Below are 115,343 nucleotides of genomic sequence, written 5' to 3'. Positions count from 1 at the left end.
CAGACCACAGAGAACTTCAAGCGTCTGTTCCCGCTGGCGAGTGTTAAATCTGCCCTGTGACGGCTGGCCAAATCGCAGGCAAAAAAAACCCGGGTTCTGGGGGGTGAATCCGGGTTAAGACCATTAGGAGTAAAACAAAGGCACGCGGTCCGTTGGTACCTTTACCGGCACGACACTTGGGGGAGATGTCGCCCGACAGTTCAAGTATTGATCAGTCTGGCGTGCAGTCCAGTGAGCCGGTCGGGGTTTTTAAACAAATTTGGAATACGTTTGCTTCAGTTGAGTTCTCATTGCACCCGATTCGTTCTCGAAATGAACAAGAAACACAGATTTGGTCGATGAACCGTGCTTTTTTGCGCAAGTTAGGCATAATACGCGGCTTCGAATTTTGACCCTTCAGACCTTTTTCTTATGCATAAAGAACCTCGTAAGGTCCGTGAATTTCGTCGCCGCGAGCAGGAAATTCTCGATACCGCGCTCAAGCTGTTCCTCGACCAGGGTGAAGACAGTGTCACCGTCGAGATGATTGCTGATGCCGTGGGTATCGGCAAAGGCACGATCTACAAGCACTTCAAATCCAAGGCGGAGATCTACTTGCGCCTGATGCTCGACTACGAGCGCGATCTGAACGAGCTGCTGCATTCGGCCGATGTCGACAAGGACAAGGAAGCGCTGTCGCGCGCCTACTTCGAATTCCGCATGCGCGACCCGCAGCGCTATCGCCTGTTCGACCGTCTCGAAGAGAAAGTGGTCAAGGGCAATCAGGTGCCGGAGATGGTCGAGGAGCTGCACAAGATCCGTGCCTCGAACTTCGAACGCCTGACCCTGCTGATCAAGGGTCGCATCAGCGAAGGCAAGCTCGAAGACGTGCCGCCGTACTTCCACTACTGCGCATCCTGGGCATTGGTGCACGGCGCGGTGGCGCTGTATCACTCGCCATTCTGGAGCAATGTGCTGGAAGATCAGGAAGGCTTCTTCCAGTTCCTGATGGACATCGGCGTGCGCATGGGCAACAAGCGCAAGCGCGATCCGGAAACGCCGAGCACCTAAGTCATTCAGCGGGCTGATTGCGCCGTGTTTTCGCAACATGGCGCAATAGCGCAGGAATATACTCAGGCATAGGGCTTGCTAAAACCTGATTTCTCAGTCAAGTTTTGCTCGCTCGATTTTCTTTCGCCGGAGTGTTTCATGATCGTTGACCGTCAAGGCAGGCGTTTTCGCAATCTGCGCATCAGCCTGACCTCTGCCTGCAATTACGCCTGTACCTACTGCGTGCCCAACGGCAAGCGGTTGGTCGCTGCGCAGGATGAACTGTCGGCCGAAGCCATGGCGCGCGGCGTCGAATACCTGATCGAAGCGGCCGGCATCGAGCGCCTGCGCATCACTGGCGGCGAGCCACTGGTCAGCCCCAAACTCGAATCGTTCATGACTGCTGTCGGCCAGATGGGCCTCGACGACATCAGCCTGACCACCAATGGTCAACTCCTCGCGAAAAAACTGCCGCTGCTGGTCGATGCCGGTCTGCGTCGAATCAACGTTTCCCTCGATACTCTCGATGCCGCGGCTTTTCGCAGCATCGCCCGTGGCGGCGATCTGGCCAGCGTGCTCGATGGCATGGATCAGGCTGCCGCCGCCGGGATGAAGATCAAGGTCAACATGGTGCCGTTGCGCGGGCAGAACCTCGATCAGGTCATGCCGTTGCTTGATTACTGTCTGGAGCGCGGCTTCGAACTGCGCTTCATCGAGCTGATGCGCATGGGCCACCTGGCCAAGGATTCCAATGCCTTCCTGCAGCAGTTCGTCAGCCTTGAGCAGTTGCTCGGCCTGATTGGCGAGCGCTATGAATACGCCCAGACCGACGCACCGGTGGACGCCACGGCTGTGCGCTATGCGATTCCCGGTCGCGGCAATTTCGGGGTGATCGCCAACGAAAGCGTGCCGTTCTGCCGCACTTGTTCGCGCTTGCGCCTGTCGTCGACCGGTTGGCTGCATGGCTGCCTGTCGTCGAGCAACCGCCACTATGTCGGCGATCTGCTCGACAAGCCGCGTCATCAGGCGTTGCCGGCGCTGCAACGTTTGCTGGTCAAGGCGTTGGGTGACAAGCAGGAGGTGGCGTTCTCTGGCGGCGCTACTGTCATGAAGATTATTGGTGGCTGAATAATCGCTTTCGCGAGCAGGCTCGCTCCCACCTTTGAAAATGCATTTCCCTGTGGGAGCGAGCCTGCTCGCGAATGCCTCTATCACTGAATTTGCCGAGCTGGCGCAAAAGCTGCATCCAACGGCCATTCGCCGGTTTTCCGACACCGGCTTCTGGAGGAATAGGATGCGTAGCCTGGTTTTGCTGCTGGCCGTTTTGGCGCTTAGTGGCTGCATGAATGTCAGCGATATGGCCGAAGGCACTCGGTATCACATGAGCGATGCGGGGCTTCTGGACCATAGCGACAGCCGCCGGGTGAACAATATCCGCATTCAGCCGGACTCGTTCATCTTCATCGCCCAGGGCGCGTTCGCACCGCCAGGTGGTTCCTATCCACGGCCGAACGTGGTCGCCGAAGAAGCCTTCAAGGGCTTTGTCGAATATTTCCCGATGGTCCGCCGCGCCCGTGCGCCGGAAGGCCTCGATCAAGCCATGGGCGAAGCCCGTGATGCCGGCGCGCATTATCTGCTGTACACACGTTTCGCCAAGGCTGACGACCGCATCGGCAACTCTGACGAGTGGCTGGACCAGGAAGCCGTGGATCGCCTCGGTATCGACGGCGGCGTGATTCAGATCATGTTGATCGAGACCAGCACCCAGTATTTGATTGATACTGCACGGATCAAGAGTCGTGGCGGTTTACTGACGTTCCATGACTCCAAACCCGAAGACCTCATCGGTCCGCCGCTGGCGCAATACGCACGCAGCCTGCTGGGGATCGGCGACCAGTAATCAAGGAGTACGCCATGAGTGACCCGCAAACAGCCAATGACCTGCTGGGGCAGATCCCCAAGACCAAAGGCCTGCCACCGGTGCATTTGTGGAACCCGGATTTCTGCGGCGACATCGACATGCGCATCGCCCGCGACGGCACTTGGTACTACCTGGGTACGCCGATCGGGCGCAAGCCGATGGTCAAACTGTTCTCCACCATCATCCGCCGCGACGGCGATGATTACTTCCTGATCACCCCGGTGGAGAAGGTCGGGATCAAGGTCGATGACGCGCCGTTCGTAGCGGTTGCCGTGGAAGTGGAAGGCGAGGGCGAGGCGCAGGTTTTGCGCTTTACCAGCAACGTCGAGGAAACCATCGAGGCGGGGGCTGAACATCCGCTCCGTGTCGAGATCGATCCTGAAACCCAGGAGCCTGCGCCTTATGTGCATGTGCGCAGCAACCTTGAAGCGCTGATTCACCGCAATGTGTTTTACCAGTTGGTGGAACTGGCGGTGAGCCGCGAGATCGATGGTCAGCGCTGGTTGGGCGTGTGGAGTGGCGGCGAGTTCTTTCGCATCGGCCTGGAACCCTGACACAACATCAAAATGTGGGAGCGAGCCTGCTCGCGAATGCGCTGTATCAGTCGGTAGCAATGTTGACTGACACGACGCTTTCGCGAGCAGGCTCACTCCCACAATGGTTTGTGCAAGCTGAAAAAAATCCGATTGACTGTTATTCGTATGATGATTAGCGTAGGCACCCATCGCGATTCGCCGTGAGGTGTACATGTCCAGCAGCTTTCATGCGTCGACCGTTGACTGGCTGGGCAGTTGGATTGCTGCCGGTCAGGTCAAGCCGGGGCAGACCATCAAGGTCGAGGCGGATCTGGGCGAACAGCTTGGTGTTAGCCGCACGGTGATTCGCGAAGCCATCAAAACCCTCGTCGCCAAAGGTATGCTCGAAGTCGGGCCGAAAGTCGGCACGCGGGTGTTGCCGGTCCGGCGCTGGAATCTGTTCGATCCGCAAGTGGTCGGTTGGCTATCGCGCAACGGCTTGCCGGAAAACTTCGTCGATGACTTGCTGGATTTACGTCGCACCATCGAGCCGATGGCGGTGCGCTGGGCCTGTGAGCGCGCAACGCCGGAGCAGATCGAAGCGGTGCAATTGGCCTTCAACGCACTGGAACGTGCGGTCGACAGCGGCATCGACTACAACCGTGCCGACCAGGCCTTCCACGAATGCATCCTGGCCGCCAGCCATAATCAGTTCATCGAACAAATGGTCCCGGCCCTCGGCGCGTTGCTGGCGGTGTCGTTCGAAGTCTCCGCCGCCGACCCCGATGAACTGCGCCGCACCTTGCCGATCCATAAAGACATGGCCGACGCCATCGCCGCGCGCGATTCGACCCGTGGCGTGTGGGCATGCATGACCTTGATCGACAACGCCGACCTGGCGATAAAACGCTTTTACCCGAAAGTCATGGCCAGTAGAAAAGCTAGCTGAAAATGTCGAGACATCCTGTGGGAGCGAGCTTGCTCGCGAATGCGTCAGGTCAGATAAATCATCATTGACTGACACTCCGCCTTCGCGAGCAAGCTCGCTCCCACAGTAAAACAACAACTCAGAAGGACTTGATATGCCGTTCACCGCCCTGACCCAACACCGCGCGCAACTCGGCGAAGGCCCGTTCTGGGATGCGCCGACCCAGGCGTTGTACTGGGTCGATATCGCCGGTAAACAAGCGCTGCGCCTGATCGGCCAGAACGTGCAGATCTGGCAGATGCCCGAGCACATCTCCGCCTTCATTCCCTGCGCCAGCGGCGATGCGCTGGTGACATTGAGCAGTGGTGTCTACCGCCTCGATCTCGATTCGCCCGGCCTCGAGCCACGCTTGACGTTGTTCTGCGTCGCCGACCCGCAACCGGGCAACCGCCCCAACGAAGCCCGTTGCGATGCCTTGGGCCGGTTGTGGTTGGGCACCATGCAAAACAACATCGGCGAGCACGGCGAGGATCTGCCGCTGGTGCGCCGTTCCGGTGGCCTGTTCCGTATCGATCCCGATCAACGCGTGACACCGCTGCTGCTCGGTCTGGGCATCCCCAACACCCTGCTGTGGAGTGACGACGGCACCACGCTGCTGTTTGGTGAAAGCCTCGACAGCACGCTCAATCGATATTTCATCCGCACCGACGGCAGTCTCGATGCGCCGCAGGTGTTTTACTCGTCCGATCAACACGGCGGCCCCGATGGCTCGGCGATGGACGCCGAAGGCTACGTGTGGAATGCACGCTGGGACGGCAGTTGCCTGTTGCGTCTGACGCCGGACGGGCAGGTCGATCGCAAAATCGATTTGCCGGTCAGTCGCCCGACCAGTTGCGTGTTTGGTGGCGAAGACTTGAAAACCCTGTTTATCACCAGTGCCAAGAGCCCGCTGAATCATCCTTTGGACGGTGCGGTGATGAGCATGCGCGTTGATGTTGCAGGAAAACTCTGTACGCGTTTTGCTGGCTAGATCCCAAAATATGGGATGCAAAATTATATATTGAGATTATTTGGCGGTCGGGTTTATAGTCGGCTCCAGCAGTAACACGCACTCACACTTAAAAAGAACAAAACAGGTGAAGTGATGCAGCGAATTCTTCTCGCCCGCGCAAGCGGGATCCGCCTTTCGTCACGGCTTAATGCCGTCGGCGACGCTTGCCTGTTTGTTTTCCTCAGCCGTCAGAACCGGACATCGACCAGTGCCCGGTTTTTTTGCGCCTGCGTGCAGGAGGCCTGAGCCATGGCTGAAGCGCTGACATTGCCACCAGTGCCGGCGCCGCCGAAAGGCGAGCGCCTGAAAAACAAGGTCGTGCTGTTGACCGGGGCCGCTCAGGGCATCGGCGAAGCCATCGTCGCCGCCTTCGCCTCGCAGCAATCCAGATTACTCATCAGCGACATCCAGGCCGACAAGGTCGAGCAGGTCGCCGCTCACTGGCGCGATCAGGGCCATGACGTGCAGGCGCTCAAGGTCGACGTATCGAATCAGCAGGATCTGCATGCCCTGGCCCGACGCGCGGTGGAATTGCATGGCCGCATCGATGTGTTGGTCAACTGTGCCGGGGTCAATGTATTCCGCGATCCTTTGCAGATGACCGAAGAAGACTGGCGCCGCTGCTTCGCCATCGATCTGGACGGCGCCTGGTATGGCTGCAAAGCGGTGCTGCCGCAGATGATCGAGCAGGGCGTCGGCAGCATTATCAACATCGCCTCGACCCATTCCAGCCACATCATTCCCGGCTGCTTTCCGTACCCGGTGGCCAAGCATGGCTTGCTCGGCCTGACTCGTGCGCTCGGCATCGAATACGCGGCCAAGGGCATTCGCGTCAACGCCATCGCGCCGGGCTACATCGAAACGCAACTGAACGTCGATTACTGGAATGGCTTTGCCGATCCGCATGCCGAGAGGCAGCGCGCCTTAGACCTGCATCCGCCCAAGCGCATCGGCCAGCCGATCGAAGTGGCAATGACGGCGGTATTTCTGGCCAGCGATGAGGCACCGTTTATCAACGCTTCGTGCATCACCATCGATGGTGGCCGCTCGGTGATGTACCACGACTGAACAAAACGGATCTCCAGCGCTGAACTACGCTTGAAATCCAATCATCATACGATATGACTATTTTCAACCAGCTTCACTGAGAACACGCTTCAACGCTTTTCAAACCTTGCTCAAAAAAAATAACAAGGAGTCATCTGATGAAACGTCGTTTCGGGATTCGTACCCTGTGCAGCACTGCCCTGGCGGTCACTGCGTTCAGCCTGAGCAGTGCGCTGCTCGCCGCCGACGCGGTGAAGATCGGTTTTCTGGTCAAGCAGGCCGAAGAACCGTGGTTCCAGACCGAATGGGCTTTTGCCGAAAAAGCCGCCAAGGACAAAGGCTTTGAACTGATCAAGATTGCCGTACCGGATGGCGAGAAGACCCTTTCGGCCATCGATAGTCTGGCCGCCAACGGCGCCAAGGGCTTCGTGATCTGCCCGCCGGATGTGTCCCTCGGCCCGGCCATCATGGCCAAAGCCAAGATCAACGACTTGAAAGTGATTGCCGTCGACGACCGTTTTGTCGATGCCAACGGCAAGTTCATGGAAGACGTGCCGTACCTGGGCATGGCCGCGTTTGAAGTCGGCCAGAAGCAGGGCGCCGCCATGGCCGCCGAAGCGAAGAAGCGTAACTGGGACTGGAAAGACACCTACGCGGTGGTCAACACCTACAACGAACTCGACACTGGCAAGAAGCGCACCGACGGTTCGGTCGAAGCCCTGAAGAAGGCCGGCATGCCTGAGGACCACATCCTCTTCGCCGCGCTGAAAACCCTCGACGTACCCGGCAGCATGGACGCCACCAACTCGGCGCTGGTGAAACTGCCGAGCGCGGCGAAGAACCTGATCATCGGCGGCATGAACGACAACACCGTGCTCGGCGGCGTGCGCGCCACCGAAGCGGCCGGGTTTGCCGCGAGCAACGTGATCGGCATCGGCATCAACGGCACCGACGCCATCGGCGAATTGAAAAAGCCTAACAGCGGCTTCTTCGGTTCGATGCTGCCAAGCCCGCACATCGAAGGCTACAAGACCGCCGAGATGATGTACGAGTGGATCACCGCCGGCAAAGAGCCGCCGAAGTACACCGCCATGGATGACGTCACCCTGATCACCCGCGAAAACTTCAAGCAAGAGCTGGAAAAAATCGGCTTGTGGAACTGAGGCAGCGACGGCCCGGGCAGCCGGGCCGTTTTTCGGTGTGAAGAGGTGGCTTTATGCACGCGCAAGTACAGACACAAGAACAACATGGCGCCAGCGGCAGCCTGCGCTTCAACGGGATCGGCAAGACCTTTCCCGGCGTGAAAGCGCTCGACGGCATCAGCTTCGTCGCCCACCCCGGCCAGGTTCATGCCTTGATGGGCGAGAACGGCGCGGGCAAATCGACCCTGCTGAAAATCCTCGGTGGCGCCTACATTCCGAGCAGCGGCGAGCTGCAGATCGGCGAGCAGGCGATGGCGTTCAAGTCAACCGCTGACAGCATCGGCAGCGGCGTCGCGGTGATTCACCAGGAACTGCATCTGGTCCCGGAAATGACCGTGGCCGAGAACCTGTTTCTCGGGCATCTGCCGGCGAGTTTCGGCCTGATCAATCGCAGTGAGCTGCGCCAGAAAGCCTTGAATTGCCTGAAAGGCCTGGCCGACGAAATCGATCCGCAAACCAAGGTCGGACGCTTGTCGCTGGGTCAGCGGCAGTTGGTGGAAATTGCCAAAGCGCTGTCGCGCGGCGCCCACGTTATCGCTTTCGACGAACCGACCAGCAGCCTTTCGGCGCGCGAGATCGATCGCTTGATGGCGATCATCGGTCGTCTGCGCGACGAAGGCAAAGTGGTGCTCTACGTGTCCCATCGCATGGAAGAAGTCTTCCGTATCTGCGACGCCGTCACTGTGTTCAAGGACGGCCGCTACGTGCGTACCTTCGAGGACATGAGCCAGTTGACCCACGATCAACTGGTGACCTGCATGGTCGGCCGCGACATTCAGGACATTTACGATTACCGCCATCGCCCGCGTGGCGCCGTGGCGTTGAAAGTCGATGGTTTGCTCGGCCCGGGCCTGCGCGAGCCGATCAGTTTCGAAGCGCACAAAGGCGAAATCCTTGGCCTGTTCGGACTGGTCGGGGCAGGGCGCACCGAGCTGTTTCGCCTGCTCAGCGGACTGGAGCGCAACACCGCCGGCCGTCTCGAATTGCGCGGTCATGAGCTGAAGCTGCGCTCGCCCCGTGACGCGATTGCCGCCGGCATTCTGCTCTGCCCGGAAGATCGCAAGAAAGAAGGCATCATCCCCCTGGCCAGCGTCGCCGAGAACATCAACATCAGTGCCCGGGGCGCGCATTCCGGGCTCGGCTGCCTGATCCGCGGCCTGTGGGAAAAGGGCAACGCCGACAAACAGATCAAGGCCCTGAAAGTGAAAACCCCGCACGCCGGCCAGCAGATCAAGTTCCTTTCCGGCGGCAATCAGCAAAAGGCCATTCTCGGTCGCTGGCTGTCGATGCCGATGAAAGTCCTGCTGCTCGACGAACCGACCCGTGGCATCGACATCGGCGCCAAGGCCGAGATCTACCAGATCATTCATAACCTCGCCGCCGACGGTATTTCGGTGATCGTGGTGTCCAGCGATCTGATGGAAGTGATGGGCATTTCCGACCGCATCCTGGTGCTGTGCGAAGGCGCCCTGCGCGGCGAAGTCAGCCGCGACCAGGCCAATGAATCCAACCTGCTGCAACTGGCTTTGCCACGCCACCGCGCTGACGGCGTGGCGAACTGAGAGGTGACTATGATGACTACGCAAAATGAAACCCTGCCGACCGAGCGCAAACCGCTGGACCTGCGGCGCTTCCTCGATGACTGGGTCATGCTGCTGGCGGCGATCGGCATCTTCGTCGCCTGCACACTGCTGATCGACAACTTCCTCTCGCCGCTGAACATGCGCGGTCTGGGTCTGGCGATTTCCACTACCGGTATCGCCGCGTGCACCATGCTTTATTGCCTGGCATCCGGGCACTTCGACTTGTCGGTGGGCTCAGTGATCGCCTGTGCCGGCGTGGTCGCGGCGGTGGTGATGCGTGACACCAACAGCGTGTTTCTCGGGGTCAGCGCAGCACTGGTGATGGGCCTGATCGTTGGTCTGATCAACGGCATCGTGATTGCCAAGTTGCGCGTCAATGCGTTGATCACGACGCTGGCGACCATGCAGATCGTTCGCGGTCTGGCCTATATCTTTGCCAACGGCAAAGCGGTCGGTGTTTCGCAGGAATCGTTCTTCGTCTTCGGTAACGGCCAGCTGTTCGGTGTGCCGGTGCCGATCCTGATCACCATTGTCTGCTTCCTGTTTTTCGGCTGGCTGCTGAACTACACCACGTACGGGCGCAACACCATGGCCATCGGTGGCAACCAGGAAGCGGCACTGCTGGCGGGCGTCAACGTTGACCGGACCAAGATCATCATCTTCGCCGTGCATGGTTTGATCGGTGCGCTGGCGGGTGTGATTCTGGCCTCGCGGATGACTTCCGGGCAGCCGATGATTGGTCAGGGTTTTGAACTGACGGTGATCTCGGCTTGCGTGCTGGGCGGGGTTTCGCTGAGTGGCGGCATCGGCATGATTCGCCATGTGATTGCCGGGGTGTTGATTCTCGCGATCATCGAAAACGCGATGAACCTGAAGAACATCGACACGTTTTATCAGTATGTGATTCGTGGTTCGATTCTGTTGCTGGCCGTGGTCATTGACCGCTTGAAACAACGGTAACGTCAAAAGCTACCCCTCACCCCAGCCCTCTCCCGAAGGGAGAGGGGGCCGACCGAGGTGTCTTGCGTTCTGCATCGACGTGAAATACCGAGTTGACTACGGATTCGACAATTACTCGGCAACAGGTCGATTTCGGATTCGGCGCAACACTTTCAGGTCGGCGTATCTCCTGAGCATCCCCCAATCAGTTCCCTCTCCCTCCGGGAGAGGGCTAGGGTGAGGGGCTCTTGATTTTGCTCTCTCCACCGGTCACCTCCCTCAAATTTTTGTTGCCCGCCACGCCCCGTTTCGGTTATCAATTTGTACATGATTAGACAGGTACGATTCGACAAGAAACAAAGGGTGGTCGACGAGCTCGTCCGACGCATCGAGAGCGGCCTCATGGAGGACGGCTTTCTGTTGCCCGGCGAACATCAGTTGGCTCAGGAATTCCAGGTCAGCCGTGGCACCTTGCGCGAGGCGCTGGCCGAACTGAAGCGGCGTAATTACATCGCCACGCAGAGCGGAGTCGGTTCCATCGTCACTTTCGACGGTGTCGCACTGGATCAGCGCAGCGGCTGGGCGCAGGCGTTGGCCGACAGCGGGGCGCTGATCAATACCGAAGTGTTGCGCCTCGAAGCGGTGACTCGCCCGGATCTGCTGGTGCGTTTCGGCACCGATCAATTCATCACCCTCGACCGTCGCCGGCGCGCCACCGACGGTACGCTGGTGTCTCTCGAACGATCCTTGATGCCGGCCAACGGCGGCCTGGAAAGCCTGCCTCGCGTCGGTTTGATCGACAATTCCCTGACCATCACCCTGGCCGCCTACGGCTACATCGGCGAGCGCGGCGATCAGTGGATCGGCGCCGAGCCGCTGAATGCCGAAGACGCCGAGCTGCTCGGCCGTCCGGTCGGCACGGTGTTTCTCAAAGCCCTGCGCACCACCTACGACCGGCAGAACCGTTTCATGGAGCAGGTGGAAAGCCTGCTCGACCCGGTGCACTTTCGTCTGCACCTGCAATTCGGAGAATCGAAATGACCGCGCTCAACCGTGCGCTTGGCGCTTTCTATGGTCTGGCCCTGGGTGACGCGCTGGGCATGCCGACGCAATCGCTCGATCGCGAAACGATCAAGGCGCGCTTCGGCCAGATCACTGATCTGCAAGACGCCGGCCCACTGCAACCGATCGCCGCGAACATGCCCAAAGGCTCGATCACCGATGACACCGAGCAGGCGATCCTGGTCGGCGAGTTATTGGTCGAAGGTCACGGCCGTATCGAGCCGGCGGTTCTCGCCCAGCGCTTGATCGAATGGGAAGCCGAGATGCAGGCCAAAGGCTCGCAGGACTTGCTCGGCCCCTCGACCAAACGCGCCATTGAGATGATCCTCGCCGGGCATTCCCCGGAAGAAGCCGGGCGTTATGGCACCACCAACGGCGCGGCGATGCGCATCACCCCGGTGGGCATTGCCGCGAACGTGGCCGATCCGCAGCGCTTCATTTCGGCGGTCGTGCAGGCTTGCCAAGTGACGCATAACACCACGCTGGGGATTTCCAGTGCGGCGGCGGTGGCGGCGGTGGTCTCCGCTGGCATCAATGACGTCGATCTCGGCGAGGCGCTGAACCTCGGCCAGCAGATCGCGCAGCAAGCCGAAGCGCACGGGCATTGGGTGGCTGGCGGGCGCATGGCCTCGCGCATCAGTTGGGCGCGCAGTATCAGTGTCGACAGCGACAAAGCATTGCTTGCCGATCTGCTCTATGACGTGATCGGTACATCGGTGGCGTCGCAGGAGTCGGTGGTGGTTTCATTCGCACTGGCCCAGCAAGTGGCCATCGGCGAGATGACGGCATTCGAAGCGCTGTGCATGGCGGCCAGCCTGGGCGGCGACACGGATACCATCGCGGCGATTCTCGGCGCCATGCTCGGGGCTTGCCTGGGGCTTGAGTGCTGGCCGCAGCCGATGATCGAAACGGTGAAAGCTGTTAATCAGCTGGAGCTTGAGCCTTTGGTGCAGGGGCTGTTGGCCTTGCGTTGACTGGCTGGCCTCTTCGCGAGCAGGCTCGCTCCCACAATTGGAATGCATTTCCTTGTGGGAGCGAGCCTGCTCGCGAAAGGGGCCGCGCATTTCTAATGAATTCACACAGCAATGGATCGCACAGACAGGCCTCGGAAGGCCGGTTGTCTTGTCGTTTTGCATCATTGCCACAACCACAAAAAAGGCAAACAGGAGCATCTTCATGAGTTCATCAACCGCCGGGCAAAGCGTCGGGCAATTGGAAACCCGGGGCATCGAGCCGGTGCCGGAAGCGGAGTGCAACGGTCATCCGCTGCAACTGTTCTGGGTCTGGTTTGCGGCGAATATTTCCATCCTCGGCCTGCCGCTGGGCGCCACGCTGGTGGCGTTTCGCGGGCTGGCGATCTGGCAGGCGATCATCGTCGCGATTCTTGGTGCCGCCGGTTCGTTTGCCGTGGTCGGGATCATTTCGATTGCCGGGCGTCGTGGCCGCGCGCCGAGCCTGACGCTGTCGCGGGCAATCTTCGGCGTACGCGGCAACATCGGCCCGACGCTGGTTTCGCTGATGTCTCGTCTGGGTTGGGAAACCGTCAACACCACCACCGCCGCGTTCGTGCTGCTGTCGCTGTGTTCGATCCTGTTCGGCTCGCCGGTCGAGGCGAAAAGTGCGCCGATACTGACGCTGATCTTTATCGCCATCTTCGTCCTGCTGACCTTGTCGGTGTCCGGCCTCGGCCACGCGACCCTGCTGGTGATCCAGAAGTGGGCGACGTACGTGTTCGGCGCGCTGAACATTCTCGTCGGTGGTTTTCTCTGCGCGACGATCGACTGGAGCGCGGTATTCAACGCCACGCCAGCACCGCTGAGCGCAATGATCATCGGCATCGGCACCATGGCCGCCGGCACTGGTATCGGTTGGGCCAACGCTGGCGCTGACATGTCGCGCTATCAGCATCGCAGCGTCAAGGCTGTGCGCCTGGTGGCGTCGGCGGCGTTCGGCGCGGGCATTCCGCTGGTGCTGCTGATCACTCTCGGCGGCTTGTTGTCGGTCGGCAACAATGATCTGGCGTCGGCGACTGACCCAATCGTGGCGATCCGCGACATGCTGCCGACGTGGATGGCTGTGCCGTACCTGATCACCGCGTTCGGCGGTCTGCTGCTGTCGAACAACCTGTCGGTGTACTCCGCCGGCCTGACCACGCTGACCCTGGGCCTGAAGGTCAAGCGGGTCTACGCGGTGGTGGTGGATATCGTCGCGATCTTCGCCGGCTCGATCTACTTCATGCTGATCGCCGACAGTTTCTACGGCCCGTTCATCACCTTCATTTCCCTGCTGGCAGTGCCGATCACTGCCTGGGTCGGGATCTTCGTGGTCGACCTGATTCACCGTCACTACTACAGCCCCAAAGACCTGCTCGACGTCAGCCCGAGCAGCGCCTATTGGTATCGCGGCGGCATCGAGTGGCGCGCGTTTGGCGCCTGGGCGATCGCCATCGTCCTTGGTTTCAGTTTCACCACCATCGGCACCACGGCGGAGAACGTCTGGTTCAAGGGCTTTTTGTCTGACTCCTGGCTGGGCCACAACGGCCTCGGCTGGATCGTGACCTTCGTCGTCGCCGGTGGCATTTACCTGGTCCTTGGCGGCGCGAAAGATCGCCGCGCCGCGCAACCCGAGAATGCTCATGCCTAAGATGTTGCACACCGGCCAGGTCATCATCGACCTGGTCATGGCCGTGGATAAACTGCCGCAGATTGGCGGCGACGTGCTGGCGCAGTCGGCAGGGTTCGAAGCCGGCGGCGGCTTCAACGTGATGGCCGCTGCGGTGCGCAACGGCCTGCCGGTGGTTTACCTCGGTCGCCATGGCACGGGGCGTTTCGGTGACCTGGCGCGCCAAGCGATGCAGGCGGAAGGTATCTGCATCGGCATCCGCGAACCGGCCGAGCGCGATACCGGTCTGTGCGTGGCGCTGACCGATGCCTCGGCTGAACGCAGTTTCATTTCCTACATCGGCGCTGAAGGCGAGGTGACCGAGGAGGACCTGAACAGTGTGGCTGCCGAGCCCGACGATTACGTTTATCTCAGCGGTTACAGTCTGCTGCACGAGGGCAAGGCGCAGGCGTTGCTCGACTGGACGCTGGCGCTGCCGGCGTCGGTCAATGTGGTGTTCGACCCGGGGCCGTTGGTGGAGTCACCTGACGCGCCGATGATGCAGACGTTGCTGCCGCGCATTGATGTGTGGACCAGCAACAGTGTCGAGGCGCTGCGGTTTACCGGAGCTGATGAGATTGGTATCGCGATGGATCGCCTCGCGGAACTGCTGCCGGAAAGTGTGCTGATGGTGGTGCGCGACGGGCCGCAGGGTTGCTGGATTCAGCAGCGTGGCGCGCGTCGACAGGTGCCGGGGTTTGCTGTCAAAGCAGTGGACAGCAATGGCGCTGGTGATGCACATGCCGGGGTATTTATTGCCGGATTGGCGCAGGGGCTGGATGCACTGGAAGCGGCACGGCGGGCCAATGCGGCAGCGGCACTGGCGGTGACTCGCTGGGGACCGGCTACATCGCCGGGTACGGCGGAGGTGGATGCGTTTATCCGCGAGTCCTGCCGCGACTGACATGAGGCCTTCGCGAGCAGGCTCGCTCCCACAGGTACGATGCAGTGCCCAATGTGGGAGCGAGCCTGCTCGCGAAGAGGCCGTGGGGGGATGGCGCAAAACTTAGCCCGCCTTGCGCAACGCCTCAATCAACTCCTGCTTGCGCATCGACGAGCGCCCCGGAATGTTCTTCGCCCGGGCCTCTTTCATCAGGCTATCGACAGTCTGCGTATCCTTCGAAGTCTCGCTGTTGCGTGAATGACCCTTGCGGCTGGCCACCGCGCGGCGCGATGACTCTTTGCGATCTTCCGACTTGGCACTGGCGGGCTTCTTGCGCCCCGAGCCACCGGAATTCTCGCCGCCACCGGATTGTTTGTTCACCGTCGCCCAGGCGCGCGCCTCAGCTTCATCTTTCGACACGCCCTTTTTCTCGTAGCTGTCTTCGATGTGCTCGGCTTTGCGCTTCTGTTCGCTGGTGTATTTGTCTTTGCTTCCACGAGGCATGGGATTTCTCCTCAAATTGCGGATCCGGCCGCTCGCCGCTTCGACGGCGAGCGGCTTGGCACTACTGCAGATCCAGTTTGCGCGCCGCTTCGACGCCGGCAGAACTGAGCTTGATCGGCAGGTTCAGCGAGTGTTCACCCGCTTCGCTCAAGGTCACGTGACCATGATGAATCAGCCCGCGATCCTGCAGGGCGGCGAGGGCGCTGGCCACGACTTTCTCGCCCCGGTAATTGTCCAGCACCTCCTTGCCCAAGCCGTTGGGATGCGCGTGCAGCAGGCGGGTGAGGACTTCTTTTTCCAGGTCTTTGTCGACGTTCATGGTTACCTCTTCATGGGAGTGAATAGGGCGCTCGCGTCGGCGAACTACTGACCGGCACCTTCGGAACCGGAGCCACCAGTGGTGGTCTTCGAGCCGACACCGGGGCCGGCATTGTCAGGCGCAGTGGCAGGAGAATCAGGCGTGTTCATGCCACCCTGACGCCCCGGATCGCTGCCTTGAGTGCGCGGATCGGTGCCGGTGGCGGGTGGCTGATTGATCAGCGGCACGCCGGAGCCATCGGTGTTCATTCCGGGGGCACTGTTGATGGCGGGCGCGCGTGGCGGGGTCGGATCGGTAGGGCCGGTGCCCGCTGCCGTGGACGAGGCGGCGAACACCGCAGGGCAAAGCAGGGCGCTGAAGACTAACGCGGTCAACCTTGACGGGATCATAGGGCTTCTCCAGTGATTGGAATCCTTACACTGGATTGGTCAGCCCTGATGACGGATTGGTGCCTGATGATCGACGAACGGTCTATGCCGGGCGCGCGTGTCTGCTGTTCAGACGATACCGATCGCTAGTGTTTCCGGCGGCGCAAAACAGTTAACGGTCATAAGCATCCTTTCAGAATTTGCGATATCAACTGTGGGAGCGAGCCTGCTCGCGAAAGCGTCATATCAGTCAGACGTTGATTCAACTGACAGAATGCTTTCGCGAGCAGGCTCGCTCCCACAAGGGCAACAGTGTTCAGCAAATTGGACAGATCAGTATGTTTGCCATGTGACGAGCGCCGCTGCGCGCCTTAGTATGGCGCTTTAATTTGCATACAAGGCCCGTCCATGACGATCGAAATCCGCCCGGCGACCCCCAGCGATGCGCCGCAAATCCTCACCTTCATCACCGAACTGGCAGATTTCGAGAAGGCCCGTCACGAAGTCATCGCCAGCGTCGCTGACATCGAACGCAGCCTGTTCGGCGAAGGCGCCACCGCCCACGGCCTGATCTGCCTGCGCGACGGCTTGCCGATTGGCTTCGCGGTGTTCTTCTTCAGTTATTCAACGTGGCTGGGCAGCAATTGCCTGTACCTCGAAGACCTCTACATCACCCCCGAACAACGTGGCGGCGGCGCCGGCAAAACCCTGCTGCGCCACCTGGCGAAAATCGCCTGCGCCAACGACTGCGGCCGCTTCGAATGGAGCGTGCTGGAATGGAACACCCCGGCCATCGAATTCTATAAATCGCTCGGTGCGCAACCGCAGGAGGAATGGGTGCGGTATCGCATGGATGGCAAGGTGTTGCGCGAATTTGCCGAGGGCTGAGCACAATGATGGCAATCTACTGCTGATTCAGTTGTCGCCACCGCTCTAGTCCGGCATTCTGTGCGCCATTTTTGCGCGCTCACGGACGACACCTGCAATGCATCTGGCAAAATTTCTCCGCGCCTGTGGAACCCTCGCTGCGTCAATGAGTGACCAGCTATGAGCGGACTGCAGGCGTCCATGCGTCTGTATGGTCTGGTGAAAACTACCGGCTCTTCTGACGACCCGAATCGACAGGCTGTGGAAATTCTCTGCATGGCCCAGCGCACTGGCGGCGTGGCTATACGGGCTTTCGTGTCGCGGCTTGATGCCGAGTTGATGACGCGCAGTGCCGACCTTGGCGACTACCGCGTGGTAGCGCTGAGAACCTTTGATCCCACAGCGATTATCGACGCCCATCAAGGCTGGCTGATGCTGCACGTCTGTTGCGGCTTCGTCGCTCTCGCCGGCCATTCTCTGTTGAAAAACGGTGCGTTGATCCCGATGGGCTGGCACGTCTACTCCGAAGTGGGGCGCTGGACCTCCAGGCATCATCTGGACCTTGGCGTGGAAATGGGCGACTTGCTGCAATCGACTTTCGAGCGCAATCACCTGCGCAACTACAACGCCTGGCTCAACGAACTTGATGATGCAACGCCTGCCGAGTTGAGTTGGCAAGCCAACGAAGCCTGGCGTGCCATACAAACCGCGACATCACCTGAAAGCGGTGAGCATTGTCATGCTTTGTTCGACCCGGTCGACAATCGCTGGCGCTTTGCCGCGACCGACATCGACATCTATCAGCCATCCCCGGCACCCCTTAAGCAAGGAGCTTTGAATTGAGTGGTAAACCCGCAGCACGCGTCACCGACCCAACCGCCTGCCCACTGCCAGGTCACGGCACCAACCCGATTGTCTCCGGCTCGCCGGACGTATTCTTCGACGGCCTCGCTGCTGCACGCATGACCGATAAATCAGCGTGTGGCAGCCCTATCACCGGAGCGGTCTCCGGCACTGTTTTCATTAACGGCCTGAATGCCGCGATGCTCGATAGCACTGGTGGGCATGGCAATGTCGTGACCGGTGGCTCGGGCACGGTGATCATCGGCCAAAATGGGGGAGGGGCAGCATTTAGTGGGCTGTTGCCGATGCCGGTGCATTTCACTGACAGGTTGCAAGTAGTCAATCAGGACACCGGAGAGCCGGTCTCTTATCACCCTTACATCATTCAGCGGGGTGACGGCAGTGAAGAGTCTGGCGTGACGGATGCGGCGGGATTTACCCATACCGTCAGTTCGCACCTGGCTGAGACGATTAAATTATTTGTGGAGTAATTAGAGATGGCAAATGGAAGTGCTACAGCAGAGGCTCCACCACCGCCAATGGCGAAAAGGGATCCGGTGAGTCATACACTTACTTGCAAGACAGATCAATCGGTCAAGCAAGTAACAGTAAGCGTCCGCGATGCAATGGTTTTTCTTGTTGGTGGAGCTGGCGATCAGGAACGGTATTACGTTGATGGTCCCAATCACAATGTCGACTATGTGCGAGACATGGTCGACGCGGACATCGAAGCGCTGGAAATACAGAAATCTTGTACGACGTTGCCTCTTGGTTATAACTCATTTATGAGTGAGGAGGATTTGGAGCGTAACGTTATTCGAAAAATTCCAAGTTGCAATACTGCGATTTATATCATTGGCCACAGTTTGGGCGGCTGGAACGGTGCTCATTTGTCTGCGATTTTAACCGAGCGCGGTTTCAAAATAAAAATTTTGGTGACCCTGGATCCCGTAGGACACGGCAAAATCGTATATGGTATTTCGAAAATATATCGTCAGGTTCCCAAGCCTAAAGCGCAGTATTGGGTAAATATCAGGGCAGCTGCGGTCGATTGGAACCTGTCAGATCTGGTTGCAGACTTCGGTGAGCAATGGGAGATCTCCGAAGGACCGAACGTCATGGGGCGGCTCGATATCAATCACGCAGATGCCAACTCTATGTATGCTCACGCCTTGCCCGGTGGAAAGTCAGCGCGACAGATTGTAGCGGAGTCAATATTCAAATGGATTAAGGGGTAACTACCTGTGAAGGTTTTAATCTTGACAATATGTATGTCGGTACTCTCGGCTTGTTCTTTGAATCATGGTCGGCCCATTGCTAACCTCAAATACGAAAAGACAGAGCGGCTTCGTACTACCGGAATTTATCAAATTTATTTCAAGTCCGACGTGGAACTTCTCGGCCTGTTCAAGTCGTCTATAGGGCGTGGGCTGGTCTGCTCGTTGACGAATGACCTTGATTTCTCTCAGGCACACCGAATTAAACAGTCCGGCTTCGGGTTTATCGAGAGGGTTTCGCCGGACTCGTTAATCTATAGAGCAGATGTCATTTTTGACGAGTCGGTAGACGATGAGGGGGGACAAAGGCGCCTGAAAGGGGAAACACTGGATCCCTTTTTAAAAGCCAGAGATTCCTTTTCCTGTGTTTATAGAGTCCACTCCACTACATACAAGACGTATTTTTCCAAGATTATGCGGGTACCTAGCGCGGATTTGCTGACAACTGGACCTGCAAAATAAAAAGTATCCCGTCCGGCCTTGCCTCTTTCGAGGGCCGCTCTCCCTGAGTATTTCCCGACCGCAGCGGCATGGCGAACCTTGCATTTTTGTCCGTGCAAGCCTGACTCGGCCCTTCGATCGCCATCGTTGCAGCCCAAGAGGGGGCGCTTTGAGTGAGGTGATACCGTTACTGTTGATCTTCCCATAATGTGGGATTGATATTTATATATTGAGATTTCCCGTCCCTCGGGTTTATAGTCCATCGCACTCACTGCCAAAAACAAAACAGGTGAAGCGATGCAGGCGCAATTGATCGCGCTCGATTGGGGGACGACCTCATTACGTGCTTACAAACTCGCGGCGGACGGTGTGGTGCTGGAGCAGCGTGCGCTGTCGTCCGGGATCATGCAGTTGCCCAAGACCCCGCGAATCATCCACGGCCGTGAATGCGCCGATGGTTTTGAACTGGCCTTCGACGAAGCCTGTGGTGACTGGCTCAATGCGCAGCCGGATCTGCCGGTAATCGCTTGCGGCATGGTCGGCAGTGCACAGGGCTGGCGCGAAGCGGCTTACTGCGAGACGCCGGCCGACGTCGCCCATCTCGGAAATTCCCTACAAACCGTTGTCAGCTTGCGCGGTACGCCGGTGCATATCGTCCCGGGCGTGATCCAGCGTTCGCGTCTGCCGAATGTAATGCGTGGCGAAGAAACCCAAGTCCTCGGCGTACTGCAGAGTCTGCCGGCCGAGGCGGGTAGCGATCTGCTGATCGGCCTGCCCGGCAGCCACTCGAAATGGGTGGAAGTGGTCGATGGCCGCATCACCCATTTCGATACGTTCATGACCGGCGAAGTGTTTGCCGTGCTCAGCGAGCACAGCATTCTTGGCCGTACCCAGAAGCCGAGCGCGACCTTCGATGCGCAGGCATTCGATCGCGGCGTACAGATCGCGCTGTCGACAGATGCCGCGCTCGGTGTGCTCTCGACCTTGTTCAGCGCCCGCACCCTCGGCCTGACCGGTGAACTGAGCCCGACTGCTCAGGCGGACTATCTGTCCGGCCTGATGATCGGCCATGAGCTGGCCGCGCTCGCCAATGTGCAGCGGCGCCGGCGCAATCAAGCGAATCTTCCAGCGATCGTGCTCATCGGCAATGCGCAATTGTGCACGCGATATCGCCGTGCCCTCGACGCCTGCGGCTTTGCTCAGGTGACGCTGGCCGAGCAGGCCACCGAGCGTGGCCTGTGGCAACTGGCGCGCGCCGCCGGACTGATCGATTCCTCATCCCGTTAACCCTGACTGGAGGCCTGACATGCTCAAGCAAGCACTGGCACAAAACGGTCTGATCGCGATTCTGCGTGGCCTGCAACCGCAGGAAGCGGCGGCTGTCGGAGAAGTCCTGTATTCCGCCGGATTTCGCGTCATCGAAGTACCGCTCAATTCCCCATCGCCGTACGAAAGTATCCGCATCCTGCGTGATGCGCTGCCCGCCGATTGCCTGATCGGTGCCGGCACCGTGCTCAGCCCTGAGCAGGTCGAGCAGGTCAAAGCGGCTGGCGGCCAAGTGATCGTCATGCCGCACAGCGATGCCAAGGTGTTGCGCGCGGCGAAAGCGGCGGGGCTGTACCTGTCGCCGGGCGTGGCTACGCCGACCGAAGCCTTCGCCGCACTGGCTGAGGGCGCGGACATTCTCAAGCTGTTTCCGGCCGAGCAAATGAGCCCGGCGGTCGTCAAGGCCTGGCTCGCGGTGTTGCCAGCCGGCACGGTGCTGGCGCCGGTCGGCGGCATTACGCCGGACAACATGCAGGCCTTTATCGACGCCGGTGTGAAAGGTTTCGGTCTCGGTTCCGGCCTGTTCAAACCGGGCATGACGCCCGAGCAGGTGGCGGTCAATGCCAAGGCCTACGTGGCTGCCTGGAAAGCCCTGCGTTAAGACTTTTCGGCGCTGTGCGCGCTGCATCTAATAAAAGCTGCATTTACAAAAGAGAGCAGAGATGAAAATCACCAAACTCACGACCTTCATCGTCCCGCCGCGCTGGTGCTTCCTCAAGGTCGAAACCGACGAGGGCGTGACCGGTTGGGGCGAGCCTGTTGTCGAAGGGCGCGCCCATACCGTAGCGGCTGCGGTGGAAGAATTGTCCGACTACCTGATCGGCAAAGACCCGCGCAATATCGAAGACATCTGGACCGTGCTCTATCGCGGCGGCTTCTACCGTGGCGGTGCGATCCACATGAGCGCGCTGGCCGGTATCGATCAGGCGCTGTGGGACATCAAGGGCAAGGCCCTTGGTGTGTCGGTCAGCGATCTGCTCGGTGGCCAGGTGCGCGACAAGATTCGTGTCTATTCGTGGATCGGCGGCGACCGTCCGGCCGACACCGCGCGTGCGGCGAAAGAAGCAGTGAGCCGTGGTTTCACGGCGGTGAAAATGAACGGCACCGAAGAACTGCAGTTCCTCGACACTTTCGAGAAAGTCGACCTCGCCTTGGCCAACGTTGCCGCCGTGCGTGATGCGGTCGGGCCGAACGTCGGTATCGGCGTCGACTTCCACGGCCGCGTGCACAAGCCGATGGCCAAGGTGCTGATGAAGGAACTCGACCCGTACAAACTGATGTTCATCGAAGAACCGGTGCTCAGCGAAAACTACGAAGCATTGAAAGAACTGGCGCCGCTGACCAGCACGCCGATTGCCCTCGGCGAGCGGCTGTTCTCGCGCTGGGACTTTAAACGGGTGTTGAGCGAAGGCTACGTCGACATTATCCAGCCGGATGCCTCCCACGCCGGCGGCATCACCGAAACCCGCAAGATCGCCAACATGGCCGAAGCCTACGACGTCGCGCTGGCGCTGCATTGCCCGCTGGGACCAATCGCCCTGGCGGCGTGTTTGCAACTCGACGCGGCTTGTTACAACGCGTTTATCCAGGAGCAGAGCCTGGGCATCCATTACAACGAGAGCAACGACTTGCTCGACTATGTGAAGGATCCGCGTGTGTTCGACTACGACCAAGGCTTCGTGAAGATTCCGAACGGCCCGGGGCTGGGCATCGAGATCAACGAGGAATACGTGATCGAGCGTGCCGCCGTCGGCCACCGCTGGCGCAACCCGATCTGGCGTCATGCCGATGGCAGCTTTGCCGAGTGGTGAGTCTCTGACTCGCTAGCATCAGATCGTTCCCACGCTCTGCGTGGGAATGCCTCAATGGACGCTCTGCGTCCGCTGCTGGGACGCGGAGCGTCCCGGGCTGCATTCCCACGCCGAGCGTGGGAACGATCAGTTCTCCGAGGGAGAGGAGATCTGCGTCATGACCTCAACAAACATAAAAAGAGGCATCTCTCATGCAAACGCACACCCTCTCCGGGCAGGCGTCTTTAGTCACGCCTAGCCGCAAGCGGTTTTTCATCATGGTGTTGCTGTTCATCACCGTGGTCATCAACTACCTCGACCGCAGCAACCTGTCGATTGCCGCGCCGGCGCTGACCAGTGAGCTGGGCATCGATCCGGTTCATGTCGGTCTGATCTTCTCCGCGTTCGGCTGGACTTACGCCGCGATGCAGATCCCCGGCGGCTGGCTGGTCGATCGGGTGCCGCCGCGCATCCTTTACAGCGTCGCGCTGCTGCTGTGGTCGGTGGCCACAGTGATGCTCGGATTCGTCAGCAGCTTCATCGCGCTGTTCGTGCTGCGCATGGCCGTCGGTGCGCTGGAAGCACCCGCCTATCCGATCAACAGCCGCGTGGTCACCACCTGGTTTCCTGAGCGCGAGCGCGCCACGGCGATCGGTTTCTACACCTCCGGACAGTTTGTCGGTCTGGCTTTCCTGACCCCGGTGCTGGCGTGGCTGCAACATGCATTCGGCTGGCACATGGTGTTCGTCGCCACCGGCGCGGTGGGCATTCTCTGGGCGCTGATCTGGTACGCGGTGTATCGCGAGCCGCGCGATTTCAAAGGCACCAATCAGGCGGAAATCGACCTGATCCGCGAAGGCGGCGGGCTGGTCGATATCCAGGCCGAGGCGGCCAAGGTCAAAGCCAGATTCAGTTGGACCGATCTGGGCATCGTCCTCAGCAAGCGCAAGTTGTGGGGCATCTACCTCGGCCAGTTCTGCCTGAACTCGACGCTGTGGTTCTTCCTCACCTGGTTTCCGACCTATCTGGTGAAATATCGCGGCATGGACTTCATCAAGTCCGGTCTGCTCGCATCGCTGCCATTTCTTGCCGCGTTCGTCGGCGTGTTGTGCTCGGGATTCTTTTCCGACTTCCTGATCCGGCGCGGCTACACCGTGGGCTTCGCGCGCAAGTTGCCAATCATTGGCGGGCTGCTGATTTCGACTTCGATCATCGGCGCCAACTTTGTCGAGTCGACGCCGCTGGTGATTGCCTTCCTCGCCCTGGCATTTTTCGGCAACGGTCTGGCGTCGATCACCTGGTCGCTGGTGTCAACGCTGGCACCGGCGCGGTTGCTCGGCCTGACCGGTGGCGTGTTCAACTTCATCGGCAACCTGTCGGCGATTGCTACGCCGATTGTGATCGGCTTCCTCGCCAGCGGCGATTCGTTCGCGCCGGCGATCACCTACATCGCCGTGCTCGCACTGGTCGGTGCCTTGTCCTACGTGCTGCTGGTGGGCAAGGTCGAGCGTATCGAGTTGTAGTGCTCAGTCTCGGGCGACCATAATGCCGCCCGTTCCTTCGCTCAACGGTAAAAGGCTGGATATGCAGGAAGACGCCCCGGAAAAAACCAAGGACGCCGCGCCCACCGGCACCCAGACGCTGCTGCGCGGCCTCGGTGTGGTGCAGGCGGTGGCCAGTGGCGCGCGTGATCTCAAGGAGATTGCCCGGCTGATCGGCACCACGCGCAGCACCACCCATCGTCTGGCCAGTTGCCTGGTCGACGAGCGTTATCTGCGCGTGGTGCCGCAGATCGGTTATCTGCTCGGGCCGAAACTGATCGAACTGGGCTTTCAGGCCCGTGAAGAGTTGCCGATGGTGACCCTGGCCGGGCCGTATCTGGACGAGCTTTCGGCACTGACTGGCGATACAGTGCACCTCGGAATCCGCGAAGGCGACGAAGTGCTGTACCTGCTGAAGAATCCAGGACGCAACGGCCCGGAAATGCGCTCGCGGGTCGGCCATCGCATGCCGCTGGTGCGCACCGGGATCGGCAAGGCCTTGATGCTCGATGATTCGCCGCAGGATTGGCGGCGGCTGTACGACATCAGCCTGCCGGCAGGTGGGAAAAGTCAGTTCTGGCCGCAGCATCCGCAGCAGTCGTGGGAACAGCTTGAGCAGCGCATGGGCGAATACGTTGCCGGTGGCTATGCGTTCGATCTGGAAGACAACGAACCGTCGATCCGCTGTGTGGCGGCGCCGATTCGTGATGCGAGCAAGGGCATCGTCGCGGCGATCAGTATCGCCAGCACCGTGCCGTACATGCCGCTGGAAAAAATGGCCGAGTTGATCCCCCTGCTGAAAGGGGTCACAACCCGGCTGTCGGCGGAGCTGGGCTTGAAGGTGTAAGCCGTGAAGGTTTAGGCCTTCAGCGTGGCCATGTCGATGACGAAGCGGTACTTGACGTCACCGGCAATCATCCGCGCGTAGGCTTCGTTGATCTGGCGGATGTCGAGCATTTCGATGTCGCAGGTGATGTTGTGCTCGGCGCAGAAATCCAGCACTTCCTGGGTTTCGGCGATACCACCGATCAAGGAGCCGGCCAATACGCGGCGGCTCATCACCAGTTTGCCGGCGTGAACGGGCGGGTTCACCGGCTCGATCAGGCCGACCAGAATGTGCACGCCGTCGAAACGCAGGGTGTCGAGGTACGGGTTCAAATCGTGCTGCACCGGAATGGTGTCGAGCAGGAAGTCGAAGTAGCCGGCCGCGGCCTTCATCTGCTCGGCATCGGTGGAGACGATGACGTGATCGGCGCCCTGACGGCGACCTTCTTCAGCCTTGCTCGCCGAGCGGGTGAACAGCGTGACTTCCGCGCCCATCGCCTTGGCGAACTTGATGCCCATGTGGCCGAGGCCGCCCATGCCGAGAATCCCGACCTTGTCACCGGCCTTGACGCCGTAGTGCTTGAGCGGCGAGTAGGTGGTGATGCCGGCGCAGAGAATCGGTGCGGCGCTGGCCAGAGCCAGTTTCTCGGGGATGCGCACAACGAAGTGTTCGCTGACCACGATGCTGTCGGAGTAACCGCCCATGGTGTTGCTGCCATCGACCCGGTCCGGGGTGGCGTAGGTCATGGTCGGGCCTTCGAGGCAATATTGCTCGAGGTTCGCCTGGCAGGCTTCGCAGCTGCGGCAGGAATCGACCATGCAGCCGACGCCAACCAGATCGCCTACCTTGTGACGGGTGACATTCGCACCGACCGCGGTGACTTTTCCGACAATCTCATGGCCGGGCATCAGCGGATAAACGGCGATGCCCCATTCATTGCGTGCCTGGTGAATGTCGGAATGGCAGACGCCGCAGTAGAGAATTTCGATCGCCACGTCGTCGGCGCGCGGGCTGCGGCGTTCGAATTTCATCGGGGCGAGGGGAGTGGTGGCCGATTGGGCGGCATAGCCGATGGCGGTGTACATGGGTGACCTCGCAAAAACAGTGACAAGTGAGGCGGTGAATTCTGGGCGCCAGAGGCGGGTGCGGCCATGACGATTTCTCCGGGTCTCATGCCTAATCCTCCGGCATGCGGGTTTCGGCGATCGCATTGGCCAGCGGATCTGCGATGATGTTTTCATCCCCTTTTCCGTGAATTTTACGAAGACCTATTCGATGCAGTTGACCCGTCATCTTGATGCCAATGCCCGGCTGGTTTCGCTGATCGAGCCACTGGCGCTGCGCGATGGCTACAGCCAGACCGGCCTGCCCGGTGTGCAGATTTTGCGCGCCAGTTGCGACGTCGCCCGTGGTCCGCATATCTACGAGCCGAGCCTGATGATCATCGCCCAGGGCAGCAAACTGGCGTTCCTCGGCCCACGGACCATGGAATATGGCGCCGGGCATTACCTGATCCAGGCGCTGCCGGTGCCGTTCGAATGCGAAACCTTTGCCTTGCCCGATGCGCCATTGCTCGGTGTGTCGGTGGCGATCGATCGCGTCCTGCTCGGCGAACTGGTGCTGGCCATGGGGCTGGCGCCGGGTCGGCATATTCCGGCGCAGACGCCGGAGTCGATGACCTCGGTGGTACTCGACGATGGCATGCGCGGTTGTGTCGAACGGCTGCTTAGCTGTCTGCACGATCCGCTGGAATGCCAGATTCTCGGCCCGGCGCGGGTTCGCGAATTATTGTTCGTCGCGCTGCGCGGGCCGCAAGCGGATGTGTTGCGGGCGTTGGTCGAGCAACAAGGGCAATTCGCCCGGGTGGCGGCGTCGATCAGCCATCTGCATGCGCATTACACCGAGCCGCTCAATGTCGAGACACTGGCCCGTTGCGCGAACATGAGCGTGTCGACCTTTCATGAGCATTTCAAACGCAGCACGCTGTTGTCGCCGGTCCAGTATCTGAAGCGTTTACGTTTGTTGAAGGCGCAGACGCTGCTGGTGGCGGAGGGGCTGGGCGTGGCGCAGGTGGCGCATCGAGTGGGATATCAGAGCACGTCGCAGTTCAGTCGCGAATACAAGCGTTACTTCGAACGCAGTCCGGGGGATGAGCGCGCTGCCTGATCCACCGATAATCTCCTGTGGGAGCGAGCAGGCTCGCTCCCACAGTTGTTTTGTGGTGGCAGAAGAATTTTGGGCAACAAAAAGGCCCCCATGTCGGGAGCCTTGTTGTTCAGTGTTTCGACTTACATGTTCGGGTAAGTCGGGCCGCCGGCACCTTCCGGCGCGACCCAGGTGATGTTCTGCGCAGGGTCCTTGATGTCACAGGTCTTGCAGTGCACGCAGTTCTGGGCGTTGATCTGGAAGCGCTTCTCGCCGTCTTCCTTGGTGATCACTTCGTATACGCCGGCCGGGCAGTAGCGCTGCGCCGGTTCGTCGTACAGCGGCAGGTTTTTGCTGATCGGGATGCTCGGATCGGTCAGCTTCAAGTGGCACGGCTGCTCTTCTTCGTGGTTGGTACCGGAGATGAACACCGAGCTGAGTTTGTCGAAACTCAGTTTGCCGTCAGGTTTCGGGTAATCGATCTTCTTGCAGTCGGCCGCGAGCTTGAGGCAGGCGTAATCCGGCTTGGTGTCGCGCAGGGTGAACGGCAGTTTGCCGCCGAAGATGTTCTGGTCCAGCCAGTTGAAACCACCGCCGATGATCGCGCCGTACTTGTGAATCGCCGGGCCGAAGTTACGGCTGGCGAACAGTTCTTCGTGCAGCCAGCTGTTCTTGAATGCGTCGACGTAAGTGGTCAGTTCGACGGTGCAATCCTGCTCGGCGAACAGCGCATCGGCCACCGATTCCGCCGCGAGCATGCCGGACTTCATCGCGGTGTGGCTGCCTTTGATCTTGGCGAAGTTCAGGGTGCCGAGGTCGCAACCGATCAGCGCGCCGCCCTTGAAGACCATTTTCGGCAGCGAGTTCAGGCCGCCCTTGGCGATGGCGCGGGCGCCATAGCTGACGCGCTTGCCGCCTTCCAGATATTGCTTGAGCACCGGGTGATGCTTGAGGCGCTGGAATTCGTCAAACGGCGACAGGTACGTGTTGCTGTAGGACAGGTCGACGATCAGACCGACCACCACCTGATTGTTTTCCAGGTGATAGAGGAACGAGCCGCCGGTGTTCTCGGTGCCCATGATGTCCAGCGGCCAGCCGGCGGTGTGCACCACCAGGCCTGGCTGATGCTTGGCCGGGTCGATTTCCCAGATTTCTTTCAGGCCGATGCCGTAGTGCTGAACGTCGGCATCGCTGTCGAGGTTGTAGCGTTTGATCAGTTGCTTGCCGATGTGGCCACGGCAGCCTTCGGCGAACAGCGTGTATTTGCCACGCAGTTCCATGCCCGGGGTGTACAGGCCTTCTTTCGGATGGCCTTCACGGTCGACGCCCAGATCACCGGTGATGATCCCGCGCACCACACCGTTTTCATCGATCAGCGCTTCCTGAGCGGCGAAGCCCGGGTAGATTTCCACACCGAGGTTCTCGGCCTGCTGAGCCAGCCAGCGGCACAGGTTGCCCAGGGAAATGATGTAGTTGCCTTCGTTGTGCATGGTCTTGGGCACAAAGAAGTCAGGAATCTTCTGCGCGCTGTCAGCGTTTTTCAGCACGAAAATGTCATCGCGTGTGACGGGCGTGTTCAGCGGCGCGCCGAGCTCTTTCCAGTCCGGGAACAGTTCGTTCAGGGCGCGGGGTTCGAACACCGCTCCGGAGAGGATGTGTGCGCCGACTTCGGAGCCTTTTTCGACCACGCAGACGCTGATTTCCTTACCGGCGTCAGCGGCCTTCTGCTTCAAGCGGCAGGCGGCGGACAGACCAGCGGGGCCGGCACCGACGATGACGACGTCGAATTCCATGTATTCGCGTTCCACAGGCTATCTCCTACTCAAGGCTCAACAGTTTTTTTTCTAATATGGAGGTTTGATCTCGCATCCGTATTGCCTTTACGTTAACGTCAAAGGGAATATTGGCGAATCCACCTTTCTCTCTAGGCGGCGCATTATATCTACACCACTCCGAGCGTCCAATACAAACGTTTGTTTGAATCGCCTCCAGCCCTGATAAATCAAAGAAGCGCGGCTTATGACAGGGCATTTTGGCGTATTGACCAGAATGGGCGTTCCGGTCAAGATACGGGCGGTTTTGCGCTCGCCGTAGGCAGACTGGCGGTTTCAAGAGCACCTCTAAAGACAGGGCACAGGCAGTAGACGGTGATGCGCAGCGCAAGTCCGGCGCGCAGTTTACACAGCGTGAGAATGAATGACCCGACAGTCACCCCTGACGAACGGTCACCTCCCTTCGCGAAGTGAATCACCTCACATTCAAGCCGGCGTTTTTAGAGGTGCCCTTGTCGCCCGATGAGCATCATCCGCCAGGTTCGCCTAGGCGACTTTCTTTTCACCGGAGAGTAACGAGGAATCCATGAAGGTTCTTGTAGCTGTCAAACGCGTTGTGGATTACAACGTCAAGGTCCGCGTCAAGGCGGACAATTCCGGCGTCGACCTCGCCAACGTCAAGATGTCGATGAACCCATTCTGCGAAATCGCCGTGGAAGAAGCCGTACGCCTGAAAGAGAAGGGCGTTGCGACTGAAATCGTCGTCGTCTCCATCGGCCCGACCACCGCTCAGGAGCAACTGCGTACCGCACTGGCTCTGGGTGCCGATCGCGCCATCCTCGTCGAATCCGCTGAAGACCTGACCTCGCTGGCCGTGGCCAAGCTGCTTAAGGCCGTCGTCGACAAGGAACAGCCGCAGCTGGTGATCCTCGGCAAACAGGCGATCGACAGCGACAACAACCAGACCGGCCAGATGCTCGCGGCATTGAGCGGCTACGGTCAGGGCACCTTCGCGTCGAAAGTCGAAGTCTCCGGCGACAGCATTGCCGTGACCCGCGAAATCGACGGCGGCGCGCAGACCGTTTCGCTGAAACTGCCAGCCATCGTCACCACCGACCTGCGTTTGAACGAGCCGCGCTACGCGTCCTTGCCAAACATCATGAAAGCCAAGAAGAAGCCTCTCGAAGTGCTGACTCCGGACGCTTTGGGCGTTTCCACCGCCTCCACCAACAAGACCTTGAAAGTCGAAGCGCCGGCTGCACGCAGCGCGGGCATCAAGGTCAAGTCGGTGGCTGAACTGGTTGAAAAACTCAAGAACGAAGCGAAGGTAATCTAAATGACTATCTTGGTTATTGCTGAACACGACAACAAAGTGCTGGCCCCGGCCACACTGAACACCGTGGCTGCGGCTGCCAAAATCGGCGGCGACATCCACGTTCTGGTAGCAGGTCAGGGCGCAGGCCCGGTGGCCGAAGCCGCGGCGAAAATCGCTGGCGTGAGCAAAGTCCTCAACGCTGACAATGCCGCCTACGCGCATCAGTTGCCGGAAAACGTTGCTCCTCTGGTTGCAGAGTTGGGCAAGAATTACAGCCACATTCTGGCTGCCGCCACTTCCAACGGCAAAAACATCCTGCCGCGCGTTGCTGCTGCGCTGGACGTTGACCAGATCTCCGAGATCATCTCGGTCGAAAGCGCTGACACTTTCAAGCGTCCGATCTACGCCGGTAACGCCATCGCTACCGTGCAATCGACCGCCGCGATCAAAGTGATCACCGTGCGTGCCACCGGTTTCGATCCGGTTGCTGCTGAAGGTGGTTCGGCTGCCGTTGAAGCCGTGGGTGCTGCCCACGACGCCGGTACCTCGAGCTTCGTCAGCGAAGAGCTGGCCAAGTCCGACCGTCCTGAGCTGACCGCTGCCAAGATCGTCGTTTCCGGCGGTCGCGGCATGCAGAACGGTGACAACTTCAAACACCTGTACGCCCTGGCCGACAAGCTGGGCGCTGCCGTCGGTGCTTCGCGCGCCGCGGTCGACGCAGGTTTCGTACCCAACGACATGCAGGTCGGTCAGACCGGCAAGATCGTTGCGCCACAGCTGTACATCGCCGTCGGTATCTCCGGCGCGATCCAGCATCTGGCCGGCATGAAAGACTCCAAAGTGATCGTTGCGATCAACAAGGACGAAGAAGCGCCGATCTTCCAGGTGGCCGATTACGGTCTCGTGGCGGATCTGTTCGAAGCAGTACCTGAGCTGGAGAAGCTGGTCTAATCCGGCGGCTTCACTTATAAAGAGCCCGGCCTGTTGGTCGGGCTTTTTTTTGTCTCGAATTTCAAGCGGGAGCGTTTTGCCATGGATCTGCGCTGCGGATGGTTGTTGGGATGGTTGCTGTTGCCGGGTTTGGCCATGGCCGCGGGCAAGTGCGAGCGCCTGGTCGTCACCGGCAGCCCTGACGCGCCGCCCTACTTGTGGCAGGACCCGCAAAACCCCAAGCGCTTGATCGGCGCCAGTGCCGATCTGTTGCAGCAAGTGGCCAAGGATCTGGGCATCAAAGTCGACCTGCTCTACGCCGGCAAACGCTCGCAGGCCCTCGATGAAGTGCGCAGCGGGCGCATGGACATGCTGGCCGACGCGCCGCTGACCGTTAATGAGCTGGAAACCCTTGACTACATCCATCCGCCACTGCTGGAAAACGACTATCTGGTGTGGACGCGCAAAGGCTCGACGCTGACCTATGCCGAGGCCAGCGACCTGAAAGGCCATGCCGGCGCGGTGTCGGAAAAGTCGCGGATGACCCAGGCATTCGGCACTTTCGCCGAGCAGAATCTGACCCTGACCCGCACAGCCAACCTTACCGAGGCACTACAGAAGTTGCTGTTGGGCGAGGTGGAATATGTCCTCGCCGGACGTTACTCAGGCCTTGCCGCCGCGCAGACATTGGGCATGACCAGCGATCTGTTGGCGTTCGAACAACCCATCGACCGGCCGGGTCTGTTCCTCGCGGTTTCGCATAACTCGGCCTGCAACGATCCGTGGTTGCGCGGACAGCTCGCCAAAAAGATGACAGAATTGCCCGCGTCCGGACTGACGGAAGCCGCGCTGCAACGCAACATCGAGCGCTGGAAGGCGCAACAGCAACAGCCGCCACTACCTGTCAGTGCCCCAAAACAGTAGGGATTCTTAGTGAGTATTCGACCTCTTTTCGCGGCAGTGGCCGTTCTGGCCCTGGCCGGGTGCGCATCCGATCCGGCACCCAGTGAACAAATGCGTTTGACCGAACAAGCCATCGTGCAGGCCAAGGCAGTCGGCGCTACCGCTGATGAAGTGCCGGAAATGCAGCTGGCCGAAACAAAATACAACCGCGCCAAAGGCAGCATGGCCGACGAGTCCTATCGCAACGCGCGCATGCGTGCCGAGCAGGCGGAACTGGATGCACGTCTGGCCGAGGCCAAGGTGCTGACGAAAAAAAGTGAAGAACAGCTGAATGTGCTCAATACCCGCATTGTCCGCCTGCGCAAACAGCTGCAACTGGGGGAAGCACAATGAACCTCAAGTCCAATGCTCTCGGCATTCTGCTTCTCGCCGGTTGCGCCAGCCTCTACGGCTGCGCCGGACAGCACAGCGAGGCGGCGCTGCAACAGGCCGGCGCTGATTTCCAGAAGGTCAAGGAAGATTCCAACGTGCTGCGCATCGCGCCGAAAGACGTGATCCGCGCTGGCGAATCCCTGGCCCGCGCTGATCGGCTGTCGACCTATTGGGGCAGCGGTGCCGACGTGGTGCATTACGCCTACCTGAGCCAGCGCTACAGCGAAATCGCCCGAGAGCACACTAACCAGGCGCTCAACGAGGAACGCGCAGCCAAGCTCGAGCTTGAGCGTCAGCGTCTGCAACTGGCCCTGCGCGAATCGAAACTGCTCAGCGTGCAGCAACAAGGCAAGTGGCTGGAGGAACAAATCGTCGCGCTGGCCACCACGCAGACCGATCGCGGCCTGGTGATGACCCTCGGCGACGTGTTGTTCGACACCGGCCAGGCGGAACTGAAAAACTCGGCCAACCGCGTCGTGCTGAAGATCGTCCAGTTCCTGCAACTGAACCCCAAGCGCGTGGTGCGCATTGAGGGTTACACCGACAGCACCGGTGGCCGACAGGAAAACCTCAAACTGTCCCGCGATCGTGCGCAATCGGTGGCTGACGTGCTGGTCGATCTGGGTATCGACGAAAAACGCATTCAGGTCGAAGGTTACGGCGACCAGTTCCCGGTCGACGCCAACGCCTCCGAGCGTGGACGGGCGCAGAACCGCCGCGTAGAGATTGTGTTCTCTGACGAAAAAGGCCAGCTCGGCGCCGCCCGCTGAGGGCTGCGTCTCTGGAAAGCCCGGACTGTCATGCAGTGCCGGGCTTTTTTGTGTCTGTCGATTGCCGCGCAAAACCGTACAGATGGGGCAGACACCGCACTGTACGGTCGAGTAATCTGGCAACTGTCCCAGTACACTTCTAAACTGTTCCGGTATTGTTTCAGACAAGAATAAAACGCCCGTGAAATCGAGTGCTGCGTCATGACCAATCTCTTGCTCTACCAACGTATTGCTCAGCAACTGGCCGAAGACATCCGCCGTGGTGTCTATCAACCGGGGGAGCGCGTGCCTTCGGTGCGCAAGATGAGTTCGCAGCTCAACGTCAGCCATGCGACGGTGTTGCAGGCTTACGCCAACCTTGAGGATCAGGGCCTGATCCGCGCCCGGCCACAGTCGGGTTACTACGTACACCAGACCCCGGCGCTGACCGCGCCGACGCCGGACATCGCCCGGGTCGAACGGCCGGGGCTGGTGACGCGCAGCAGCATCATTCAACAGGTATTGGTCGAATCCCGCCGCGAAGGCGTGTTTCCGCTGGGCGCTGCGGTGCCGAGTGTCGATTATCTGCCGGTGCGCGCGCTGCATCAGCAACTGGCCAAGGTCACTCGGTTTCACAGTCCACGGGCGTTCAGCTATATGTTCAGCCCCGGCTTCGAGCCGCTGCGCCGGCAAGTGGCGATCCGCATGCGTGACGCTGGCGTGGTTGTCGATCCGTCGGAAGTGGTGATCACCCACGGCTGTGTCGACGCCTTGCAGATGTCGTTGCGCGTGCTGACCCGGCCGGGCGATCTGATCGCTGCCGAATCGCCGACCTATTACGGCCTGCTGCAACTGGCCGATCTGCTCGGCCTGAAAGTCATCGAAATCCCCAGCGACCCCGCCACCGGCATGAGCCTGGAAGCCTTGCAACTGGCCGCCAACCAATGGTCGATCAAGGCGCTGGTGCTGACCACGCGCCTGAGCAATCCCCTCGGCGGGACCATGCCGGAAGAGCGGCAGAAACAGTTGTTGCGTCTGGCCTCGGATTTCGACATTCAGATTGTCGAAGACGATATCTACGGCGAACTGATGTTCGAACAGGGCCGCACCAAAGCGCTGAAAGCCTACGACCGCCTGGATCGGGTGATCTACTGCTCGAGCTTCTCCAAAACCTTGTCACCGGGTGTGCGCATCGGCTGGATGATCGCCGGCAAATACCAACAGGAAATCCAGCGCCTGCAAACCTTCAGCACCCATTCGGCGTGCAGCGTTACGCAGATGGCGATTGCCGCGTATCTGGAAAACGGCGGTTATGACCGGCATTTACGCTACATCCGCCAGGAATACCGGAAAAACCTCAGTGCGTTTCAGCTGGCGGTGCAGCAGCATTTCCCGGAGGGCACGCAAATGTCCCGGCCCACGGGCGGTTTCATCCTGTGGGTGAGTTTGCCGGGGCGGGTCAACACTCAGGAATTGCATGTGCGCGCACTGCAACAAGGCATCAGCATCGCGCCGGGGCTGATCTTCAGTAACACCGAGCAGTTCAACCACTGTATCCGCCTCAATTGCGGCATTCCGTGGAACCGCGAAGCGGAGCGGGCGCTGATGACGCTGGGTCTGTTGGCCACCCAGCTGTGTCAGGAAACCGCTGGCGGATTCTGAACGGGGAGGGCGCTGAGGCTTGTCATGTGACGCACAACAGGCGAGCATGTGGCCCTCTGCCGTTAGTTCGTTGGGTCCATGAAAGCCATTGTTCCTGCCGCGTGGGTACTGCTGGGTTTGCTGATGATCGGCCAGGCGCCGGGTGTCCTGGCGGCCGCAGCCCAGGAAAAACCGGCAGCGACCAGTACCACGAACAAAGCCACCAAAACCGCGGCTCCGGCAAAAAAAGCCCAGGCGAAAAAAAACGCCACGGTGAAGAAGCGCCGCCCGGTGGCCTCGAAGTCAAAATCCGCCAGCGAAGTGGCCAAGACCAAATTGCCGCCGGCAAAACTCGATCTCAGCCTGCCCAAGGATATGGTTGAAGACTTGAAGCCACAGGGCACCGTAGAACTGCCCAAACGCGAGGCGATCCTGCCGCAAATGTTTGGCGAAAAAGATAACGGCTTCCAGCTCAACGGCCGCTTGCTCAGCAATGAAATGGAGTTGCAATTGCGCAACGAAGCGCGACGCGATGTGGAAGGCGCGGCGCTGGATTTCGAATTCAAGCAATAGATGCAGCCCTCTGCAACGCGCAGAGCAGACGCTTCGTCGGAGACTGCCCGGTCACTTTTACTTATCGTTGAAAAGCCGCTTGTAGCAATTTGAAACAGCCGTTTTAGCGGTTACTCTGTTTCCCGTCTCTTTACACATCGCCCGTCGCGAGGATCTGTTCGTCATGAAATGCCGTGAAGGCTGTGGCGCTTGCTGCATTGCCCCCTCCATCAGTTCGCCGATTCCCGGCATGCCCGATGGCAAGCCCGCCGGCGAACGTTGCGTGCAACTGTCGGTCGATAACCTGTGCAGCATTTTCGGCCGTCCGGAACGTCCGGCTGTGTGCTCGGGCTTCGCTGCGGATGTCGAGGTGTGCGGCAGCAGTTCGGAAGAAGCGATCAGATTGATCGGCTGGTGGGAGCAGATGACGGCGGCGTGATGTGTTCACCAACGGAACTTCAACAATAAGGAATAACACTATGGGTTCGCTGCACCGTATCGCTGTGTTGTGTGGTCTGACTGCCGTACTTGCCACTTCGGTCGCCCACGCAGAAGACTGGAAAGTGGCCAAGAACGAAGACGGCATCAAGGTTTCCCTGAGCGAAATACCCGGTTCGGACTACAAGTCCTACCAAGGCGTCGCGCTGATGAAAACCACCGTTGCCAAACTGCGCGCCTTGCAGGAAGACGTCTCTGGCGCCTGCGCGTGGATTCACGAGTGCAAGAGCCAGAAACTGCTCAAGCACGAAGGCGATCTGAGCTGGACCTATTCGCAATTCAACACGCCGTGGCCGGTGACCCCGCGTGATTCGGTGCTGAAGATCACCACCGTTGAAGGTGCCGATGGCAGCCTGACCCGGAACCTTGAAGGTGTACCGACCTATCTGCCGGAAGAAAAAGGTTTCGTGCGGGTTCAGCAGGTCAAAGGCTTCTGGAAGTTCGTGCCTAAGGGCGATCAGGTTGAAGTGACTTATCAGGTGCACACCGAGCCGGGCGGTAGCGTGCCGGCCATGGTCGCCAACAAGTTTGTGGTCGATGCGCCATTCAATACCCTGAAAGCGCTGAAAGAACGCGCCGAGAAATAATCAATTCGCTGTAAGCAAAACGCCCCGACCGGTTCGGGGCGTTTTGTTTTGTCTCTAAATTGTATTTCCAGATATGCGTTGCACGAAATTTTCACAAAGTCTCCAAGACAATTCGCCCGCACTTGTTGCCTGCCATTGCGCTGTCAGCCCTCTGAATGAAAGTCTCGAAGGGCAGGGCAGTAATCAATGGCAATGGTGTGAACGATCGTGCAACATTTGCGCACCGCGCACGCCCCGGGGTCTGGACTGACCAATAGAGGGCCTGGCACCGCTGTATTTTTGCAACTTCAACTTCCAATGGGTCCTAAAACGACATGGCAAACCCGGACGCCCTGAATCAGCAGCGATCTTCTGCTCGCCTGCTGCAACCGACCGTCAAATCGCATCTGGCCTACACGCTGCTGTGCGCACTGGTCATGATGGTCATGTTTTCCGCGCTGCGCCTCGCGCTGCTGGTCTACAACCGCGAGATGATCCTCGACACCCCGGCCGCGACCTTCCTTGAAGCGTTCGTCAACGGTCTGCGTTTCGACCTGCGCCTGGTGGTGTACCTGTGCATTCCGCTGGTGCTGGCGCTGTTCAGTGCCCGGGCCATGGCCGCGCGCGGTTTCTTCCGTCTGTGGCTGACCGTCGCCTCGAGCATCGCGCTGTTTCTCGGCCTGATGGAGATGGACTTCTACCGCGAGTTTCACCAGCGCCTCAATGGTCTGGTGTTCCAGTACGTGAAGGAAGACCCGAAAACCGTAATGAGCATGCTCTGGTACGGTTTCCCGGTGGTGCGCTACGTGCTGGCATGGGTAATCGGCACGGTCATTCTGACCCTGGCGTTCAAAGGCGCCGACCGTGCTACCCGCCCGCGCGGACCGTTCAGCGGCGGCAGCGTCAGCTCCCGTCAGGTTGCGCCGTGGTACACCCGCCTGGCGGTGTTCGTAGTCTGCCTGCTGATCTGCGTGGTCGCCGCTCGCGGCACCCTGCGTCAGGGCCCGCCGATGCGCTGGGGTGACGTCTACACCACCGATTCCAACTTCGCCAACCAGCTCGGCCTCAATGGCACGCTGTCGCTGGTAGCCGCAGCCAAGGCGCGCATGGGCGAAGACCGCGACAACATCTGGAAAGCCACGCTGCCGCAGGAGCAGGCGCAGCAAGTGGTGCGCGACATGCTGCTGATGCCGGACGACAAACTGGTCGATGCCGACATCGCCGCTGTTCGCCGCGACTACATGCCGCCGGCCGACAAGACCCTGCCGATCAAGAACGTCGTGGTGATCCTGATGGAAAGCATGGCCGGTCACTCGGTCGGTGCTTTGGGCGCGCCGGGCAATATCACCCCGTACCTGGACAAGCTGTCGAAGGAAGGTCTGCTGTTCGACCGTTTCTTCTCCAACGGCACCCACACCCATCAGGGCATGTTCGCGACCATGGCCTGCTTCCCCAACCTGCCAGGTTTCGAATACCTGATGCAGACCCCGGAAGGCAGCCACAAACTGTCCGGTCTGCCGCAGCTGCTCAGCGCCCGCGACTATGACGATGTCTACGTCTACAACGGCGACTTCGCCTGGGATAACCAGTCGGGCTTCTTCAGCAACCAGGGCATGACCAACTTCGTTGGCCGCAACGACTTCGTCAATCCGGTGTTCTCCGATCCGACCTGGGGCGTGTCCGACCAGGACATGTTCGATCGTGGCCTGCAGGAACTGAAGGCGCGGGAAAACGGCAAGCCGTTTTACGCGCTGCTGCAAACCCTGTCCAACCACACGCCGTACGCCTTGCCGACGCCATTGCCGGTCGAGCGCGTCACTGACCGTGGCAGCCTCAACGAACACCTGACCGCCATGCGCTATTCCGATTGGGCGCTCGGCCAGTTCTTCGAGAAGGCGCGCAAAGAGAAGTACTTCAACGAAACCCTGTTCGTCATCGTCGGCGACCACGGCTTCGGCAACGAGCGACAGATCACCGAAATGGACCTGGGCCGCTTCAACGTGCCGATGCTGATGATCGCCCCGGGCATTCAGCAGAAGTTCGGTACCCGCGACCACACCGTGGGTACGCAGATCGACATCGTGCCGACCATCATGGGCCGCCTCGGTGGCGAAGTGCGTCACCAGTGCTGGGGCCGCGACCTGCTCAACCTGCCGCAGGGCGACACCGGTTTTGGTGTGATCAAGCCATCGGGCAGTGAGCAGACCACCGCCATCGTCACCGCCGATGAGATTCTGGTGCTGCCGCGTGACAAGGACATGGGCCCGAAAATCTGGAAATATCAGCTTGGCGCCAATCCGCACGCCGAAGTTGTACCGGACGCGCCGCGCACTGCCGAACTCAAACTCAAACTTGAAGCGTTCCTGCAAACCGCGACCAAGAGCTTGCTCGATAACACCGCCGGTGTCATTCACGGCAAGCCGGACTGATCACTCCTTAAAGTCCACGCAATAAAAAAGAGGCCCTTGCAAAAGGGCCTCTTTTTTTACAGCTTCAAATCGTCATATTTTGCCGAGTAACAACAGCACCAGCAGCACGACCAACACCACGCCGATAATACCCGACGGGCCATAACCCCAACTTCTGGAGTGCGGGAAGACCGGCAGACCACCGATCAGCAACAGGATCAGGATGATGATTAGAATTGTGCCCATGGGTGATTTCCTTGTTCAGAGTCTGGAAGAGTCTTGATGCTCAGTGGGCAGCTGGAGAGCAACTAAATTCCAGCCGGCTTACATGTTCCGACTTGCGCCGGTGAAAAATAATTCAATTTTTTTTTAATGTATTTGGATTGCTCGGTTATTTCCTTTCCAGCAAAAAGATCGCAGCCTCGTTGCACTCGTCAGCTCCTGCATGAGACCAACCGGAAAACAATGACGGCTGGAATCTTTTGATCCTCCATTCAGCAACTGGATGGAGCGTGGGTGAACGAAGTTCCTTCGCTACACTCGGCACATCTTTCCCGGAACAACAAGGCTGTCCGCTATGCAAAATCGCATGATGATCACTGGTGCAGGCTCAGGCCTGGGTCGCGAAATCGCCCTGCGCTGGGCCCGTGAAGGCTGGCGGCTGGCCTTGTCCGATGTCAGTGAACCCGGCCTGCAGGAAACCCTGAAACTGGTGCGCGAGGCGGGCGGTGACGGCTTCATCCAGCGCTGCGACGTGCGCGATTACAGCCAGCTCACCGCCTTCGCCCAGGCCTGCGAAGAGAAGCTCGGCGGCATCGACATCATCGTCAACAATGCCGGCGTCGCCTCGGGCGGTTTCTTCAGCGAGTTGTCGCTGGAAGACTGGGACTGGCAGATCGCGATCAACCTGATGGGTGTGGTCAAGGGCTGCAAGGCGTTCCTGCCGCTGCTGGAACAGAGCAAGGGCAAGATCATCAACATCGCCTCCATGGCCGCGTTGATGCAAGGCCCGGCAATGAGCAACTACAACGTGGCCAAGGCCGGCGTAGTGGCGTTGTCGGAAAGTCTGCTGATCGAACTGGCGCAGCAGGAAGTGGCGGTGCATGTGGTTTGCCCATCGTTCTTCCAGACCAACTTGCTCGATTCTTTCCGCGGCCCGACCCCGGCCATGAAAGCCCAGGTCGGCAAGTTGCTGGAAAGTTCGCCGATCAGTGCCGCCGACATTGCTGACTACATCTACCAGCAAGTCGCCGCCGGCGAATTCCTGATTCTGCCTCACGAACAAGGGCGCATGGCCTGGGCGCTGAAACAGAAGAATCCGCAACTGCTCTACAACGAAATGACTTCCATGGCCGAGAAAATGCGCGCCAAGGCCAAACAAAACAACGCTTGATCTTGTTCGATGCCCGCCGCGTCGTTAGGGTGGCCGCCACGGTCACCCTGTCGAGACGCCTCCATGCTCAATTACTTGTGGTTCTTCCTTGCGGCGCTGTTTGAAATCGCCGGCTGTTTTGCCTTCTACATGTGGCTGCGCCAGGGCAAGAGTGCGTTGTGGGTGCTTCCCGCGTTGCTCAGCCTGACCCTGTTCGCGCTGTTGCTGACCCGTGTTGAAGCGGCCTACGCCGGGCGCGCCTATGCCGCGTATGGCGGGATGTACATCGTTGCTTCGATTGGCTGGCTGGCGGTGGTCGAGCGGGTGCGTCCGCTGGGCTCGGACTGGATCGGCATGGCGCTGTGCGTGGTAGGTGCCAGCATCATTCTGTTCGGGCCGCGCTTTTCCGCCGCCTGAGGCTTTTGTGCGAAGCGTCTGACAGCTGCGGGCGTGGGCAGCTGTAGGGCAAGACTGATTTGCTCGTCGTGGATTGTGAAGACGCTGTAAGCCGCGCATCTTCAGGGTTTGCCAGTCCTGAAGGATGAATCCCATGCTTGTACTCAGCCGTGTGGTCGGTGAGTTGATTTCAATCGGAGACGACATCACCCTGCGTGTTCTGTCGGTCAACGGCTCCAGCGTGCGCTTCGGCGTCGAGGCGCCGAAAAAGGTCCATGTACACCGCGCCGAGGTCTATGACCGGATCAAGCGCAAGGAGGCCGCAGCGAAGGCTGGCTGACGGTTTCAGTCGAACAGATGCTTGGGTACGTCGTGCTTGAGCATCAGCTGGCACTGTTCGCTTTCCGGATCGAACACGATCAATGCCTGGCCTTTGGTCAGTGCCTGACGCACGCGCAGGACGCGGGTTTCCAGCGGGGTGTCATCGCCGTTGTCGGTACCGTCGCGGGTGACGAAATCCTCGATCAGGCGGGTGAGGGTGTCGACTTCAAGCGCGTCGTGGGGAATGAGCATGGGCACCTCGGTCAAATCAATGTCGGGATGCTACGGGGATTGGGTTTCCTCTGCCAGTTCTGTATCGGTCTTGCCGGCCCATTCGCGAGCGGGCTCGCTCCCACTTTTGAAATGCGATCCCCTGTGGGAGCGAGCCTGCTCGCGAAAGCGGTTATCTGTTCACCGAAGGCTCAACTGTCAGAACGCTGCCCCACCAGACTGTCCACCGGCGGCACGCGGGTTTCGCTTTCCATCTGCGTGTCATGCTCAATCTGATGGCTGAAGCGATCCAGTGAAGCATTGGCCGGCGCCGCGTCGCTGGCAAACACCGGCGGGCTGAGAATGTACGCACCGAGCAAACGGCTGAGCGCCGCCAGACTGTCGATGTGCGTGCGTTCGTAGCCATGGGTGGCATCGCAGCCGAAAGCGAGCAGGGCGGTGCGAATGTCGTGGCCGGCGGTGACCGCCGAGTGCGCATCGCTGAAGTAATAGCGGAACATGTCACGGCGCACCGGCAATTCGTGTTCACCAGCCAGACGCAACAGATGCCGCGACAGGTGATAGTCATACGGCCCGCCCGAATCCTGCATCGCCACGCTCACGGCGTGTTCGCTCGAGTGCTGGCCGGGGGCGACCGGTGCGATGTCGATGCCGACAAACTCGCTGACGTCCCACGGCAATGCCGCCGCTGCACCGCTTCCGGTCTCTTCGGTGATGGTGAACAGCGGATGGCAATCGATGTTCAGTTCCTGGCCGCTGTCGACAATCGCCTTCAGAGCAGCGAGCAATGCGGCAACACCGGCCTTGTCGTCGAGGTGGCGGGCGCTGATATGGCCGCTTTCGGTGAACTCGGGCAGCGGATCGAAGGCCACCACGTCGCCGACATGAATGCCCAGCGACTCGCAATCGGCCTTGGTCGTGCAGTAGGCGTCCAGACGCAGCTCGACATGGTCCCAACTGATCGGCATTTCATCGACCTGGGTGTTGAACGCATGCCCGGACGCCATCAGCGGCAACACGCTGCCGCGAATCACCCCGGTGTCGGTAAACAGGCTGACCCGGCTGCCCTCGGCAAAACGGCTCGACCAGCAACCAACCGGGGCGAGGGTCAGGCGACCGTTGTCTTTCACCGCACGCACGGCGGCGCCGATGGTGTCCAGGTGCGCCGACACCGCGCGGTCAGGGCTGCTCTTTTTACCCTTCAACGTCGCGCGAATCGTGCCGCGCCGAGTCATTTCGAACGGAATGCCCAGCTCTTCAAGACGCTCGGCGACATAGCGCACGATGGTGTCGGTGAACCCGGTAGGGCTGGGAATGGCGAGCATTTCCAGCAGGACTTTTTGCAGGTAAGCCAGATCCGGTTCAGGGATTTGTGTGGTCATGGAAACTCCTGATGAGTTGAGCACACCGATGGTTTCGATGAGGAAAATTGGTGGTGACGTTCAGGGCCTCTTCGCGAGCAGGCTCTCTCCCACATTTGGATTGCATTCCCCTGTGGGAGCGAGCCTGCTCGCGAAGGCGTCAGCCGGAACAACGATGGTTCAAGAAACAGCCGGCTGACTATGCGGAAACAACAGATCGACAAAGCGTTCCGCCGTCGGCTGCGGTTCATGGTTGGCGAGGCCGGCGCGCTCATTGGCCTCGATGAACACGTACTCGGGCTGATCCGCTGCCGGCACCATCAGATCGAGCCCGACCATTGGAATATCCAGCGCCCGCGCCGCGCGCACTGCCGCGTCGACCAGCGTTGGATGAAGAATGTCGGTCACGTCTTCCAGCGTCCCGCCGGTGTGCAGGTTGGCCGTGCGCCGCACGAACAGATGCTCGCCGGCCGGCAGGATGCTGCTGTAGTCGTAACCGGCCGCATGCAGCGTGCGTTGGGTTTCGTGGTCCAGCGGAATCTTGCTTTCGCCACTGGTGGCGGCTTGCCGGCGGCGACTCTGCGCTTCGATCAGCGCACCGATCGAATGCTGACCATCGCCGACCACTTCGGCGGGCTTGCGAATCGCCGCCGCCACCACTTCAAAACCGATCACTACAATGCGCAGATCAAGGCCTTCGTGGAAGCTTTCCAGCAGCACGCGGCTGTCGAACTGCTTCGCCGTTTCGATGGCCTTCTGCACTTCTTCGATGGTGCGCAGATCCACCGCGACGCCTTGGCCCTGTTCGCCATCGAGAGGCTTGACCACCACCCGTTGGTGCTCATCAAGGAAGGCCAGGTTGTCGTCGGCATTGCCCGCCAGTTGCTGCGCCGGCAGTTTCAGGCCTGCGGCCTTGAGCACCTTGTGGGTCAGACTTTTGTCCTGGCACAGGGTCATGCTGATCGCACTGGTCAGATCGCTCAGCGACTCGCGGCAGCGCACGCGACGGCCGCCATGGCTGAGGGTGAACAGCCCGGCGTCGGCGTCATCGACTTGCACGTCGATACCGCGTCGATGCGCTTCTTCGACGATGATCCGCGCGTAAGGATTGAAATTCGCCTCCGGGCCCGGGCCGAGAAACAGCGGCTGGTTGATGCCGTTCTTGCGCTTGATGGCAAAGGTCGGCAGGTTGCGGAAACCCAGTTTGGCGTAAAGGTTTTTCGCCTGACGGTTGTCGTGCAGCACCGACAGATCCAGATAAGCCAGACCACGACTCATGAAGTGCTCGACCAGATGCCGCACCAGCACTTCGCCGACGCCCGGGCGTGAGCAATGCGGGTCGACCGCCAGGCACCACAGGCTGCTGCCGTGTTCCGGGTCGTTGAAGGCTTTTTCATGATTGAGACCCATGACACTGCCGATCACCGCGCCGCTGTCCTCGTCTTCCGCCAGCCAGTACACCGGGCCGCCCTGATGATGCGGGGTGAGCAACTCCTGATCGATCGGCAACATGCCGCGCGCCTGGTACAAACGGTTGATGCCCTGCCAGTCGGTTTCGCTCTGCGCACGACGAATGCGGAAGCCGCGAAACACCCGCGTGGCTTGCCGGTAATCGCTGAACCACAAACGCAGGGTGTCGGATGGATCGAGAAACAGCTGCGTCGGCTCGAGACCCAGAATCTGCTGCGGTGCGGCAACATACAGGGCGATATCGCGTTCGCCGGGTTGCTCGTTGAGCAGCTCCTGCGCCAGTGACGCCGGGTCGGGAAAGGTGTGACCGATCAGCAGCCGGCCCCAACCGCAATGCACGGCAATCGGGGCGGTGGCAGGCTCGCTGCCGTCTTCGGCCAGGCGCGCCTGCAAACGTTCATACGAGGGGGCCTGACCACGCAACAGGCGTTGGTTGATGGACGTGGCATGGGGTTTCATCAATCAGATTCCTTGTTCACTGAGCCACAGGTTCAGGGCTGCCAGTTGCCACAGTTTCGAGCCGCGCAACGGGGTCAGCTGGCCTTGCGGATCAGTCAGAAGCTTGTCGAGCATGCTCGGGTTGAACAGGCCGCGATCCTGGCTCGGATCCAGCAGCAGCTCGCGCACCCAATTGAGCGTGTCGCCCTGCAAGTGCTTGAGACCCGGCACCGGGAAGTAGCCTTTCTTGCGGTCGATCACTTCGCTTGGAATGACCCGGCGCGCAGCTTCTTTCAGCACTTGCTTGCCGCCATCGGGCAGCTTGAATTTGCCCGGCACACGGGCCGACAATTCGACCAGTCGATAGTCGAGAAACGGCGTACGCGCTTCCAGGCCCCAGGCCATGGTCATGTTGTCCACGCGTTTGACCGGGTCATCGACCAGCATCACCGTGCTGTCCAGGCGCAGCGCCTTGTCCACGGCAGCATCGGCGCCAGGCTGGGCAAAGTGCTGTTTGACGAAATCGCCCGCCGCATCGTGGTCGACCAGCCATTTCGGCTGAACGGTCGCCGCGTAGTCGTCGTAGCTGCGATCGAAGAACGCATCGCGGTAGGCGGCGTATGGGTCCGCTGCGCCGTCGACCTGCGGATACCAGTGGTAACCGGCAAACAATTCGTCCGCGCCTTGGCCGCTCTGCACCACTTTGCAGTGCTTGGCCACTTCGCGGGACAACAGATAGAACGCGATGCAGTCATGGCTGACCATCGGCTCGCTCATCGCCCGGAACGCGGCGGGCAGTTGCTCGATGATTTCCTTCTCGTCGATGCGCAACTGGTGATGTCGGGTGCCGTAATGTTTGGCGATCAGGTCCGAATACTGGAACTCGTCGCCGCGCTCGCCGCCGGCATCCTGGAAACCGATGGAGAAGGTCGACAGATTTTCTACGCCGACTTCGCGCAACAGGCCGACGAGCATGCTCGAATCGACACCGCCCGAAAGCAACACACCGACATCCACTGCTGCACGCTGACGAATCGCCACCGCTTCGCGGGTGCTGTCGAGGACGCGATCGACCCAGTCTTCCAGATTGAGGTTTTTCTCGTCTTCATTCGGACCGTAGGGCAGGGTCCACCAGGTTTTCTGCTCGGTGCGGCCATCGGCCTCAACGCGCATCCAGGTGGCCGGCGGCAGTTTTTCGATACCGGCCAGCAAGGTGCGCGGCGCAGGCACCACCGCGTGGAAGTTCAGATAGTGATTGAGCGCCACCGGATCGAGGATCGGGTTGATGTCGCCGCCCTTGAGCAGCGCTGGCAATGCCGAGGCGAAGCGCAGGCGTTGGCCAGTGCGCGACAGGTACAGCGGCTTCACGCCGAGACGGTCACGGGCGATGAACAGGCGCTGGGCATCACGCTCCCAAATGGCGAAGGCGAACATGCCGTTGAGCTTCGGCAGCAGTGCCTCGCCCCAGGCGTGATAACCCTTGAGCAGCACTTCGGTGTCGCCACCCGAATAGAAGGCATAACCCAGTGCTTCAAGCTCTGCGCGCAGTTCCGGGAAGTTGTAGATCGCGCCGTTGAACGCCAGGGACAGGCCCAGTTGGCTGTCGATCATCGGCTGCGCCGAGCCGTCCGACAGGTCCATGATTTTCAGGCGTCGATGACCCAGGGCAATCGGCCCTTGGGCATGGAAGCCCCACGCGTCAGGGCCGCGAGGGGCCAGGTGATGGGTGATTCTCTCGATCGCTGCAAGGTCTGCAGGTTGTTGATCAAAACGTAACTCGCCAGCTAATCCGCACATAAAGTCCTTACCGGTTTTTCCGTTGGGGAAGGTCAAGCCGTACCACGCGAAAAGTGCGGGTACTCAGAAACTGACCTGTCACGGTAGGCGGAGTTTTAGATCGATAAGTTATAAGCGCGGCGTTACGGCCTCTGCTGGTCGGTGATAGAGGGCGCCCTGGCAGCGCTCGTCGGTTTTTTATTCGGGGCGGTAGCGGGCTGTTTTATAGGCCGAAAAACTGCGTGTGTTTGCGGCATTTGCCAGCAGTTTTTTCCATTATCAATTCATTCACACCATCGCTAAGGTCGAAAGCCCCAACAGCAATAAAGGACTATTGCCATGTCAGTGCAGCAACAGAAACAAAACCTTGCTCCATCTTCAGTGCTCGGCACGCTGCTGGAAGCCACCGCAGACCTCGACACGGCCGAAGCCCTGGAGAAAAGTCTGCCGCCTTATTTGCTCAAGGCTTCGACCGACACGCTGGCGACGCTGGATCAGACCGCTCGCGAGCTGCATCGCCTGCAGCTCAAAGTGGCCAAGGATCTGGCCGGATTGCAATCGTTGCGCGGTTTCTGCAAAAAAGAACTCACCGCTGCGTTGAACGCCAAGTGGCCGGCGGTCTATGACGTCGAACAGGATGTGCTCAGTCTGCCGGGTGACGATTGCGGCTGCGACGCGACGGCGACCAACCAGGCGGGTATCGATGTTGTAAAACACGCCGCGCAAACCCTGCTGCAGGCGGCGATGCAGAACTTCACTGAAGACGAGGAGCAAGCCGATGGTTTCCCGTCCGGCAGTGTCGTGCGCATTGCCAGTGCGCCTGCGGGAGTGCAGGGCCTGACACCGCAGGCGTTCGCCGCGTTGTGCCGCACGCTCGACCTCGGCAAGAAATATCAGCAACATTTCCAGCAAGTCTTCGGCCTGCGCGATGCCGACGGCAAAGTCGTGACCAGCAGTGTCCTGACCCGCGACATTGGCGCGATGAAAAAAAACCTGTTGCAGCTCGACGCTCATTTGGCCGCGCTCAAGGCTGATATCACTCCGCAGGGATTGCGCATGCTGCAGGATCTGATTGATGCCCAGGGCGTGGCGTCGGCAACCCTGCGCCACGGCAACGACCCGATGATCATGCAGGGCATCGAGATACTGGACAGCTGCGTGTGGGGCGTCGTGGTGTTCTGCGCGCGCTCGGTGCAGGAGCATCCCGAGGATGGTTGCCTGGTCTACATGGCGGGCGAGCCCGAGAGGGCGTTGTACGAATATCCGAGCTTCAATGCCTTCAAAAACTATCTCACGCAACAACTGCGCAAACCGGACTACAAGGATTATTTCGGTCGATGCCTTGATGAGGATGACAAGGCCGATTTCTTCAAAACGTTCGAGGAAAAAGGCGAGTTGGGCCTCATCAAGCAACTGTCGATGAGTGTCCCGCTTTTTGATTTCATGGTGCAGAGTCACGTCGGCAAATTACAGATCGATGCGCGCAAACTGGCGGTGCCAACGGCAGATATCGATGAGGACGCACGCCAGAAACGTCTGCTGGATTTTCTCCAGCTGGGCCTGACCATCGCGTCAGTGGCAGGCATGTTTGTGCCGGTCCTTGGCCAACTGATGATGGGCGTTGCGGTCGGGCAATTGCTCGGCGAAGTGTATGAAGGGGTCGAAGACTGGCAGCGTGGCGATCATCAGCAAGCGCTTTCGCACCTGCTCAGCGTGGTGGAGAACATTGCGCTGATGGCGGCGTTTGCCGGCGGGCAGAAGGCGTTGGGCACGCTGGGCGGCAAACTGCTGCGCTCGCACCCGGAGTTCTTCGGGCAATTTCGGGCCATCCTCAATCACGCAGGCAAGGCACGTCTGTGGAAGCCCGATCTCGTTGCCTATGAGCATTCACTCCCGGCGGGATTCACCATTGATGCCAGCTCCAAGGAGTTTTATCAGGTGGGCCGCAAAACCCTTGGGCGTGTCGATCATCGATTCTTTGCCGGCAGTTACGATGCCGATGCCAGCCTGTGGCGTCTGGAGCATGCCAGTCGCGCTGACGCCTATGCCCCGGAGTTGGCCCGACACGTTGAGGGCGGCTGGCGCATTCCTGGCGAAGAGCCCGAGGAGTGGGGCAGTTCTGCGTACGCACTCAAACGCATCGACCCGCACCTGAGCGAATTCACCGACAGCGACCTGGATGACATGCGTCGGCTCAGTGGCACCAGTCATGACCAATTGCTCCAGGCGTTCAACGATAACCTGGCGTTGCCGGAGCGTCTGCGCGACACGGTGGAACGCGTGCGTCTGTCCCGTCAACTGCGCCAGCTGACCCGCGAACTGCAGGCCGGCGAAGTACATTCCGGCCAGCCTGCCGAGGAGCAATTGCACGCATTGCCCAAGCTCAAGGGCTGGCCAACCGACCGCTACATCGAGGTGACCAACGCCGATGGCAGCGTCGAGGCAACTTATCCATTGACCCGCGAGCCCGACGAAGCTCTGAGCGTGGCAGTCAGCCGTGAACAACTGGCGGCGGGGCAGTTGCTGCGAACGGTCATTGATGGCCTGTACCAGAACGAAGTCGATGCTCTGCTCGGCAGTAAAACCGCCGCCAGTCTGGAAGAGTCGGCGCTGGCGAAGAAGCTCGGCGCGGCGCTGAAGACGGATCATCGTGAGGTGCTTGAGCGTATGTATCAGCGTTATGACCGGAGCGAGGCGGACGATGTGCTGAAGTTGCGCAAGGTCTTTGCCGCCATTGCGACGCGCCATGGGCAGCAGGTGATCGAGCGCGCGCCGAGTATCGAACGATTGCATCTGCGCGAGACCGGGCAGGTGCCGTTACGGATGGGGCAGCGCGTCAGGCAAAACATCAACGCAGTGCGACTCGATCGTGCCCTGGCAGGTTTGCATTGGCCACGACTGGCCAATGCCGATACCGACAAACTGGCCATTCAGTTGCTGCCACGACTGAGCGGCTGGGATGCGCAATTGCGCTTGCAAGTGCGTGACAAGACACTCGCCGGGCCAATCCTGGAAGCCATCGGCGCTGCCTCTGCGAAACCCGCAAATACCTGCTTGCTGGTGAAGTCTGCTGCCGGTTACGAGGCGTTCAGTGGCGACGGCAAGTCACTTGGCAAAGTGGCAGCAGCGCCGGGGGATCTGTACAGCGCGATTCTCAAAGCGCTGCCGTTGCGTCAGCGGACGGCCGCCGGGTTGGGCGAGTCTGCGCAGGCCGACACCGTGCGCTTGCGCAGCAAATTGCTCGATGCGGCGCTGGATGAACGCGAGGAGACGGCGCAGACATTGGTTCGCGGCACGTTTGAGCCTCGGCTTGTCGAGCCGGCCTGCATGCAGAGCGATCAGGCTGCCGGGACGGAGCATTCGCGGGCGCTGCTGCGCAAGGCGCGAAAACTGTATCCACGCTTGAATCAGCAGCAGCTCAGCCAATTGCTCGATGAGCTGGGCGATGATCCGTTGAGCCGTGCGACCCGCATCAAAGCCCTGCGTCAGGATCTGCAGACCCTGCGTGACGCGCTGTTTGTCTGGAGCGAAGATGCCGCCGCACTGAAAGCCATGGGGGGCGATCTGGCCGAAGCGCGGCACAGCCGGAAAATCGCCGCCGAGTTGATCGAAGAAGGATTTCGACGCTTTCATTGGGCCACCAACGAAGAGGGAAAAAGCCTCTGTACCCTCAACCTTGACGGCATGCGCATCGGTAAGGTGCCAACATTGCCGCCGTCGGTGAGCTTCGACCACATAGAGCAATTGTCGATGCGCAACATGGCGCTGGGTGATGATGTCGCGCACTTCCTCAAGTCCTTCAAACAGCTCGAGCTACTGGAACTGGGCAGCAACACGATCACCCGGTTGCCTGAAGTGTTGTCGCACATGCCGCGTCTGCAACGGCTGAGCTTGGCAAACAATCAGCTCAAGCTGACCGAGCAGACCCTGGCGAAGCTGAACAGGCTGAGCGCTTTACGCTACCTGAATCTGGACAAGAATCCGTTGGGCGCCACCCCTGATTTCAGTCAAATGACGCAACTGCGCCGCTTGTCCTTGCAAGACACCGGCATCACGGAGCTGCCAGAAGGCCTGTCCAATTCCGTCCACATTGAATTGATGAACCTGACCGGGAATAAAATCAAAGAGCTGCCCGACTGGTTATTCCAGAAAACACGCCATTTCACCAGCGCACTCAAGCTGGGACTGAATCCTTTTTCCGAACGCAGCAAAACGCATCTGGAAAACTATCGCGATAATTTCGGCATCGGTATGGACTACCTCCCCGATGACATCGCCAGGATGAACGAGCAACACGCCCGCTCGCTCTGGTTGACCAAGAACAGTGGCGAGGAGTGGGCAGAACAGACGCGGATCTGGACGGCATTGCGAAACGAGCCGAAGGCCGATGGGTTGTTCACCGTGCTGGCGCAACTGGGCGATACCGCGGACGGGAAAAAGGCCAGCGCCGACTTGCAGCGACGCGTCTGGGCGGTACTGAAGGCGGCCGAAGCTGACGGGCCGCTGTGTGAACAAGTGCTCGACACGGCTGCCGATCCGCTTCATTGCACCGACAACGCAACGCTGGTGTTCAGTCGCCTGGAAGTCGAGGTGGAAGTCGAGCGGGTAACCAGCGCGGCAAGCGGCCGCAAGGTCACTGCCAAAGCTCTGCTGGAACTGGGCCGCAGTCTGTTCAGGCTGGACAAGCTGGAAGAAATTGCCCTGGAGCATTCGCTCCGGGCGCCGAAGGTCGATGCACTGGAAATGAACCTTGCTTATCGCATCGGTCTGACCGATGAGCTGGGGCTGCGCGGTCAACCGAAAGGTATGCTGTTCGATGCCCAGAGTGGCGTGACAGCCGCTGATCTTGAGGTCGCCAGAAATCGCGTGATGACTGCCGAACTTTCCCCGCAATGGCTGAAATACATGCAGGAGCGAACGTTCTGGCGTGATTATCTGAAGCGTACGTTTACGCGCAAATTTTCAATGATCGATGAATCGTTCGCGCCGCGCATGAGTGCCCTCGATGAGCAGGCCGACACCCTGCTCAGTGCCGACTATGTGAGTCAGGCGAATGCCCTCCAGCTTGAAAAGGAGCAGGCGCAAGAGGCAGTGATCAAGCGCCTGACCGAAGAGTCGATACGCCTGATGGATCTCGGCCTCTGTGTGATGCCGGACATCTGATATTCACTTGCCGCGAATCAGTTTGCGCAAGGCAAACCGGTTGGGATGGCACGCTTCGGCCACGCTGCGCGGCAAAGGCAGCGGCTCGTTGTCCAGCCACGCGGCGAGCAGTTCGCCGGACAGCGGCGCGGTGATCAGCCCGCGAGAACCGTGGCCGCTGTTGACGTACAGACCGTCGAGCCACGGGCAGGCGAGGTCCGGCACTTGTCGGGCGTCTTTGCTCAACGCAGCGTAGGTTTGATTGAAGGTTTGCAGATCAGCGAGCGGGCCGACAATCGGCAGGTAATCGGGGCTGGTGCAGCGATAGGCTGCGCGGCCCTCAAGGTTCTCAATTGGCTGCTCGCTGATGTTCAGACGGCTCAGCAGGTCGCTGGAAATCTCTTCGAGCATCGCCAGATTGCCTTGGTGCTCGGCAGTCGTGGGCGTCAGGTCGTCGCTGTTGAAGTCGAAACTCGCGCCCAGGGTGTGCTCGCCCAGACGCGCCGGGGCGACGTAGCCCTCAGCGCACACCACGGTGGTCAGCGCACGACTGTCTGCGGTTTCAGGCAGACGGGTGATCTGCCCGCGGATGCGCTTGAGCGGCAATTCGGCGCTCTGGGCAAAACGTTTGATTTCGGCAGCTCCGGCCAGGATCACCACCGGCGCACTGGCGAGCAAACGCTCGCCGTCGAACGCTTGCCACTGGTCAGCGACTTTGCGCAGTTCCAAAGCTTCGTGATGGCTGAGCAATTCAATGTTGGTGTGTGTCGCCTGGGCCTGACACAGCGCTGGCGGATGCACCCAGCCGCCTTCGGGGTAGAACAAACCGCCGTGGGCCACGCCGACACCGGCGCGAGCCTGCGCTTCGGGTTGTTCCAGCCACTGCAAGAGATCTTCAGGAAACGCCGCCGCCAGTTGCGCGTGGCGCTCGGCTTCCTTGGCATTGAACGCCAATTGCAGCACGCCGCAGTCATCCCAGTCGCTGCCGCGTTGCAGGCTTTCCAGCAGGCGCCGGGTGTAACCGAAGCCACTGACAATCAACTGCGACAATGCCGTGCCATGGGCGGACAGCTTGAGATAAAGCACGCCCTGCGGGTTGCCCGAGGCTTCTTGCGCGACGGCCGCGTGACGCTCCAGCACACTCACTTGCCAGCCGCGCGCCGCTAGGCTCGACGCTGTCGCGCAGCCAGCCAGGCCGGCGCCGATCACGATCGCCCGGCGCTCACCGCGCAACGGAGCAGGGCGGGCGAACCAGGGTTTAACCGGCATTGGCGCCGTCACCTCAGCGGGCCAGCCGAGAAATTCGCCACGCAGGATTTCCCACTTGTGGCCAATGCCCGGCGTGCGCTTCATCTTGAACCCGGCAGCGTTGAGCAGACGCCTTACCCAACCGGTGCTGGTGAAGGTGCTGATAGTCGAGCCCGGCGCAGCCAGGCGCGCCAGTTCGACGAACAGCTCAGCGGTCCACATGTCCGGGTTTTTCGCCGGAGCGAAACCGTCGAGAAACCACGCGTCGATCTGCGCATCGAGTTGCGGCAGTTGCTCCAGCGCATCGCCGATGAGCAAGGTCAGCGTCACTCGACCTTCGGCCAAAGTGATGCGTTGAAAGCCTTGATGAATCGCCACGTAGTGCTTGAGCAACTGATCGGCCAATGGCTTGAGTTCCGGCCACAGTGCCAAGGCCCGGCGCAGATCCGCAGGCGCCAGCGGGTACTTTTCCACGCTGACAAAATGCAAACGTGCGCCGGCCACCGCGTGCTGTTCGAACAACTGCCAGGCGCAGAGAAAATTCAGCCCGGTGCCGAAGCCGGTTTCGCCAATGACCAGCCGACCATCCGCCGGCAGCGCAGCAAAGCGCTCGGCCAGACGGTTCTGCTCAAGAAACACGTAACGGGTTTCCTCCAGCCCCGACTGATCGGAAAAATACACGTCATCAAACACCCGCGAACGTGGGCGTCCCTGGTCGTCCCAGTCGAGTTGGGCGTGGGGCATTTCGGCTTTCATGGCAGGCTCGGCAAACACAAGGCGGCCATTCTAGCCGATCGCGCCGGTACTACCTGATCCAGCACAAGACTCGCAGTGAAAAGAACCCTGTGGCGAGGGGATTTATCCCCGCTGGACTGCGAAGCAGTCCCAAAACCATCCACCCCGGTTTCCCGATCCAAACCGCACTTCCCGGATCTACGACTACTGCACAGCCAGTCAACGCTAAATCCCCTCACCACAAAGTTCTCATCCCGTCCTGAGTTCGTGGGAATTTCTGCCCTGCGCCCGTGCCCAATCCGCTAGTCTTGCTGAACCCTGGAAGGAGCCGTCCCATGTTTGAATCCGCTGAAATCGGTCACGCCATCGACAAAGACACTTATGAGGCGGCGGTCCCTGCGCTGCGTGAAGCCTTGCTGGAAGCGCAGTTCGAGTTGCAGCAGCAGAAACGCTTTCCGGTGATCATCCTGATCAACGGCATTGAAGGGGCGGGCAAGGGCGAGACGGTCAAGCTGCTCAACGAATGGATGGACCCGCGCCTGATCGAAGTGCGCACCTTCGACCAGCAAACCGATGAAGAACTGGCGCGGCCACCGGCCTGGCGCTACTGGCGCATGCTGCCGGCCAAGGGCCGGATGGGCGTGTTCTTCGGCAACTGGTACAGCCAGATGCTCCAGGGCCGGGTGCACGGACTGTTCAAGGATCCGCGTCTGGACCAGGCCATCGCCGGCGCCGAGCGTCTGGAAAAAATGCTCTGCGATGAAGGCGCGCTGATCTTCAAGTTCTGGTTTCACCTGTCCAAGAAGCAGATGAAAGCGCGGCTCAAATCGCTGGCCGACGACCCGCTGCACAGCTGGCGCATCAGCCCGTTGGACTGGCAGCAGTCGCAGACCTACGACAAGTTCGTCAAATACGGCGAGCGCGTGCTGCGCCGTACCAGTCGCGATTACGCGCCGTGGCATGTCATCGAAGGCGTCGATGCCAATTACCGCAGCCTGGCGGTGGGCAAGATTCTCCTCGAAGGCCTGCAAAGTGCGCTCAAGCGTGCCGACGTCAATCCCCACGAAGTCAGTGCCGCGCCGCTGGGCACGCCGGTCGATCAGTTGAACCTGCTCGACAGCCTCGACCTGACCCAGCGTCTGGACAAGAAAGACTATGAAGAACAACTGATCACCGAACAGGCGCGTCTGTCCGGGCTGATGCGCGACAAGCGCATGCGCCGCCATGCGCTGGTCGCGGTGTTCGAGGGTAACGACGCGGCGGGCAAGGGCGGGGCGATTCGCCGCGTGGCAGCCGCGCTCGATCCGCGTCAGTACAGCATCGTCCCGATCGCCGCGCCGACCGAAGAAGAGCGCGCGCAACCGTATCTGTGGCGGTTCTGGCGACACCTTCCGGCGCGGGGCAAATTCACCGTGTTCGACCGCTCGTGGTACGGGCGGGTGCTGGTCGAGCGGATCGAAGGCTTCTGCACCCCGGCCGACTGGCTGCGCGCCTACGGCGAAATCAATGACTTCGAAGAGCAACTGGCCGATGCCGGCGTCATCGTCGTCAAGTTCTGGCTGGCTATCGACAAGGACACGCAGATGGAGCGCTTTCAGGAGCGCGAAGAGATTTCCTTCAAGCGTTTCAAGATCACCGAGGACGACTGGCGCAATCGGGAAAAGTGGGACGACTATCGCCGGGCGGTCGGCGACATGGTTGATCGCACCAGCACCGAGATCGCGCCGTGGACGCTGGTCGAGGCCAACGACAAGCGCTGGGCGCGGGTGAAAGTGTTGCGCACCATCAACCGCGCGCTGGAAGACGCGTTCGAGAAATCCGACAAGAAGGCCAAGAAGCACAAGGACTGAGGCGATGGCCGCGCATACGCCGGGTGAATGATCCTCGCGGTCGGCAAGAAGGTGGACTTATGCTCAGCTCCACTCTCAACCGACAACAACAATGAGGTATGCCATGCGTGAAGTGGTGATCGTCGACAGCGTGCGGACCGGCCTGGCCAAATCCTTTCGCGGCAAGTTCAACCAGACCCGCCCCGATGACATGGCGGCCCACTGCGTCAATGCGCTGCTGACCCGCAACGATATCGACCCGGCCAGCGTCGAGGACTGCATCGTCGGCGCCGGCTCCAACGAGGGCGCGCAGGGCTACAACATCGGCCGCAACGTCGCGGTACTGTCGTGCCTGGGCACCGGCACCGCCGGCATGACCCTCAACCGTTTCTGTTCCTCGGGTTTGCAGGCCATTGCGATTGCCGCCAACCAGATCGCCTCCGGTTGCAGCGACATCATCGTTGCCGGCGGCGTCGAGTCGATCAGCCTGACCCTGAAAAGCGTCAACACCGATCACCTGATCAACCCATTGCTCAAGCAACAGACTCCCGGCATCTACTACACCATGGGCCAGACCGCCGAAGTGGTGGCGCGCCGTTACGGCGTCAGCCGCGAGGCCCAGGATCGCTATGCGCTGCAAAGCCAGATGCGTACGGCCCAGGCCCAGGCTGCGGGTTTGTTCGATGATGAAATCGTGCCGATGGCGGTGAAATATCGCGTCGAGGACAAGAACAGCGGCGAAGTGCAGATTGTCGACGGCGTCGTCGAGCGCGACGACTGCAACCGCCCGGACACCACCTACGAAAGCCTTGCCGGTTTGAAACCGGTGTTCGCCGACGACGGTTCGGTGACGGCGGGCAATTCCTCGCAGCTGTCCGATGGTGCCTCGATGACGCTGGTGATGAGCCTGGATAAAGCCTTGGAGCTGGGGCTCAAGCCGAAAGCGTTTTTCCGTGGCTTTACCGTCGCCGGTTGCGAGCCGGACGAAATGGGCATCGGCCCGGTGTTCTCGGTGCCGAAACTGCTCAAGGCCAAGGGCCTGCAAGTGGCGGATATCGATCTGTGGGAGTTGAACGAGGCGTTCGCTTCGCAGTGCCTGTACAGCCGCGACCGGCTGGAGATCGACAACGACAAGTACAACGTCAATGGCGGCTCGATTTCCATCGGCCACCCGTTCGGCATGACCGGCTCGCGTCAGGTCGGGCATTTGATCCGGGAATTGCAGCGGCGCAATTTGCGCTACGGCATCGTCACCATGTGCGTGGGTGGCGGGATGGGGGCGAGTGGGTTGTTTGAGGCGGTGCGCTAAAGGATTGGTTGCCTGTTCAGGCCCCTTCGCGAGCAGGCTCGCTCCCACAGGTTCAGGGTGTACATAATTTCAATGTTCACCAAAATCCTGTGGGAGCGAGCCTGCTCGCGAAGGCAGCGCCACGGCTCAGCGGCTGGAACCCTGCCGCTGCATCCGCGCTATATAAGCCTGAATCTCCCGCTCGATCACCTGACTGTCATACGGCCCTTCGAGGGTATTTTCCCGGGTGCTGAAATACAGCTCGCCATTGACCCGACACACGCGGTCGCTGCGAAAACGGGTGGCGGGGGCGCTGTCCTCGGCGCGCATGGCGTACATGTCGGTCTCCCTGATCAATGCGTTGAAAAGTCTGCAATCAGCTTATGCCTGAAGCACTTGGCGCGCCTGCCCGGCCGATCAACGGCGGCGCGCCGGTTTACTGCTGCGACCTGCACAGTTTCATTCGCGGCCTGCCGGTAACTGTCCCTGTGTTGTGCGCAGCCGGACGCCTAGAATGAGTGTTCTTGTCAGCAGGCTTTTGGGGTTCGCATGCACATTTCATCAGGGCGCTGGGTGTACGGACTGTTCCTGGCGCTGCTGACCGCGTTTCTGTGGGGCATCCTACCGATCAAGCTCAAACAGGTATTGCAGGTGATGGACCCGGTCACGGTGACCTGGTTTCGCCTGATGGTGTCCGGTGGCTGCCTGTTCATCTATCTGGCGTCGGTCAAGCGCCTGCCAAGGCGCAAGGTGCTCGGGCCCAAGGGTGGTTGGCTGGTGCTGATGGCGGTACTGGGGCTGGTCGGCAATTACGTGCTGTACCTGATGGGCCTCAACCTGCTCAGCCCCGGCACCGCGCAATTGGTGGTGCAAATGGGGCCGATCATGCTGCTGATCGCCAGCCTGTTCGTGTTCAAGGAGCGCTTCAGCATCGGCCAGGGCATCGGCCTGCTGGTGTTGCTGGTCGGCTTTGGTCTGTTCTTCAATCAGCGCCTGGCCGAGCTGCTGACCTCGCTGTCTGATTACACAGCCGGCGTGCTCTTGGTGCTGCTGGCGTCGACGGTCTGGACCTTCTATGCGCTGGGCCAGAAGCAATTGCTCACGGTGTGGAATTCGTTGCAGGTGATGATGGTGATCTATCTGTTCTGCGGGCTATTGCTGACGCCGTGGGTGCATCCGCTGGAAGCGCTCAACCTGAGCCCGTTGCAGGGCTGGCTGCTATTGGCGTGCTGCATGAACACCTTGATCGCCTACGGCGCATTCGCCGAAGCACTGGCGCACTGGGAAGCATCGCGGGTCAGCGCAACATTGGCAATCACGCCGCTGGTGACGTTTGTGGCGGTGGCGATTGCGGCGCGGATCTGGCCGGACTATGTGCATGCCGAGCAGATCAATGCGCTGGGCTATGGCGGGGCGGTGCTGGTGGTGCTGGGTTCGGCGCTGGTGGCGTTGGGGCCGTCGTTGATTGCCGGCCTCAAGGCGCGGCGGGCCAGGGTTGTGCCTGGCTGAAGATCGGCGGCGCCTGAATTCGCGAGCAGGCTCGCTCCCACTTTGCAATGCAATTTTCCTGTGGGAGCGAGCCTGCTCGCGAAGACGGATTTTCAGGCGCTAAATGACTCAGCCCTTGGCCCCAGCCTCGATCATGTTCTCCGGCCGCACCCAGGCATCGAACTCTTCATCCGTCAGATAACCCAGCTGCAACGCCGCCTCACGCAAAGTCAGCCCTTCGCTGTACGCCTTCTTGGCGATCTCCGCCGACTTGTCATAACCGATGTGCGGGTTCAGCGCGGTCACCAGCATCAATCCACGTTCCAGATGCTTGGCCATGACCTCGGCATCCGGTTCGAGGCCGGCGATGCAGTGCTGCTGGAAGTTGCTGCAGCCATCACCAAGCAGACGGATCGATTGCAGCAGGTTGTGGATGATCACCGGTTTGAACACGTTCAGCTGCAAGTGCCCCTGACTGGCGGCAAAACCGATCGCCACGTCATTGCCGAGCACTTGGCAGGCGAGCATCGACAGCGCTTCGCACTGGGTCGGGTTGACCTTGCCGGGCATGATCGAGCTGCCCGGTTCGTTGGCCGGCAGCTTCACTTCAGCGAAACCTGCGCGAGGACCTGAGCCCAGCAGACGCAGGTCGTTGGCGATCTTCATCAAGGCCACGGCGAGGGTTTTCAGTGCACCCGACAGCGTTACCAACGGTTCATGACCGGCCAGCGCGGCGAACTTGTTCGGCGCGGTGACGAACGGCAAACCGGACAGTGCTGCGAGTTCGGCGGCAATCGCCTCACCGAAACCGTGTGGCGAATTCAAACCGGTACCAACGGCGGTGCCGCCCTGAGCCAGTTCGCAAACCGCCGGCAGCGCGGCACGAATCGCGCGCTCGGCGTAATCCAGTTGCGCGATGAAGCCGGACAGTTCCTGACCGAAGGTGATCGGCGTCGCGTCCATCATGTGCGTGCGCCCGGTCTTCACCAGTTTCATGTGCCGCGCCGCCAGTTCGGCAAGGCCGCCGGACAGCTCGGCAATCGCCGGCAGCAGTTGTTCCTGCACCGCTTTGGCGGTGGCGATGCTCATGGCAGTGGGGAAGCAGTCGTTGGAACTTTGCGAGCGGTTGACGTGATCGTTCGGGTGCACCGGCGACTTGCCGCCGCGCGGGTTGCCGGCCAGTTCGTTGGCGCGACCGGCGATCACTTCGTTGACGTTCATGTTGCTCTGGGTACCGCTGCCGGTCTGCCAGACCACCAGCGGGAACTGCTCGTCATGCTCGCCGGCGAGCACTTCATCGGCGGCCTGTTCGATCAGGCGGGCGATGTCGGCAGGCAGGTCACCGTTGCGGTCGTTGACCCGTGCGGCGGCTTTCTTGATCAGGGCCAGGGCGTGCAGCACCGGTAGCGGCATGCGTTCCTGACCGATGGCGAAGTTGATCAGCGAGCGTTGCGTCTGAGCACCCCAGTAAGCGTCGTCCGGGACCTCGATCTGGCCCAGGCTGTCGGTTTCGATACGGCTCATCGTGCACACTCCTGTTGGTCTGTTGGCGCAATTTAGGCCGGCGTCGGCCCGGGTGGTTCCATCGGCTCGATTGTTGACCGCAAAACCCCGCCAATCAAGCGCGGCAAGGGCCGGGGGTTGAGCCACAGCGATTGTTAGGCGCAGAATGGTCGCCCTTGGGGTTCGACCTCGCTTTGCTTAAAGGAAACTCGATGACTCGTCTTCGCGCCATCTGTACCGCGGTTGCACTGGTTTGCGCCAGCGGCCAGGTGCTTGCCGATACCGCCAGCCACAACGCCAGTGCCGAAGCTTTCCTGACGCTGGCTCACGCTGACAAGCTGGGTACCCCGGTGTACATGCAAGTGCAGCAAATGTTCGCCCAGCGCTTTGAACAGACCAAAGCCCCTGAGTCGAAGAAAGCCGTGCTCGAAACCTACCAGGCCAAGGCCAACGCCGCGCTGGACCAGGCCATCGGCTGGAACAAGCTCAAGCCCGACATGGTCAAGCTCTACACCAGCAACTTCAGCGAATCCGAGCTCAAAGATCTGGTTGCCTTCTACCAGTCGCCACTGGGCAAGAAAGTCCTGGAAAAAATGCCGCAGCTGACCCAGCAATCGGCGCAGATGACCCAGGGCAAACTGGAAAGCGCGGTGCCAGTGGTCAACAAGCTGCTCGACGACATGACCAAAGAGCTGACCCCGGCCGCGGCGCCAGCCAAGAAGAAGTAAGCGGAGTTCGTGATGACCATGCAACAACGCATCGAATCGACGCTGGCCCTGTTACAGCCTGAGCACCTGCAAGTGCTGGACGAAAGCCACATGCACAGTCGCGGGTTACAGACCCACTACAAAGCGGTGGTGGTCAGCGCGCAGTTCGAAGGCCTGAACCGGGTCAAGCGCCACCAGAAAGTCTACGGCACGCTCGGCGAGCTGATGGGCGAGTTCCATGCGTTGGCGCTGCACACCTACACCCCGCAGGAATGGGCAGAGATCGACGGCGCCCCGGCTTCGCCGACCTGTGCCGGCGGTAGCAAGCACTGATTTTGGATGTGGCGGGATTTTTGTGGTGAGGGGATTTATCCCCGTTCGGCTGCGCAGCAGTCGTAAACCCTGTAACCACGGTCCTGGCAGAAGGAACGGGGCTGAATGGGTTTAGGGTTGCTTCGCCACCCAACGGGGATAAATCCCCTCGCCACAGGTTTTGTGTTGTCACAGAAGACTGAGCAAATCCAAAACACATCATGTTTTTGCTAGAATCCGCAACGCGCCGCTTAGCCGGCGCGTTTTTTTTGAATCCGGTTCACCCTTTGCGAGGGTAGCCACCTGGAGAAATACCCATGACACAACCGATTGTCGTGGCGGCACTGTACAAGTTCGTCACCCTCGAAGATTACGTTGACCTGCGCGAGCCTCTGCTGCAAGCGATGGTCGACAACGGCATCAAAGGCACTCTGCTGATCGCCGAAGAAGGCATCAACGGCACGGTTTCCGGCAGCCGCGAAGGCATCGACGGTCTGCTCGCCTGGCTCAAGAACGATCCGCGCATGGTCGACATCGACCACAAGGAATCGTATTGCGACGAGCAGCCGTTCTATCGCACCAAGGTCAAGCTGAAGAAAGAGATCGTCACCCTCGGCGTTGAAGGCGTTGACCCGAACAAGAAGGTCGGCACCTACGTCGAACCGCAGGACTGGAACGCGCTGATCAGCGACCCGCAAGTGCTGCTGATCGACACGCGCAACGATTACGAAGTGTCGATCGGCACCTTCGAAGGCGCCATCGATCCGAAAACCACCAGTTTTCGCGAGTTTCCCGACTACATCAAAGAACACTTCGACCCGGCCGTGCACAAGAAGGTCGCGATGTTCTGCACCGGCGGCATTCGCTGCGAGAAAGCCTCGAGCTATATGCTCGGCGAAGGTTTCGAAGAGGTTTACCACCTCAAGGGCGGCATCCTGAAGTACCTCGAAGAGGTGCCGCAGGAAGAAACCAAGTGGCGCGGCGACTGCTTCGTCTTCGACAACCGCGTCACCGTGCGTCACGACCTGACGGAAGGCGACTACGATCAATGTCATGCCTGCCGCACGCCGGTCAGCGTTGAAGATCGCGCCTCCGAACACTACGTCGCCGGCATCAGTTGCCCGCACTGCTGGGACAAGCTCAGCGAGAAAACCCGGCGCAGCGCCATCGATCGGCAAAAGCAGATTGAACTGGCCAAGGCGCGCAACCAGCCGCACCCGATCGGCTACAACTATAAGCAAGCATCCACCGAGGCTTAACCATGTCTGCGCGCCTGCTCTACGTGATGGATCCGATGTGTTCATGGTGCTGGGGTTTTGCTCCGGTGGCCAAGGCACTGGTCGAGCAGGCGCAGGCAGCCGGGGTCGAGCTGCATCTGGTGGTTGGCGGTCTGCGCACCGGCAGCGGCTCGGCGCTGGAGCCGACCACGCGGCGCTACATTCTTGAGCACTGGCAAGCGGTCACCGAGGCCACCGGCCAGCCGTTCAAGTTCGATGGCGCGTTGCCCGACGGTTTTGTCTACGACACCGAGCCTGCCTGTCGCGCCATTGTCACCGCGCGCAGTCTGGCGCCGGATTGCGCGTGGACACTGGTCGGGATGATCCAGCAGGCGTTCTACGCCGAAGGTCGCGATGTCACTCAGGCCAGCGTGCTGGTCGAACTGGCGGAGCAGGCCGGTGTGCCGCGGATCGAATTCGCCGCGTTGTTCGATCATGCCGATCAGCACAAGGCGACCCAGGCCGATTTCACCTGGGTACAGGATCTGGGCATCGCCGGTTTTCCGACCCTGCTGGCCGAGCGCAACGGGCAACTGGCGCTGCTGACCAACGGCTATCAACCGCTCAGCGAGCTGTCGCCGTTGCTCGGCCGCTGGCTGGAGCGCGCGGCCTGTGTCTGACCGTGCCGATGACACGCCAGCCGTAGAGCGTGTCGACCGGCTGAGCTGGGCTGAAGTCCGGCGTCTGGCACTGCATCACAAGAAATCCCTGTGGATCGCCAACGGCGTGGCCGTGCTGGCGACGCTGTGCAGCGTGCCGATTCCCTTGCTGCTGCCATTGCTGGTCGACGAAGTCCTGCTCGGCCACGGCGATGCCGCGCTGAAAGTCATGAACCATTTTCTGCCGAGCATGTGGCAGCAGGCGGCGGGTTATATCGGCCTGATGCTGGTGGTGACCCTGACCTTGCGTTGCAGCGCCCTGTGTTTTGGCGTGTTGCAGTCGCGGCTGTTCGCGCGCCTGGCCAAGGACATCGTCTACCGCATTCGCGTGCGCCTGATCGAGCGGCTCAAGCGCATTTCCCTCGGCGAATACGAAAGCCTCGGCAGCGGCACGGTGACCACGCACCTGGTCACCGATCTGGATACCCTCGACAAATTCGTCGGCGAAACCCTCAGCCGCTTCCTCGTCGCGATGCTGACCCTGGTCGGCACCGCCAGCATTCTGATGTGGATGCACTGGAAGCTGGCGCTGCTGATCCTGCTGTTCAACCCGTTGGTGATCTACGCCACGGTGCAGCTGGGCAAACGCGTCAAGCACCTGAAAAAACTCGAGAACGACAGCACCTCGCGCTTCACTCAGGCGCTGAGCGAAACTCTCGATGCGATTCAGGAAGTGCGCGCGGGCAATCGTCAGGGCTATTTCCTCGGGCGCCTCGGTTTGCGCGCGCAGGAGGTGCGCAACTACGCAGTCAACTCGCAGTGGAAAACCGACGCCTCGAACCGCGCCAGTGGTTTGTTGTTCCAGTTCGGCATCGACATCTTCCGCGCGGCGGCGATGCTCACCGTGCTGTTTTCCGACCTGTCGATCGGGCAGATGCTCGCGGTGTTCAGTTACCTGTGGTTCATGATCGGCCCGGTCGAACAGCTGCTCAATCTGCAATACGCCTACTACGCAGCGGGCGGTGCGCTGACTCGGATCAATGAACTGCTGGCGCGTGCCGACGAGCCGCAGTATCCCGGCGGCGTCGATCCGTTCAAGGGGCGCGACACCGTCGGCATCGAGGTGCAAGGCCTGAGCTTCGGTTACGGCGACGAGCTGGTGCTGGATCAGATGAACCTGTCGATCCTGCCCGGCGAAAAAGTCGCGATCGTCGGCGCCAGCGGCGGCGGCAAAAGCACCTTGGTGCAATTGCTGTTGGGCCTGTACAGGCCAGCGGCCGGGACCATTCGCTTCGGTGGGTCGACTCAGCAGGAAATCGGTCTGGAGACGGTGCGCGAGAACGTCGCGGTGGTGCTGCAGCATCCGGCGCTGTTCAACGACAGCGTGCGCGCCAACCTGACCATGGGCCGCATGCGCAGCGACGAAGCCTGCTGGCAGGCGCTGGAAATCGCGCAGATGGCCGCGACCATCCGCGCGCTGCCCGCTGGTCTCGACAGCATCGTCGGGCGTTCCGGCGTGCGTTTGTCCGGCGGCCAGCGCCAGCGTCTGGCGATCGCGCGGATGATTCTCGCCGAGCCGAAAGTGGTGATTCTCGACGAAGCCACCTCGGCCCTCGATGCCGCCACCGAGTACAACCTGCACCAGGCGATGGCGAAATTTCTCCATGGCCGCACCACGCTAATCATTGCCCATCGCCTGTCGGCGGTGAAACAGGCGGACCGCGTGCTGGTGTTCGACGGCGGGCAGATCGCCGAGGACGGCGACCATCGCCAACTGATCGCCGACGGCGGTCTGTACGCCAAGCTCTACGGCAACTTGCAACAGCACTGATCGAAACCCTTGCCGACCTGTCAGAGGTTCTGCGCGCGGTGTAACGCCGCGCCTTGCCTTGAACGAGAACCCCACCTAGTCTCGTCATAGCGAATTCGCCCGGAAGGCGAGCGGGCAGTGCTCATGCAAGGACTCTCATGAAGCAAAAGCAGACTCTGGGAACACCACGGTTGTTGGGTATCGTCTGGCCCTTTATTGCTGTCGTGGTGTTCCAGGCATTACTGGGGGGCGTGAGCCTTTACGTGCTTTCGGCCGTGCGTGGCTACGTCGCTGGCGAAAGCCTGTGGTCCAAGGGCCAGAAAGACGCCATCTATTATCTCAACCTCTACGCCGACAGCCGTGACGAGGCGATCTATCGCAAATACCTGACGGCGATCGCCGTGCCGCAGGGCGGGCACCAATTGCGCCTGGCGCTGGATCGTCAGCCGCCGGATCTGCAAGCGGCGCGCCAAGGCATTCTCAAGGGTGGCAATCATCCAGACGATGTCTCCAGCGTCATCTGGCTGTACCTCAATTTCCGCCACTACAGTTATCTGGAAACCGCGATCGATCGCTGGACGATTGGCGATGCCTATCTCGACCGACTGCACGAAGTCGCGCAGGAGATGCACCAAGGCATTGCGCAGAACCAGGCCAGTCCCGGCGATGTGCAGCGCTGGAAGTTACAGATCTTCGCCATCAACGATGCAGTCACCCCAGCGGCCAGGGCTTTCAGCGATGCCTTGGGCGAAGGCTCGCGGGTGATCATGCGCCTGCTGCTGTTCACCAACCTGGCCACCGCGCTGGGTCTGATCGCGCTGGCGCTGTGGCGCACGCACAAACTGCTCAAGCAGCGCCATGAGTTTGCCCAGGCGCTGCAACTGGAAAAGGATCGCGCGCATATCACGCTGCAGTCGATTGGTGATGGCGTGATCACCACCGACGTCAACGGCGCGATCGATTACATGAACCCCGCCGCCGAGGCCATGACGCACTGGAAGGCCGAGCAGGCGGCAGGGCTGCCGTTGTCGGCGCTGTTCAACCTTCTCGACGATAACGCCCAGACCGAAGGGCTCACGTTGATCGAGCACATTCTCAGCGGCCAGCTCAGCGGCGGCAGCGAACATTCCAAGCTGATCCAGCGTCTGGACGGCAGCACCCTGTCGGTGACCCTGGTCGGCGCGCCGATCCGCAATGCCGGGAATGTCAGCGGCACGGTGCTGGTGCTGCACGACATGACCCAGGAGCGGCAATACATCGCCAATCTGTCCTGGCAGGCGACCCACGATGCGCTGACCGGGCTGGCCAACCGCCGCGAATTCGAATATCGCCTCGAGCAGGCCTTGCACAAACTGACGCGCCAGCCCGGGCGGCATGCACTGATGTTCCTCGATCTGGACCAGTTCAAACTGGTCAACGACACCTGTGGTCATGCGGCGGGCGATGAGTTGCTGCGGCACATCTGCACGCTGCTGCAATCAGACTTGCGCGAGGGCGATACCCTGGCGCGACTGGGCGGCGACGAATTCGGGATTTTGCTGGAGAACTGCCCGCCGGACATCGCCGAGAAGATTGCCGAAAGCCTGCGCCAGACCGTGCAGAACCTGCATTTTGTCTGGAAGGGGCGGCCCTTCCTGACCACCGTCAGTATCGGCCTGGTGCATGTCGCGCAGAATCCGACCACCCTTGAAGCCTCCCTGCGTGCGGCGGACATGGCTTGCTACATGGCCAAGGAAAAGGGCCGCAACCGCGTGCAGGTCTATCATGCGGACGACTCCGAACTGTCCATGCGCTTCGGTGAAATGGCTTGGGTGCAGCGCCTGCACATGGCGCTGGAAGAAAACCGCTTTTGCCTTTACGCCCAACAGATCGCGCCGCTCAAGCCGCAACCCGGCCAGGCGGGGCACGTCGAAATACTCCTGCGTTTGCATGATGAATCCGGGCGGATGATTTTGCCTGACAGCTTTATTCCGGCAGCGGAGCGATATGGTTTGATGACCCAGTTAGATCGCTGGGTAGTTGAAAATGTTTTCAAGGTTATTGCCCAGTGTATTGAACAGGAACATGAACTTCCTTTGGCAATGTGTGCGATTAATCTGTCAGGCATTACTATAGGAGATGACGCGTTTTTGCACTTCCTGCGGGAACAGTTTGTTAACTACGCTATACCGCCTGAAATGATTTGTTTTGAAATTACTGAAACCAGTGCAATCGCAAATCTTGGCAGTGCAATTCGTTTTATCAATGAACTCAAAGGCTTAGGTTGTCACTTTTCTCTGGATGACTTTTGTGCCGGAATGTCTTCATTCGCTTACTTGAAACATTTGCCTGTAGACTTCCTGAAGATCGACGGGAGTTTCGTTAAGGATATGCTGGACGACCCGATTAATCGGGCAATGGTCGAAGTGATCAATCACATCGGCCATGTTATGGGTAAGCAGACAATTGCCGAGTTTGTTGAAACTAACCAGATCGAACAGGCATTGCTTGAAATAGGTGTGGATTACGCTCAGGGGTATGTCATCGAGCGCCCGCAGTTATTTACCTGTGACAGTTTGCAAAGTCGCCCTGCCAGACCGCAGCCGTTGTTGTTCAAAGCGCCTGGCACGTTCCGTTGAAGTCTCTCGCCGATCCTTGCCATCACAACTCAAAAGGAGCCGAACAGTGATCGACACATTCAACCGAACCGGACCCCTCATGGAAGCTGCAAGTTATCCTGCCTGGGCGCAACAGCTCATCAAGGATTGCAGCGAGAGCAAGCGCCGGGTTGTCGAACATGAACTTTATCAGCGCATGCGCGACAACAGACTCAGCGCGAAAACCATGCGCCAGTACCTCATCGGCGGCTGGCCGGTGGTCGAGCAGTTTGCCTTGTACATGGCGCAGAACCTCACCAAGACCCGCTTTGCCCGCCATTCCGGCGAAGACATGGCGCGGCGCTGGCTGATGCGCAACATCCGCGTCGAACTCAACCATGCCGACTACTGGATGCACTGGAGCCGCGCCCATGGCGTCAGTCTCGAAGACCTCCAGGCCCAGCAAGTGCCGCCGGAGCTGCATGCTCTGAGTCATTGGTGCTGGCACACCAGCTCGGCAGATTCGCTGATCGTGGCGATTGCCGCGACCAACTATGCGATCGAGGGCGCGACCGGGGAGTGGTCAGCGGTGGTCTGCTCGACCGGGGTCTACGCGGCAGCGTTCCCGGAAGAGGACCGCAAGCGCGCGATGAAGTGGTTGAAGATGCATGCCCAGTACGACGACGCTCATCCGTGGGAAGCGCTGGAAATCATCTGCACCCTGGCCGGCATGAACCCGAGCAAGGCGTTGCAGGCCGAGCTACGGCAGGCGATCTGCAAGAGTTATGACTACATGTACCTGTTTCTGGAGCGGTGCATGCAGCTGGAGACTTCGGAGCGCTTGCTGGTCAACCGCGAGCGCCGGACCGTAACCGAAAGCTGATTGAACTGTGGGAGCGAGCCTGCTCGCGAAAGCGGTGGGTCATGCAACGAATCGTTGTCTGACCCTCCCTCTTCGCGAGCAGGCTCGCTCCCACAATGATTTTCAGCCAGCCATCGCCAGCCGGTTCCGCCCCTCGCGCTTTGCGACATATAACGCGCTGTCGGCGCGGCGCAATAAGCTGTCTGCCGACTCGCCCGGCAACAACGTCGAGCATCCCAGGCTCACGGTGATCTCGATCAACTGGCCATCGGCAAAATATTCCTCTGACTGCGTCGCCTGGCGCAAACGCTCGCCGACCATCGCCGCCGCTTCGCGACCGGTGTTGGACAGCAGGATCAGAAACTCTTCGCCGCCATAACGGAACACCATGTCGACGTTGCGCAGTTGCGCCTTGATCGACGCGGCAATGGCTCTGAGCACTTCATCGCCGGCACCATGCCCGTGGTCATCGTTGACCCGTTTGAAGTGGTCGATGTCGAGCATCAGCACCGACAGCGGTTGCGCATGACGGCGCGACATGTCGATCTCGCGCTGCAAGGTCTGCTCCATGGCCACCCGATTGCCGGCACCGGTCAACGGGTCGCGCAAGGCACTTTGCGTCGCGGCGCGATAGAGCAGGGCGTTGCGCATCGGGTACAGCAGGCACGACAGCAGCGACTCGAGGTCGCCCTGTTCCTTGTCGTTGAAGCGTTGATTACGGCGGAAGACCAGCTCGCCCATGTGCTCGCCTTCGTGGCTCAGGGTGTAGCTGACCGAATGGTGACCGCGTGCACCGAACTCCAGGCGCAGGTCACTGGCCTGATGCACATAGCTCAGGGCGTCCAGCGGCACCAGGCGTTGGATTTCGCGAAAGAACAGGCCAAGGATGCGCTGTGGCTCCAGGCTGGTTTGCAGTTGCAGGCTCATTTGCTGACGCAGTTGCGCCAGGCTGGTCGGGCGCTCGATCAGCGCCGGTAGTTGACCGAAGCCCAGGCGCTGCAATTTGGCACTGTCAAAGTCAATTGCATGGGTCTGGGAAGGAGATTTCATATGGCGTGAGCCCCTAAGCAGTAAGTCTGTCTTACAGGCTGGGTGAGAGCGGCTATGGGCTGCGCGTCGTACTGATCCATCAGTCCCGTAGGACGTTTGGCGTAAGTTTAGTCTGCCGCAAGACGATCAGTCAGCTATCGAAATCGGCGTTGCCCCATGGCCATCACACGGCATGTTTTGAGGGAATTTAGAGCGAAACCCGTGCCATTCGGTTCGATTTAATTTAAAGCTTTTCGAATCAACGACTTGCTGACTGATGCCGGGCCGCCGCGCTGGGTTATTGGCGGCTTTGTGACGGTTATGAGCGGCAATGGCTTGCCGCGACAGCATTCTGCCGCGGCAACAAATGCGACGTATGGCGTTATTGGGCGTTGAAAGCCTGGCCATTGACGCCCGCGCTGTCCGGGCCCATCAGGTATAGATACACCGGCATGATCTCTTCCGGTGTCGGGTTGTTCAGCGGATTTTCCCCCGGATAAGCCTGCGCGCGCATGCTGGTGCGCGTACCGCCCGGGTTGATGCTATTGGAGCGTACCGGCGCAACGCCTTCGACTTCATCGGCCAGGGTTTGCATCAGGCCTTCGGTGGCAAATTTCGACACACCGTAAGCGCCCCAGTACGCGCGACCCTTGCGCCCGACGCTGCTCGAGGTGAACACCACCGAGGCGTCCTTCGAGAGCTTGAGCAGCGGCAGCAGGGTGCTGGTCAGCATGAACATCGCGTTGACGTTGACCTGCATGACCCGCATGAAGTTTTCGCCGGAGAGTTGTTCGATCGGCGTGCGCGGGCCGATGATCGAAGCGTTGTGCAGCAGGCCGTCGAGATGGCCGAACTCGGTTTCGATCATCGCGGCCAGCTCATCATATTGATGGGGCAGGGCGGTCTCGAGGTTGAACGGGATCACCGCCGGTTGCGGGTGGCCCGCTGCTTCGATTTCGTCGTAGACCTCGGTCAGATTGGCTTCGGTCTTGCCCAGCAGCAGCACGGTGGCACCGTGGGCGGCATAGGTTTTCGCCGCAGCCGCGCCGATGCCACGGCCGGCACCGGTGACCAGAATGACCCGATCCTTGAGCAATTCAGGGCGAGCGGTGTAATCAAACATAAAAACCTCACAATCCATTTCATGAAGATCTGCTTCACCCCTGTGGCGAGGGGATTTATCCCCGTTCGGCGGCGAAGCCGTCGCAAAACCTGTGTGTCACATTGCCTGGATGAAAGCGGGGGCCGCTTCGCAGCCCAGCGGGGATAAATCCCCTCGCCACACAGGGAGCTTGCAACAGTCAGGTCAGCAGCTGCACAGCGCGCTGTCGAGCACCTTGCGCAACTCCAGCGGGTGATCCACTACCACGTCCGCGCCCCAGTGCCGTGGATTGTCGTCCGGGTGGATGTAGCCGTAGGTCACCGCAGCGGTTTTGGTGCCGGCATCGCGGCCCGATTCGATATCGCGCAGATCATCGCCGATAAACAGCACGGTCGACGGATCCAGATCAAGCATCTTGCAGGCGAGGATCAGCGGCTCCGGATCCGGCTTGCTGTTCTTCACATGATCCGGGCAGATCAGCAGCGCCGAACGCTCGGCCAGCCCCAGACGCTGCATGATCGGCTCGGCGAAGCGCACCGGTTTGTTGGTGACCACGCCCCAGATCAGGTTGGCCTTTTCGATATCGGCGAGCAGTTCGCCCATGCCGTCGAACAGTTTGCTGTGCACCGCGCAGCCGACCAGATAGCGCTCGAGAAACTCCTGGCGCAGCTCTTCGAAGCCGGGCGATTCCGGATCCATCGAGAACGTCACCGCGACCATGGCCTTGGCGCCGCCGGAAATCTCGTCGCGGATGTGCTTGTCGTTGATCGGCGGCAGACCGCGATCGGCGCGCATCGCCTGGCAGATGGCGATGAAGTCCGGCGCGGTGTCGAGCAGGGTGCCGTCCATGTCGAAAAGTACCGCTCTGATGGCCATCGGCTTATTCCTCGCGCAGGGTCTGGATCATGTAGTTGACGTCAACGTCGTTGGCCAGCTTGTAGTGCTTGGTCAGCGGGTTGTAGGTCAGGCCGATGATGTCCTTGACGGTCAGGCCAGCCATGCGGCTCCACGCGCCGAGCTCGGACGGGCGGATGAATTTCTTGAAGTCGTGGGTGCCGCGCGGTAGCAGCTTCATGATGTATTCGGCGCCGATGATCGCGAACAGATACGCCTTCGGGTTGCGGTTGATGGTCGAGAAGAATACCTGGCCGCCCGGCTTGACCATGCGGAAGCAGGCACGGATTACCGAGGATGGATCCGGCACGTGCTCGAGCATTTCCAGGCAGGTGACCACGTCGAACTGCTCGGGCATTTCGTCGGCGAGGGCTTCGGCGGTGATCTGCCGGTATTCGACGCTGACCCCGGATTCCAGCTGATGCAGTTGTGCGACCGCCAGCGGCGCTTCGCCCATGTCGATGCCCATCACGGTGGCGCCACGCTGGGCCATGGCTTCGCTGAGGATGCCGCCGCCGCAGCCGACGTCGAGGACTTTCTTGCCGGCCAGATTGACTCGCTCGTCGATCCAGTTGACCCGCAGCGGGTTGATGTCGTGCAGCGGTTTGAATTCGCTTTCACGGTCCCACCAGCGATGGGCCAGGGCCTCGAATTTGGCGATTTCGGCGTGGTCGACGTTGCTCATGTTCAATTCCTCGAAAAACCTGAAAAGGGCTGTAGCCGCGGATATAGCGCCGCGGTGTTTACGATTCGGTGTGGCCGCTGATGCGCTGGCCCCAGTGGCGGGCGGTCGCGCCCAGCTGTTGTTCGTCCATGCGGGTCAGGCGCCGGTCGTCGAGCAGTTGCTTGCCGGCGACCCACAGGTGTTTCACGCAATCACGCCCGGTGGCATAAATCAGCTGCGACACCGGGTCATACACCGGTTGCTGCGCCAGGCCGGACAGGTCGAAAGCGACGATGTCCGCGGCTTTGCCAATCTCCAGCGAGCCGACCTGCGCCTCGATCCCCAGTGCACGCGCACCATTGAGGGTGGCCATGCGCAAGGCGCGATGGGCGTCCAGCGCAGTGGCAGAGCCGGCGACGGCTTTGGCCAGCAGGGCGGCGGTGCGGGTTTCGCCGAGCAGGTCGAGATCATTGTTGCTCGCCGCGCCATCGGTGCCGACGGCAACGTTCACCCCAGCCTGCCACAAACGTTCGACCGGGCAGAAGCCGCTGGCCAGTTTCAGATTGGATTCCGGGCAGTGGATCACGCTGCTGTTGCTTTCTACCAGCAGCGCGAGGTCGTCATCGCTGATCTGGGTCATGTGCACCGCCTGGAAGCGCGGGCCGAGCAGGCCAAGGCGACCCAGGCGCGCCAGTGGCCGTTCGCCGGTCTGCTCGACGGCCTGCTGCACTTCGAATGCGGTTTCATGCACATGCATGTGGATAGAGGCGTCCAACTCCTCGGCGATGACCCTGATTTTTTCCAGGTTCTCATCACCGACGGTGTAGGGTGCATGCGGGCCGAAAGTAATCTTGATGCGTTCGTGATGCTTGAGATCGCCGAACAATTCGACGCCCTGACGAATGGCTTCGTCGGCACTGCTGGCGCCGGGGATCGGGAAATCGAGGATCGGAATGGCGATCTGCGCGCGGATACCGCTGTTGTGTACGCGCTCGCTGGCGACTTTCGGGAAAAAGTACATGTCAGAGAAGCAGGTGATGCCGCCCTTGATCTGCTCGGCGATGGCCAGATCGGTGCCGTCGCGGACGAAGTCCTCATCGACCCATTTGCCTTCGGCCGGCCAGATATGATTTTCCAGCCAGGTCATCAGCGGCAGATCGTCGGCCAGGCCACGGAACAGCGTCATCGCCGCGTGGCCGTGGGCATTGATTAGTCCCGGCGCCAACAGAACATCCGGCAGTTCACGGATTTCTGTCGCGTTACACTTCAACGCTTCGGCGCGCGGGCCGATAAACACGATGCAACCGTCACGGATGCCCAGGCCGTGCTCCTTGAGCACCACGCCTGCAGGTTCGACAGGGACCAGCCAGGTCGGCAGCAATAACAGGTCGAGCGCAATGGCAGGTTTCGGCATCGAGGGTCGGTTCCAGTGCTTTTGTAAAGGATGGCGAAGTATACCCGAGCGTCTTCGCGGGGGGATCGCTATAATCGGCGGCTTTTGTTCATGAGTGCGGGGTGTGGGATGCGCGATCGACTGTTGGCTGCGGAGAAAGTAAAGGCCATCGATTGGCGTGATGGCGCGCTGCACCTGCTGGATCAGCGTATTTTGCCGTTCGAGGAAACCTGGATCGCCTACACCAGCGCCGCCGGCGTGGCCGAGGCGATTCGCTCGATGGTCGTGCGTGGTGCACCGGCCATCGGCATCAGTGCGGCTTATGGCATCGTCCTCGCGGCGCGGGCGCGGATTGCCGAAGGCGGCGACTGGTACGCGGCGTTGGAAGAGGATTTTGCCCTGCTGGCCGATTCGCGGCCGACCGCGGTCAATCTGTTCTGGGCGCTGGGGCGCATGCACGATCGCCTGGATCGGCTGAAAAGCAACGCCGATCCGCTGGCGGCGCTGGAAGCCGAAGCTATCGCCATTCATGAAAGCGACCGCGAGGCCAACCTGACCATGGCGCAGCTTGGTGTCGATCTGATTCGCAAGCATCAGGGCAACGCTCAGGCCATCCTGACCCATTGCAATACCGGCGCGCTGGCCACCGGCGGGTTCGGTACTGCGCTGGGGGTGATCCGCGCTGCTTATATAGAAGGCATGGTCGAGCGCGTTTACGCCGACGAAACCCGGCCATGGTTGCAGGGCTCACGGCTGACCGCGTGGGAGCTGGCCAACGAAGGCATCCCGGTGACCCTGAATGCCGACTCCGCCGCCGCGCACATCATGAAAACCAAAGGCGTGACCTGGGTGATCGTCGGCGCTGACCGCATCACCGCCAATGGCGACGTGGCGAACAAGATCGGCACCTATCAACTGGCGGTAAATGCCATGCACCACGGCGTGCGCTTCATGGTGGTGGCGCCGAGTTCGACCATCGACATGAATCTGGCCAGCGGCGATGACATTCCGATCGAAGAACGTGATGGCGCCGAACTGCTGGAAGTCGGCGGTAAACGCGTCGGTGCCGATGTTGAAGCGTTCAACCCGGTGTTTGATGTCACCCCGGCGGATCTGATCGATGCGATCGTCACCGAGAAAGGCATCGTCGAACGCCCGGACACCGCGAAAATGGTCCAGTTGATGTGCCGCAAGCGCCTGCATTGAAGGTCTTTAGCGTGTGAGCGGGCCCCATCTCTGGCAAGCCAGCTCCCACAGGTTTTGTGCCCGGCATTGAACCTGTGGGAGCTGGCTTGCCAGCGATGAGGGCCTGAATGTCAATAAACAACTGTAAATCTGCCCCAGATTTCACATTCAAAGAAGCTCAGAGCTTCTGTCGTCCCCCTCAAGCCTGTCATCGGTCAACTAACTATGCTCCATGCGCATCTGGGGGATAGGTGCGTGGCGGCCTTTGTGATAACATCCGGCGTTTTCCGAGGCGGCTCCACGGAGCTGTCTTTACTGCGCAAATCCGCGATCCAATGTTGATTTGTCGTAAGTCGGCGCATGGCACTCGGCCGGCCCCGACGAGCTTCGTTGCTCCCACATGGATATGACGAAGTTTCACCAGAAAAAGGAATCAGGCTTCTCATGGGCGAACTGGCCAAAGAAATCCTCCCGGTCAATATCGAAGACGAGCTGAAACAGTCCTACCTCGACTACGCAATGAGCGTGATCGTCGGCCGTGCACTGCCGGATGCGCGCGATGGCCTCAAGCCCGTGCACCGTCGCGTACTGTTCGCGATGAGCGAGCTGGGCAACGACTACAACAAGCCGTACAAGAAATCTGCCCGTGTCGTCGGCGACGTGATCGGTAAGTATCACCCGCACGGTGACACTGCCGTGTACGACACCATCGTTCGCATGGCCCAGCCTTTCTCCCTGCGCTACCTGCTGGTCGACGGCCAGGGCAACTTCGGTTCGGTCGACGGCGACAACGCTGCGGCCATGCGATACACCGAAGTGCGCATGACCAAGCTGGCGCACGAGCTGCTGGCTGACCTGCACAAGGAAACCGTGGACTGGGTGCCGAACTACGACGGCACCGAACTGATCCCGGCAGTCATGCCGACCCGCGTACCGAACCTGCTGGTCAACGGTTCCAGCGGTATCGCCGTGGGCATGGCGACCAACATTCCGCCGCACAACCTCGGTGAAGTCATCGACGGTTGCCTGGCCCTCATCGACAACCCCGAGCTGACCGTCGATGAGCTGATGCAATACATTCCCGGTCCGGACTTCCCGACGGCTGCGATCATCAACGGTCGCGCCGGCATCATCGAAGCCTACCGCACCGGTCGCGGACGCATTTACATGCGTGCCCGCTCGATCATCGAAGACATCGACAAGGTGGGTGGCCGTCAGCAGATCGTCATCACCGAACTGCCTTACCAGCTGAACAAGGCGCGTCTGATCGAGAAGATCGCCGAGCTGGTCAAAGAGAAGAAGCTCGAAGGCATCACCGAGCTGCGCGACGAGTCCGACAAGGACGGTATGCGCGTCGTCATCGAGCTGCGTCGCGGCGAAGTGCCTGAGGTGATCCTCAACAACCTCTACGCCCAGACCCAGCTGCAATCGGTATTCGGCATCAACATCGTCGCGCTGATCGACGGCCGCCCGCGCATCCTCAACCTCAAGGATCTGCTTGAAGCCTTCGTCCGTCACCGTCGCGAAGTGGTTACCCGCCGTACCGTGTTCGAATTGCGCAAGGCGCGCGAGCGTGGGCACATTCTCGAAGGCCAGGCCGTTGCCCTGTCGAACATCGACCCGGTGATCGCCCTGATCAAGGCTTCGCCAACGCCGTCGGAAGCCAAGGAAGCGCTGATCAGCACGCCTTGGGAATCCTCGGCTGTGGTGGCGATGGTTGAGCGTGCCGGTGCCGATTCGTGCCGTCCGGAAAACCTCGATCCGCAATACGGTCTGCGTGAAGGCAAGTACTTCCTCTCGCCAGAACAGGCGCAAGCCATTCTCGAACTGCGCCTGCACCGTCTGACCGGTCTGGAGCACGAGAAGCTGCTGGCCGAGTATCAAGAGATCCTCAACCAGATCGGCGAGCTGATCCGCATCCTCAACAGCGCCGTGCGTCTGATGGAAGTGATCCGCGAAGAGCTGGAAGTGATCCGCGCCGAATACGGCGACGTGCGCCGCACCGAAATTCTCGATGCCCGTCTCGATCTGACCCTGGGCGACATGATCCCGGAAGAAGAGCGCGTCGTGACCATTTCCCACGGTGGCTACGCCAAGACCCAGCCGCTGGCTGCGTACCAGGCTCAGCGTCGTGGCGGCAAAGGCAAATCGGCTACCGGCGTCAAGGATGAGGACTACATCGCTCACCTGCTGGTCGCCAACAGCCACACCACGCTGCTGCTGTTCTCCAGCAAGGGCAAGGTGTACTGGCTCAAGACCTACGAGATTCCGGAAGCGTCCCGCGCGGCCCGTGGTCGTCCGCTGGTCAACCTGCTGCCGCTGGATGATGGTGAATACATCACCACCATGCTGCCGGTCGAGGAATACACCGAAGGTCACTACATCTTCATGGCCACCGCCAACGGCACCGTGAAGAAGACCCCGCTGGAATCCTTCAGCCGTCAGCGCAGCGTCGGTCTGATCGCGCTGGAACTGGACGAAGGCGACGTGCTGATCTCTGCGGCCATCACCGATGGCGAGCGCGAAGTGATGCTGTTCTCCGACGGCGGCAAGGTCACCCGCTTCAAGGAGTCCGACGTGCGTGCCATGGGCCGTACCGCTCGCGGCGTGCGCGGCATGCGTCTGCCGGAAGGGCAGAAGCTTATTTCCATGCTGATCCCGGAAGAAGGCAGCCAGATCCTCACCGCTTCCGAGCGTGGTTATGGCAAGCGCACCGCGATCACCGAGTTCCCTGAGTACAAGCGTGGCGGCCAGGGCGTGATCGCCATGGTCAGCAACGAGCGTAACGGCCGTCTGGTCGGCGCAGTGCAGGTGCTCGACGGCGAAGAAATCATGCTGATCTCCGATCAGGGCACTCTGGTGCGTACCCGTGTCGACGAAGTGTCGAGCCTGGGTCGTAACACTCAGGGCGTGACGCTAATCAAGCTGGCCAAGGATGAAACCCTGGTCGGCCTGGAGCGGGTTCAGGAGCCTTCGGAAATCGAAGGCGAAGAACTCGACGGTGAAGAGGGCGAGGAAATCGCAGGCAGCGTCGGTATCGACGAAGCGGGTGAAGACCAGCAACTCGACGCCGCAGCAGACGAAGAGCCGCAGGAATAAGCGGATAAACGAGGGGGCGGATGAGAATTCGCCCCCTTGTTATTTGTCCGGTATGAATTTTCGACATCATGGAGATCCCCTGTGGGAGCGAGCCTGCTCGCGAAAGCAGGCGCTGCGGTACCTCTGAAGCACCGCGGTGATGCATTCGCGAGCAGGCTCGCTCCCACAGGACCATGTTGATCGGTAGTGTGATTTATTGCGTGATACCACCAAATCAGAGCGAGATTGGATGTGAGCAAGCGAGCCTATAACTTCTGCGCCGGTCCGGCGGCGCTGCCTGAAGCTGTCCTGCAGCGCGCCCAGGGTGAACTCCTTGATTGGCACGGCAAGGGTCTGTCGGTCATGGAAATGAGCCATCGCAGCGATGAGTTCGTGTCCATTGCCACCCAGGCCGAGCAGGATCTGCGTGACCTGCTGAATATCCCGTCGAACTACAAAGTGCTGTTTCTGCAGGGCGGCGCCAGCCAGCAGTTCGCACAGATCCCGTTGAACCTGTTGCCTGAAGGCGGCTCGGCCGACTACATCGACACCGGTATCTGGTCGCAGAAAGCCATCGAAGAAGCCTCGCGCTATGGCCACGTCAACGTTGCTGCCACTGCCAAGCCTTACGACTATTTCGCCATCCCAGGCCAGAACGAGTGGAACCTGTCGAAAGACGCCGCGTACGTTCACTACGCGCCGAACGAAACCATCGGCGGTCTGGAATTCCAGTGGATCCCGCAAACCGGTGACGTACCGCTGGTGGCGGACATGTCTTCGGACATCCTCTCGCGCCCGGTCGATATTTCGCGTTTCGGCATGATCTACGCCGGCGCGCAGAAGAACATCGGCCCGAGCGGCATCGTCGTCAACATCATCCGCGAAGACTTGCTCGGCAAGGCCCGCTCGCTGTGCCCAACCATGCTCAACTACAAGGTCGCGGCTGATAACGGCTCGATGTACAACACCCCGCCGACGCTGGCCTGGTACCTGTCCGGTCTGGTGTTCCAATGGCTGAAAGAGCAGGGCGGCGTCGAAGCGATCGCCAAGCTCAACGACGTCAAGCAGCGCACCCTGTACGACTTCATCGACGCCAGCGGTCTCTACAGCAACCCGATCAACAAGTCGGATCGCTCGTGGATGAACGTGCCGTTCCGTCTCGCTGACGATCGTCTGGACAAGCCGTTCCTCGCCGGTGCCGACGAGCGCGGTCTGCTCAACCTCAAGGGCCACCGCTCGGTTGGCGGTATGCGCGCCTCCATCTACAACGCCGTCGACATCACCGCGGTCAACGCGCTGGTGGCGTACATGGCGGAATTCGAGAAGGAACACGGCTGATGTCCGAGCAAGAACTCAAGGCACTGCGCGTTCGCATCGACGCTCTGGACACCAAAGTCCTCGAGCTGATCAGTGAGCGTGCGCGTTGCGCCCAGGAAGTCGCCCGCGTGAAGATGGCCTCGCTGGCCGAAGGCGAAGTGCCGGTGTTCTATCGTCCCGAGCGCGAAGCTCAGGTGCTCAAACGTGTGATGGAGCGCAATCAGGGGCCGCTGGGCAACGAAGAAATGGCGCGGCTGTTCCGCGAGATCATGTCGTCGTGCCTGGCGCTGGAGCAGCCACTGAAAGTGGCGTACCTCGGCCCTGAAGGTACCTTCACCCAAGCGGCGGCGATGAAGCACTTCGGCCACGCAGTGATCAGCAAGCCGATGGCGGCGATCGACGAAGTGTTCCGTGAAGTCGCCGCCGGTGCGGTGAATTTCGGCGTGGTGCCGGTGGAAAACTCCACCGAAGGCGCGGTCAATCACACGCTGGACAGCTTCCTCGAACACGACATGGTGATCTGTGGCGAAGTCGAGCTGCGCATCCACCATCATTTGCTGGTCGGCGAAAATACCAAGACCGACAGCATCAGCCGCATCTATTCCCACGCGCAGTCGCTGGCCCAGTGCCGCAAGTGGCTGGACGCGCATTACCCGAATGTCGAACGCGTCGCGGTATCGAGCAACGCCGAAGCGGCCAAGCGGGTCAAGGGTGAGTGGAATTCGGCGGCGATCGCTGGCGACATGGCGGCAGGGCTGTACGGCCTGACGCGTCTAGCCGAGAAGATCGAAGATCGCCCTGACAACTCGACGCGCTTCCTGATGATCGGTAACCAGGAAGTGCCGCCTACCGGCGACGACAAGACCTCGATCATCGTGTCGATGAGCAACAAGCCCGGCGCGCTCCATGAGCTGCTGGTGCCGTTCCACGACAATGGCATCGACCTGACCCGCATCGAAACCCGTCCGTCGCGCAGCGGCAAATGGACCTACGTGTTCTTCATCGACTTCGTCGGCCACCACCGTGATCCGTTGATCAAAGGTGTGCTGGAAAAGATCAGTCAGGAAGCAGTAGCACTCAAAGTGCTGGGTTCCTACCCGAAAGCAGTTCTCTAAGGGGCGGTAGCAAATGAGTGGCAACTTCCTCGCTCTGGCACAGCCGGGCGTGCAACAACTTTCGCCGTACGTTCCGGGCAAGCCTGTGGACGAACTGGCGCGCGAGCTGGATCTGGATCCGGCAAAAATTGTCAAACTGGCGAGCAACGAAAACCCATTGGGCGCCAGCCCGAAGGCATTGGCGGCGATCCGCGAAGAGCTGGCCGAGCTGACCCGCTACCCGGACGGCAATGGTTTCGCCCTGAAGTCGCTGCTCGCCGAGCAGTGCCGCGTCGAGCTGAACCAGGTCACGCTGGGCAATGGCTCCAACGACATTCTTGAGCTGGTTGCGCGTGCCTATCTGGCGCCGGGCCTGAATGCGGTGTTCAGTGAGCACGCCTTCGCGGTGTATCCGATCGCTACCCAAGCTGTCGGTGCGCAGGCCAAAGTCGTTCCAGCCAAAGACTGGGGCCATGACTTGCCGGCGATGCTCGCAGCCATCGATGCCAACACTCGCGTGGTGTTTATCGCCAACCCGAACAACCCGACCGGCACCTGGTTCGGCGCCGAAGCGCTGGACGAATTCCTGCAGGACGTTCCCGAGCATGTGCTGGTAGTCCTCGACGAGGCTTACATCGAGTACGCCGAAGGCAGTGATTTGCCGGACGGTCTCGACTTCCTCGCTGCGTACCCGAACCTGCTGGTTTCGCGCACCTTCTCCAAGGCCTATGGCTTGGCTGCGCTGCGCGTCGGTTATGGCTTGTCGACGCCTGTGGTGGCGGACGTGCTGAACCGCGTTCGTCAGCCATTCAACGTCAACAGCCTCGCCCTGGCGGCGGCGTGTGCGGCGCTGAAGGACGAGGAATATCTGGCGCAAAGCCGTCAGCTCAACGAATCCGGCATGCAGCAGTTGCAGGCCGGTTTCCGTGAGCTGGGGCTGGGCTGGATCGAATCCAAAGGCAACTTCATCTGCGTCGATCTCGGCCAGGTGGCGGCGCCAATTTTCCAGGGCTTGCTGCGCGAAGGCGTGATCGTGCGTCCGGTGGCCAATTACGGCATGCCGAACCACCTGCGGGTGACCATCGGTCTGCCGGCGGAAAACAGCCGTTTCCTCGAGGCGCTGCGCAAGGTTCTGGCTCGTGGTTGATGTCACTGCGCTGCAACCTGCTGCACCTATGATCGGTCGCCTTGTGGTGGTCGGTCTGGGGTTGATCGGTGGTTCGTTTGCCAAGGGTTTGCGTGAAAGCGGCCTGTGCCGTGAGGTGGTTGGTGTTGATCTCGACCCGCAATCGCGCAAGCTCGCGGTCGAATTGGGTGTGGTTGATCGCTGCGAAGATGATTTGGCGGCGGCTTGCGTCGGTGCCGATGTGATTCAGCTGGCGGTGCCGATTCTGGCCATGGAAAAACTGCTCGCGCGTCTGGCTGTCATGGATCTGGGGCAGGCGATTCTTACGGATGTCGGCAGCGCCAAAGGCAACGTGGTGCGCGCCGCGACCGAAGCGTTCGGCGGCATGCCGGCGCGCTTCGTCCCCGGGCACCCGATTGCCGGTTCCGAGCAGAGCGGGGTGGAAGCCTCGAATGCCGAGCTGTTCCGCCGGCACAAGGTGATCCTGACGCCGCTCGAGCAGACCGATCCTGCCGCGCTGGCGCTGGTCGATCGTCTCTGGCGCGAACTGGGCGCCGATGTCGAGCACATGCAGGTCGAGCGTCACGACGAAGTCCTCGCCGCGACCAGTCATCTGCCGCACCTGCTGGCCTTCGGTCTGGTCGATTCATTGGCCAAGCGCAATGAAAATCTGGAGATCTTCCGTTACGCTGCCGGTGGTTTTCGCGATTTCACAAGAATCGCCGGAAGCGACCCGGTGATGTGGCACGACATCTTCCTCGCCAACCGCGAGGCTGTCCTGCGCACACTCGATACATTTCGCAGCGACCTCGACGCCTTGCGCGACGCGGTCGATGCAGGGGATGGGCACCAATTATTGGGCGTTTTCACGCGCGCCCGGGTTGCCCGCGAGCATTTCAGTAAAATCCTGGCCCGCAGGGCCTATGTGGACGCTATGAATTCCAACGATCTGATCTTCCTGGCTCAACCTGGTGGCCGCCTGTCCGGTCGGATTCGCGTACCGGGTGACAAATCGATTTCCCACCGTTCGATCATGCTCGGCTCGCTGGCCGAAGGCGTCACCGAAGTCGAAGGCTTCCTCGAGGGCGAAGACGCCCTGGCGACCTTGCAGGCGTTTCGCGACATGGGCGTGGTCATCGAAGGCCCGCACCACGGCCGCGTGACAATCCACGGTGTTGGTCTGCACGGCCTGAAACCTGCGCCGGGCCCGATCTATCTGGGCAACTCCGGCACCTCGATGCGTCTGCTCTCCGGCCTGCTGGCGGCGCAGAACTTCGATAGCACCTTGACCGGCGACGCTTCGCTGTCCAAGCGTCCGATGAATCGCGTGGCCAATCCGCTGCGGGAAATGGGCGCGGTCATCGAGACCGCTGCTGAAGGTCGTCCACCGATGACCATTCGCGGTGGCCACAAGCTCAAGGGTCTGACCTACACCATGCCGATGGCCAGTGCCCAGGTGAAATCCTGTCTGCTGCTTGCCGGTCTGTATGCCGAAGGCAAGACCACCGTCACCGAGCCGGCACCGACCCGCGACCACACCGAGCGCATGCTGCGCGGCTTCGGCTACTCGGTCAGCGTCGACGGCGCCACGGCTTCGGTCGAGTGCGGCGGCAAGCTCACCGCGACTCACATCGAAGTGCCGGGCGATATTTCGTCGTCGGCATTCTTCTTGGTCGCGGCCTCGATCGCCGAGGGTTCCGAGCTGGTGCTCGAGCACGTCGGCATCAACCCGACCCGCACTGGCGTGATCGATATCCTACGTCTGATGGGCGCCGATATCACTCTGGAAAACCAGCGTGAAGTCGGCGGCGAGCCAGTGGCTGACTTGCGCGTGCGGGCAGCTAAACTCAAAGGTATCGAGATTCCGGAGGCGCTGGTGCCGCTGGCGATCGACGAATTCCCGGTCCTGTTCGTTGCTGCTGCGTGCGCCGAAGGGCGTACCGTGCTCACCGGCGCAGAAGAGCTGCGCGTCAAGGAATCCGACCGGATTCAGGTCATGGCGGACGGCTTGCTGGCGCTGGGCGTCAAGTGCGAACCGACCCCGGACGGCATCATCATCGACGGCGGCCAGATCGGCGGCGGTGAAGTGCACGGTCACGGCGATCACCGTATCGCCATGGCGTTCAGCGTCGCCTCGTTGCGCGCTACCGCACCGATCCGCATCCACGATTGTGCCAACGTCGCGACCTCGTTCCCCAACTTCCTCGCGCTGTGCGGGCAAGTCGGCATTCGTGTGGCACAAGAGGCTCAGTCGTGAAAAACATTGCACCGGTCATCACCATCGATGGGCCAAGCGGCTCCGGCAAAGGCACGGTCGCCGGGATTCTGGCCAAGCGTCTGGGCTGGAACCTGCTGGATTCCGGTGCGCTTTATCGCTTGCTCGCGTTTGCTGCGCACAACCATGGCGTCGACCTGACCAATGAAGAGTTGCTGAAAACGCTGGCCGCTCATCTGGATGTGCAGTTCATCGCCGCGACCGAAGGTCAACTGCAGCGGATCATTCTCGAAGGCGACGAAGTCAGCGATGTCATTCGCACCGAAAGTGTCGGTTCCGGCGCCTCGCAAGTGGCTGCGCTGCCCGCTGTGCGCGAGGCGCTGCTGCAGCGCCAGCGTGCGTTCCAGGAAGCGCCGGGCCTGGTGGCCGACGGTCGCGACATGGGTACGGTGGTTTTTCCGGATGCACCACTGAAGATTTTCCTCACCGCCAGTGCCGAGGAACGGGCGCGCCGTCGATATTTGCAGTTGAAGGGCAAAGTCGAGGGTGTTAGTCTGTCGAGTCTGCTAGATGAGATCCGTGCACGCGATGAGCGTGACACCCAGCGCGCAGTAGCCCCGCTCAAGCCGGCGGCCGACGCGATTCAGCTGGATTCAACGGAGCTTTCCATCGATCAGGTGCTTGAACGCATCATGAGCGAGATCGCCATTCGCGATATCGCCGGGTGACCAAGAAGGTCGCAGGGGACCAGTCATAGTCCTGCGGTGCTTCTTTTAAATGAAACTAACCCACACCGTCTGGGGTGTGGAGATGGGCGTTTACTTCGCCCTCATCTACAGGAATTAAAATGAGCGAAAGCTTTGCGGAACTCTTTGAAGAAAGCCTGAAAACCCTGAACCTTCAGGCAGGCTCCATCATCACCGGTGTTATCGTTGATATCGATTACCAGGCTCGCTGGGTAACCGTTCACGCTGGTCTGAAGTCTGAAGCACTCATCCCGCTTGAGCAGTTCTACAACGATGCTGGCGAACTGAACATCAACGTTGGTGATGAAGTTCACGTTGCTCTGGATTCGGTTGAAGACGGCTTTGGCGAAACCAAGCTGTCCCGTGAAAAAGCCAAGCGCGCTGAATGCTGGATCGTTCTGGAAGCAGCCTTCGCAGCCGAGGAAGTGGTCAAGGGCGTTATCAACGGTAAGGTTAAAGGCGGCTTCACTGTCGACGTTAACGGCATCCGTGCGTTCCTGCCAGGTTCCCTGGTTGACGTCCGTCCAGTGCGCGACACCACGCACCTGGAAGGCAAAGAGCTGGAATTCAAGGTCATCAAGCTGGACCAGAAGCGCAACAACGTTGTCGTTTCCCGTCGCAGCGTCCTCGAAGCCGAGAACTCCGCCGAGCGTGAAGCTCTGCTGGAATCCCTGCAGGAAGGCCAGCAAGTCAAAGGTATCGTCAAAAACCTCACCGATTACGGCGCATTCGTCGATCTGGGTGGCGTGGACGGCCTGCTGCACATCACCGACATGGCCTGGAAGCGCATCAAGCATCCTTCCGAGATCGTCAACGTTGGTGACGAAATCGACGTCAAGGTTCTGAAATACGATCGCGAACGCAACCGTGTTTCCCTGGGCCTGAAGCAACTGGGCGAAGATCCATGGGTTGCTATCAAAGCCCGTTACCCAGAAGGCACTCGCGTTACCGCTCGTGTTACCAACCTGACCGACTACGGCTGCTTCGCTGAGCTGGAAGAAGGCGTTGAAGGTCTGGTACACGTTTCGGAAATGGACTGGACCAACAAGAACATCCACCCTTCGAAAGTCGTACAAGTCGGCGACGAAGTGGAAGTCATGGTTCTGGACATCGACGAAGAGCGTCGTCGTATCTCCCTGGGCATCAAGCAGTGCAAGTCGAACCCATGGGAAGACTTCTCTGGCCAGTTCAACAAGGGCGACAAGATCTCCGGCACCATCAAGTCGATCACCGATTTCGGTATCTTCATTGGTCTGGACGGCGGCATCGACGGTCTGGTTCACCTGTCCGACATCTCTTGGAACGAAGTGGGCGAAGAAGCCGTACGTCGTTTCAAGAAGGGCGACGAGCTGGACACCGTCATCCTGTCGGTTGACCCAGAGCGCGAGCGCATCTCCCTGGGCATCAAGCAACTGGAAAGCGATCCGTTCTCCGAGTACGTCTCGGTTAACGACAAGGGCGCTATCGTGACCGGTACCGTGAAAGAAGTTGACGCCAAAGGCGCCATCATCGTTCTGGCCGACGACATCGAAGCTACCCTGAAAGCCTCCGAAATCAGCCGTGACCGCGTTGAAGACGCGCGCAACGTTCTGAAAGAAGGCCAGGAAGTTGAAGCCAAGATCATCAGCGTTGACCGCAAGAGCCGCGTAATCCAGCTCTCGATCAAGTCGAAAGACGACGCTGAAGAGAAAGAAGCCATCCAGAGCCTGAAAGCAGCTCCGGAAGGCGAAGCAGCTGACACCACTATGGCGGCACTGCTGCGTCAAGCAATGGCCAAACAGAACTGAGTTCTGGTTGATCATTAAAAAGGGCGACTTCGGTCGCCCTTTTTTGTGCCTGCGATTTGGTCTTTGTACGTCCGTGCATGAAACCAATAGCTTCGGCTGCGGGTCTGTTTCTTTAATCGGATCAATCGCCTATTCGCGACTAAGCTTGATCTTGAGCATTAGTCGTCAGGCTTGCCTGGCATAAGGAAGTGGATGAACAAGTTACTTGTTGTTGCAGTGGTCTTGGCGCTGGCAGGGTGCACCACCAGTGCGAAAACCCATGCGGTGCGCGGCGTCAGTGGTATCGAGGTCGATTGCTCTGGGCTTGGTTCCGGTTGGGAGAAGTGTCAGAAGCGTGCGGCCAAGGAATGCAAAGGCAAGGGCTACAAGGTCATCACCCGCTCTGACGATGCCAAAGATGAAGACGAATACCCGTTTGGCTTCAATCCGGCGGGCTTCGTGACCCGGACCATGCTGGTGATGTGTCGTTAGGGCAGCGGCGATCCGACTCGCCACTGGAGTGCCCTGAAAATGGGCGTTTTGACCCCGGGAAAGATATGTCAATCCCTGGGCTGTTCAAAATCTTCCGGGCATGCTAAAACCTTTCAAGCGCTGATCTAGCTGCTTGAAAAAGAAGGGAAAAATATGACGAAGTCGGAGTTGATCGAACGAATTGTCACCCATCAAGGGCTACTCTCATCCAAGGATGTGGAGCTGGCCATCAAGACCATGCTTGAACAAATGTCTCAGTGCCTCGCCACTGGTGATCGTATCGAGATCCGTGGATTTGGCAGCTTCTCCCTGCACTACCGCGCACCGCGCGTCGGCCGCAATCCAAAGACCGGCCAGTCGGTAAGTCTGGACGGTAAATTCGTTCCGCATTTCAAACCGGGCAAGGAATTGCGTGACCGCGTGAATGAGGAAGAGGAGGAGGGCGCTTGATCTTCGCTATTCAAATTCAAGGGGGCGTGAATGCGTAACCTGAAACGCATACTGGTTGGCGTTTTTCTTCTGCTGGTGGTTCTGGTTGTCCTAGCGTTTGTGCTGGAAAACCAGCAATCGGTTTCGCTTTTGTTTCTGGGTTTTTCCGGCCCGCAGTTGCCGGTGTCGGTTGTTGCGGTGCTGGCGTTGCTGATCGGCATGCTCATCGGTCCAATTTTGGGCTGGTTTCTTGGACGTTCGTCCAGAGCGGGACGCAAGCGACTGGTCTAAAGGCGACAGGCGCACGGCATCTGTCGAAATTGCGCCTCAGCCTGTCTTTATCCATTAGTAAAAGCATCATTAAGCTGTAAAAATGCGTCTCTTGTCGATCGAGTCTGATGCATATTGATTCAGCCTGACTCTGACGGATGCCAACTGATGGTGGCTTTTGCATTCATGGATTAGACCGCGCTTGCTGGCAGCGCTGTTCGCAGCTCAAGGGTATCGTTTTACGTGAAAATTCTCGTTACCGGCGGCGCCGGGTTCATAGGCTCGGCAGTCATCCGTCACATCATCGCCAACACTTCCGATGCGGTGGTTAACGTTGATAAGCTGACGTACGCTGGTAATCTGGAGTCTTTGGCAGAAGTCAGCCAGAATTCGCGTTACGCCTTCGAGCGCGTCGACATCTGCGATCGTGATCAGATCGACCGTGTCCTGCGTGAACACCAGCCCGATGCCATCATGCACCTCGCGGCAGAATCCCACGTCGATCGCTCGATCTCCGGCCCGTCCGAGTTCATTCAGACCAATATCATCGGGACCTACACGCTGCTCGAAGCTGCGCGCCACTACTGGGCTGCGCTGGAAGACACGCGCAAAGCCAACTTCCGCTTCCACCATATTTCGACTGACGAAGTTTACGGAGACCTGGAAGGTCCGGAAGACCTGTTCACCGAAACCACGCCTTACCAGCCAAGCTCGCCTTACTCGGCCAGCAAGGCAAGCTCCGACCACTTGGTTCGTGCCTGGGCCCGCACTTATGGCCTGCCGACACTGGTTACCAACTGCTCGAACAACTACGGCCCATGCCACTTCCCTGAGAAACTGATCCCGCTGATCATTCTTAACGCACTCGAAGGCAAGCCGCTGCCGGTGTATGGCAAAGGCAATCAGGTTCGTGATTGGCTGTACGTCGAAGATCATGCCCGCGCACTTTACAAGGTTGTGACCGAAGGCGTAATCGGCGAGACCTATAACATTGGCGGTCATAATGAGAGGCAAAACATTGAAGTGGTGCATACCCTGTGTGCGCTGCTCGACGAACTGCGTCCAGACTCCGCTCATTGTCCACACGCCAGCCTGATCACTCACGTACAGGATCGCCCGGGTCACGACCAGCGTTACGCTATCGACGCCAGCAAAATTCAACGCGAGCTGGGCTGGACGCCGGAAGAAACTTTTGAAACCGGTATCCGCAAAACCGTCGAGTGGTATCTCAACAATGCTGAGTGGGTGGCTCACGTGAAGAGTGGCAGCTACCAGCAATGGATCAACCAGAACTACATGACTCGTTCGGACAATGCATGAAAATCCTCTTGTTGGGAAAAAACGGCCAGGTGGGCTGGGAGCTGCAACGCTCCCTTGCGCCGCTTGGCGAGTTGGTCGCGCTGGACCGTCACCCAGTTGATGGTTTGAGTGGCGACCTGTCTGACCTCGATGCACTGCGTGCAGCGATCCGACAGGTGAAACCCAAGGTCATCGTCAACGCTGCGGCCTACACCGCCGTCGATAAAGCTGAATCCGAGACAGAGCTGTCCGACCGAGTGAACGTCCAGGCAAGTCAAGTCATGGCTGAAGAGGCTGCCTCTTCAGGCGCCTGGTTGATTCACTACTCCACCGACTACGTGTTCAGCGGTGAAGGCCTGAAGCCATGGCAAGAGACCGATGCCGTCGCCCCGGTGAATCACTACGGCGCGAGCAAACTGGCCGGCGAGCAAGCGATCGCTGTCTCAGGCTGCAAGCACCTGATCTTTCGCACCAGCTGGGTCTATGGCGCGCGCGGCAACAATTTTGCCAAGATCATGCTGCGTCAGGCCAAGGGGCATGCCACCTTGAATGTCATCGCCGACCAGATCGGCGCCCCGACCGGCGCAGATCTGATTGCCGACGTGACGGCGTTGGCCATTCAGCAAGTCTTGCAGCGCCCTCAACTGGCAGGCCTGTATCACCTGGCCGCCGCCGGCGAAGTATCCTGGTACGGCTACGCCAGCCATGTGATCGGTTTTGCCAGGGCCAATGGCGAAGAGCTCGCCGTCACGGAGATCACCCCGATAGTCACAGCGGCTTACCCAACAGCGGCCCGTCGTCCTCTGAACTCCCGGTTGAATACTCAGAAGCTGCGTGACAATTTTTCTCTACATTTGCCGGATTGGCGAATTGGTGTCACCCGAATGCTTATGGAAGTGCTGCATAAATGACCACGTTAAATCGCAAAGGCATCATCCTCGCTGGCGGCTCGGGCACTCGTCTGCATCCGTTGACCCTCGGCGTGTCCAAGCAGATGCTACCGATCTACGACAAGCCGATGATCTTTTATCCGCTGTCGGTGCTGATGCTCGCCGGTATACGCGAAATCCTGATTATTTCCACGCCGGAAGACTTGCCAAATTTTCAAAAATTGCTGGGTGACGGCAGTCTGTACGGCATCAAGCTGGCCTACGCCGAGCAGCCTAGCCCGGACGGTCTGGCACAAGCCTTCATCATTGGCGAGGAATTCATCGGCAAGGATCCTTGCTGCCTGATCCTGGGAGACAACATCTTCTACGGCCAGCATTTCTCGGACAATCTGCGTTCCGCCAGTGCTCAAGAACACGGCGCGACCATATTCGGCTATCACGTTTCCGACCCGGAGCGCTTTGGTGTAGTCGAATTTGACGCTTCCGGCCGAGCCTTGAGCATCGAAGAAAAGCCGCTGAAGCCTAAATCCAGCTACGTGGTCACCGGCCTGTACTTCTACGACAACCAAGTGGTCGAGATCGCTAAAAATATCAAGCCCTCTGCGCGCGGCGAGCTGGAAATTACTGACGTCAACCGTGCGTACCTCGAGCAGCAAGCCCTCAACGTCGAAATACTCGGTCGCGGCTTCGCCTGGCTGGATACCGGTACTCATGATTCATTGCTGGAGGCGAGCCACTTTGTGCATACCATTGAGAAGCGTCAGGGTCTGAAAGTTGCCTGCCTGGAAGAGATCGCTTACAGCAGCGGGTGGATTTCCGCCGCTGAGTTGGCTGCTCAGGCACAGCGCCTCGGAAAGACCGGCTATGGGCATTACTTGGGGAAACTGTTGGAGCTAACCGGCCGTTGAGATCTGATTGATATTGGTGGTGATGTTATTTTGATGTGTTGCGCTTGAAACACTTGCTTCATTTCAAAGGATTTTTGTCTTCGGTCCCCTGCATGAGTTATTAAATCCCGGTATTACCTGTAGAATGGCGTGCAGAATTATCAGACCCAATCCATCATCGCACCTGAATGTCGATTGACCCGTTTTACCTTTCAAGGAAAGGCTTCCGACAAGTGGTAAATGAGGTCAATCCAAGAGGCGCCAGGTATAAAGCCGATGGGTTCAGGTCGAAGTTGAACTGCCACCCTGCAGTCGTTTCCAACAAAAAATTGTAACGATTACGATGCAGGGAAACATAAATGAGCCCCGCTTTCTGGACATGTCTGCCAGGAGGGGATTAAGGATATAGAGCATGGAACTGATTCCCGTAATTTTGTCTGGCGGAGTGGGTAGCCGGTTGTGGCCCGTTTCTCGAGAGGCCCATCCAAAGCCGTTCATGGATCTGCCAGATGGCCAGAATCTGATCCAGAAAACCTTCCTTCGAGCTTCGCGTCTGGAAGGGGTTGTGGAGGTTCTTACGGTGACCAACCGAGAACTCCTGTTCAAGACCGAAGACGAGTACGGCGCAGTCAGTACGCTTAAACACTCCCAGGGTTTCATTCTTGAGCCTTTCGGACGCAATACAGCTGCCGCCGTTGCTGCCGCAGCGCTTCAACTGGAAGCCACCCATGGCCCGGATGCCCAAATGCTGGTGCTGGCGGCAGACCACCTGATAAAAGATGAAACAGCATTCGCTGCGGCAGTAGCCAATGCGGTAGTGCTTGCCGCCGAAGGCTGGCTGGTAACCTTCGGTATTCAGCCGACCTATCCTGAAACAGGGTTCGGGTACATCGAAGCGCAGAAAGATGCACCTCTGAAAGATGGCCTGAAGGTAGCGCGCTTCGTCGAAAAGCCCAATCTTGAAACCGCTGAAGGCTACGTCAGTGCAGGCAACTACTACTGGAACTCCGGAATGTTCTGCTTCCGGGTCGGCACTGTTCTGGAAGAACTTCTTCAGCATGCCCCGGACGTATTGGCAGCCGTCAGCAAAACCATTGAACGTTCGCGCCTCACTTCCTCTGACAAATATCGTTGCCTGGCACTCGATGCTGATGCATTCGCAGAGGTTCCGGACATCTCCATCGATTACGCATTGATGGAGCGCTCCTCCAAAGTAGCGACCATTCCTTGTGATATCGGTTGGAGTGACATCGGTTCCTGGAACGCTGTCAGTGAGCTGACCGAGGCTGATGAAAACGGCAACCGTTTTGAAGGCGAGGTGTTGTCCCACAATTCCCGCAATAACTACGTGAACAGTGAAGATCGGCTGACTGCGCTGGTGGGTGTTGAAGACTTGCTGGTCATCGATACCCCGGACGCGGTGATGATCGCCCATAAAGATCATGCCCAAGATGTAAAACATATCGTCAATCAGCTCAAGGCGGCCAGCCACACGGTTCATTTGCTCCACCGTACCGTGCATCGCCCTTGGGGAACCTACACAACCCTGGAGAACGGCGAGCGCTTCAAAATCAAACGCATTGTGGTGAAACCGAAGGCTTCGTTGTCCTTGCAGATGCATCATCACAGAAGCGAACACTGGATCGTCGTCAGTGGGATGGCCAAGGTCATCAACGACCAGCAGGAGTTGATGCTGAACACCAACGAGTCCACGTTCATTCGTGCTGGTCATCAGCACCGTTTGATGAACCCCGGCGTCATAGACCTGGTGATGATTGAAGTGCAAAGTGGTGACTATCTTGGCGAGGACGATATCGTTCGTTTCGAAGATAATTACGGCCGCGTCGATAATTAACAGTACTTCGGCATAGGCAAGTCAGGTCGGTGAGGTTTCCATCGGCCGGGCTTTTTTGCATTCGGCCTGGTTCTGATTCATTTTCATCGTGGCGAGCGTGCGTAGCCGTTAAATGGGCTTCGCCCCCACATACCTCAGCAAGAGAGCGGTATGAATATCCCGATCAATACCCAGTGTTTCAAAGCCTATGACATTCGTGGCCAGGTGCCGTCGGACCTCAATGCCGATGTGGCTTACCGAATAGGCCGGGCGATGGTTAGCGAGCTGCAAGGCCAAAGCATCGTGCTGGGGCGTGATATGCGGCTCGAAAGCCCAATGCTGGCAGAGGCGATGACGCGTGGATTGCTGGATGCGGGTGCGAACGTCATCGATATCGGGTTGTGCGGAACTGAGGAAGTCTACTTTGCAACCAGCGCGTTCAAGGCGGATGGTGGAGTGATGATCACTGCCAGTCACAATCCCAAGGGTTACAACGGGATGAAGCTTGTAAAGTCTGAATCTCGACCGATCAGCGGCGATACAGGACTCAATGCCATACGTTCCCGTGTGGAAAGTGGCGATTTGGGAGCTCTGGCTGCAACTGCGGGCGAACTGCGTTTCGAACTGGATAAGACAGCCTACGTCGAACATCTTTTAAGTTATGTAAATGTGGCGGATCTCAGCCCGCTGAAAATACTTGCTGATCCCGGCAATGGCGCTGCGGGCCCCGTGCTACAGGAATTGGTGAAAAAATTGCCATTCGAATGGGTGATCATCAACGCCGAGCCAGACGGTCATTTCCCCAACGGTGTACCCAATCCCCTTCTTCCGGAAAACCGCACGCTGACACGCCAAGCGTTGTTGGCAAACGGCTGTGATTTGGGAATCGCGTGGGATGGTGACTTCGATCGTTGCTTTTTTTTCGACCAGGAAGGGCGCTTCATTGAGGGCTATTACCTGGTTGGTCTGCTGGCAGAAATGCTGCTCAAGAAACACCCCGGCTCGAAGATTATCCATGATCCGAGGTTGACCTGGAACACGATCGATCAGGTTCGATTGGCGGGCGGCGTTTCAGTACAATGCAAGACCGGCCACGCCTTCATAAAAGAGCGCATGCGTATGGAGGATGCAATCTACGGCGGTGAGATGAGCGCGCACCATTACTTCCGGGATTTCGCCTATTGTGACAGCGGCATGATTCCCTGGCTGTTGGTAACCGCATTGATGTCTGCGTCGGGAAAAAACCTGGCCCAGCTTGTTGATGAGCGCGTCGCCGCCTATCCGTGTAGCGGTGAAATCAATTACCGAGTCGATGATGTATCTGCGGCGCTGGAGGAGGTTCTCGCACATTATTTGCCTCAAGGGCCTCATCTTGATCAAACCGATGGCGTCGGTCTGGAGTTTTCCGACTGGCGATTTAATCTCCGAGGTTCGAACACAGAACCTCTGTTGAGGTTGAATGTGGAAAGCAGAGGGGATCCAGCGCTTGTGGCGTTGAAAGTCAAAGAAATCGAGGGGCTGCTGAACAGTAGATATATGGAATGATAAAACGATTCTCACTTCCAGAAGGAAGGTGAGGGGCAGCAATAAGTTGGCTCTCTGATAGAGACATACTGTTCGATTGATTAATTTAAATTGGTGAAAAAATGAGCGACAAGAAAGTAGCGTTGATTACGGGTATTACTGGTCAAGATGGTGCTTACCTTGCTGAGTTCCTGCTTAAGAAAGGTTATTCGGTACACGGTATCAAGCGCCGTGCTTCGTTGTTCAATACTCACCGTATTGACCATCTTTACCATGACCCGCATAAGAAAGGCTATGATCTGAATCTGCATTACGGCGACCTGACCGATTCGAGCAGCTTGATTCGCATCGTGCAAGAAGTACAGCCAGATGAAGTTTACAATCTCGGGGCGCAAAGCCACGTAGCTGTTTCGTTCGAATCACCTGAATACACTGCTGACACTGATGCCATGGGTACACTGCGCATCCTTGAAGCCATCCGAATCGCCGGTCTTGAAAAGAAGACCAAGTTCTATCAGGCATCCACCTCCGAGCTTTATGGTCTGGTGCAGGAAATTCCTCAGAAAGAAACCACGCCTTTCTATCCCCGCTCTCCATACGCCGTCGCCAAGATGTACGCCTATTGGATCACCGTGAACTATCGTGAGTCTTATGGCATGTATGCCTGTAACGGTATTCTCTTTAATCACGAATCTCCGATCCGCGGCGAAACCTTCGTAACTCGTAAGATCACACGCGCCTTGGCACGTATCAAGGTCGGTCTGCAAGACTGCCTGTACCTCGGTAACATGGATGCCCTGCGTGACTGGGGTCATGCCCGTGATTACGTGGAAATGCAATGGCTTATGCTCCAGCAAGAAACGCCCGACGACTTTGTGATCGCGACCGGTGAACAGCATTCCGTTCGGGAGTTTGTTGAAGTTGCAGCGAAAGAGATCGATATCAAGATTCGCTGGGAAGGCCAGGGTGTAGACGAGAAAGGGTACGACGTCGCAACCAACAAGTGCATCGTTGCCGTCGACCCACGTTATTTCCGTCCGGCCGAAGTCGAGACACTTTTGGGTGACCCAAGCAAAGCCAAAGAAAAATTGGGCTGGGTACCACGTACAACCTTCGCTGAGCTGGTAGAGGAAATGATGCGTGAAGATCTAAGTGAAGCCAAACGCGACAAACTGGTCGCTGAACACGGCTTTAAATATTTCAAGGGCCAGGAATAAGGGGGCTGGGATGATACCGGTATATCAGCCCTTTCTGGGCGGTCGCGAAAAGGAATATGTAAACCAGTGTCTTGATTCGACTTGGATTTCCTCCCGCGGAGAATTTATCTCCCGCTTTGAAAACGAGTTTGCCCGATACATCGGTGCCGAACATGCGACCACGGTGAGCAATGGCACTGTTGCCCTGCACTTGGCAATGGCGGCTTTGGGGCTTGGGCCTGGTGATGAGGTGATTGTTCCAACGCTCACTTACGTGGCGTCGGTCAACACCATCATGCAAACCGGGGCCAGCGTCGTTTACGCTGAATCCCTGGCGGATACCTGGAACGTCAGCGTCCCTGACATCCGAAGCCGCATTACACCTAAAACCAAGGCCGTCATGGTCGTGCACTTGTACGGTCTGGCATGTGACATGGATGAGGTGGTTGCTCTGTGCAAAGAGCATAATCTGCTGCTGATCGAAGACTGTGCAGAGGCCTTCGGCTCTCTCTACAAAGATCAGCATGTAGGGACTTTTGGAGATGTCGCTACGTTCAGTTTCTTCGGAAACAAGACTATCACCACCGGCGAAGGTGGAATGGTGGTGTCCAAGAACAAGGATATTCACGAGCGAGCTTGTCATCTTAAAAGTCAAGGCGTGTCCAAAACCCGCGAGTACTGGCATGACGAGTTGGCCTTCAACTATCGGATGACCAACATCTGCGCAGCCATTGGCCTTGCCCAACTGGAGCGTGCAGACGAGATCATCACTCTTAAGCGGCAGGTTGCGGATTGGTATCGCGAAGCGCTCGAAGGGCTTCCGCTGCAGATGCATGCAGAGCAGCCAGGTACCCGTCACTCCTACTGGATGTGTTCAGTACTGTTGGATGATCCGAGTCAGCGTCAAGCATTGCGGGACCATTTGAAGAACAAGGGCATTGAGACACGCCCTCTTTTCGCTCCTGCTCATAACATGCCGCACTGCAAGACGGAGGAAACCTTTGCGGTAGCGCAGGACCTTAGCTCGCGAGGAATGAACCTTCCGAGTTACCCGACCCTGAGCCGCGATCAGGTGCAGCAGGTAGCGGACGAAATTCGAAGCTACTTCGCCGACTAAAATGCGGGAAATCGGGGTTGGGAATCCAGCCCCGATTGCCAAATGAAATTCAGAAAATCAAGTTCAAACTGAATTTTTGAATTTAATATATTTACTCAGGTAAAGTGATGTTTTCCTATTTTTCTCGTGTATGGGCTGCCCGGTATTTCTGGATTCACCTTTCTCTGGCTGATCTTAGATCAAGGTGGAGGCGTTCTTTTTTCGGGATGACCTGGTCAATTATCCAACCGCTCGGGTTGACCTTGCTGCTGACGCTAGTGTTTAGCAAGCTTTTTAATACAGACATTGTTACCTACGCACCATATATTCTCTCCGGGATCATAGTCTGGGAATATATTTCCGCCAATACAGTTGCAGGCTCATTGTCATTTGTTCAGGCGGATGCTTATATCAAGCAGTGTAACCATCCGTTGGCAATATATACTCTCAGAACCGTGGTCGGGAGTGCCATTGTTTTGATGTTGGCCAGTATCTCGTTGTATGGCTGGGTCGCCATAGTTCTTCCGCAAAATATTGGTTGGAGTTGGTTGGCCTCATTTACCATATTCCCCATTCTTGCGCTCATCGCTTGGCCTGTATCTACATTGTTGTCTTATGTTAGTACCCGGTTTCGTGATATCCCGCATGCGCTAGGGTTGGTGATGCAGTCGTTGTGGTTCATCTCTCCGGTATATTTCGAAGCCAAGATGTTCAAGAATGGCGGGCTGCATGCATTGGTCGATTACAATCCGATATATCACCTGTTGCAGTTGATACGCGCTCCGTTACTGCAGGGCGAGTGGCCGACGTGGCAAAACTACGCGTTCAGTATTGGTACTGCGATTTTCTTTGGCGCATTAGCTATCATTATCGGCAGCAAGGCTGAACGGAAAGTGATTTTTTACCTATGAAAAATAACCGAATCTTGCTTGAAAACGTTAACTTACATTATGCGTCGGTTGCCTATAAAGAGCGTTCATTAAAGTCTCTTATGGCTAGCGTGTTTAGCAGAAAGACAAACAACTCAAGTGTTGCAGATATCCATGCACTGAAAAATATCAGTGTTGAAATCAAAAGTGGTGAGCGCGTCGGGTTGCTCGGGCACAACGGAGCAGGAAAAAGTACCTTTCTGAAAACCGTTGCCGGGCTTTATCCGGTTTCGAGTGGTCTTCTGAAAGTCGAGGGCCAGGTTCGTTCATTATTTGATTTGAGTCTTGGTTTTGAGCCTGACGCGACGGGCAGAGAAAATATCCTGTACCGAGGATTGTTGTTGGGCCTTTCCCCCCGCTTTATGCGTGAAAAGGCAGACGAAATCGTTGATTTCGCAGGACTGGGTGAATTCATAGACTACCCGATAAAAACCTATTCTGCGGGCATGCAGGTCAGATTGGCTTTCGCGATCTCTACCACGGTGGGTGGAGATATTCTGCTCCTTGATGAGGTGATCGGTGCAGGTGATGCGAATTTCATGGCGAAGGCCAAGGAGCGTATTACAAGCCTTATTGAACAAGCGGAAATTTTAGTTTTGGCAACACACGATTTCGGTGCATTACGTTCGATATGCAACCGAGGACTGGTTTTTCATCACGGTGACTTGGTTTTTGATGGGCCATGTGATGAGGCAGTTGCTGAATATAAAGCTATAAATGGACTGGATTAATTTTGAAGACGCTAAGAGTCCTTTGGTTGCTTAACCATACAACATTACGAAAATTCGAAGTCGACCAGCTGAAAGCGTTAGGCGTGAATGAAATATTCATGCCCAAAAGCTTTCCTTATGACGAAGGGAATCTTTCAGCGAATGTTGACTCTAGTTTTGATGCCGGTTTAACGATACCGAAGTCGGAATTGGATATTCTTAATGCGCAGGATTGGTATTCCAGTCCAAGTGAGGAGGCTTGGCGAATCGCTAATCTCCACTTTGATGTCGCAATCATTGGGTTCTTTCCACTTCAAATTCATAGTGCTGTGCGACACTTTAACGGTGCCATTATACTTCGGGTTTTTGGCCTATCGAAAGGCTACTCTTATTCGCAATTGTTTTACGAAGAGGCCGGTGAGGCACTGGTTCGTAATGTAAAATCTATTGGCTCGCGTTTTTGGTTTGGCGCTGGCTATGCGCATCTGAAAGACTCTGAGCAGAACTTTTTAGCCAGTCGGGATTGCTTTCTTCCGGTAGGTTTGAAAGGGGATGCTACTCCCGAACTGTGGGAGGGTGGACTTAGAAAGATTCTTTTCGTTTGTCCTCGAATTGGTACTTCCCCCTATTTCGAAACTATCTATAAAGACTTCGTGCGTGACTTTTCGGATATCGGCTATACGATAGGTGGAGCACAGCCTGTTGCTGTTCCTGATGAAAATGTTCTCGGTTTTGTGTCCGGTGAAGAACATGAATATAATATGAGGCAGCATAGAGTGATGTTTTATCATTCTACTGAGCCCAATCATATTCATTATCATCCATTCGAGGCGATTCGCGCGGGCATGCCCTTGTTATTTATGGCCGGGGGTATGCTTGATAAAATGGGAGGGATTGGTCTACCTGGTCGTTGCAAAACTGTTGCGGAGGCGAGAGCCAAGGCAGAGCAACTGATGAGTGGCGACCAAAGGCTTATAAAGAGTATCCGTGAATCACAAATGATTTTGCTTGAGCCTATGAAAGCACAAAACTGTGCGGAGGCTTGGCAGAACGGATTTAAAAAAGTCCTTGCAGAGCTTGAATCGGTAAAAAAGGATAACGTCAATCGTCCCGTTCGTCGTAAGCAAATTGCAGTCATTGTTCCTGTTGAATATAGAGGCGGAAGCCTTCGAGGCGCAAAACTATTAGCAAATACTTTATATCGAGGAAGTCGCGAGGCGGGTGAGCCCACCGATATTGTCTTTCTCCACCTGGACAAGCCCGAGAGCTATCCTGCCGAAGAGTTTACAGATCTTGTAGATGAGATCAAAGTACGCCCATTTAATTGGAAGTCGCTGGATGCAGCAACGGCTCGTAGGGCTATGCGATATTCTGGACACGAAGGCTGGGAACCTAAAGGCAACCGATATATGGTTGTCGATGACGGCATAAATCATCTTCAAGACTGCGATGTTTGGCTCATCGTATCTGATCGTCTGGAAGCGCCGTTACTACCAATGCGGCCGTCGGTACTCATGATCTATGATTACCTTCAGCGATACGTACCGATACTTCCGTTCGGTGCGGATCAATCATATTTAGATGCCGCGAGGTCAGCTTCAAAAATTTTGGTGACAACTGAATTCACCAGGCAAGATGCTCTGAATTATGCGGGTATTGCAGCTGATAAAGTTTTCAAATTACCGATGATTGCTCCCGATTTTTCCAACTTGAAAGGTGGGCATGCGGAAACGTCCAATTATTTCATCTGGACAACTAATACTGCGATCCACAAGAATCATGTTAATGCTCTGAAAGCATTGAAATTTTATTATGAGGAGCTGGACGGCACACTGCAATGCAAAATTACGGGAGTCAATACCAAGGAGTTGTTCAACAGTTCTTCGCAGCATCTCAAGTCTTTAGCTGATTTGCTCGGGCAAAGTCGGTTGTTGAAGAGAAACATCAAGCTTGTAGGTGAGCTGCCAGATCGAAATTACCAGAGTACGTTGGCCAGCGCCGCGTTTTTGTGGCATGCGGGCGCGATAGATAATGGTACTTTTAGCGTGATTGAAGCTGCTGGTCTGGGTGTTCCCTCATTGAGTAGTGACTACCCTGCCATGAGGGAAATCGATCAACAGTTCTCCTTGAATTTAAGTTGGATGAAATCAGACCAACCAAAGCATATGGCAAGTCAGCTCAAAGAAATGGAACTTGCACATTTGGAGCGTCGCAATTTATTGCCGTCTGGTGAAGTGCTGGGCGAGCAAAGTACAGATAAATTAGCGAGTGCCTATTGGCAGGTCATAAGGGAGTGCTTATGAAAAAGTTCGGAATCTACTTGGCATACGCTCCAGGAGTGAACCTCCGAAATGAAGGTCTAGGTCGGTACCTGGCTGCATTTCTTAACGGCGCGGCTGGGCGGGACGACGTAAAGTTTGTTTTGGTATGCCCGAGCTGGTCAAAACAGGCACTTCAAGACCTTTTTCTGAGTGAAGGCGTTCAACATAACTTGTTTGAACTTATCTCTCCACCAAAGTCGCCTATGCTCTTGCAGATTTACGAGGCCTATACTGCCAGAAAAAGAAAAATCAAAGGTCTGAGTATCAAGCAGCGACTTGCGAAAAAGTTATTGACCTGGCAAATAAAGCTGACGAGTCATTTCGAGAATCGTTTGATTTCTCTCGATTCCTATAGCGGGGTGTTTCGACTTGGGAGCGAAGCGGCGGCTCTGTTCTTGTTGGCTCTTTTATTGAGTCCGTTGCTGATCCTTGTTCCGATTTATGCTCTTGTATTGAAGTTGAAAACTGTCGCACGCCGCGCTTTGCGACCGGTAATGAGGAAAGTTAACCGCTTGCGTGCGGCTATCGGTGCCCCTAAGGAAGACGAATTTGTGCTTCGTTTGTATCGTGGTTTGGAGCAAGTCGAGTCTGATCGCATGCAACAGCTCATTGCTAAAATGGCGGATGTAAAAGCATGGTATTGTCCAACAGCATTCTGGCCGGAGTTTAACAAAATTCAAGCTCCACGCTTGATGTGTGTGCCCGATGTAGTACTTTCGGATTTTCCTATCGGATTTTCTAAGGTAGGGGGTGAAAGGTTTCTGCAAGTCTATGAAAGAGTAGAGGCTGCAATTCATGGAGGGGAGCATTTTGTCACTTATAGTGAAAGTGTCAAATGGGATACTCTCGTTGAAAGGTATGCTGTAAAACCTTCGAATATTTCAGTGGTTTATCACGCGCCTAATGATTTAAGTAGTTGGGTAACCGTCAATGGCTTTTCCGATGTAGAAATCACCTCTAAAAACTATTGCAAAACCCTTTTCAAGCGGGTGATGAAAAAGTCGTCTAATTATTCATATTCATCGACTTTTTCCAATGCTGATGCAAAGTTTATTTTCTATGCTAGCCAGTTTCGGCCGAATAAAAATGTAATTTCCTTGCTGAAGGCTTACAAGTACCTTATTCGTAACGATTTTATTCGCCATAAGCTGATACTGACGGGCCATGCTGATGGTTTTCCGGAGGTCAGGGAATTCATTCGGGATAATTACCTGGAGAATGACGTTCTTTGCGTGCATGGATTGACCGTTCAGGAGTTGGCAGCGTGTTACAAGTTAGCAGATCTGGCTGTTAATCCGAGCTTGAGCGAAGGAGGATGCCCATTTACTTTCAGTGAGGCGCTGTCTGTCGCCACGCCCGTGGTCATGGCTCGTATCCCTGTTACGGAAGAAGTGTTGGTAGACTCTGATCTACAAAAATTGACCTTTTTCAATCCCTATGATTGGAAGGATATCGCTGACCGCATTCAGTGGGGTATTCTGAATCGTGATGAGTTGCTCGATGTTCAAAAAGGAGTTTATGAAGCGCTGTCCAAACGTAATTGGACAGACGTTGTAAACGAACATATCGATGTGTTAGACAAAATTTCGAGACCGGAAGTTTCTTGATAGGAATGAGGCCCATGACTACTCTATCTGGTTTACTCATCCTTGGCTTTGGTGGCCATGCTCGCGCAGTGGCTGATGTCGCATTGGTGTCAGGTATAAGACAACTTCGCTTCATAGACAGCAATGCTCGCCCAAATGAAACTTTTGGTGAGTTTGCTGTACTACGGAGGTGGGACGAAGATCTGCCAGAAGGGTGGTTTGTCATGCCAGCTTCAGGCGATGGTCTTAGCCGGCAAGCACAGTACGAATGGGCAAAAGGTCGTGGCTGGCCTTTGGCTACGCTCATTTCGCCTACAGCTACGATAGGTGTCGGCGCGAAAGTTGGTCTTGGAACCTTTGTAGCACATCACGCTCATGTCGGCCCTATGGCCTCTGTGGGAATCGGGTGCATTGTAAATACCGGAGCCATTGTAGAGCATGAGTGCGTCGTGGATGATTTCACTCATGTTTCTATAAAAGCGGCTGTAGCAGGAAGAACCTGTATAGGGCGTTTTTGCTTTATTGGCGCTGGCGCGACTGTTATTGACGGCATCAAAATTTGTGATGACGTGACGTTAGGCGCAGGAGCTTGCGCGCATCGTGACTTGGAGACGCCGGGAGTTTATGTAGGAGTGCCGGCAAAAAAAATGATAGGGAAAATAGAAAATTGAAGGTTCTCCATTTCTTTAAAACCTATTATCCGCAAACGATGGGAGGGATTGAACAGGTCATCTTTCAACTTGCGGAAGGAGGACGAGAACACGGGGTTACTGCGCAAGTACTGTCTTTGAGTGCCCAAGGGGCTGCACGTAACGTAAAAGTTGGTGAGCACTTCGCTCACACGTCAAAGCTGGATCTGCACTTAGCATCCACCGGCTTTTCGTTGTCAGCCTTCAAGGATTTTACGGACTTGGCCAAGGAGGCTGATATTATAAATTATCATTTTCCATGGCCATTCATGGATGTTGTACATTTTGCCTCACGCGTACGTAAGCCAACGGTCGTTAGTTATCATTCAGATATCGTTAAGCAAAAGATGTTGTTGAAGTTGTATCAGCCTTTGATGAACAATTTTTTGGGAAGCGTAAACCGTATCATTGCGTCATCTCCAAAGTATATAGAAAGTAGTTCGACGCTCCAAAAATTCAAGGATAAAGTAACTGTCATTCCGATCGGCTTGGATAGGAATACTTACCCGCCTGTTTCATCGGAAAGGTTGAGTTATTGGAAGGAGCAACTCGGCTCGCGCTTTTTTCTTTTCATAGGCGCGTTACGCTACTACAAAGGATTGGATTATTTGCTTGAAGCGGCTCGTACGGCTCGATTTCCAATCGCTATTTTGGGGCAGGGGCCTATGGATGCCGAGTTGAAGGCCAAGGCCGTCAGATTAGGTCTTTCCAATATTTACTTTCTGGGCGGTTTGCCCGACGCTGATAAAACTGCGTTATTAATGTTGTGTTATGGTTTGGTTTTTCCCTCTCATCTTAGGTCTGAAGCGTTTGGGATTTCACTTCTTGAAGGAGCGATGTTCAGTAAGCCTCTTATCTCCTGCGAGATTGGTACGGGCACAACTTATATAAATATTGCTGGTGAGACAGGGTTGGTCGTCCCGCCCTGTAATTCTGATGCGCTGGCGCAGGCGATGATTACGCTATGGGAAAATCCTGAAGAGAGTAGTGCGATGGGGCACAGGGCAGCATTGCGTTTCGAGCAGGTATTTACAGCAGAGCGAATGGTTGACTCTTATACGCAAGTGTATCGTTCGTTGTTGAAGTGAGTCGAAAGAGGCTCTAAACACGACGGGTCTTTAGAGCCTTGAATGTAGGGTAGTCACCACTTTCGTTATTTCTCATTTACACATCTTCGAGTTCCAAATGATCCCCAAGTCTATTCTGGTTACTGGTGGTTCCGGCTTTTTAGGGAAAGCTGTTGTTCAGCGTCTTGCATTGATGGGGGCATGTGATCTCATTGTGCCTCTCCGAACGCTTGACAGGGAACTGCCTGAGGGGATTAAAACCGTAAAAATTTCTGGTATAGATGGTCAAACCAACTGGGAATCACTCGATAACGTGGACGTTGTGGTGCATGCTGCCGCAAGGGTACATAAGCTGCATGACCAGGCTGCTGATGCCCTTGCTGCGTTTCGCACAGTGAATGTCGAGGGCACGTTGAATCTCGCTCGACAAGCCGCTCATCGGGGAGTCAAACGCTTCATTTTCATCAGCTCCATCAAGGTCAATGGAGAGACGACGTTGATGGGCAAGCCTTACACTGCCGATGATGTCCCTGCCCCCAAGGATCCCTATGGCATCTCGAAATTTGAAGCGGAGCAAGGTTTAAAAGCTCTTGCAACGGATACCGGAATGGAAGTCGTGATTATACGGCCCGCCCTTGTCTACGGCCCCGGAGTAAAAGCCAACTTTCTAAGCATGATGCGCTGGCTTGATAGAGCTATTCCGTTGCCTTTTGGTGCTGTTCGAAATCGTCGTAGTCTGATTTACCTGGATAATCTTGTAGATTTCATAGTGACCTGCCTTAAGCATCCTGCAGCGGCCAACCAAACATTTTTGGCGAGTGATGGTGACGATGTTTCAACTTCTGAATTAATGCGCAAGATTGCCGAGTGCCTGGGAAGACCGGCACGCCTGTTGCCCGTACCTGTTTGGGTGTTGAGCAGAGTGGCAACTATTCTTGGCAAGCGGGCCTTGGCTCAACGTCTTTTCGGCTCTTTGCAGGTCGATATCAGCAAGAATCGACAATTGTTGGGTTGGATTCCTCCCGTGAGTCTTGACCGGGGTTTGAGTCTCACGACGAAGCATTTTCTGGACTCTCGAAAATCATGAATTACGTTTGGTGTATTCCGATAGTTGCTGGCATTTCTTTTTTACTGACTTCACGGCTGCGTAACTATGCTTTGTCCCGTAGCTTGATGGATGTCCCCAATGCTCGTAGTTCTCACTCGACACCTACTCCCCGAGGTGGTGGGGTTGCCATTGTCGTAGCTTTTCTTTTTGCGTCGGGTCTTTTGTTATATGTTGACGAGATTTCATTAGCCAACTTCCTTGGTATGACTGTTGCAGCTACAGCCATCGCGGTTATCGGATTCATGGACGACCACGGACATATCGCCGCCCGCTGGCGTTTGTTGGGACATTTTACAGCGGCGGTCTGGTTGCTGGGCTGGATGGGAGGGTTTCCTCCAATCGTGCTGTTTGGCGTCTATGTCGACATGGGCTGGGCAGGTCATGTGCTGGCAGCTTTGTATCTGGTGTGGCTACTCAATCTCTACAACTTCATGGACGGAATCGATGGCATCGCCAGCGTAGAAGCGATATGTGCCTGCTTGGGAGCCTGTTTGCTTTACTGGTTGGCAGGTCTGGATAGCCTCATCGGGGGACCGCTGTTGCTCGCCGCTTCTGTGGCAGGTTTCCTTTATTGGAACTTCCCACCCGCAAAGATTTTCATGGGCGACGCCGGAAGTGGGTTTCTCGGCATCGTGTTGGGGGGGCTGTCGCTGCAGGCGGCGTGGGTGAGTGCACCCATGCTATGGGCCTGGTTGATTTTGCTTGGGGTATTCATCGTCGATGCAACATTTACGCTGTTTTGCCGTTTGTTTAGAGGGGAGAAAGTCCATGAAGCACATCGCAGTCATGCCTACCAATTCGCCTCCCGTCGCTACGGCAGGCATTTACCCGTAACGATCGCTGTCGGCATGATCAATCTTTTCTGGCTATTGCCAATAGCCTTATGCGTGACGCGTTTTGGTCTGGACGGAGTTTTTGGGGTCATTTTTGCTTATATGCCACTTATTTTCCTGGCAATAAAATTTCGCGCTGGAAATAAGGAAGATTCAGCGGTATAGAACTAAGCAGCAACCACTCTGTCATTAGGTTTAGAGTGGTTGCGACACGCCTTTGAGGCTTCAGGTGAGGGGGCGGCAGAGAGGAGCGACTTAGGTGTTTGAAGAGTTTATGGATAAAATCAGAGCGTACTTGGTAGGCCTCCCTCGGCGTCGAAAAAGGTTGATTCAGGTCGCTACAGACATCGTGCTGGTCTGGGCCGCCCTGTGGCTGGCGTTTATCGTGCGTCTGGGCCTGGATGATATGTACAATCCCTTGAGGGTTCATTTCTGGCTCTTTGCCTGTGCTCCAATAGTCGCAGTTCCCTTGTTCATACGTTTTGGCATGTACCGTGCCGTCATGCGCTATTTCGGTAATGATGCCCTCATTGCCATTATCAAGGCCGTCAGCCTTTCGTCGCTTATTCTGGCTGTCGTTGTCTATTGGTACAGCAATCACGAAGCAGTGGTGCCACGATCGATCATATTCAACTACTGGTGGCTGAGCCTCGTTATCATTGGGGGGCTACGGCTGGTTATGCGGCAATACTTCATGGGGGACTGGTTTACTGCCGCCCAGCACGTTCCTTTTGCCAGTCGCGACGATGGACTGACGAAGGTTGCAATCTACGGGGCCGGTGTCGCGGGAAATCAACTGGTCGCAGCACTGCGAATGGGGCGAGCCATGCGACCGGTGGCTTTTATCGACGACGATCCGGGTATCTCGGATCGCTCTATTTCGGGCCTTCAGGTTTATAAACCCAAGCATATTCAGCAGATGATCGACGTAACGGGAGCTCAGGAAATACTGCTTGCGCTGCCATCTTCAACGCGCGCGCGTCGTAGAGAAATACTCAACCTGCTGGAAGGTTTTCCGTTGCACATTCGCAGCGTGCCAAATTTTTCCGATCTGGCGAGTGGCCGGGTAAAGGTCGAAGACATTCAGGAAGTGGACATTGCGGACTTGCTGGGTCGTGATGCTGTCCCGGCCCAACCTGATTTGCTGGAGCGTTGTATCAAAGCGAAGACGGTAATGGTCACGGGGGCCGGGGGATCGATTGGTTCGGAACTGTGCCGACAGATCTTTGCTCTGGCACCAACAACACTTCTGCTGTTTGAACACAGTGAATTCAATTTATACAACATTCTTTCGGAACTGGAGCAGCGCAGCTCACGGGAGTCTGTTTCTGTCCGTTTGCTGCCGATACTGGGATCCATACGTCATCAGGACAAACTGCTGGATGTGATGAAGACTTGGAAAGTTGACACGGTCTATCACGCCGCAGCCTACAAGCATGTGCCGATGGTCGAGCACAACATTGCGGAAGGCGTATTGAACAATGTTATCGGGACGCTTAACACGGCTCAGGCCGCCGTGCAGGCGGGTGTCTCAAACTTCGTTCTGATATCCACTGACAAGGCTGTGCGCCCGACCAATGTCATGGGCAGTACCAAACGTCTTGCCGAACTGACGCTGCAGGCGCTTAGCCGTGAAATTGCACCGGTTTTGTTTGGCGACAGGGCAAACGTCTCGCGCGTCAACAAGACCCGCTTTACCATGGTCAGATTCGGCAACGTACTAGGCTCTTCGGGCTCAGTCATTCCGCTATTCCACAGCCAGATCAAATCCGGCGGGCCACTGACAGTCACCCACCCCAAAATCACTCGTTACTTCATGACCATTCCCGAGGCCGCTCAGTTGGTAATACAGGCCGGTTCTATGGGGCAGGGCGGGGATGTCTTCGTTTTGGATATGGGTGAGCCGGTAAAAATCGTCGAACTTGCGGAGAAAATGATTCACCTGTCCGGACTGAGCATCCGATCGGAGCGCAATCCTCAGGGCGACATCTCCATCGAGTTCACCGGTTTGCGCCCGGGCGAAAAACTCTACGAGGAATTGCTCATCGGGGATAACGTCGCAGCGACATCGCATCCGATGATCATGTGCGCCAATGAGGATCACCTTTCTTGGGACGTTCTGAAAACCCGATTGAACGAACTGCTCAAAGCCGTCGAGGCCGACGACTACATCCGCGTCCGCCAGCTCCTGCGCGAAACCGTCTCCGGCTACACCCCCGACGGCGAGATCGTTGACTGGATCTACCAGCAACGTCGTCTCGAGCCGTGATTGTTTCACATCCTGTAACGCTCGCATTTTTGACTTCCCTCCATCATGACCTACGTTTGGAGAGCAGCTTGGGAAAAGCTGCTTTCTAAAACGATGATGGAGCGTCACTTATGCGTACCGGTTATTTCTACTCGCTGATTTTTGCTTTCCTCACCAGCGCCTCGATTGCTGCGATTGCTGCCCCTGTAGCGCCCACCGAGACAACAAAGGCGCCTTTGCTGATGGATGCGGCTGCGCCCTCGGCAAGCGCGAAGGTCGATCTCAACGGCGCTGATGCGGCGACGTTGCAAAAGGAGTTGGCGGGTGTGGGGGAGGCGAAGGCGCAGGCGATTGTTGCGTATCGCGATACTAATGGGCCGTTCGCGTCGGTGGATGAGTTGCTGGAAGTGAAGGGGATTGGCAAGGCGATTCTGGATCGCAATCGTGAAAAGCTGGAAGTGAACTAAGCTGACAGTTCAACGCCGAGAGGCCGGTCTTTGACCGGCCTTTTTATTGGGTGCTGATCGGGTGGATGCCTGAACGCTGAAAATTACGGGTATCATATTGCGCTGTGATTATGCCTATAATAATTTCGCCCGGGACTGATTCAGCAGTCGAATCGCAGCACACCGGTGCACGTCGAATTTTGAATTGATAAGGGGTAACCACGGTATGAACCAACGTCGAGTCGTCGTCACGGGCATGGGCCTGGTTTCACCCTTGGGCAGTGATGTTGAAATTGTCTGGCAGCGTTTGCTGGCCGGTCATTCCGGATTGCGCAATTTGCCCGATGCGGTTGTGGCTGATCTGCCGACGCGGGTCGGCGGGAGTGTGCCGACGGTGGAGGAGGATGCCGAGGCCGGGTTTGATCCGGATCGTGCGACGCCGCCCAAGGAACAGAAGAAGATGGATCGCTTCATCATGTTCGCCATGGAAGCGGCGCGGCAGGCGCTGGAGCAGGCCGGTTGGCATCCAGCGGACGCTGAAAGCCAAGAGCGCACTGCGACGATCATCGGCTCGGGAGTCGGCGGTTTCGGTGCCATTGCCGATGCGGTGCGTACCACCGACAGCCGTGGCCCTCGGCGTTTGTCGCCGTTCACCATTCCATCGTTTCTGGTCAATCTCGCGGCGGGTCATGTGTCGATCCAGCACGGCCTCAAAGGGCCGTTGGGCGCACCGGTTACCGCCTGTGCCGCCGGGGTTCAGGCGATCGGTGATGCGGCGCGGTTGATTCGTGCAGGGGAGGCGGACATCGCAGTATGTGGCGGTGCTGAAGCTTCGATCGATCGCGTCAGTCTCGCCGGTTTCGCGGCGGCGCGGGCGCTGTCCAGCGGCTACAACGACACCCCGGAAAAAGCTTCGCGTCCCTTCGACAGTGGGCGCGATGGTTTCGTGATGGGCGAGGGCGCCGGTCTATTGGTCATCGAGTCGCTGGAGCATGCGCTCGCACGCGGCGCGACGCCGTTGGCTGAACTGGTCGGTTACGGCACCACCGCCGATGCCTATCACCTGACCGCCGGGCCAGAAGACGGCAGCGGCGCACGCCGGGCGATGCAATTGGCACTGGCTCAGGGCGGTGTGAAGCCGGAGCAGGTGCAGCATCTCAACGCTCATGCGACGTCGACGCCGGTCGGTGACCTGGGCGAGCTGGCGGCAATCAAGGCGTTGTTTGGCACGCAGAACAAAATCGCCGTAACGTCGACCAAATCCGCCACCGGTCATTTGCTCGGCGCGGCCGGCGGGCTGGAGGCGATTTTCACGCTCCTGGCCATTCGGGATCAGGTGGTGCCGCCAACGCTTAACTTCGAAAACCCGGACCCGGCCAGCGTAGGTGTTGACATTGTCCATGGCGAAGCGCGATCAATGGCAATCGAATATGCATTGTCCAACGGCTTCGGTTTTGGCGGGGTCAATGCGAGCGTGTTGTTCAAGCGCTGGGAGGGTTAATCGCTCGATTGCTTTAGACGTTCGCGGGTGACGTCGAGGATGCGCTGGGCGAAGTCAGCATCCGCGACGCTGCGTGACAGCAGCAGTGCACCGGCCAGGGTCGCCATGATGACAATGCTGCGATCGGCGACGTGCTCGCCTTCGAGCGCGCCCTGAATTTGTCCGAGGCGAGCATTGAGGACTTCGTCACTGGTGGGGCTTGGTTGGCCGCGCAGGCCCAGTTCCGAGGAAATGGTCAGCAGCGGGCAGCCTTCGTGGGGCGAGGTCTGATGCCACTCTGACAGGTAGGTGTCGATAAAGACTTGCAGCGGGTTTTCCTGCGCTAAGATTTCTTCGCACAGGCCCGCGACTTGCTCGCCGGCCTCTTGCAGGGCTTTTTCGACCAGTTCTTCCTTTGATTTGAAGTGCGAGTAGAAACCGCCATGGGTCAAGCCCAGGGCTTTCATCAAAGGCTGCAGGCCGGTGCCGCCGATACCGTCCTTGCGAAATCGCGCGGAAGCTTCCTTGATGATGCGTTGATGGGTCTGGGCTTTGTGATCTGGCGAGTAACGCATGTGGAGCTCTCCGCGACGATGCTGCCATCTTAACCACGGAAGATTAAATGGTGACTGTACTTCTAAAATCTAAACAGCCTGTGGGTAAGTCCGAGCGTGCTGAAAAAACAAACCCCGCCATTGCGGCGGGGTTGGTATCAGCGGTCTTGTGCATCCTTGGCATCCGCTTCGGCATTGCGCTGTGCGACGCGCTTGCGTTCTTCATCGGTCAGTTCGACCTTGTTGGCGGTGTCGCGCAACATCATCAATCCGCCAACAATCGAGCCGATCGCAACGACCAGAATCAACCAGGCATACCAGGGCATAACGGCTCTCCTTAATGGCAGCTCGAAGGGCGAGGACTTCGCCGTGCGATGCTGCATACCACCTTTGAGCGAAACGACTTCGCGGTGGTTCCATTCTAGGCCGCTTATGCCCGGCACACCCGAACCGTGTTACAGACCGGTCAACATCGCATCCGCCGGCGCATCGGCGCGCAGTTGCCCGGTCAGCATGAAGTAGCAGAACCCCACCGCCATGAAGCCGAGGAAAATCAGCCCGATCAACGTGTTGAACCACGCCATCGCCACCAGGCAAACCACCGCCAGCACCAGCGCGATCAGCGGAACCAGCGGATAGCACGGCGCGCGGAAAGTACGTTCCAGATTCGGTTCCGATTTACGCAGTTTGAACAGGCTGAGCATGCTCATGATGTACATCACGATCGCGCCGAACACCGCCATGGTGATCATCGCCGCCGTCAGCGTCATGCCGCCGAGGTTGATCAGGCCGTCGCTGTAGATCGCCGCGATGCCGATCAGGCCGCCAGCGATGATTGCGCGGTGCGGGGTCTGGAAGCGTGACAGTTTTGCCAATGAGGCGGGCAGGTAACCGGCGCGGGCGAGGGCGAAGAATTGGCGTGAGTAGCCGAGGATGATGCCGTGGAAACTGGCGACCAGGCCGAACAGGCCGATCCACACCAGCATGTGCAGCCAGCCGGAGTTGTCACCGACCACGGTTTTCATCGCTTGCGGCAGTGGGTCGTTGATGTTGGACAAGGTGCGCCAGTCGCCGACGCCCCCCGCGAAGAACATCACGCCCATGGCCAACAGCACCAGGGTCAGGATGCCGCTGATGTAGGCTTTTGGGATCGTGCGTTTCGGGTCCTTGGCTTCTTCGGCAGCCATGGCGGCGCCTTCGATGGCGAGAAAGAACCAGATCGCAAATGGAATCGCTGCGAACATCCCGGCAATCGCCGGCGCGCCGAAGACGTCGGAACCGGCCCAGCCATTCAGTGCGAAGTTGCTGAAGCTGAACGCCGGCGCGACCACGCCCATGAACACCAGCAACTCAGCCACCGCCAGCACGCAGACGATCAGCTCGAACGTCGCGGCCAGTTTCACCCCGAGAATGTTCAGGCCCATGAACACGATGTACGCGCCGACCGCCGCGTGTTTCGGGTCCAGTGCCGGAAATTGCACATTCAAGTAAGCGCCTATCGCCAAAGCAATCGCTGGCGGGGCGAAGACGAATTCGATCAGTGTGGCCAGTCCGGCGATCAATCCGCCTTTTTCGCCAAACGCGCGGCGGCTGTAGGCGAACGGCCCGCCGGCATGGGGAATCGCGGTGGTCAGTTCGGTGAAGCTGAAGATGAAGCAGGTGTACATGGTCGCGACCATGAATGAAGTCACCAGAAAACCCAGCGTACCGGCCACGCCCCAGCCGTAACTCCAGCCGAAATATTCCCCGGAAATCACCAGTCCCACGGCAATGCCCCACAGGTGCACCGTGCCCAGCGTGGGTTTGAGTTGTGTGTTCATGCGCTTGCTCCCGCAATGGTTGGAAAGCTCGAGGGAGGGCGTGTGCAGTGGGCGTGCCATTACGCTGAAACAAGTCGTAATGAGTCCAAAGCTGTCGCAGCGGGGATGTTCGCAGCTGGATGAGCGTTTTTTTTGCGCCAGTTAGGAGCAGCGGAGTCTGTTATGCCGCCTTCGCGAGCAGGCTCGCTCCCACAGGTTTCTGCGTCGTCCACTCAATTTGATTCCACCGCATAACCTGTGGGAGTCGGGCTTGCCCGCGATGAGGCCCGACCTGACGCTGCAAAAACCTGCTGTAACGCCGGCATAAACCCACTCTTTACGCTTTCTTTATGACCCACGCCGCGCCTCGCTCTCGTTCCTTTACAGCCTCCTTCCCGACAATCGCTGCACACACGGCAATACGCCGTTACACGGAGATCTTCCATGAGCGTTCTGGACGGGGTGTCACTGCTGTTGGCGGTGGGGCTGTTCATTTATCTGTTGGTTGCGCTGTTGCGCGCGGACCGGAACTAGGAGCGGCTATGCACAGTTATGACTATTGGCTGATCCTCGGGTTTTTTGCGCTGGTTCTGCTGCCGGCGCCGTTCCTTGGGCGCTTCTATTACAAGGTGATGGAGGGCCAGCGCACCTGGCTGACGCCGATTCTCGGCCCGGTCGAGCGTGGTTGCTATCGCCTTGCCGGGGTCGATGCGCAGGCGGAGCAGAGCTGGCAGAAGTACACGCTGGCGCTGCTGGCGTTCAACCTTGCCGGTTTTCTGCTGCTGTTTGCGATTCTGCTGTTTCAGGATCACCTGCCGCTGAATCCGCAAAACCTGCCCGGCCAGGAATGGACCCAGGCGTTCAACACCGCGGTCAGTTTCATGACCAACACCAACTGGCAGTCTTACAGTGGCGAAGCGACCCTCAGCTACCTGAGCCAGATGGTCGGTCTCACCGTGCAGAACTTCGTCAGCGCCGCCACCGGCCTCGCCGTGCTGGTCGCGCTGTGCCGTGGCATCGGCCGTAAGTCGGCGCAGACCCTCGGCAACTTCTGGGTCGACATGACCCGCGCCACCCTCTATGGCCTGCTGCCGCTGTGCCTGCTGCTGGCGCTGTACCTGGTCTGGCAGGGCGTGCCGCAAACCTTCGCCCAGTATGTAAATGCCGTGACCCTGCAAGGCGTCGATCAGGTGATCCCGCTCGGCCCGGCCGCCAGCCAGATTGCGATCAAGCAACTGGGCACCAACGGCGGTGGCTTCTTCGGCGTCAACTCGGCGCATCCGTTCGAGAACCCGACGGCCTGGAGCAACCTGTTCGAAGTCGCTTCGATCATCCTGATCCCGGTGGCGCTGGTGTTCACCTTCGGCCATTACGTCAAGGACCTGCGCCAGAGCCGCGCGATCATCGCCTGCATGCTGGCGCTGTTCCTGATCGGCGGCGCGACCTCGTTGTGGGCCGAGTATCAGCCGAATCCGACCCTGAACAACGCCGCTGTCGAGCAAACTGCGCCGCTGGAAGGCAAGGAAGCGCGCTTCGGCACTACCGCGACGGTGCTGTGGTCGGTGACTACCACGGCGGCCTCGAACGGTTCGGTCAACGGCATGCACGACAGCCTCAACCCGCTGAGCGGCATGGTCGCGCTGGTCAACATGATGGTCGGCGAAGTGATCTTCGGCGGTGTCGGCGCCGGGCTCTACGGCATGTTGCTCAACGTGCTGATCGCGGTGTTCCTCGCCGGTCTGATGATCGGTCGGACGCCGGAATATCTCGGCAAGAAGCTTCAAGCGCGTGAGGTGCAATTGCTGGTGGTGACGCTGCTGGTGATGCCCGTCGGCGTGCTGGTGCTCGGCGCCATTGCCGCCACGGTTCCCAGCGCTGCGGCAACCATCAGCAACCCCGGCGCGCACGGTTTCAGTCAGTTGCTCTACGCCTACACCTCGGCCAGCGCCAACAACGGTTCGGCATTCGGTGGCCTGGGCGCGAACACGCCGTTTCACAACCTGATGCTCGGCCTGGGCATGTTGATCGGCCGTTTCGGCTACATCCTGCCTGTGCTGGCACTGGCCGGTAGCCTGGCGATGAAGAAAAGCGCACCGGTTGGCCAGAACAGCTTTCCGACTCACGGCCCGCTGTTCGTGACCCTGTTGACCGTGACCATTTTGCTGGTGGGCGGCCTGACGTTCCTGCCGACGCTGGCGCTCGGTCCTGTCGCCGAACATTTAAGTATGGGCTTCTAAGGAATCCATCATGAATATGCCTGCAATCAAACCCGCCGCCGTCAAAGCGCCGGAACAAGCCAAAACCGCGATCTCGGCCCTGTGGCGTCCGGCGCTGGTGCAAGCCTTCGTCAAGCTCGACCCTCGGCAATTGGCGCGTTCGCCAGTGATGCTGGTGGTCGAACTGACGGCGATTTTCACCACCGTGCTGTGCTTCCTTCCGGACGCTGATGTGCCGACCTTCGTCGCCGCACAAATCGCTCTGTGGCTGTGGTTCACCGTGCTGTTCGCCAACTTCGCCGAGGCCTTGGCCGAAGGTCGTGGCAAGGCCCGCGCCGACAGCCTCAAGGCCGGCAGCGAAGGCCTCAGCGCCCGTTGCCGCCAAGCCGATGGCAGCTTCAAGATCGTGCCGGCTGCCAATCTGCGCAAGGGCGACGTGGTGCGAGTCGAAGCCGGGGAAATGATCCCCGGTGACGGCGAAGTCATCGAAGGCATCGCGGCGGTCAACGAAGCGGCGATCACTGGCGAATCGGCGCCGGTGATCCGCGAGTCCGGCGGCGACCGCTCGGCCGTCACCGGCAACACGCGGCTGGTGTCCGACTGGCTGCTGGTGAAGATCACCACCAACCCTGGTGAATCGACCCTCGACCGCATGATCGCCTTGGTCGAAGGCGCCAAGCGTCAGAAGACCCCGAACGAAGTCGCGCTGGATATTCTGCTGATCGGCCTGACCCTGATCTTTCTGCTGGTGGTCGTCACCCTGCAACCGTTCGCGCATTTCGCCAACGGCAGCCTGCCGCTGGTGTTCCTCGTGGCGTTATTGGTCACGCTGATTCCGACCACCATCGGCGGTCTGCTGTCGGCCATCGGTATCGCCGGGATGGATCGTCTGGTGCGCCTGAATGTGATCGCCAAGTCCGGCCGCGCGGTGGAAGCGGCGGGTGACGTGCACGTGCTGTTGCTCGACAAGACCGGCACCATCACCTTCGGCAACCGTCGTTGCAGCGCGGTGTATGCCGCGCCGGGTGTGACCGGCCGTGAGCTGGCCGAAGGCGCGTTGTTCGCCTCGCTGGCCGACGAAACCGCTGAAGGCAAGTCGATCGTCGAGTTCCTTCGTGGCCTGCATCCACAACCGGAGCCGGCCCCGGAAACCCTGACCGCCGTGCCGTTCAGCGCGGAAACCCGTTTGTCCGGCGTCGATTATCAGGGCCGCGTGTATCGCAAAGGCGCGGTGGATTCGCTGCTGGCGTTTCTCGGTCAGCAGCGCACCGATCTGGCCCCGGCGCTGGCGCGGGAAATCGACAAGATTGCCCAAAGTGGCGGCACGCCGTTGCTGGTCTGCGCTGACGGCAAGCTGCTTGGCGCGATCCATCTCAAGGACGTGGTCAAACCAGGCATTCGCGAGCGCTTCGCCGAGTTGCGCAAACTGGGAATTCGCACGGTGATGGTCACCGGCGACAATCCGCTGACCGCTGCGGCCATTGCGGCTGAAGCCGGCGTCGATGATGTGCTTGCCGAAGCCACGCCGGAGAAAAAACTCGCGCGGATTCGTCACGAGCAGAACGACGGTCGCCTGGTCGCCATGTGCGGCGACGGCGCCAACGACGCCCCGGCGCTGGCTCAGGCCGACGTCGGCATGGCGATGAATGATGGCACGCAAGCGGCACGCGAAGCGGCGAACATGGTCGACCTCGACAGCGACCCGACCAAGCTGCTCGACGTGGTGCAGATCGGCAAGGAATTGCTGGTGACCCGTGGCGCACTGACGACCTTTTCCATCGCCAACGACATCGCCAAATACTTCGCGATTCTGCCGGCGCTGTTCGCCTCGATTTACCCGCAGCTGGGCGTGCTGAACATCATGCATCTGAGCAGTCCGCAGAGCGCGATACTCTCGGCCATCGTCTTCAACGCGCTGATCATCGTTGTGCTGATTCCACTGGCATTGCGCGGCGTGCGGGTGCAGGCGGCGAGTGCGGCGGCGTTGCTGCGGCGCAATCTGCTGATCTATGGCGTCGGCGGGATTGTCGTGCCGTTCGTGGGGATCAAGGTGATCGACATGCTGCTTACGGCGTTGCATCTGGTGTGAGGCTGAAAAGAGCCCCTCACCCTAGCCCTCTCCCGGGGGGAGAGGGGACTGACCGAGGTGTTTGTGCGAGGTTCGCCGACCTGAAATTCCGAGCCGAACTCAGGTCTTGAACAGCATGAAGATCGGCTCCCTTTCCCCCTCGCCCCCTTGGGGGAGAGGGCTGGGGT

General features: G+C 58.6%; 102 protein-coding genes (1 of these 102 running past the window's edge). 81 read left to right on the top strand and 21 right to left on the bottom strand.

Translation table 11 applies throughout. The features are described from left to right. The 15 genes from D8U61_RS22120 to D8U61_RS22050 form a co-directional block, all read left to right on the top strand. Positions 1-60: the end of a TatD family hydrolase gene (locus D8U61_RS22120; protein WP_101156243.1), read on the top strand. Its footprint begins 732 nt before the window's first position; 60 of the gene's 792 nt are visible here — the last part of the coding sequence; its start codon lies off the left edge, out of view; the stop codon is at positions 58-60. Positions 61-411: 351 nt separating this feature from the next. Continuing rightward, the gene (locus D8U61_RS22115) at positions 412-1,050 is read left to right on the top strand and encodes a TetR/AcrR family transcriptional regulator (RefSeq protein WP_016770981.1); all 639 of its coding nucleotides are present in this window, start codon (positions 412-414) and stop codon (positions 1,048-1,050) included. A 138-nt stretch (positions 1,051-1,188) separates the two neighbouring features. Further along, positions 1,189-2,157, top strand: a complete 969-nt coding sequence (locus tag D8U61_RS22110) for a radical SAM protein (protein WP_076563802.1) — start codon at positions 1,189-1,191, stop codon at positions 2,155-2,157. Between the two features lie 166 nt (positions 2,158-2,323). Then, positions 2,324-2,929, top strand: coding sequence for a DUF4823 domain-containing protein (locus D8U61_RS22105; RefSeq protein ID WP_130902382.1), 606 nt, complete (start codon positions 2,324-2,326; stop codon positions 2,927-2,929). A gap of 14 nt (positions 2,930-2,943) precedes the next feature. Then, on the top strand, positions 2,944-3,504 hold the full coding sequence (locus tag D8U61_RS22100) for a DUF1285 domain-containing protein (RefSeq protein ID WP_110601701.1): 561 nt from the start codon (positions 2,944-2,946) through the stop codon (positions 3,502-3,504). A 193-nt stretch (positions 3,505-3,697) separates the two neighbouring features. Next, positions 3,698-4,414, top strand: a complete 717-nt coding sequence (locus D8U61_RS22095) for a FadR/GntR family transcriptional regulator (RefSeq protein WP_016770977.1) — start codon at positions 3,698-3,700, stop codon at positions 4,412-4,414. A gap of 133 nt (positions 4,415-4,547) precedes the next feature. After that, positions 4,548-5,423: an SMP-30/gluconolactonase/LRE family protein gene (locus D8U61_RS22090; protein WP_125926399.1), complete on the top strand. Its 876-nt coding sequence runs from the start codon at positions 4,548-4,550 to the stop codon at positions 5,421-5,423. A gap of 270 nt (positions 5,424-5,693) precedes the next feature. Further along, positions 5,694-6,512 carry an SDR family oxidoreductase gene (locus D8U61_RS22085; RefSeq protein ID WP_110601695.1) on the top strand — a complete coding sequence of 273 codons (819 nt, stop codon included), beginning with the start codon at positions 5,694-5,696 and terminating at the stop codon, positions 6,510-6,512. A gap of 137 nt (positions 6,513-6,649) precedes the next feature. Then, a complete protein-coding gene (locus tag D8U61_RS22080; protein ID WP_130902384.1) occupies positions 6,650-7,654 on the top strand; it encodes a substrate-binding domain-containing protein in 1,005 nt (334 codons plus the stop codon). Positions 7,655-7,707: 53 nt separating this feature from the next. Next, positions 7,708-9,255, top strand: a complete 1,548-nt coding sequence (gene araG, locus D8U61_RS22075; protein ID WP_016770972.1) for an L-arabinose ABC transporter ATP-binding protein AraG — start codon at positions 7,708-7,710, stop codon at positions 9,253-9,255. A gap of 12 nt (positions 9,256-9,267) precedes the next feature. Continuing rightward, a complete protein-coding gene (araH, locus tag D8U61_RS22070) occupies positions 9,268-10,236 on the top strand; it encodes an L-arabinose ABC transporter permease AraH (RefSeq protein WP_038861078.1) in 969 nt (322 codons plus the stop codon). A gap of 306 nt (positions 10,237-10,542) precedes the next feature. Further along, entirely contained in the window at positions 10,543-11,256 is a 714-nt protein-coding gene (locus D8U61_RS22065) for a GntR family transcriptional regulator (RefSeq protein ID WP_016770970.1), read from the top strand. Beyond that, positions 11,253-12,251, top strand: coding sequence for an ADP-ribosylglycohydrolase family protein (locus tag D8U61_RS22060; RefSeq protein ID WP_130888457.1), 999 nt, complete (start codon positions 11,253-11,255; stop codon positions 12,249-12,251). Before D8U61_RS22065 ends, D8U61_RS22060 begins: the two co-directional genes overlap by 4 nt. 202 nt (positions 12,252-12,453) lie before the next feature. Beyond that, entirely contained in the window at positions 12,454-13,920 is a 1,467-nt protein-coding gene (locus tag D8U61_RS22055) for a cytosine permease (RefSeq protein ID WP_024013910.1), read from the top strand. Next, entirely contained in the window at positions 13,913-14,842 is a 930-nt protein-coding gene (locus D8U61_RS22050; protein ID WP_130927668.1) for a PfkB family carbohydrate kinase, read from the top strand. The genes D8U61_RS22055 and D8U61_RS22050 overlap by 8 nt, the downstream gene beginning before the upstream one ends. Positions 14,843-14,944: 102 nt before the next feature. On the opposite strand, the gene D8U61_RS22045 is transcribed toward D8U61_RS22050, so the two are convergent. The 3 genes from D8U61_RS22045 to D8U61_RS22035 all read right to left on the bottom strand — a co-directional run bounded on the left by D8U61_RS22045 (position 14,945) and on the right by D8U61_RS22035 (position 16,033). Continuing rightward, positions 14,945-15,325, bottom strand: a complete 381-nt coding sequence (locus D8U61_RS22045) for a Rho termination factor N-terminal domain-containing protein (protein WP_016770968.1) — start codon at positions 15,323-15,325, stop codon at positions 14,945-14,947. 61 nt (positions 15,326-15,386) lie between these two features. Beyond that, positions 15,387-15,644 (bottom strand): hypothetical protein, encoded by a 258-nt coding sequence (locus D8U61_RS22040; protein WP_024013907.1) that lies wholly within the window; start codon positions 15,642-15,644, stop codon positions 15,387-15,389. Between the two features lie 44 nt (positions 15,645-15,688). Beyond that, positions 15,689-16,033 carry a hypothetical protein gene (locus D8U61_RS22035; protein WP_071173201.1) on the bottom strand — a complete coding sequence of 115 codons (345 nt, stop codon included), beginning with the start codon at positions 16,031-16,033 and terminating at the stop codon, positions 15,689-15,691. Positions 16,034-16,420: 387 nt separating this feature from the next. Here D8U61_RS22035 and D8U61_RS22030 point away from each other — a divergent pair, with 387 nt between their 5' ends. From D8U61_RS22030 to D8U61_RS21985, 9 genes are all read left to right on the top strand, one after another. Further along, a complete protein-coding gene (locus D8U61_RS22030; RefSeq protein ID WP_016770628.1) occupies positions 16,421-16,900 on the top strand; it encodes a GNAT family N-acetyltransferase in 480 nt (159 codons plus the stop codon). A gap of 159 nt (positions 16,901-17,059) precedes the next feature. After that, positions 17,060-17,722 (top strand): hypothetical protein, encoded by a 663-nt coding sequence (locus D8U61_RS22025; protein WP_130902170.1) that lies wholly within the window; start codon positions 17,060-17,062, stop codon positions 17,720-17,722. Continuing rightward, positions 17,719-18,213: a PAAR domain-containing protein gene (locus tag D8U61_RS22020; protein WP_130902169.1), complete on the top strand. Its 495-nt coding sequence runs from the start codon at positions 17,719-17,721 to the stop codon at positions 18,211-18,213. Before D8U61_RS22025 ends, D8U61_RS22020 begins: the two co-directional genes overlap by 4 nt. Positions 18,214-18,219: 6 nt before the next feature. After that, the gene (locus D8U61_RS22015; RefSeq protein ID WP_071173197.1) at positions 18,220-18,960 is read left to right on the top strand and encodes an alpha/beta hydrolase; all 741 of its coding nucleotides are present in this window, start codon (positions 18,220-18,222) and stop codon (positions 18,958-18,960) included. Between the two features lie 777 nt (positions 18,961-19,737). Then, on the top strand, positions 19,738-20,727 hold the full coding sequence (locus D8U61_RS22005) for a 2-dehydro-3-deoxygalactonokinase (RefSeq protein WP_130927667.1): 990 nt from the start codon (positions 19,738-19,740) through the stop codon (positions 20,725-20,727). A 19-nt stretch (positions 20,728-20,746) separates the two neighbouring features. Then, positions 20,747-21,367 carry a 2-dehydro-3-deoxy-6-phosphogalactonate aldolase gene (locus tag D8U61_RS22000; RefSeq protein ID WP_073472308.1) on the top strand — a complete coding sequence of 207 codons (621 nt, stop codon included), beginning with the start codon at positions 20,747-20,749 and terminating at the stop codon, positions 21,365-21,367. Between the two features lie 61 nt (positions 21,368-21,428). Beyond that, on the top strand, positions 21,429-22,577 hold the full coding sequence (dgoD, locus tag D8U61_RS21995) for a galactonate dehydratase (RefSeq protein ID WP_016770960.1): 1,149 nt from the start codon (positions 21,429-21,431) through the stop codon (positions 22,575-22,577). Positions 22,578-22,768: 191 nt separating this feature from the next. Continuing rightward, a complete protein-coding gene (locus tag D8U61_RS21990; RefSeq protein ID WP_130888462.1) occupies positions 22,769-24,079 on the top strand; it encodes an MFS transporter in 1,311 nt (436 codons plus the stop codon). Between the two features lie 61 nt (positions 24,080-24,140). Continuing rightward, the gene (locus D8U61_RS21985; RefSeq protein ID WP_130888510.1) at positions 24,141-24,944 is read left to right on the top strand and encodes an IclR family transcriptional regulator; all 804 of its coding nucleotides are present in this window, start codon (positions 24,141-24,143) and stop codon (positions 24,942-24,944) included. An 11-nt stretch (positions 24,945-24,955) separates the two neighbouring features. Here the strand turns inward: D8U61_RS21985 and D8U61_RS21980 are convergent, their stop codons facing one another. Continuing rightward, positions 24,956-26,008: an alcohol dehydrogenase catalytic domain-containing protein gene (locus D8U61_RS21980; RefSeq protein ID WP_016770957.1), complete on the bottom strand. Its 1,053-nt coding sequence runs from the start codon at positions 26,006-26,008 to the stop codon at positions 24,956-24,958. A gap of 190 nt (positions 26,009-26,198) precedes the next feature. Between D8U61_RS21980 and D8U61_RS21975 the strand changes: the two genes are divergently transcribed. Further along, positions 26,199-27,089: an AraC family transcriptional regulator gene (locus D8U61_RS21975; protein ID WP_125926389.1), complete on the top strand. Its 891-nt coding sequence runs from the start codon at positions 26,199-26,201 to the stop codon at positions 27,087-27,089. 122 nt (positions 27,090-27,211) lie between these two features. On the opposite strand, the gene D8U61_RS21970 is transcribed toward D8U61_RS21975, so the two are convergent. After that, the gene (locus D8U61_RS21970; RefSeq protein ID WP_024013896.1) at positions 27,212-28,876 is read right to left on the bottom strand and encodes an electron transfer flavoprotein-ubiquinone oxidoreductase; all 1,665 of its coding nucleotides are present in this window, start codon (positions 28,874-28,876) and stop codon (positions 27,212-27,214) included. Between the two features lie 550 nt (positions 28,877-29,426). Between D8U61_RS21970 and D8U61_RS21965 the strand changes: the two genes are divergently transcribed. The 10 genes from D8U61_RS21965 (at position 29,427) to D8U61_RS21920 (ending at position 38,855) form a co-directional block, all read left to right on the top strand. Then, positions 29,427-30,176, top strand: coding sequence for an electron transfer flavoprotein subunit beta/FixA family protein (locus D8U61_RS21965; protein ID WP_130902167.1), 750 nt, complete (start codon positions 29,427-29,429; stop codon positions 30,174-30,176). Continuing rightward, positions 30,177-31,106: an FAD-binding protein gene (locus D8U61_RS21960; RefSeq protein WP_056788298.1), complete on the top strand. Its 930-nt coding sequence runs from the start codon at positions 30,177-30,179 to the stop codon at positions 31,104-31,106. 81 nt (positions 31,107-31,187) lie between these two features. Next, positions 31,188-32,009 carry a transporter substrate-binding domain-containing protein gene (locus D8U61_RS21955; RefSeq protein ID WP_130927666.1) on the top strand — a complete coding sequence of 274 codons (822 nt, stop codon included), beginning with the start codon at positions 31,188-31,190 and terminating at the stop codon, positions 32,007-32,009. A 9-nt stretch (positions 32,010-32,018) separates the two neighbouring features. Then, the gene (locus D8U61_RS21950; RefSeq protein WP_038860459.1) at positions 32,019-32,381 is read left to right on the top strand and encodes a DUF4398 domain-containing protein; all 363 of its coding nucleotides are present in this window, start codon (positions 32,019-32,021) and stop codon (positions 32,379-32,381) included. Further along, positions 32,378-33,190 (top strand): OmpA family protein, encoded by an 813-nt coding sequence (locus tag D8U61_RS21945; RefSeq protein ID WP_016770951.1) that lies wholly within the window; start codon positions 32,378-32,380, stop codon positions 33,188-33,190. Before D8U61_RS21950 ends, D8U61_RS21945 begins: the two co-directional genes overlap by 4 nt. A gap of 201 nt (positions 33,191-33,391) precedes the next feature. Next, entirely contained in the window at positions 33,392-34,831 is a 1,440-nt protein-coding gene (locus D8U61_RS21940; protein ID WP_024013893.1) for a PLP-dependent aminotransferase family protein, read from the top strand. Between the two features lie 78 nt (positions 34,832-34,909). Continuing rightward, the gene (locus D8U61_RS21935; protein ID WP_130902165.1) at positions 34,910-35,383 is read left to right on the top strand and encodes a translation initiation factor 2; all 474 of its coding nucleotides are present in this window, start codon (positions 34,910-34,912) and stop codon (positions 35,381-35,383) included. Between the two features lie 163 nt (positions 35,384-35,546). Beyond that, on the top strand, positions 35,547-35,801 hold the full coding sequence (locus D8U61_RS21930) for a YkgJ family cysteine cluster protein (RefSeq protein ID WP_016770949.1): 255 nt from the start codon (positions 35,547-35,549) through the stop codon (positions 35,799-35,801). Positions 35,802-35,841: 40 nt separating this feature from the next. Then, positions 35,842-36,447, top strand: coding sequence for an START domain-containing protein (locus D8U61_RS21925; protein WP_056788309.1), 606 nt, complete (start codon positions 35,842-35,844; stop codon positions 36,445-36,447). A gap of 314 nt (positions 36,448-36,761) precedes the next feature. Further along, positions 36,762-38,855: an LTA synthase family protein gene (locus D8U61_RS21920; protein WP_056788312.1), complete on the top strand. Its 2,094-nt coding sequence runs from the start codon at positions 36,762-36,764 to the stop codon at positions 38,853-38,855. Positions 38,856-38,927: 72 nt separating this feature from the next. Here D8U61_RS21920 and D8U61_RS21915 read toward each other — a convergent pair whose 3' ends face one another. After that, the gene (locus tag D8U61_RS21915) at positions 38,928-39,080 is read right to left on the bottom strand and encodes a DUF3309 family protein (RefSeq protein ID WP_003183939.1); all 153 of its coding nucleotides are present in this window, start codon (positions 39,078-39,080) and stop codon (positions 38,928-38,930) included. A 331-nt stretch (positions 39,081-39,411) separates the two neighbouring features. Here D8U61_RS21915 and D8U61_RS21910 point away from each other — a divergent pair, with 331 nt between their 5' ends. The 3 genes from D8U61_RS21910 to csrA all read left to right on the top strand — a co-directional run bounded on the left by D8U61_RS21910 (position 39,412) and on the right by csrA (position 40,942). After that, positions 39,412-40,227 carry an SDR family oxidoreductase gene (locus D8U61_RS21910; RefSeq protein ID WP_125926386.1) on the top strand — a complete coding sequence of 272 codons (816 nt, stop codon included), beginning with the start codon at positions 39,412-39,414 and terminating at the stop codon, positions 40,225-40,227. A gap of 63 nt (positions 40,228-40,290) precedes the next feature. Then, entirely contained in the window at positions 40,291-40,623 is a 333-nt protein-coding gene (locus D8U61_RS21905) for a YnfA family protein (RefSeq protein ID WP_125926385.1), read from the top strand. Between the two features lie 133 nt (positions 40,624-40,756). Continuing rightward, on the top strand, positions 40,757-40,942 hold the full coding sequence (csrA, locus tag D8U61_RS21900; protein WP_024013891.1) for a carbon storage regulator CsrA: 186 nt from the start codon (positions 40,757-40,759) through the stop codon (positions 40,940-40,942). Between the two features lie 5 nt (positions 40,943-40,947). Here csrA and D8U61_RS21895 read toward each other — a convergent pair whose 3' ends face one another. The 4 genes from D8U61_RS21895 to D8U61_RS21880 form a co-directional block, all read right to left on the bottom strand. Further along, complete coding sequence (locus tag D8U61_RS21895) at positions 40,948-41,175, bottom strand: YheU family protein (protein ID WP_003172962.1); 228 nt, start codon at positions 41,173-41,175, stop codon at positions 40,948-40,950. A 170-nt stretch (positions 41,176-41,345) separates the two neighbouring features. Continuing rightward, a complete protein-coding gene (locus D8U61_RS21890) occupies positions 41,346-42,536 on the bottom strand; it encodes an osmoprotectant NAGGN system M42 family peptidase (RefSeq protein ID WP_125926384.1) in 1,191 nt (396 codons plus the stop codon). 159 nt (positions 42,537-42,695) lie between these two features. Further along, on the bottom strand, positions 42,696-44,444 hold the full coding sequence (gene ngg, locus D8U61_RS21885) for an N-acetylglutaminylglutamine synthetase (RefSeq protein WP_130927665.1): 1,749 nt from the start codon (positions 44,442-44,444) through the stop codon (positions 42,696-42,698). A gap of 3 nt (positions 44,445-44,447) precedes the next feature. Next, positions 44,448-46,220, bottom strand: coding sequence for an N-acetylglutaminylglutamine amidotransferase (locus tag D8U61_RS21880; RefSeq protein ID WP_130927664.1), 1,773 nt, complete (start codon positions 46,218-46,220; stop codon positions 44,448-44,450). Positions 46,221-46,538: 318 nt separating this feature from the next. Here D8U61_RS21880 and D8U61_RS21875 point away from each other — a divergent pair, with 318 nt between their 5' ends. Further along, positions 46,539-51,362, top strand: a complete 4,824-nt coding sequence (locus D8U61_RS21875; RefSeq protein WP_130927663.1) for an NEL-type E3 ubiquitin ligase domain-containing protein — start codon at positions 46,539-46,541, stop codon at positions 51,360-51,362. A gap of 3 nt (positions 51,363-51,365) precedes the next feature. On the opposite strand, the gene mnmC is transcribed toward D8U61_RS21875, so the two are convergent. Next, positions 51,366-53,345 carry a bifunctional tRNA (5-methylaminomethyl-2-thiouridine)(34)-methyltransferase MnmD/FAD-dependent 5-carboxymethylaminomethyl-2-thiouridine(34) oxidoreductase MnmC gene (gene mnmC, locus D8U61_RS21870; protein ID WP_130927662.1) on the bottom strand — a complete coding sequence of 660 codons (1,980 nt, stop codon included), beginning with the start codon at positions 53,343-53,345 and terminating at the stop codon, positions 51,366-51,368. 314 nt (positions 53,346-53,659) lie between these two features. On the opposite strand from mnmC, the gene pap reads away from it, so the two are divergent. Together pap and D8U61_RS21860 are read left to right on the top strand one after the other, a co-directional pair. Then, the gene (gene pap, locus D8U61_RS21865) at positions 53,660-55,174 is read left to right on the top strand and encodes a polyphosphate:AMP phosphotransferase (RefSeq protein WP_016770941.1); all 1,515 of its coding nucleotides are present in this window, start codon (positions 53,660-53,662) and stop codon (positions 55,172-55,174) included. Between the two features lie 103 nt (positions 55,175-55,277). Continuing rightward, positions 55,278-56,462 (top strand): thiolase family protein, encoded by a 1,185-nt coding sequence (locus D8U61_RS21860; RefSeq protein ID WP_130927661.1) that lies wholly within the window; start codon positions 55,278-55,280, stop codon positions 56,460-56,462. A 126-nt stretch (positions 56,463-56,588) separates the two neighbouring features. On the opposite strand, the gene D8U61_RS21855 is transcribed toward D8U61_RS21860, so the two are convergent. After that, positions 56,589-56,780: a DUF6316 family protein gene (locus tag D8U61_RS21855; RefSeq protein ID WP_122603652.1), complete on the bottom strand. Its 192-nt coding sequence runs from the start codon at positions 56,778-56,780 to the stop codon at positions 56,589-56,591. Between the two features lie 210 nt (positions 56,781-56,990). On the opposite strand from D8U61_RS21855, the gene D8U61_RS21850 reads away from it, so the two are divergent. Next, positions 56,991-57,950, top strand: a complete 960-nt coding sequence (locus tag D8U61_RS21850; RefSeq protein ID WP_130888473.1) for a DMT family transporter — start codon at positions 56,991-56,993, stop codon at positions 57,948-57,950. Positions 57,951-58,058: 108 nt separating this feature from the next. Here D8U61_RS21850 and D8U61_RS21845 read toward each other — a convergent pair whose 3' ends face one another. Beyond that, the gene (locus tag D8U61_RS21845) at positions 58,059-59,453 is read right to left on the bottom strand and encodes a class II fumarate hydratase (RefSeq protein ID WP_016770937.1); all 1,395 of its coding nucleotides are present in this window, start codon (positions 59,451-59,453) and stop codon (positions 58,059-58,061) included. Between the two features lie 191 nt (positions 59,454-59,644). Between D8U61_RS21845 and D8U61_RS21840 the strand changes: the two genes are divergently transcribed. The 7 genes from D8U61_RS21840 (at position 59,645) to D8U61_RS21810 (ending at position 67,596) form a co-directional block, all read left to right on the top strand. Further along, positions 59,645-60,160, top strand: coding sequence for a DUF2059 domain-containing protein (locus D8U61_RS21840; RefSeq protein WP_016770936.1), 516 nt, complete (start codon positions 59,645-59,647; stop codon positions 60,158-60,160). Positions 60,161-60,172: 12 nt separating this feature from the next. Further along, positions 60,173-60,472 carry a BolA family protein gene (locus tag D8U61_RS21835; protein ID WP_101156381.1) on the top strand — a complete coding sequence of 100 codons (300 nt, stop codon included), beginning with the start codon at positions 60,173-60,175 and terminating at the stop codon, positions 60,470-60,472. Positions 60,473-60,768: 296 nt separating this feature from the next. After that, positions 60,769-61,710 carry a rhodanese-related sulfurtransferase gene (locus D8U61_RS21830; protein ID WP_122603650.1) on the top strand — a complete coding sequence of 314 codons (942 nt, stop codon included), beginning with the start codon at positions 60,769-60,771 and terminating at the stop codon, positions 61,708-61,710. A 35-nt stretch (positions 61,711-61,745) separates the two neighbouring features. After that, a complete protein-coding gene (locus D8U61_RS21825) occupies positions 61,746-62,348 on the top strand; it encodes a DsbA family protein (protein ID WP_177433361.1) in 603 nt (200 codons plus the stop codon). Beyond that, positions 62,341-64,158: an ABC transporter ATP-binding protein gene (locus D8U61_RS21820; RefSeq protein ID WP_130927660.1), complete on the top strand. Its 1,818-nt coding sequence runs from the start codon at positions 62,341-62,343 to the stop codon at positions 64,156-64,158. The genes D8U61_RS21825 and D8U61_RS21820 overlap by 8 nt, the downstream gene beginning before the upstream one ends. Positions 64,159-64,295: 137 nt before the next feature. Continuing rightward, complete coding sequence (locus tag D8U61_RS21815; RefSeq protein ID WP_130927659.1) at positions 64,296-66,755, top strand: EAL domain-containing protein; 2,460 nt, start codon at positions 64,296-64,298, stop codon at positions 66,753-66,755. Positions 66,756-66,801: 46 nt separating this feature from the next. After that, positions 66,802-67,596, top strand: a complete 795-nt coding sequence (locus D8U61_RS21810; RefSeq protein ID WP_130927658.1) for an iron-containing redox enzyme family protein — start codon at positions 66,802-66,804, stop codon at positions 67,594-67,596. Positions 67,597-67,698: 102 nt separating this feature from the next. On the opposite strand, the gene D8U61_RS21805 is transcribed toward D8U61_RS21810, so the two are convergent. The 5 genes from D8U61_RS21805 to D8U61_RS21785 all read right to left on the bottom strand — a co-directional run bounded on the left by D8U61_RS21805 (position 67,699) and on the right by D8U61_RS21785 (position 72,678). Further along, positions 67,699-68,625, bottom strand: coding sequence for a GGDEF domain-containing protein (locus D8U61_RS21805; RefSeq protein WP_024013877.1), 927 nt, complete (start codon positions 68,623-68,625; stop codon positions 67,699-67,701). 361 nt (positions 68,626-68,986) lie between these two features. Further along, complete coding sequence (locus tag D8U61_RS21800; RefSeq protein WP_130927657.1) at positions 68,987-69,727, bottom strand: YciK family oxidoreductase; 741 nt, start codon at positions 69,725-69,727, stop codon at positions 68,987-68,989. A 183-nt stretch (positions 69,728-69,910) separates the two neighbouring features. After that, positions 69,911-70,582, bottom strand: coding sequence for an N-acetylmuramic acid 6-phosphate phosphatase MupP (gene mupP, locus D8U61_RS21795; protein ID WP_073472346.1), 672 nt, complete (start codon positions 70,580-70,582; stop codon positions 69,911-69,913). A 4-nt stretch (positions 70,583-70,586) separates the two neighbouring features. Beyond that, entirely contained in the window at positions 70,587-71,285 is a 699-nt protein-coding gene (gene ubiG, locus D8U61_RS21790; protein ID WP_024013875.1) for a bifunctional 2-polyprenyl-6-hydroxyphenol methylase/3-demethylubiquinol 3-O-methyltransferase UbiG, read from the bottom strand. Positions 71,286-71,343: 58 nt separating this feature from the next. Then, positions 71,344-72,678, bottom strand: a complete 1,335-nt coding sequence (locus tag D8U61_RS21785; RefSeq protein WP_071173171.1) for a TRZ/ATZ family hydrolase — start codon at positions 72,676-72,678, stop codon at positions 71,344-71,346. 108 nt (positions 72,679-72,786) lie between these two features. Here D8U61_RS21785 and mtnA point away from each other — a divergent pair, with 108 nt between their 5' ends. The 29 genes from mtnA to fabF all read left to right on the top strand — a co-directional run bounded on the left by mtnA (position 72,787) and on the right by fabF (position 108,539). Further along, positions 72,787-73,863 (top strand): S-methyl-5-thioribose-1-phosphate isomerase, encoded by a 1,077-nt coding sequence (gene mtnA, locus D8U61_RS21780; protein ID WP_130927656.1) that lies wholly within the window; start codon positions 72,787-72,789, stop codon positions 73,861-73,863. A 423-nt stretch (positions 73,864-74,286) separates the two neighbouring features. Continuing rightward, positions 74,287-76,941 carry a DNA gyrase subunit A gene (gyrA, locus tag D8U61_RS21775; protein WP_125926377.1) on the top strand — a complete coding sequence of 885 codons (2,655 nt, stop codon included), beginning with the start codon at positions 74,287-74,289 and terminating at the stop codon, positions 76,939-76,941. Positions 76,942-77,172: 231 nt separating this feature from the next. Next, positions 77,173-78,258 (top strand): 3-phosphoserine/phosphohydroxythreonine transaminase, encoded by a 1,086-nt coding sequence (serC, locus tag D8U61_RS21770; protein ID WP_038860448.1) that lies wholly within the window; start codon positions 77,173-77,175, stop codon positions 78,256-78,258. Beyond that, positions 78,258-79,352: a prephenate dehydratase gene (pheA, locus tag D8U61_RS21765; RefSeq protein WP_016770924.1), complete on the top strand. Its 1,095-nt coding sequence runs from the start codon at positions 78,258-78,260 to the stop codon at positions 79,350-79,352. The genes serC and pheA overlap by 1 nt, the downstream gene beginning before the upstream one ends. A 13-nt stretch (positions 79,353-79,365) precedes the next feature. Beyond that, positions 79,366-80,478 carry a histidinol-phosphate transaminase gene (gene hisC / locus D8U61_RS21760; protein ID WP_016770923.1) on the top strand — a complete coding sequence of 371 codons (1,113 nt, stop codon included), beginning with the start codon at positions 79,366-79,368 and terminating at the stop codon, positions 80,476-80,478. 28 nt (positions 80,479-80,506) lie between these two features. Continuing rightward, positions 80,507-82,714 carry a bifunctional prephenate dehydrogenase/3-phosphoshikimate 1-carboxyvinyltransferase gene (locus D8U61_RS21755; protein WP_241663648.1) on the top strand — a complete coding sequence of 736 codons (2,208 nt, stop codon included), beginning with the start codon at positions 80,507-80,509 and terminating at the stop codon, positions 82,712-82,714. Further along, positions 82,711-83,400: a (d)CMP kinase gene (gene cmk, locus D8U61_RS21750; RefSeq protein WP_024013869.1), complete on the top strand. Its 690-nt coding sequence runs from the start codon at positions 82,711-82,713 to the stop codon at positions 83,398-83,400. Before D8U61_RS21755 ends, cmk begins: the two co-directional genes overlap by 4 nt. Positions 83,401-83,519: 119 nt before the next feature. Beyond that, on the top strand, positions 83,520-85,205 hold the full coding sequence (gene rpsA / locus D8U61_RS21745; RefSeq protein WP_016770920.1) for a 30S ribosomal protein S1: 1,686 nt from the start codon (positions 83,520-83,522) through the stop codon (positions 85,203-85,205). Positions 85,206-85,397: 192 nt separating this feature from the next. Further along, positions 85,398-85,676 (top strand): hypothetical protein, encoded by a 279-nt coding sequence (locus tag D8U61_RS21740; protein WP_110646032.1) that lies wholly within the window; start codon positions 85,398-85,400, stop codon positions 85,674-85,676. Between the two features lie 153 nt (positions 85,677-85,829). After that, complete coding sequence (ihfB, locus tag D8U61_RS21735; RefSeq protein WP_007950920.1) at positions 85,830-86,126, top strand: integration host factor subunit beta; 297 nt, start codon at positions 85,830-85,832, stop codon at positions 86,124-86,126. Positions 86,127-86,156: 30 nt separating this feature from the next. Next, on the top strand, positions 86,157-86,396 hold the full coding sequence (locus D8U61_RS21730; RefSeq protein WP_125926375.1) for a LapA family protein: 240 nt from the start codon (positions 86,157-86,159) through the stop codon (positions 86,394-86,396). 222 nt (positions 86,397-86,618) lie between these two features. Next, positions 86,619-87,695 (top strand): dTDP-glucose 4,6-dehydratase, encoded by a 1,077-nt coding sequence (gene rfbB / locus D8U61_RS21725; protein ID WP_125926374.1) that lies wholly within the window; start codon positions 86,619-86,621, stop codon positions 87,693-87,695. Beyond that, complete coding sequence (gene rfbD, locus D8U61_RS21720; RefSeq protein ID WP_125926373.1) at positions 87,692-88,585, top strand: dTDP-4-dehydrorhamnose reductase; 894 nt, start codon at positions 87,692-87,694, stop codon at positions 88,583-88,585. Before rfbB ends, rfbD begins: the two co-directional genes overlap by 4 nt. Further along, a complete protein-coding gene (gene rfbA, locus D8U61_RS21715; protein ID WP_125926372.1) occupies positions 88,582-89,472 on the top strand; it encodes a glucose-1-phosphate thymidylyltransferase RfbA in 891 nt (296 codons plus the stop codon). The genes rfbD and rfbA overlap by 4 nt, the downstream gene beginning before the upstream one ends. 391 nt (positions 89,473-89,863) lie before the next feature. Then, a complete protein-coding gene (locus D8U61_RS21710; protein WP_125926371.1) occupies positions 89,864-91,306 on the top strand; it encodes a mannose-1-phosphate guanylyltransferase/mannose-6-phosphate isomerase in 1,443 nt (480 codons plus the stop codon). A 150-nt stretch (positions 91,307-91,456) separates the two neighbouring features. Beyond that, positions 91,457-92,830: a phosphomannomutase gene (locus D8U61_RS21705; protein WP_125926370.1), complete on the top strand. Its 1,374-nt coding sequence runs from the start codon at positions 91,457-91,459 to the stop codon at positions 92,828-92,830. Between the two features lie 101 nt (positions 92,831-92,931). Next, positions 92,932-94,026 (top strand): GDP-mannose 4,6-dehydratase, encoded by a 1,095-nt coding sequence (gene gmd, locus D8U61_RS21700; protein WP_125926369.1) that lies wholly within the window; start codon positions 92,932-92,934, stop codon positions 94,024-94,026. A gap of 10 nt (positions 94,027-94,036) precedes the next feature. Continuing rightward, positions 94,037-95,122 (top strand): DegT/DnrJ/EryC1/StrS aminotransferase family protein, encoded by a 1,086-nt coding sequence (locus D8U61_RS21695; RefSeq protein WP_125926368.1) that lies wholly within the window; start codon positions 94,037-94,039, stop codon positions 95,120-95,122. Positions 95,123-95,229: 107 nt separating this feature from the next. Next, entirely contained in the window at positions 95,230-96,012 is a 783-nt protein-coding gene (locus D8U61_RS21690) for an ABC transporter permease (RefSeq protein ID WP_125926367.1), read from the top strand. Next, a complete protein-coding gene (locus D8U61_RS21685; protein ID WP_125926366.1) occupies positions 96,009-96,761 on the top strand; it encodes an ABC transporter ATP-binding protein in 753 nt (250 codons plus the stop codon). Before D8U61_RS21690 ends, D8U61_RS21685 begins: the two co-directional genes overlap by 4 nt. 26 nt (positions 96,762-96,787) lie before the next feature. Next, a complete protein-coding gene (locus D8U61_RS21680; protein WP_241663647.1) occupies positions 96,788-99,043 on the top strand; it encodes a glycosytransferase in 2,256 nt (751 codons plus the stop codon). Then, entirely contained in the window at positions 99,040-100,668 is a 1,629-nt protein-coding gene (locus D8U61_RS21675; protein WP_232245539.1) for a glycosyltransferase, read from the top strand. The genes D8U61_RS21680 and D8U61_RS21675 overlap by 4 nt, the downstream gene beginning before the upstream one ends. A 14-nt stretch (positions 100,669-100,682) precedes the next feature. Next, entirely contained in the window at positions 100,683-101,318 is a 636-nt protein-coding gene (locus D8U61_RS21670) for an acetyltransferase (RefSeq protein WP_125926364.1), read from the top strand. Further along, a complete protein-coding gene (locus D8U61_RS21665; RefSeq protein ID WP_130902150.1) occupies positions 101,315-102,424 on the top strand; it encodes a glycosyltransferase family 4 protein in 1,110 nt (369 codons plus the stop codon). The genes D8U61_RS21670 and D8U61_RS21665 overlap by 4 nt, the downstream gene beginning before the upstream one ends. Positions 102,425-102,521: 97 nt before the next feature. Beyond that, entirely contained in the window at positions 102,522-103,490 is a 969-nt protein-coding gene (locus D8U61_RS21660; protein WP_125926362.1) for an SDR family oxidoreductase, read from the top strand. Continuing rightward, positions 103,487-104,509 carry a glycosyltransferase family 4 protein gene (locus tag D8U61_RS21655; protein ID WP_125926361.1) on the top strand — a complete coding sequence of 341 codons (1,023 nt, stop codon included), beginning with the start codon at positions 103,487-103,489 and terminating at the stop codon, positions 104,507-104,509. Before D8U61_RS21660 ends, D8U61_RS21655 begins: the two co-directional genes overlap by 4 nt. A gap of 109 nt (positions 104,510-104,618) precedes the next feature. Continuing rightward, positions 104,619-106,613, top strand: a complete 1,995-nt coding sequence (locus D8U61_RS21650) for a nucleoside-diphosphate sugar epimerase/dehydratase (RefSeq protein WP_125926421.1) — start codon at positions 104,619-104,621, stop codon at positions 106,611-106,613. Positions 106,614-106,723: 110 nt separating this feature from the next. Next, positions 106,724-107,059 (top strand): helix-hairpin-helix domain-containing protein, encoded by a 336-nt coding sequence (locus D8U61_RS21645; RefSeq protein WP_056788395.1) that lies wholly within the window; start codon positions 106,724-106,726, stop codon positions 107,057-107,059. A gap of 205 nt (positions 107,060-107,264) precedes the next feature. Next, entirely contained in the window at positions 107,265-108,539 is a 1,275-nt protein-coding gene (gene fabF / locus D8U61_RS21640) for a beta-ketoacyl-ACP synthase II (protein WP_130927654.1), read from the top strand. Here fabF and D8U61_RS21635 read toward each other — a convergent pair. The 3 genes from D8U61_RS21635 to eat all read right to left on the bottom strand — a co-directional run bounded on the left by D8U61_RS21635 (position 108,536) and on the right by eat (position 110,892). After that, positions 108,536-109,093, bottom strand: a complete 558-nt coding sequence (locus D8U61_RS21635) for a TetR/AcrR family transcriptional regulator (RefSeq protein ID WP_130927653.1) — start codon at positions 109,091-109,093, stop codon at positions 108,536-108,538. The genes fabF and D8U61_RS21635 overlap by 4 nt on opposite strands. Positions 109,094-109,230: 137 nt before the next feature. Next, positions 109,231-109,398 carry a DUF2897 family protein gene (locus tag D8U61_RS21630; RefSeq protein WP_016770901.1) on the bottom strand — a complete coding sequence of 56 codons (168 nt, stop codon included), beginning with the start codon at positions 109,396-109,398 and terminating at the stop codon, positions 109,231-109,233. 129 nt (positions 109,399-109,527) lie between these two features. After that, the gene (eat, locus tag D8U61_RS21625) at positions 109,528-110,892 is read right to left on the bottom strand and encodes an ethanolamine permease (RefSeq protein WP_130888500.1); all 1,365 of its coding nucleotides are present in this window, start codon (positions 110,890-110,892) and stop codon (positions 109,528-109,530) included. 423 nt (positions 110,893-111,315) lie between these two features. Here eat and kdpF point away from each other — a divergent pair, with 423 nt between their 5' ends. The 3 genes from kdpF to kdpB are packed head-to-tail and all read left to right on the top strand — an operon-like array spanning position 111,316 to position 115,176. Continuing rightward, on the top strand, positions 111,316-111,405 hold the full coding sequence (gene kdpF / locus D8U61_RS21620) for a K(+)-transporting ATPase subunit F (RefSeq protein WP_007899818.1): 90 nt from the start codon (positions 111,316-111,318) through the stop codon (positions 111,403-111,405). Positions 111,406-111,413: 8 nt separating this feature from the next. Then, positions 111,414-113,108 (top strand): potassium-transporting ATPase subunit KdpA, encoded by a 1,695-nt coding sequence (gene kdpA / locus D8U61_RS21615; protein WP_024013853.1) that lies wholly within the window; start codon positions 111,414-111,416, stop codon positions 113,106-113,108. 10 nt (positions 113,109-113,118) lie between these two features. After that, on the top strand, positions 113,119-115,176 hold the full coding sequence (gene kdpB / locus D8U61_RS21610; RefSeq protein WP_130927652.1) for a potassium-transporting ATPase subunit KdpB: 2,058 nt from the start codon (positions 113,119-113,121) through the stop codon (positions 115,174-115,176). Positions 115,177-115,343 lie beyond the last annotated feature (167 nt).

This window comes from Pseudomonas sp. Sample_14, assembly GCF_004307515.1.
Classification (GTDB): domain Bacteria; phylum Pseudomonadota; class Gammaproteobacteria; order Pseudomonadales; family Pseudomonadaceae; genus Aquipseudomonas; species Aquipseudomonas atacamensis.
The sequence above is the reverse complement of the archived record's forward strand: the minus strand, read 5'-3'. Positions and strand labels throughout refer to the sequence as shown.

What these genes read in the sequence shown, in the direction of transcription:
- D8U61_RS21855 (WP_122603652.1), bottom strand. Translation starts at nt 56,780, where the DNA reads ATGTACGCCATGCGCGCCGAGGACAGCGCCCCCGCCACCCGTTTTCGC.
- D8U61_RS21805 (WP_024013877.1), bottom strand. Translation starts at nt 68,625, where the DNA reads ATGAAATCTCCTTCCCAGACCCATGCAATTGACTTTGACAGTGCCAAA.
- D8U61_RS21695 (WP_125926368.1), top strand. Translation starts at nt 94,037, where the DNA reads ATGATACCGGTATATCAGCCCTTTCTGGGCGGTCGCGAAAAGGAATAT.
- D8U61_RS22110 (WP_076563802.1), top strand. Translation starts at nt 1,189, where the DNA reads ATGATCGTTGACCGTCAAGGCAGGCGTTTTCGCAATCTGCGCATCAGC.
- fabF (WP_130927654.1), top strand. Translation starts at nt 107,265, where the DNA reads ATGAACCAACGTCGAGTCGTCGTCACGGGCATGGGCCTGGTTTCACCC.
- mtnA (WP_130927656.1), top strand. Translation starts at nt 72,787, where the DNA reads ATGCGCGATCGACTGTTGGCTGCGGAGAAAGTAAAGGCCATCGATTGG.
- D8U61_RS21815 (WP_130927659.1), top strand. Translation starts at nt 64,296, where the DNA reads ATGAAGCAAAAGCAGACTCTGGGAACACCACGGTTGTTGGGTATCGTC.
- hisC (WP_016770923.1), top strand. Translation starts at nt 79,366, where the DNA reads ATGAGTGGCAACTTCCTCGCTCTGGCACAGCCGGGCGTGCAACAACTT.
- D8U61_RS21960 (WP_056788298.1), top strand. Translation starts at nt 30,177, where the DNA reads ATGACTATCTTGGTTATTGCTGAACACGACAACAAAGTGCTGGCCCCG.
- D8U61_RS21740 (WP_110646032.1), top strand. Translation starts at nt 85,398, where the DNA reads ATGAACAAGTTACTTGTTGTTGCAGTGGTCTTGGCGCTGGCAGGGTGC.
- mnmC (WP_130927662.1), bottom strand. Translation starts at nt 53,345, where the DNA reads ATGAAAGCCGAAATGCCCCACGCCCAACTCGACTGGGACGACCAGGGA.
- D8U61_RS21875 (WP_130927663.1), top strand. Translation starts at nt 46,539, where the DNA reads ATGTCAGTGCAGCAACAGAAACAAAACCTTGCTCCATCTTCAGTGCTC.
- D8U61_RS22105 (WP_130902382.1), top strand. Translation starts at nt 2,324, where the DNA reads ATGCGTAGCCTGGTTTTGCTGCTGGCCGTTTTGGCGCTTAGTGGCTGC.
- D8U61_RS21690 (WP_125926367.1), top strand. Translation starts at nt 95,230, where the DNA reads ATGTTTTCCTATTTTTCTCGTGTATGGGCTGCCCGGTATTTCTGGATT.
- D8U61_RS21630 (WP_016770901.1), bottom strand. Translation starts at nt 109,398, where the DNA reads ATGCCCTGGTATGCCTGGTTGATTCTGGTCGTTGCGATCGGCTCGATT.
- D8U61_RS21980 (WP_016770957.1), bottom strand. Translation starts at nt 26,008, where the DNA reads ATGTACACCGCCATCGGCTATGCCGCCCAATCGGCCACCACTCCCCTC.
- D8U61_RS21830 (WP_122603650.1), top strand. Translation starts at nt 60,769, where the DNA reads ATGACACAACCGATTGTCGTGGCGGCACTGTACAAGTTCGTCACCCTC.
- D8U61_RS21975 (WP_125926389.1), top strand. Translation starts at nt 26,199, where the DNA reads ATGCAGTTGACCCGTCATCTTGATGCCAATGCCCGGCTGGTTTCGCTG.
- kdpB (WP_130927652.1), top strand. Translation starts at nt 113,119, where the DNA reads ATGAATATGCCTGCAATCAAACCCGCCGCCGTCAAAGCGCCGGAACAA.
- D8U61_RS22030 (WP_016770628.1), top strand. Translation starts at nt 16,421, where the DNA reads ATGACGATCGAAATCCGCCCGGCGACCCCCAGCGATGCGCCGCAAATC.
- gmd (WP_125926369.1), top strand. Translation starts at nt 92,932, where the DNA reads ATGAGCGACAAGAAAGTAGCGTTGATTACGGGTATTACTGGTCAAGAT.
- rpsA (WP_016770920.1), top strand. Translation starts at nt 83,520, where the DNA reads ATGAGCGAAAGCTTTGCGGAACTCTTTGAAGAAAGCCTGAAAACCCTG.
- D8U61_RS22055 (WP_024013910.1), top strand. Translation starts at nt 12,454, where the DNA reads ATGAGTTCATCAACCGCCGGGCAAAGCGTCGGGCAATTGGAAACCCGG.
- D8U61_RS21685 (WP_125926366.1), top strand. Translation starts at nt 96,009, where the DNA reads ATGAAAAATAACCGAATCTTGCTTGAAAACGTTAACTTACATTATGCG.
- D8U61_RS21930 (WP_016770949.1), top strand. Translation starts at nt 35,547, where the DNA reads ATGAAATGCCGTGAAGGCTGTGGCGCTTGCTGCATTGCCCCCTCCATC.
- D8U61_RS21635 (WP_130927653.1), bottom strand. Translation starts at nt 109,093, where the DNA reads ATGCGTTACTCGCCAGATCACAAAGCCCAGACCCATCAACGCATCATC.
- D8U61_RS21910 (WP_125926386.1), top strand. Translation starts at nt 39,412, where the DNA reads ATGCAAAATCGCATGATGATCACTGGTGCAGGCTCAGGCCTGGGTCGC.
- D8U61_RS21845 (WP_016770937.1), bottom strand. Translation starts at nt 59,453, where the DNA reads ATGAGCCGTATCGAAACCGACAGCCTGGGCCAGATCGAGGTCCCGGAC.
- gyrA (WP_125926377.1), top strand. Translation starts at nt 74,287, where the DNA reads ATGGGCGAACTGGCCAAAGAAATCCTCCCGGTCAATATCGAAGACGAG.
- D8U61_RS21890 (WP_125926384.1), bottom strand. Translation starts at nt 42,536, where the DNA reads ATGACCACACAAATCCCTGAACCGGATCTGGCTTACCTGCAAAAAGTC.
- D8U61_RS22090 (WP_125926399.1), top strand. Translation starts at nt 4,548, where the DNA reads ATGCCGTTCACCGCCCTGACCCAACACCGCGCGCAACTCGGCGAAGGC.
- dgoD (WP_016770960.1), top strand. Translation starts at nt 21,429, where the DNA reads ATGAAAATCACCAAACTCACGACCTTCATCGTCCCGCCGCGCTGGTGC.
- D8U61_RS22065 (WP_016770970.1), top strand. Translation starts at nt 10,543, where the DNA reads ATGATTAGACAGGTACGATTCGACAAGAAACAAAGGGTGGTCGACGAG.
- D8U61_RS22015 (WP_071173197.1), top strand. Translation starts at nt 18,220, where the DNA reads ATGGCAAATGGAAGTGCTACAGCAGAGGCTCCACCACCGCCAATGGCG.
- D8U61_RS21675 (WP_232245539.1), top strand. Translation starts at nt 99,040, where the DNA reads ATGAAAAAGTTCGGAATCTACTTGGCATACGCTCCAGGAGTGAACCTC.
- D8U61_RS21880 (WP_130927664.1), bottom strand. Translation starts at nt 46,220, where the DNA reads ATGTGCGGATTAGCTGGCGAGTTACGTTTTGATCAACAACCTGCAGAC.
- D8U61_RS22050 (WP_130927668.1), top strand. Translation starts at nt 13,913, where the DNA reads ATGCCTAAGATGTTGCACACCGGCCAGGTCATCATCGACCTGGTCATG.
- D8U61_RS21650 (WP_125926421.1), top strand. Translation starts at nt 104,619, where the DNA reads ATGGATAAAATCAGAGCGTACTTGGTAGGCCTCCCTCGGCGTCGAAAA.
- D8U61_RS22085 (WP_110601695.1), top strand. Translation starts at nt 5,694, where the DNA reads ATGGCTGAAGCGCTGACATTGCCACCAGTGCCGGCGCCGCCGAAAGGC.
- D8U61_RS21920 (WP_056788312.1), top strand. Translation starts at nt 36,762, where the DNA reads ATGGCAAACCCGGACGCCCTGAATCAGCAGCGATCTTCTGCTCGCCTG.
- D8U61_RS21730 (WP_125926375.1), top strand. Translation starts at nt 86,157, where the DNA reads ATGCGTAACCTGAAACGCATACTGGTTGGCGTTTTTCTTCTGCTGGTG.
- D8U61_RS22115 (WP_016770981.1), top strand. Translation starts at nt 412, where the DNA reads ATGCATAAAGAACCTCGTAAGGTCCGTGAATTTCGTCGCCGCGAGCAG.
- D8U61_RS22025 (WP_130902170.1), top strand. Translation starts at nt 17,060, where the DNA reads ATGAGCGGACTGCAGGCGTCCATGCGTCTGTATGGTCTGGTGAAAACT.
- D8U61_RS22035 (WP_071173201.1), bottom strand. Translation starts at nt 16,033, where the DNA reads ATGATCCCGTCAAGGTTGACCGCGTTAGTCTTCAGCGCCCTGCTTTGC.
- rfbA (WP_125926372.1), top strand. Translation starts at nt 88,582, where the DNA reads ATGACCACGTTAAATCGCAAAGGCATCATCCTCGCTGGCGGCTCGGGC.
- D8U61_RS21835 (WP_101156381.1), top strand. Translation starts at nt 60,173, where the DNA reads ATGACCATGCAACAACGCATCGAATCGACGCTGGCCCTGTTACAGCCT.
- D8U61_RS21945 (WP_016770951.1), top strand. Translation starts at nt 32,378, where the DNA reads ATGAACCTCAAGTCCAATGCTCTCGGCATTCTGCTTCTCGCCGGTTGC.
- pap (WP_016770941.1), top strand. Translation starts at nt 53,660, where the DNA reads ATGTTTGAATCCGCTGAAATCGGTCACGCCATCGACAAAGACACTTAT.
- D8U61_RS21905 (WP_125926385.1), top strand. Translation starts at nt 40,291, where the DNA reads ATGCTCAATTACTTGTGGTTCTTCCTTGCGGCGCTGTTTGAAATCGCC.
- D8U61_RS21755 (WP_241663648.1), top strand. Translation starts at nt 80,507, where the DNA reads ATGATCGGTCGCCTTGTGGTGGTCGGTCTGGGGTTGATCGGTGGTTCG.
- D8U61_RS21645 (WP_056788395.1), top strand. Translation starts at nt 106,724, where the DNA reads ATGCGTACCGGTTATTTCTACTCGCTGATTTTTGCTTTCCTCACCAGC.
- D8U61_RS21655 (WP_125926361.1), top strand. Translation starts at nt 103,487, where the DNA reads ATGAATTACGTTTGGTGTATTCCGATAGTTGCTGGCATTTCTTTTTTA.
- D8U61_RS21860 (WP_130927661.1), top strand. Translation starts at nt 55,278, where the DNA reads ATGCGTGAAGTGGTGATCGTCGACAGCGTGCGGACCGGCCTGGCCAAA.
- D8U61_RS21935 (WP_130902165.1), top strand. Translation starts at nt 34,910, where the DNA reads ATGAAAGCCATTGTTCCTGCCGCGTGGGTACTGCTGGGTTTGCTGATG.
- rfbD (WP_125926373.1), top strand. Translation starts at nt 87,692, where the DNA reads ATGAAAATCCTCTTGTTGGGAAAAAACGGCCAGGTGGGCTGGGAGCTG.
- D8U61_RS21825 (WP_177433361.1), top strand. Translation starts at nt 61,746, where the DNA reads ATGTGTTCATGGTGCTGGGGTTTTGCTCCGGTGGCCAAGGCACTGGTC.
- D8U61_RS21850 (WP_130888473.1), top strand. Translation starts at nt 56,991, where the DNA reads ATGCACATTTCATCAGGGCGCTGGGTGTACGGACTGTTCCTGGCGCTG.
- D8U61_RS21925 (WP_056788309.1), top strand. Translation starts at nt 35,842, where the DNA reads ATGGGTTCGCTGCACCGTATCGCTGTGTTGTGTGGTCTGACTGCCGTA.
- kdpF (WP_007899818.1), top strand. Translation starts at nt 111,316, where the DNA reads ATGAGCGTTCTGGACGGGGTGTCACTGCTGTTGGCGGTGGGGCTGTTC.
- D8U61_RS21915 (WP_003183939.1), bottom strand. Translation starts at nt 39,080, where the DNA reads ATGGGCACAATTCTAATCATCATCCTGATCCTGTTGCTGATCGGTGGT.
- D8U61_RS22005 (WP_130927667.1), top strand. Translation starts at nt 19,738, where the DNA reads ATGCAGGCGCAATTGATCGCGCTCGATTGGGGGACGACCTCATTACGT.
- D8U61_RS21955 (WP_130927666.1), top strand. Translation starts at nt 31,188, where the DNA reads ATGGATCTGCGCTGCGGATGGTTGTTGGGATGGTTGCTGTTGCCGGGT.
- D8U61_RS21895 (WP_003172962.1), bottom strand. Translation starts at nt 41,175, where the DNA reads ATGCTCATTCCCCACGACGCGCTTGAAGTCGACACCCTCACCCGCCTG.
- D8U61_RS22060 (WP_130888457.1), top strand. Translation starts at nt 11,253, where the DNA reads ATGACCGCGCTCAACCGTGCGCTTGGCGCTTTCTATGGTCTGGCCCTG.
- D8U61_RS21965 (WP_130902167.1), top strand. Translation starts at nt 29,427, where the DNA reads ATGAAGGTTCTTGTAGCTGTCAAACGCGTTGTGGATTACAACGTCAAG.
- D8U61_RS22000 (WP_073472308.1), top strand. Translation starts at nt 20,747, where the DNA reads ATGCTCAAGCAAGCACTGGCACAAAACGGTCTGATCGCGATTCTGCGT.
- D8U61_RS21660 (WP_125926362.1), top strand. Translation starts at nt 102,522, where the DNA reads ATGATCCCCAAGTCTATTCTGGTTACTGGTGGTTCCGGCTTTTTAGGG.
- D8U61_RS21840 (WP_016770936.1), top strand. Translation starts at nt 59,645, where the DNA reads ATGACTCGTCTTCGCGCCATCTGTACCGCGGTTGCACTGGTTTGCGCC.
- D8U61_RS21985 (WP_130888510.1), top strand. Translation starts at nt 24,141, where the DNA reads ATGCAGGAAGACGCCCCGGAAAAAACCAAGGACGCCGCGCCCACCGGC.
- mupP (WP_073472346.1), bottom strand. Translation starts at nt 70,582, where the DNA reads ATGGCCATCAGAGCGGTACTTTTCGACATGGACGGCACCCTGCTCGAC.
- D8U61_RS21785 (WP_071173171.1), bottom strand. Translation starts at nt 72,678, where the DNA reads ATGCCGAAACCTGCCATTGCGCTCGACCTGTTATTGCTGCCGACCTGG.
- ubiG (WP_024013875.1), bottom strand. Translation starts at nt 71,285, where the DNA reads ATGAGCAACGTCGACCACGCCGAAATCGCCAAATTCGAGGCCCTGGCC.
- pheA (WP_016770924.1), top strand. Translation starts at nt 78,258, where the DNA reads ATGTCCGAGCAAGAACTCAAGGCACTGCGCGTTCGCATCGACGCTCTG.
- araH (WP_038861078.1), top strand. Translation starts at nt 9,268, where the DNA reads ATGACTACGCAAAATGAAACCCTGCCGACCGAGCGCAAACCGCTGGAC.
- ihfB (WP_007950920.1), top strand. Translation starts at nt 85,830, where the DNA reads ATGACGAAGTCGGAGTTGATCGAACGAATTGTCACCCATCAAGGGCTA.
- D8U61_RS21705 (WP_125926370.1), top strand. Translation starts at nt 91,457, where the DNA reads ATGAATATCCCGATCAATACCCAGTGTTTCAAAGCCTATGACATTCGT.
- D8U61_RS22095 (WP_016770977.1), top strand. Translation starts at nt 3,698, where the DNA reads ATGTCCAGCAGCTTTCATGCGTCGACCGTTGACTGGCTGGGCAGTTGG.
- D8U61_RS22045 (WP_016770968.1), bottom strand. Translation starts at nt 15,325, where the DNA reads ATGCCTCGTGGAAGCAAAGACAAATACACCAGCGAACAGAAGCGCAAA.
- eat (WP_130888500.1), bottom strand. Translation starts at nt 110,892, where the DNA reads ATGAACACACAACTCAAACCCACGCTGGGCACGGTGCACCTGTGGGGC.
- csrA (WP_024013891.1), top strand. Translation starts at nt 40,757, where the DNA reads ATGCTTGTACTCAGCCGTGTGGTCGGTGAGTTGATTTCAATCGGAGAC.
- D8U61_RS21990 (WP_130888462.1), top strand. Translation starts at nt 22,769, where the DNA reads ATGCAAACGCACACCCTCTCCGGGCAGGCGTCTTTAGTCACGCCTAGC.
- ngg (WP_130927665.1), bottom strand. Translation starts at nt 44,444, where the DNA reads ATGAAACCCCATGCCACGTCCATCAACCAACGCCTGTTGCGTGGTCAG.
- D8U61_RS21940 (WP_024013893.1), top strand. Translation starts at nt 33,392, where the DNA reads ATGACCAATCTCTTGCTCTACCAACGTATTGCTCAGCAACTGGCCGAA.
- D8U61_RS21710 (WP_125926371.1), top strand. Translation starts at nt 89,864, where the DNA reads ATGGAACTGATTCCCGTAATTTTGTCTGGCGGAGTGGGTAGCCGGTTG.
- araG (WP_016770972.1), top strand. Translation starts at nt 7,708, where the DNA reads ATGCACGCGCAAGTACAGACACAAGAACAACATGGCGCCAGCGGCAGC.
- kdpA (WP_024013853.1), top strand. Translation starts at nt 111,414, where the DNA reads ATGCACAGTTATGACTATTGGCTGATCCTCGGGTTTTTTGCGCTGGTT.
- D8U61_RS22080 (WP_130902384.1), top strand. Translation starts at nt 6,650, where the DNA reads ATGAAACGTCGTTTCGGGATTCGTACCCTGTGCAGCACTGCCCTGGCG.
- D8U61_RS22100 (WP_110601701.1), top strand. Translation starts at nt 2,944, where the DNA reads ATGAGTGACCCGCAAACAGCCAATGACCTGCTGGGGCAGATCCCCAAG.
- D8U61_RS21670 (WP_125926364.1), top strand. Translation starts at nt 100,683, where the DNA reads ATGACTACTCTATCTGGTTTACTCATCCTTGGCTTTGGTGGCCATGCT.
- D8U61_RS21800 (WP_130927657.1), bottom strand. Translation starts at nt 69,727, where the DNA reads ATGTTTGATTACACCGCTCGCCCTGAATTGCTCAAGGATCGGGTCATT.
- D8U61_RS22040 (WP_024013907.1), bottom strand. Translation starts at nt 15,644, where the DNA reads ATGAACGTCGACAAAGACCTGGAAAAAGAAGTCCTCACCCGCCTGCTG.